A 113,719-nucleotide genomic window follows, 5' to 3' on the forward strand; every position below is an offset into this window, starting at 1 on the left:
TCTTAGTGATCCGGTGGTTCTGTATGGAAGGGCCATCGCTCATCGGATAAAAGGTACTCCGGGGATAACAGGCTGATTCCTCCCAAGAGTCCATATCGACGGAGGAGTTTGGCACCTCGATGTCGGCTCATCACATCCTGGGGCTGTAGCCGGTCCCAAGGGTATGGCTGTTCGCCATTTAAAGTGGTACGCGAGCTGGGTTTAGAACGTCGTGAGACAGTTCGGTCCCTATCTGCCGTGGGCGTTTGAGATTTGTGGGAAGCTGCTCCTAGTACGAGAGGACCGGAGTGGACGCACCTCTGGTGTTCCGGTTGTCACGCCAGTGGCACTGCCGGGTAGCTATGTGCGGAAGGGATAACCGCTGAAAGCATCTAAGCGGGAAGCCCCTCCCGAGATGAGATCTCACTGGGACCTTGAGTCCCCTGAAGGGCCGTTCGAGACGAGGACGTTGATAGGCTGGGTGTGGAAGTGCAGCAATGTATGAAGCTAACCAGTACTAATTGCCCGTGAGGCTTGACCATATAACACTCAAGCGGTTTGAGTGTGTGGGTTGGTCTCAACTCGAACGCAACTTACCCAAAGCATTTCAGTTTTCCGAATTGCGGTTGTGAGCATAAGCTTGCAGCTGAACCAGTTTGCCTGGCGGCCATAGCGAAGGGGAACCACCCGATCCCATCCCGAACTCGGAAGTGAAACCCTTCAGCGCCGATGATAGTGTGGGGTCTCCCCATGTGAAAGTAGGTCACCGCCAGGCTTTAATCCCAAACCCCGTGTCTGGAACCCAGGCACGGGGTTTTTCTATTCAGACACATGGGGAGACCGCTAAGCGGTTCATCAGCTCCGCCACTGCGTGGCTCCGCGTTCACCGGGCTGCGTCCGTCCAAACGTTCCCGGTTCACCCCCATGTGAAAGTATGCATGCAGAACCGCTTCGCGTTTCATTGCATGTACCTCACCCATCTCCGATGGGTCGAGGCAACCGCCAGGCTTTAATCCCAAACCCCGTGTCTGGAACCCAGGCACGGGGTTTTTCTATTCCGGCTTGCCGGGTTCCCGGCCGGCCATTACGCGCGTACTGTCCGTTTCCTGCCCCTCCTGCTCCATATGCTGATTGAGTAATTCAATCAGGGGGTTGCAATGAATTGCATGCTGTGTCAGTGAAATTGACAGTCACTTCGCCACCCTGTCGGAAAGGTAACTTATTGATATTGATGTGTTCAGCGCCCCTTCCCCGGGTAGTGGCTGTGAATGCGGCAACCGGGGATATGGATCTGCAGTAAAAGGCGTTAGGAATTTTTACAGCCTGATCTGATCAAGGCTGTATATGGTTCGCAACCATTTGTAATTATACGTTAAATATATTTGGCATGGCTTGTGCTTTTAAGGTAAGCAAAGGCACCTCAGTGCGCTTTGGCTTGAACTTCAATCTCAAAAAACAACCTGGAGTAACAACCATGAAATTCAATCTGCGCAAGACCATTATGGGCGTCGCCGCATCGCTGCCGCTGCTGTTCGGCGCCACGCAGGCCTCTGCCGTCGAGGTCGAACTGGGCCTGACCATCGACGCGTCCGGTTCCATTGGCTCTACCAACTTTACGACTCAGCGCAACGCCTATGTGGCTGCCCTGAACAATGTCATCCCGAGCTTCTTTGGTGACATTGCAATCGGTGTGTGGCGCTTCGACAGCAGCGTCGATCTGATCCAGGACACCATGGTCATCAACGATGCCGCTGATCTGGCAATTCTTACCACTGCGATTCAGAATATGGCCTACACCGGTGGTTTGACCAACATCTCGGGCTCGATCGATGCGGCAGCCAACAATCTGCTCGGCAATGCCATCGATTCGACCCGCCAGGTGATCGATGTCTCCACTGACGGTGGACAAACATCGTCGTTAGGGAATGCAAACACGGCTGCGGCCAACGCAGTGGCCGCAGGCATTGACGCCATCAACTGCCTGGGTATCGGCACCAATGCCAACTGCAACTTCATCGCCGGCACCAACGCCTTCTCCACGATTGCGAGCACCTTCGCCGATGTACAGAATGCCCTGGAGCGCAAGCTGCGCCGCGAGATCACCGGTGTGCCGGAGCCGATGACCCTGGCCCTGATGGGTATCGCCCTGGCCGGTATCGGTGCCACCCGGCGCCGCAAGGCCTGATCACTCAGGTATCTGCTTCGCGCAGAAGCGGCGGCCTTCGGGTCGCCGCTTTTTTTATGGCCGGCCATCATTAAATTCGATCAAACGGCGTCGTCGGCGGATTGTTAACCGGGCACGCATGGGCTATAGACACAGGTAAGGGCAATATTCCTGCAGGAGGGCCCCATGCAGACACCTTATCCACCCCTTGAACCCCGGCGGCTGAGCGGTCCCGTCACCTTCTTCACCCCCAGTCAGGCCCTGCCGGACGAGGTTGGCCTGGAGAGCCCGGCCATCTTCTGCATGACCGATCTGCGGGTGGTGCCGGCACTGACCATCGAGCCCCAGGTCTCGATCGAGTGGGCGCTGGGCAGAATGATCGATGCCGGGGTCAGGCTGCTGCTGGTGATCAATGCCGACAACCAGATTCTGGGGTTGATCACGTCCCACGATATCCAGGGCGAGAAACCGCTGCGCCTGGAGCACGAACTCAGCCTCAAATATGCGGAGATCCGGGTGCGTGATGTGATGACCCCGGTGGAGTTGCTGGACGTCATACCGATCCAGGATGTCCTGCAGGCCAATGTGGGGCATGTGGTGAGCACACTGCGGCAGAGCGGGCGCCACCATGCCCTGGTGACGGATGCCCTGCCCACCGGCCAGGAGGCCATCCGTGGGATCTTTTCCACCACCACCATCAGCCGCCAGCTTGGCTGGGAGATCCAGCCGACCCATCAGGCTGGCAGCTTCGCCGAACTCGAGGCGGCCCTGAATCACTAGCGGGCCGGCCCATTCGGCGCCGTCCGATGTGTTAAAATGGCGGGAACGAACCGGCTGCAGCCTGGATGATGACTGACGCTTTCCGCTTTTACCTCTCCTTCGCCCCTTGTTCCGCCCCGGCTGCAGGCCGGTGCTTCCCTTCCGCATCCCCTGTGAGAGCGCCCGGTGCTTGAGCTGGCGACCCTGCTGGCCGACGGCCGTTTCCATTCGGGCCAGCGGCTGGCCGAAACCCTGGGCGTGAGCCGCACCGCGATCTGGAAGCAGACCCGCCGACTGGCCGAACTCGGCCTGCAGGTCCAGTCGGTGCGCGGGCGCGGTTACCGCCTCAGCCAGCCGCTGGAACTGCTCTCACGCGAGGCCATCGCCGAGGCGCTGGAGCCACAGGTCGCCGAGCGGCTCGGCCCGCTGCACATCCTGGCCCAGACCGATTCCACCAACGACTTTCTTGCCGCCCGCCTGGCGGACCCCGCCGCCCGGGGCGCGGTCTGCCTGGCCGAGTATCAGCACCGCGGCCGGGGCCGGCGTGGGCGGGACTGGCAGTCGCCCTTTGGGCGCAACCTCTATTTGTCGCTACTATGGCGTTTCCCCTGCGGTCCGGCCGCCATGCAGGGACTGAGTCTGGCGATCGGCACTGCCCTGATCGCTGCCTTGGAGCAGATAGGTCTGCAGGGCGCCGGGCTCAAGTGGCCCAACGACATCCTGGTCGACGGCAGCAAGCTCGCCGGCATCCTGATCGACATGTCCGGCGAGGCGGGCGGACCCACCGCTGCGGTGATCGGCGTGGGCATCAACGTGGCCATGCCGGCGGATGCCGGCCGCGGGATCGGGCAGGCCTGGACCGACCTGCGTACCCGGCTGGGTGAAACCGTTTCCCGCAACCGGCTCGCCGCCGGGGTGCTCAATCACCTGGTCACGGCCGTGCGGGAGTACGAACACACTGGCCTGGCCGGCTTCCAGCCGGCCTGGCAGCGCCACGACCTGGCGCACAACCGGGCCGTGACCGTGCACCTGCCTCAGGGGGAAGTGGCCGGCCAGGCCCGGGGCATCGACGAATCCGGGGCCCTGATCGTGGAGATCGAGGGCCGTGAACGCCGGTTCAGTTCCGGCGAAATCAGTTTACGGTTGAATGCAGAATGATATTACTGATCGACGCGGGCAACTCGCGACTCAAGTGGGCCTGCCTGCAGGGCAAACAACTCCAGCCCGGCGGCGCCGTCCCCCGTACAAGCGCCTCCACCCGGGACTTCGCCGCGGCTTGGGATGAACTCGAGACCCCCGAGGCCGTGTTCGTCACCAGTGTTGCTGGCGACAAGTTCGACACGACCCTGACCAACTGGATCAAGCGCAAGTGGAAGTGCGAAGCCACTTTCCTCACCACGCGCGCCAAGGGCTTCGGGGTGACCAACGCCTATGTCCAGCCCGAGCGCCTGGGCGCCGACCGCTGGCTGGCCCTGATCGGCGCCCATGATGCCTGGAACGGCCCGGTGTGCATCGTCGACTGCGGCACCGCCGTCACCCTGGACGCCATGCGCGGCGACGGCACCCACGAGGGCGGCCTGATCGTCCCCGGCCTGGCCCTGATGCAGGACAGCCTGAAGGAGAAGGCCAGCGGCATCGGCGACATCAGCCTCAACCCCGAGGCCCGCACCGGCCTGCTCGCCACCGACACCGGCAACGCCGTCATCGCCGGCAGTCTCTACAGCCTGGTCGCCCTGATCGAGCGGGTGGTGGGCGATCTCAGCCTGGAGTGGAAGGAGCCGGTGCAGTGCCTGGTCACCGGCGGCGACGCCGAACAGCTGCTGCCCCTGCTCACCGTGAAGGCCGAGCACTGCCCCGATCTGGTGTTCACCGGCATGGCCGTGGTGGCGCGCCAGAGCGGCGCGGCCCAGCCGCCCGCGAAAACCAGGGAAAAGAAGCGGGCGTGAAATGGAGCCTCTACATCCTGATCCTCGCGAACCTGCTGCTGTTCGCCTGGTGGTACCCGCCCACCGACAGCGTCGAGCAGACCCCGCCCGCGCCGCCGCTGCCGCCCGGCACCGAGCGCCTGGTGCTGCTGGAGGAGCAGGACGCCCGGCGCCTGGCGGCAGCCGCGGAAGCCGCGCCCGCTGCTGAAGCGTCGGAGGAAGCGGCCGCAGACGAAGCCGCGTCCGTGCCGATTGAATCGCCGGCCCCCGAACCGCTGCCCGACCTGGTTCAGGCCCCGCCCGAACCCGGGCCGGCTCCCGGGGTGGAACCCGAACCTGAAGCGGAACCGCAATTCGAACCGGACGTCGCGCCCGCAGAATCGCCAGCACCCGAACTGCAACCCGAGGTTCCCACCCAACTCGCGTCGGAACCGGAAATCGATGCGGCACCCGAACCCGAACCCGAACCCGAACCCGAACCCGAACCCGAACCGGTCATCGCCTGCCTCCGCGTCGGCCCCTTCGCCGACGAGGCCGCCGCCAATGCCGTGCGCGAACGCCTGACAGCCATCGGCCTGGAGCCGCAGCAGCGCAGCGAAGCCGTCCAGCAGCCCGCCGGCTACTGGGTCTACCTCTCGGCCCGCCCCATCGACGAGGCCCGCGCCGTCGTCGAGGACCTGTCTCGCCAGGGCATCGAGGACTACTTCATCGGCCGCCAGAACTTCATCTCGCTGGGCGTGTTCTCCGACCGCGCCACCGCCGAGCGCCGCCGCGCGGAGATCGAGCAGTACGGTTACCAGCCCCAGGTCGAACAGCGCTTCCGCACCACCAGCCGGTACTGGCTCGACCTCGAGGCCCCCGAACCCGACCTGCCAAGCGAGGCCCAGTGGAACGACTGGCTCGGCCAGTACCCCGACGCCAGCCCCCAACCCAGACCCTGCCAATAAACACAAAATCCCCTCTCCCTTGATGGGAGCACCCAAACAGCGGGCATAAAAGGGCAGGGTGAGGGTGAAACGGCGGAAGCAGCAGTCAAAAGGAAAAGCCAGAGGCAAACGCACCACCGTTTGCCCACCCCGCCCCCATCCCCTAGAATAGCCCCGTCCAATCAACATCCTGCCGGCATAGCACAACTGGTAGTGCAACTGATTTGTAATCAGTAGGTTGGGAGTTCGAGTCTCTCTGCCGGCACCATATTCGCCCAATTGGTTTGCTTCTTACCTTTCAGTAGTAATAAGCAAACTCCATCTGCAGATAATCATCATCCCGGATACTCCCCAGCGTATCGCTCGCCTCAAGATTCGAGGTCGCCCGCGCCTCCAGGCTGAGCTTCCACTGGCTGCCGAAGCGGCGGCTGGCTTCCAGGTTGTAGAAGCGCTGGTCGCCGTTCTCGTCGAACACCACCCCGAACAGCAGTTCCGTTGAGTGCACGTCGTTGGGCGTCCAGCGCAGGCCCAGCATCAGGTCGTCCTGGAACAGGGTGGGGGCGGTATCATCGCGGGAGTCGTACAGGTATTCGGCCAGCAGACCGAGGTCGGCGCGGCTGTCGAGGATGCCGTAGAGGGTGTACTCGAAACCGCCGGCGGCGGCCTCGAAGCGTTCGTCCTGGCCGCCGCGGGTGAGCCATTCCAGTTTCCACAGCCAGCCGCCCAGGGTGGCCTGCAGGTCCAGGCTGGTCTGGTTGATGATGGGGTAGTAGGGGGTCAGCACCGGATTGCCGGCGCCGTCGGTGCCGGCCTGCAGGACGGGGTCGCGGCCGGTGCCCCAGAAGTGCGCCACGCCGATATCGAAGGGGCCGAAGTAGCGCGACCAGCGCACGGCGGCGTCGGTGTGCAGGTGGCGGGCGCCGGATTCGTATTCCACCTGTTCGGTGTCCACGTAGGGCTGGGTGCGCAGGCGGCCGTCAGGGCCGGGGAAGGTGCGCGGGCGGAAGCCCGGCAGCACGAACAGGTCCAGGGTACCCCAGTCGCGGATCAGGGCCAGGTTGATCATGGGCTGGCCGAGCCGGTCCTCGGTGTCGGTGTTCTCCACCAGATCGGTCTGGTTGATGATGTCGACCAGGTGCACTGTCTCGGTCACGCCCCAGAACACCCGGCGCACGCCGACGCGCAGTTCCCAGTCCTCGGCGGCGCGGATCCAGGCCAGTTCACGGATATCGAAATGGGTGCGCTCGTCGTCCTGCTGATCCAGGCGCAGGAAGGGGCGGAAGGTAAAGCTCTGGTCGCCGTTGTCCCATTCGCGGTAGTACTCGGGTTCGAAGGCGAGCGAGAAATTGGGGCCGTCGTGCTGGTCGGGATAGCGACCGTCGCGGGGGAAGACGCGGGTCTCCAGCGCGACGTAGCCACTCCAGTCCTGGTAGACGTCGGACTCGGTCGTCGCCTCCGGTGCGGGCGCGGCGGGCCGGGACGGGGCCGGGGCGATGACGGTCGGCGCGTCGGGTGCAGCGGGTTGATCGGGGGCGGGCGTGGACGGGGCCGGGGCGGCGGTTTCCGGTTCGGTTGGTTCGGGCAGCGGGCGGATGAAGCCGCTCTGGAAGCTGCCGCGCAGGCGGTTGAGCAGGGCAGCGGCCTCGGCCTGGTTGGGCAGGCGGCCGACCACCACGGCGTTGTAGTCGTGGTTGCCGGAAATCAGAGGCAACACCTGCACCGGGGCATAGCCTTGGTTCAGCAGGCGCAGGCGCAGCCGCTGGGCGTTGTCAGCATCGGTGAAGGCGCCGACCTGCACCCCGTAGTCGGCGGCGGCCGCGGGCAGGGCGATGCCGGCCAGGCAGGCGGCCAGGATCAGGCCGGGCAGGGTGCGGGTGCGGGGTCGGTTATGCATGTCCCTTGCTCTTATTGATTGAGTGTTCACAGACCCGAATGGCACTTAGTTAGCGTCATTGCGAGCACCCAGAGGGCATAAACGAAGCGTGGCAATCTCGTACTGCAGAATCAATTGGTTGGAGATTATTCGCTACGCTCACCCCTGCGGGGCCGCCCTACGGGCGTTCTGCGCTCGCAAGCTCGCTTGTGCCACGTCACTTTGCCCATAGAACCCCTGCGGGGTTCATTATGGGTACCTTACCCTGCGGGTCAAGGCATCCTCGCAATGACGAGCATTATTTGGTTTAACTAAGTGCCCTTCTTCACAGATCCTGTTTCAGCGGGCGCGCTTCAGGCTGTTCCGGTCAAAGTCTCTATCGGTCAGTCCGGTGCCGAATTGATAGTCGCTCCAGATCAGGCGGGTGGTCTTGCCGGTCTGGTGGTTCTCCATGTACATCTCGGCCGGGCGCCAGTACTGGTCCGCATACTGCTGGTAGCCGTGCAGGGTCAGGGTTTTCAGCCTGGCGTCCTTGCGGTCGTGGTAGACCGTCTGCAGCGGCTGATGGATCTGCTGATCGATCCAGACCACTTGGCGAGTATAGCCGGAGTGTTCATATTCCGGATAGCGCTCGATCACGAAGGTCGGCCGGCCGTTGTAGTCCTCTTCGCGCAGGAATCGGTAGCTGTACTTCTCCACTTCCTGCGAGGTGAGATCCTCGTAGGCGAATTCGCTGCCCATGAAGGGGCCGGACTTGTTGTTGGATGCAATGCGCTTCACCCGCTTGAGCGCAGGCAGATACAGCCACTGGTCGTCGGGCTTCAATGCATGGGTATGGCTGAGCAGGGCGGTGCCCTGCACGTCGCGCGGCTGATCGAAGATGATCAGACTCTTGTCGCCGTCGTCCTCGACTTCCAGAAACCGGGTGCGCAGCTCGCGGATGCTCTCCTCGCCCTGGCGGTTGCGCAGCACCATGCGCATGGCGGCGGTGTAGTCGCCCCAGCCGCTGTCGCGGCGATCCATCTCCTGCGCGATCGCCAGGCCGCGTGCTTCCGGACTCGGCTGATCCGCGGCCAGAGCCGGCGCCGGCAGTACCAGGATGGCCAGCAGGAGACGAGTAAACCAGCGTGAAATCATAAGCTTGACTCCGTTGATCTTGGGGGCGACCGGCCCCGGAACCGCTGTCTACTATACCGTCGGCACCGGGCCGGTGAAACGGGACCCGGTCACAGCGGGACTTGCACTGGCCGGATACCTGTATATAATCCCAGATAACTGTACAAATACTCAGTAGGTGTCCGATGAGCACACTCACCCCGCGCCAGAGCGAAATCCTCGACTACATCCGCGACTGCGTCGCCGAGTACGGCGCCCCGCCCACCCGGGCCGAGATCGCCGAGGCCTTCGGCTTCCGCTCCGCCAATGCCGCCGAGGAGCACCTCAAGGCGCTGGCACGCAAGGGCGTGATCGAGTTGATGTCCGGCTACTCGCGCGGCATCCGCCTGGTCGAGGACGGCCTGCCGCTGGTCGGCGAGGTGGCCGCCGGTTCGCCGCTTCTGGCCGCGGAGCATGTCGAGGAGCATGTGCGCCTTGACCCCGACTTCTTCCATCCGCGCGCCGACTACCTGCTGCGCGTGGTCGGGGACAGCATGCGCGATGCCGGCATCCTGGACGGCGACTTGCTGGCGGTGCACCGCACCGACCAGGTGCGCAACCAGCAGATCGTGGTGGCGCGGCTGGAGGGCGAGGTGACGGTCAAGCGCTTCCACAAGCGCGGCAACCGGGTCACCCTGCAGCCGGAGAACCCTGAGTTCAAACCCATTGAAGTCAACCTGCGTGAACAGGAACTCGCCATCGAGGGCCTGGGCGTGGGTGTCATCCGCCGGGATTGAGGAGCGCACCATGGAATCCACACTGCATCAATTGAACCCTGCACCCGCAGGCGATGCCGGGCGCGTCGTCACCACCGGCATCCCGGCCCTGGATGCCTGTCTGCCCGCGGGTGGCTGGCCGCGGGTCGGGCTGATCGAACTGCGGGTGGAGGATGCCGGTGCGGCCATGCTGCCGCTGCTGCTGCCGCACATGGCGCAGCTCAGCCAGGCTTCGCGCTGGCAGGCCTGGCTGTCGCCGCCCTTCGCGCCCTACCTGCCGGCGCTGGAACGCGCCGGGGTGGCGGCCGACCACCTGCTGCTGATCCGTCCGCGCAGTCACCAGAACGGCCTGGAGGTACTGGAGCGTGCCCTGGCGCTGGGCAATTTCGTCTCGGTGTTCGCCTGGCCGCTGGCCCAGGAGACCGACCTGATGCAGCGCCTGCGCGCCGCCGCCCAGCGCGGCCAGTGCCAGGCCTTCCTGTTCAGCACCCTGGCGGACGAGAAGGTGGCCGCCGATGTGGACCTGTGCCTGCGCGTGCGCAGCCATCCCGAAGGGCTGAGCATCGAACGTCTGTCGCCCCACGCCGGCCGCGCTCAGCCGGCCTCGGTGCTGCTGCGCCAGTAAGCCAATCCGTGTTCCCCTTACCCTCAGGGACGAGGGCCATTATTTTGTAAATCCGTCATCCCGGCGAAGGCCGGGATCCAGTACTGTAGGTCGGGTTAGCCCGTCAGGGCGTAACCCGACACGACACGATCCGCCGGCCTGTCGGGTTACGCTTCGCTAACCCGACCTACAGTACTTCGCGGGAATGACGGAAAAGGTGTTAATCAGAGATCCCTGTAGTCGTAATCATTTTCAAAATGCCGCGGGTCTTATCCCAGCTGCCGCCCCAGCGACTGGCCGTAGATCAGGATCGCCGGCAGCTGCACCGCGCCGGTAAGATGCCAGTGCAGTATCCTGCCCGGGGTGAGAGCCTCCCCCTGCATCGGCGCCAGCCGCCGCACCAGCCGCTGCCCGACCCAGGCCCAGATCAGGATCAATCCCAGCGCCAGCCAGCCCGGCGCCAGACTCACTTCCAGCTGCAGCCGCTGGCCCAGCCAGTGAAACAGCAGCGCCGTGGCCGCCAGGGCCTGGACCAGCAGTACCACGCCCGGCAGCTGCCCAAGTCCCGGCAGCAGCGGCAACAGCAGGCTGAGCAGGAACAGCAGGTTGATCAGATCGGTGATGCGGCCGTCCGCACTGAGCAGTTCCAGCATTCCCGGTGCCGTGGTCAGCCCGTAGGGCACGGGGTAGGCAAGGAGCAGGAATGCCAGCAGCGCCAGTACCTCGGCCAGCGGGATGAAGATATGGTCGGCGATCCAGGCGCTGGCCGGGTGCTGGTGGTAATGCGGCTCCAGCCGCAGTTCGGCCAGCGCGAACAGGCTGCTGACCAGGACGAAGGCCAGCAGGGCCAGCAGCAGGCGGGGCTGGAACAGCAGATCGACAAATGACATCGGGCGCGGGTCTCCACCCTGCGGTTGTTATTGGTTTGTGCAGGGCGGATTCTACCGCTGCAGCATCCGGGCGTCCTGCACCGTGGCGTGGCGCGCGGCTGCTTCGGCGGTGCGCATGGGTCCGGTTGCCCGAAACCTGCGTGTCTCGAGCGGGCCGCGCGCCCTGCCAGTTCGCCCCATTCGGGAGCGGTTCGGGGCGGCGCTGCACCATGGATGTGCAATTACAGCGGTCCTCTTCTGCTGCGATTTTTCATCATACTGTTTTATATCCCTTTAATTCCCGGGCACGATTACTGCTTCCCTGTGGCGCAATTCGAACAACGACAGTGCACGAGGGGACACAATGGAAGCATTCCAGTCGGGAACCGACGTACTCTTCATCCTGCTCGGCGCCATCATGGTGCTGGCCATGCATGCGGGCTTCGCCTTTCTCGAGGTGGGCACGGTGCGGGCAAAGAACCAGGTCAACGCCCTGGTCAAGATCATCAGCGACTTCGCGGTGTCGACCATTGCCTACTTCTTCATCGGCTACGGGATCGCCTACGGGCTGGGTTTTCTCGATCCGGCCGAGGCGCTGATCTTCAACAACGGCTATGAACTGGTGAAATTCTTCTTCCTGCTCACCTTCGCCGCGGCCATTCCCGCCATCATTTCCGGCGGCATCGCCGAGCGCGCCCGCTTCTATCCCCAGCTCGCGGCCACCTTTGCGCTGGTCGCCCTGATCTATCCCTTGTTCGAGGGCCTGGTCTGGAACGGCAACTTCGGTTTTCAGGGCTGGCTGGAACAGACCTTCGGCGTCGGCTTCCATGACTTCGCCGGCTCGGTGGTGGTGCATGCCATGGGCGGCTGGCTGGCGCTGACGGCGGTGCTGCTGCTGGGGCCGCGCCACGGCCGCTACGGCAAGAATGGCGAGATGTATGCCCATCCCCCGTCCAGCATCCCCTTCCTGGCGCTGGGGGCCTGGATCCTCACCGTGGGCTGGTTCGGCTTCAATGTGATGTCGGCCCAGACCGTGGAGGCGATCAGCGGCCTGGTGGCGGTGAACTCGCTCATGGCCATGGTCGGGGGTGTACTGGCGGCCCTGTTCGTGGGTCGCAACGACCCGGGCTTCGTGCACAACGGACCGCTGGCCGGGCTGGTGGCCATCTGCGCCGGCTCCGATCTGATGCATCCGCTCGGGGCGCTGGCCACCGGTGCGGTGGCGGGCGCCCTGTTCGTCTGGACCTTCACCCTGACCCAGAACCGCTGGAGGATCGACGACGTGCTTGGTGTCTGGCCGTTGCACGGCCTGTGCGGCGCCTGGGGTGGCATCGCCGCCGGCATTTTCGGCAGCACCGCGCTGGGCGGTCTGGGCGGGGTCAGCCTGCCCGTGCAGCTGATCGGCACCCTGGCCGGTATCGGCATCGCCCTGATCGGCGGCTTCCTGGTCTATGGCCTGATCCGTATGATTGTCGGCCTGCGCCTGACCCAGGAAGAGGAATACCTGGGCGCGGATCTGAGCATCCATCGCATCAGCGCCACTCCACCCTATGAATGAAGCAGGCGCTGATTGATTTCCTTTCGTCATCCCGGTACCGGCTTCGCCGGCATGACGGATTGATCAGAGCATCCTGAACATTGACCCCGACACCGGAATGCTGGCACACTCCCCAACATGAATTTGAATCGCTACTTCCTGCTGAACGTCCATCGCAACGCGGTCTGGCTGCGCTGCATGGCCCGTCATGGCTGGAGGAACCGGTACTAGTTATTACCGAATAAAGTCAGCAGTTCCGTTCCGAAGGCCACAGTTCACTCTGTGGCCTTTTTCGTTTTTCGGGAGAAGAAAAATGTCCGTGCCGGCGGCTTATCTCGGGGTGATATTGATCTGGTCGACCACGCCGCTCGCCATCCAGTGGAGCGGTGAGGGGGGCGGCTTCCTGTTCGGCGTGACCGCGCGCATGCTGCTGGGCGCGCTGCTGTGCCTGGCCCTGATGGGTGCGCTCAGCATCCCCCTGCCGCGCCACCGCCGCGCCTGGCTGGCCTACCTGGCCGCCGGCCTGAGCATCTATACCGCCATGCTGTCGGTGTACTGGTCGGCCCAGTTCATCCCTTCGGGACTGATCTCGGTGGTGTTCGGGCTGGCGCCCATCGCCACCGGCCTGATGGCGGCACTGTGGTTGGAGGAGAGCGCCTTCACTCCCGGGCGACTGCTGGGCATGCTGCTGGGGCTGGGCGGCCTCGGCGTCATCTTCGAGGTCGGCGGCAATCTGGGCGATCAGGCGGTCTACGGCATCGCCGGCGTGACCCTGGCGGTGATACTGCACTCGGCCAGTGCCGTCTGGATCAAGCGTATCGATGCCGGCCTGCATCCGCTGTCACAGACCGGCGGCGGGCTGCTGGTGGCCGCGCCCCTGTATGCCCTGACCTGGGGGCTGGTCGACGGTGGCCTGCCGGCGGGCGTGAGCGAGCGCGCCCTGCTGTCGATCCTGTATCTGGCGCTGATGGGCTCGGTGCTCGGCTTCATGCTCTACTACTATGCGCTCAAGCATCTGGCCGCGACCCGGCTGGCGCTGATCCCGTTGATCACGCCGGTGCTGGCCCTGTTGCTGGGAGCGGTGTTCAACGGCGAGACGCTCACGCCGCGCATGCTGCTGGGCGTGGCCGTGGTGCTGGCCGGTCTGGTGGCCTACCAGTGGGGCGACCGGCTGTGGCCGGCCCGCCGGCAGGCCCTGGCCGAGGAGGAAGCCGGCTAGTCGTCGCGCACCGGTTCGCGACTGAAGCCGACCGCGGCGGCGATGCCGGCCAGCAGCAGGCCGAGCAGCACCAGCAGCGGGCCGATGCCGGTGTCCAGCACCTGTATGGCCCAGCCCTGGCGGAAAATCACGCCCAGATAGAGCATGCCGGAGTGCAGCAGTGCGCCCAGGATGAAGCTCCAGCTGATGGCTTGCTTCCACCACAGCGGCACGGTGAGAAAGCCCAGGGTCAGGCCGGCCAGGATGTTGAGCACGGACTCGAGATTGCCGTGGGTGTGCGGACCGCCCTTGATCTCGTCGAGCTGGGCCTCGCTCTGCAGCATGCGGTTCAGATCCAGCAGCGCCCGGGTGTTGCTGCGGGCGATGGCGTCGGCGTCCATGGGTTCCAGGTCCTGCTCGAAATCGTTGCTGGCCATCAGCTGCAGTTCCGACATGCTCTGCTGCTTGGTCGCGCCGGCCTCACCGACCTCGGGAATGACCTTGGTGACCATGTAGGGACCGAGGGCGGCGGTCAGGACCAGGTAGAGAAAACCGAAGACGATATTCTTTCTGCCGATCATGAGTCCTCCTCGTGCTTGCTGCGGTTTTAGACGTTAAGCTTAGTGCATCAGGTTCTGATTGCTATTCATGATGCAGGGGAGGTAGTGATGCGCGCTTATGTCATCAACCGCTTCGGCGGCCCGGAGGTGTTCGAGCCCGCCGAACTGCCGCGCCCCGAGCCCGGTCCGGGCCAGGTGCTGATCCGGGTGGCGGCGAGCAGTGTGAATCCGGTCGACTGCAAGATCCGCCGTGGCGACGTGCCGGTGGGGCCGGAGTTTCCGGCCGTACTGCACGCCGATGTCGCCGGGGTGGTGGAGGCGGTCGGCGCGGGCGTGACCGCCTTCCGCCCCGGCGCCGAAGTCTACGGCTGCGCCGGCGGCCTGAAGGGCCGGCCGGGGGCGCTGGCCGAATACATGCTGGCCGATGCCGAACTGCTGGCGCCGAAACCGAAGAGTCTGTCGCTGGAGGAGGCCGCGGTGCTGCCGCTGGTGGCGATCACCGCCTGGGAGGCGATGATCGAGAAGGGCCGGGTGCAGGCGGATGATTTCGTGCTGGTTCACGGCGGTACCGGCGGTGTCGGCCACATGGCCGTGCAGCTGGCACGCTGGGGCGGCGCGCGGGTGGCGGCCACCGCCAGCGAGGCGGCCAAGCGCGAGCAGGCGCAGCAACTGGGCGCGGACTGCGTGATCGACTATCGCCAGGAGACAGTGAGCCAGTATGTCGAGCGCTGCACCGGCGGGCGCGGCTTCGACCTGGTGTTCGACACCGTGGGCCAGCCGGCGCTGGACCAGTCCATCGAGGCCGCCGCACTCAAGGGCCGGGTGGTGACCATCGCCGGGCGCTCCACCCTGGACATCAAGCCGGCCTTCCAGAAGAGCCTGAGCCTGCACACGGTGTTCATGCTGATCAACATGCTGCACGACTACGACAAGGCCGCGCACGGCAATATCCTGCGTGAGATCGCCGGCCTGGTCGACAGCGGCCGGGTGCGGCCGCTGATTCACGAGCAGCGCTTCGGCTTCTCCGAGGTTGCGCAGGCCCATGCCCTGCTGGAATCCGGCCGGGCCATGGGCAAGATCAGCCTGGTGGCGGACTGGGGCTGAGTCTCTGCTGCATAACGCTTCCCGTCATCCCGGCGCAGGCCGGGATCCAGTAGCCGCGGCGGTCGCTGGATTACTCGGTTCGCTCGCCCTTCGCACCCATGGGGCATAAAGGCTGCCCTTGCGGGCGTTCAACGCGCAGGCGCTTTTGTCCGGCCTGCGCCGGAATGACGGAAAATATGCGGATGCGGAGAGTGTCGGCCGGTTGGGCTGAGTCCGGAGAGGCCTGAGCTGCGTAAACCGCAAAAGGTTCAGGCGCGCCTGAGCACCCGCAGCCAGCGCCACAGGTTGAGCAGGCTGGCGAAGGAGGCCGCGACATAGGTCATGGCCGCCGCGCGCAGGATGCTGTGCGCCGCCCGCTGGTCGGGCGCGGGCACATAGCGCCCGGCCTTGAGCAGCGGCAGGGCGCGGTTGAAACTGGCATCGAACTCCACCGGCAGCGTGATCAGGTGCACCAGGGCCGCGGCGCCGAAGCTGAGCAGGGCGCCGACGAGCAGCAGCAGGCCGCTGGAGGGTGCCCGGGTCAGCACCGCGATGACCGGGATGGCGAAGAACAGCACATTGCCCAGCTGCTGGGCGGTGTTGGCCAGCGGCACCAACCGGTGGCGCAGGTTCAGCCAGCGATAGTTGCCGGCGTGCTGGATGGCGTGGCCGACCTCGTGCGCGGCCACCACCACCGCCGTGAGCGAGCGGCCGTGGAAGTTGTCCGGACTCAGCCGCACGGTGCGGCTGGTGGGATCGTAGTGATCGCCGCGTTCGGTTTCCTCCACGCCGACCTGGTCCAGCTGCAGCCGCTGCAGCAGATGTCGGGCAAACTCGCCGCCGGTGCCGGGGAAGTCCTCGCGCTCGGCGCTGTGACGGCGCATCACCCACTGTACCCACAGCTGCGGGCCGAACAGCAGGGCAAGCACGATGATGAGCAGAATGACGAGATGCATGATGTAGTGACCATCCGGCCGCGGAGGCCGCAATGAAGTTCTGCAGCGAATGCGCCGCCCCGGTCAGTTTGCAGATACCGGCGGGCGACGACCGGCCGCGCTATGTCTGCGACAGCTGCCGCACCATACATTACCAGAACCCGAACATCGTCGCCGGCTGCATCGCCGAATGGGAGGGCCGGGTGCTGCTGTGCCGGCGCGCCATCGAGCCGCGTTACGGCCTGTGGACTCTGCCGGCCGGGTTCATGGAGTTGGGTGAGACCACCCAGCAGGCGGCGGCGCGCGAGACCCTGGAGGAGACCAACGCCCGGGTCGCGCTGGATGCCCTCTACGCCGTGTTCAACCTCCCGCACATCGACCAGGTCTACATGCTGTTTCGCGGCCGTCTGCAGGCCCCGGATTTCAGCGCCGGGCAGGAAAGTCTCGAGGCGGCCCTGTTCGACCGCGACGACGTGCCCTGGGATGCGCTCGCCTTCCAGGTGGTGGCGGAGACGCTGAAGCTGTATTTCGAGGAACAGCCGGGCGGCCGGTACGGCCTGCACCTGGGGGACATCGAACGGCTGTCACACGAGCCGCCGCGCTACCGGATCCGTTATCTGTAGGCCGTGAACCGCTGCGGAGGGTCTATACTCAGGGACAGGTAATACAAGTGTGGCATGGAGGACATCCCATGAGCATGGCACAACATGTCAGTCGTTATCTGATCGAGCACGAGATCCCCTACGAACTGCTGACCCACCCGCACACCATGAGCAGCCTGGAAACGGCGGCGCAGGCCCACGTTCCCGGCGACTGCATGGCCAAGCCGGTGATTCTGCACGACGATCAGGGCTACCTGATGGCGCTCATCCCCGCCACCCACCGGCTGGATCTGCAGGCGCTGGATGCGCACCTGCACCGGCACGTGGAACTGGCCGATGAGCCCGAACTGGCGTCATTGTTCGAGGACTGCGAACTGGGTGCGATGCCGGCGCTGGGGCCGGCCTATGGACTGCGCACCCTGGTCGACCGGCAGCTGGCCGAGCAGCCGGACATCTATTTCGATGCCGGCGATCACGAGCGCCTGGTGCATGTGGACGGTGAGGCCCTGTTCGAGCAGATGGACGGCATCGAACTCGGGGAGTTCAGCCGCCATATGTGACGGCTGTTCGGCCTGAGCCGGGGTCAGCCCGGCTGGCGCGGTCCCCGGCCGATGGAGTAGTAGGTGTAGCCCATGGTGGCCATCTGGGCCGGGTCGTAGATATTGCGGCCGTCGACCAGCACCGGCTCGTTCAGGCTGTCGCGGATCTGGAAGAAATCCGGGCTGCGGAATTCCTTCCATTCGGTGATCACCACCAGGGCATCGGCCCCATCCACCGCCGCCATGGCCGAGTCGCACAACACCAGATCCCCGCGTTCGCCATAGAGGCGCCCGCATTCCTCCATCGCCACCGGGTCATAGGCCCGGACCCGCGCCCCGGCCGCCCACAGGGCCTCCATCAGCACCCGGCTGGAGGCCTCGCGCATGTCGTCGGTGTTGGGCTTGAAGGCCAGGCCCCACAGGGCGATGGTGCGGCCGCCGAGATCGCCGAAGTGCTGCTGGAGCTTGGTGAAGGGCACCTGCTTCTGGCGCTCGTTGACGTTTTCCACCGCGCCGAGCAGTTCGGCATGGTAGCCGCAGTCGCGCGCCGTTCGCTCCAATGCCTTGACATCCTTGGGAAAACAGGAGCCTCCGTAACCGGCGCCCGGGTAGATGAACTGGTAGCCGATGCGCGGATCGGAGCCGATGCCGACGCGCACCTGTTCGATGTCCGCGCCCAGCCGCTCGGCCAGGTTGGACAGTTCGTTCATGAAGCTGATCTTGGTGGCCAGGATGGCGTTGGCGGCGTACTTGGTCAGTTCAGCCGAGCGGATGTCCATGGCCAACAGGCGGTCGTGGTTGCGGTTGAAAGGGGCATAGAGCGCGCGCAGCAGTTCCGCGGTGCGCGGGTTGTCGGTGCCGACCACGATGCGGTCCGGGCGCATGAAATCGTTGATGGCCGCGCCTTCCTTGAGGAATTCCGGGTTGGAGACCACGTCGAACTCGACCTGGACCCCGCGTCCGGCCAGGGCCTGGCCGATACGTTCCCGCACCCGGTCGGCGGTACCGACCGGCACGGTCGATTTGTTGACCACGATGCGGTATTCCTGCAGCTGCTCGCCGATCGCGCCGGCCACCGCGAGCACATGCTGCAGATCGGCCGATCCGTCCTCGTCGGGGGGCGTGCCCACGGCGATGAACTGGAACAGGCCATGGGCGACGCCCTCGGCCGGATCCAGGGTGAAGCGCAGCCGGCCGGCCCGGCTGTTTTCCTCCACCATCCGCTCCAGGCCGGGCTCGTAGATGGGAATCTCCCCCCGCTGCAGCCGCTCGATCTTGTCCGGATCGATATCGACGCACAGAACCTCGTTGCCCACCTCTGCCAGGCAGGCGCCGGTGACCAGGCCCACATAGCCGGAACCGTAGATCGTGACCTTCATGCTGTCCCCAGATTGGTATCTATTTAATTTTTATTGAAAACCGAGGTCGGACTGCCGAGCCCGGCCCGAGATCGGCCGCGGCCGCCGGCGCAGCCGGCGAGGTCCCGGCAGACCCCTCGCGGCATGCTAGCAAAGGCGCCCGGGCCGGTCACGGATTTTTCCGGATAAATTATTCGCTTGATCGGCATCGGGAGTTGACACCGGCGGGTGACTTAACCAAAATACGCTGCTTCGTTTTGGAGGGGTTCCCGAGCGGCCAAAGGGGGCAGACTGTAAATCTGCTGGCTCAGCCTTCGGAGGTTCGAATCCTCCCCCCTCCACCAGGTGATTGTTAAACGTCACGCGCAGCGTGACGGCCCGGAGGGCGGAGGGCCAGGGAACTCCCCGGGATGCGGGGCCCGGGTCCCGGAATTGCGCGGGTGTAGTTCAATGGTAGAACCTCAGCCTTCCAAGCTGATGATGTGGGTTCGATTCCCATCACCCGCTCCAAGGGTAGTGTCAGGATGTGCCTGCAGGAACGGGTTGTGATCACCCCGCTCCGCGGTCTGCATCCGGCAGCTGAATTCAAGCCCATATAGCTCAGTCGGTAGAGCACTTCCTTGGTAAGGAAGAGGTCACCAGTTCAAATCTGGTTATGGGCTCCATATTAAATTAGTAACCTGAAAGACGCTGGCCGTCTTGTCGAGCAAAAACGAGTGGGAGATCTTCCATGTCCAAGGAAAAATTTGAGCGAACGAAGCCGCACGTGAACGTGGGAACGATAGGTCACGTGGACCATGGTAAGACGACGCTGACGGCGGCGCTGACGAAGGTGGGTGCCGAGAAGATGGGCGGCGAGTTCCGGGCCTACGATCAGATCGACAATGCCCCGGAAGAGCGTGCGCGCGGGATCACGATTGCCACCGCTCACGTGGAGTACGAGACGGACGCGCGCCACTACGCGCACGTGGACTGCCCCGGTCACGCCGACTATGTGAAGAACATGATCACCGGTGCCGCGCAGATGGACGGCGCGATCCTGGTGGTGAGTGCGGCCGACGGCCCGATGCCGCAGACCCGCGAGCACATCCTGCTGGCGCGTCAGGTGGGTGTGCCCTCGATCGTGGTGTACATGAACAAGGCCGACCAGGTGGATGATCCGGAGCTGCTGGAGCTGGTGGAGATGGAGATCCGCGATCTGCTGTCTTCCTATGATTTCCCCGGCGACGACACCCCGATCATTACCGGTTCGGCGCTCAAGGCGCTGGAAGGCGACACCTCGGAGATCGGCGTGCCGTCGATCGAGAAGCTGCTGGAGGCGCTGGACAGCTACATTCCGGTGCCGGAGCGTCCGGTGGACCAGCCGTTCCTGATGCCGATCGAGGACGTGTTCTCGATTTCGGGTCGCGGCACGGTGGTGACCGGTCGTATCGAGCGCGGCATCGTCAAGGTGGGCGACGAGGTGGAGATCGTGGGCATGCGCGACACCACCAAGACCACGGTGACGGGTGTGGAGATGTTCCGCAAGCTGCTGGACTCGGGCGAGGCGGGCGACAACGTGGGCGTGCTGCTGCGCGGGACCAAGCGTGACGATGTGGAGCGCGGTCAGGTGCTGTGCGTGCCGGGTTCGATCACGCCGCACACCAAGTTCGAGTGCGAGGTGTACGTGCTCTCCAAGGATGAGGGCGGTCGTCACACCCCGTTCTTCAACGGTTATCGTCCGCAGTTCTATTTCCGCACGACGGACGTGACGGGTGCGTGCGATCTGCCGGAAGGCGTGGAGATGGTGATGCCGGGCGACAACGTGAAGATGACGGTGTCGCTGATTGCGCCGATCGCGATGGAAGAGGGTCTGCGCTTCGCCATTCGCGAAGGCGGCCGTACCGTGGGCGCCGGCGTGGTCTCCAAGATCATCGAGTGAGGTGTAAGGAGTGAGACGTGAGGAGGGGATGTTCTCCTCACGCCTCGCTGAAATTTATAGGGCAGTAGCTCAATTGGCAGAGCGGCGGTCTCCAAAACCGCAGGTTGGGGGTTCGATTCCCTCCTGCCCTGCCACTTAACTGGGGCAGGTGCCGGCCGTTAGGGCCGGACAACAATGCCGGGCTCCCAAACAGGTACACCTGGCCGCTGGCTATGAATGCTAAGGTAGAAACCGAAGGCTCGAAACTGGATACCGCGAAAATGGTGCTGGCCGTTGCGCTTCTCCTCGGAGGCGTGGCCGGCTTTTATCATTTTGCCGACTACAACCTGCTGTTCCGCGTGCTGGGGCTGCTGGCTGTCGTGGGCGTGGTGCTGTTCATCTTTGCGCAGACTGCCAAGGGTGCCCAGGCGATCGGTTTCATCGGCAGTGCCCGTATGGAAGTGCGCAAGGTGGTCTGGCCGAGTCGGCAGGAGACCATTCAGACGGCGTTGATCGTGTTCGCGATGGTCATCATTGTGGGTTTGATTCTGTGGCTGCTGGACAAGCTCCTGTTCTGGCTGGTCGGCTGGATAACCGGATAAGGGGCGGTTGAGGATGGCTAAGCGTTGGTATGTCGTACACGCCTACTCGGGGTTCGAGAACCAGGTCAAGCGTTCGCTTGAGGAGCGTGTTGCCCGCAGCGGCATGCAGGAGAGGTTCGGCGAGATCCTGGTCCCGACCGAGGAAGTCGTGGAAATGCGCGAGGGGCAGAAGCGCAAGAGCGAGCGCAAATTCTTTCCCGGCTATGTCCTGGTGCAGATGGAGATGGACGACGAGACCTGGCACCTGGTCAAGGATGTGCCCAAGGTCATGGGCTTCATCGGCGGTACCAGTGATCGTCCGGCGCCGATCTCCGATCGCGAGGCCGACCAGATCCTGAACCGGATCCAGGAGGGCGTGGAGAAGCCGCGGCCCAAGGTCCTGTTCGAGGTGGGCGAGGTGGTACGCGTCACCGACGGCCCCTTCAACGATTTCAACGGCGTGGTGGAAGAGGTCAACTACGAGAAGAGCCGGCTGCGCGTGGCCGTGCTCATCTTCGGCCGTTCCACGCCGGTCGAGTTGGAGTTCAGTCAGGTAGAAAAAGCCTGACGGCCAGATACAAGAGGCAGGATACAGGTTACAAGTTGAAAACCGGATGAACGCGCTTGGCTCTGCGTCAATGCCGACCGCTGGCAGCTGGTCCAAACGGTTTCTACTTGCAACTTGTGTCTCTATTTAACCGGGGAGCCTCCGGAGATCGGGACAAACCCGAATCATAACGAGGCGTTCGCACCCACAGGAGAAGCGAAATGGCAAAGAAAGTCGAAGCCTACATCAAGCTGCAGGTTGCAGCCCAGGAGGCGAACCCCTCGCCGCCGGTCGGCCCTGCGCTGGGCCAGCACGGCGTGAACATCATGGAGTTCTGCAAGGCCTTCAACGCCCAGACCCAGGATGTTGAGAAGGGGCTGCCGATCCCGGTGGTGATCACCGTCTACAACGATCGCAGCTTCACCTTCGTCATGAAGACGCCTCCGGCCGCGATCCTGCTGAAGAAGGCCGCTGGCATCAGCAAGGGCAGTCCCGTGCCGAACACCCAGAAGGTGGGTAAGGTGACCCGGGCGCAGCTCGAGGAGATCGCTCAGACCAAGATGCAGGACCTGAATGCCGCTGACCTGGACGCGGCCGTGCGCATCATAGCCGGCAGCGCCCGCAGCATGGGCCTGGACGTCGAGGAGGCTTGATCATGGCAAAACTTTCCAAACGTATGAAGGCCATCCGCGAGAAGGTCGAGCCGGGCAAGCTGTATCCCATCGATGACGCGTTCAGTCTGCTGAAGGAGTTGAGCGGGGCCAAGTTCAAGGAATCCGTCGATGTCGCGGTCAACCTCGGCGTCGACCCGCGCAAGTCGGACCAGGTGGTGCGCGGTTCCACCGTGCTGCCCAACGGCACCGGCCAGAGCGTGCGCGTGGCGGTGTTCGCCCAGGGTGCCAACGCCGATGCGGCGAAGGACGCCGGCGCCGACGTGGTCGGCTTCGAGGACCTGGCCGAGAGCATCAAGGGCGGCAACCTGGACTTCGACGTGGTCATCGCCACCCCCGACGCCATGCGCGTGGTCGGTCAGCTGGGTCAGATCCTGGGGCCGCGCGGCCTGATGCCCAATCCCAAGGTCGGCACCGTGGCCACCGATGTGGCCGCCGCAGTGAACAACGCCAAGGCCGGTCAGGTGCGCTACCGTACCGACAAGGCCGGCATCATCCACTGCACTATCGGCAAGGTGGATTTCGATGTCGACGCCCTGAAGGGCAACCTGGAAGCCCTGCTGGCCGACCTGCGCAAGGTCAAGCCCGCCGCGGCCAAGGGGATTTATATGAAGAAGGTGACCGTGTCCACCACCATGGGCCCGGGCATCGCTGTCGACCAGGCCACGCTCGCTTCCTGAGCGGGCGGGTCCCGCGGGGGCGGCTGCGGCCGCGCCCGCACGCAACAGACTTTGTGGCACGCCGCTGTCTTCCGGCAGCGGTTTGTCGTCAAAGACCGCAGGCGCGAGGGGTCAGCCCCGAGCTTAATCTCTGACAGCCTGCGCAGACGGTGTCGCCAAGACGGTTTTTTCTGAAACTTGTCCTCGGCCACCGTAACGGGGAACGGATCCCGCAAGGGATTGTTCCATAAGTGAAACCGGATACAGATTCGCTCTGTATCGCAGGAGGTAACTGATGGCACTGAGTCTTGAGCAGAAGAAGACCGTGGTTGCCGAGGTGTCCCAAGTGGCCGCAAGCGCCTATTCCGCCGTGGCGGCGGAATATCGCGGTCTGACCGTGGACCAGATGACCGCGCTGCGCCGCAAGGCGCGGGAAAACGGCGTCTATGTCCGGGTCGTGAAGAACACCCTGGCCCGTCGTGCCGTTCAGGGCACCGAGTTCGAGTGCATTTCAGACAGCCTGGTGGGCCCGCTGATGCTGGCCTTCTCCCAGGAGGATCCGGGCGCTGCCGCCCGTGTGGTCAAGGACTTCACCAAGGAGACTGACAAGCTCCAGGTCAAGTTTCTTGCCCTCAGCGGCAAACTGCTCCCGGCCAACGATCTGGAACGCCTGGCCAAGCTGCCGACTCGCGATGAAGCCCTGGCAATCCTGATGATGCTGATGAAGGCCCCGACCGAGAAGCTGGCCCGCACCCTCAACGAGGTGCCGGGCAAGCTGGTTCGCACCGTGGCGGCCATCCGCGATCAGAAGGAACAGGCGGCCTGACCCGGTTCAAAAATTTGACGCCCCTTGCGGGCTTGTGGACAAGTATTAGGAGTGATTACCATGGCAGTTTCCAAAGAAGACATCCTGGACACCATCGCCAACATGAGCGTGATGGAAGTCGTTGAACTCGTTGAGGCGATGGAAGAGAAGTTCGGTGTTTCCGCCGCCGCTGCCGTGGCTGCCGCCCCGGCTGCCGCCGGGGGTGGCGAAGCCGCTGCCGCCGAGGAGAAGACCGAGTTCGACGTGGTTATGACCAGCTTCGGTTCCAACAAGGTCGGCGTGATCAAGGTCGTCCGCGGCATCACCGGCCTGGGTCTGAAGGAAGCCAAGGACATGGTCGAGGGCGCGCCCTCCACCATCAAGGAAGGCGCTTCCAAGGACGAGGCCGAAGACATCAAGAAGCAGCTTGAAGAGGCTGGTGCAAGCGTCGAGGTCAAGTAATATCAGATTGGCATTCGAGACATGGGTGGCGCCCCGTTCGCGGGGCGCTTCACTCAGCACCGGGGAAAGCTCCGGCTGGTGGCGAAACTGAGCTGCCGGCCTTTTTCTGTTTGTTGACGCTACAAGCGCCAGGTCCAGGTTCGCGGTCTCTTCAGCGTCCCTGCTGCCCGGCACCCCAGTACCTGCATTTATTCGAGAGGAACACCGATGGGCTACAGCTTCACCGATAAGAAACGTATTCGCAAGGATTTCGGCAAGCGACCCAGTATTCTCCAGGTCCCGTACCTGCTGGCGACACAGATCGAGTCCTATGAGCGTTTTCTGCAGACCGGTCAGGGTGGTGCGGAGCAGCGCGAGGACTGCGGTCTGCATGCGGCCTTCTCCTCGGTGTTCCCGATCCAGAGTTATTCCGGCAACGCTGCCCTGGAATATGTCAGTTACCGTCTCGGCACCCCGACCTTCGACGTCAAGGAGTGCCAGCTGCGCGGCATGACCTACGCCGCGCCCCTGCGCGCGCTGGTGCGCCTGATCATCTATGACAAGGAGTCCTCGGCCGAGAACAAGCCGATCAAGGACATCAAGGAGCAGGAGGTCTACTTCGGCGAGATGCCGCTGATGACCGAGAACGGCACCTTCGTCATCAACGGCACCGAGCGCGTCATCGTCTCCCAGCTGCACCGTTCGCCGGGCGTGTTCTTCGACCACGACAAGGGCAAGACCCACTCCTCCGGCAAGCTGCTGTATTCCGCGCGGGTCATTCCCTACCGCGGCTCCTGGCTGGACTTCGAGTTCGACCCCAAGGACTGCCTGTTCGTGCGTATCGACCGTCGCCGCAAGCTGCCGGCGACCATTCTGCTGCGCGCGCTGGGTTACGAGGTCGAGCAGATCCTGGATATCTTCTTCGATACCAACACCTTCCACATCGGCAAGAACGAGATCAAGCTGGACCTGGTGCCTGAGCGCCTGCGCGGTGAAACCGCCATCTTCGACATCAGGATCGGCAATGACGTGCTGGTCGAGGAAGGCCGCCGCATCACCGCCCGTCACATCCGCGAACTGGATCAGGCCGGGGTGAAGAGCCTGGTCGTGCCCGAGTCCTACCTGGTCGGCAAGGTGCTGTCGCACAACGTGGTGGACAAGGCCAGCGGCGAGATCATCGCCAATGCCAACGACGAGCTCACCGAAGAGTTGGTCGCGAAGCTGCGCGAGGCCGGCATCAAGCAGGTCAAGACCCTCTATACCAATGACCTGGACCGCGGTCCCTACATCTCCGAGACCCTGCGCATCGACCCGACCGCCAGCGAACTGGAGGCCCAGGTCGAGATCTACCGCATGATGCGTCCGGGTGAGCCGCCGACCAAGGAAGCGGCCCAGAACCTGTTCAACAACCTGTTCTTCACCGAGGACCGCTACGACCTGTCCGCGGTCGGCCGGATGAAGTTCAACCGCCGGGTCGGCCGCGACGAGGTCGAGGGCCCGGGCGTGCTCTACGACGGCGTCTACTTCAAGACCCGCACCGACGAGGCGTCGAAGACGCTGGTCGAGCAGCACGGCGATAACTCCGACATCATTGCCGTGATGAAGGCCCTGGTCGACATCCGCAACGGCAACGGTTTCGTCGACGACATCGATCACCTGGGCAACCGCCGCATCCGCTGTGTCGGCGAGATGGCCGAGAATGTCTTCCGCATCGGTCTGGTGCGCGTCGAGCGCGCGGTCAAGGAGCGTCTGTCCATGGCCGAGAGCGAGGGCCTGATGCCGCAGGAGCTGATCAACGCCAAGCCGGTGGCCGCCGCGATCAAGGAATTCTTCGGCTCCTCGCAGCTGTCCCAGTTCATGGACCAGAACAACCCGCTGTCCGAGGTCACCCACAAGCGCCGCGTCTCTGCGCTCGGCCCGGGTGGCCTGACCCGCGAGCGCGCCGGCTTCGAGGTGCGCGACGTGCACCCGACCCACTACGGTCGCGTCTGCCCGATCGAGACCCCGGAAGGTCCGAACATCGGCCTGATCAACTCGCTGGCCGTGTTCGCCCGCACCAACAAGTACGGCTTCCTGGAGACCCCCTACCGCAAGGTGGTGGACGGCCGGGTGACCGACGACGTCGAATACCTGTCGGCGATCGAGGAAGGGCAGTACGTCATCGCCCAGGCCAACGCCGCCATGGACGACAAGGGCATGCTCACCGATGACCTGATCTCCTGCCGGCACCAGAACGAGTTCACCCTGTCCACCCCGGACAAGGTCGACTACATCGACGTCTCGCCGCGCCAGATCGTGTCGGTGGCCGCCGCGCTGCTGCCGTTCCTGGAGCACGACGATGCCAACCGCGCCCTGATGGGCTCGAACATGCAGCGCCAGGCCGTACCGACCCTGCGCAGCGAGAAGCCGCTGGTCGGCACCGGCATCGAGCGTACCGTGGCCATCGACTCCGGCGTGGCCGTGACCGCGCGTCGCGGCGGCGTGGTGGACTCGGTCGACGCCGCCCGCGTGGTGGTGCGCGTCAACGACGACGAGACCGTTGCCGGCGAGCCCGGTGTGGACATCTACAACCTGACCAAGTACACCCGTTCCAACCAGAACACCTGTATCAACCAGCGCCCGCTGGTCAATCCGGGTGACGTGATCGCGAAGGGCGACGTGCTGGCCGATGGCCCGAGTACCGACATGGGCGAACTGGCGCTGGGCCAGAACATGCTGGTCGCCTTCATGCCCTGGAACGGCTACAACTTCGAGGACTCGATCCTGATCTCCGAGCGGGTGGTGCAGGAAGACCGTTTCACCACCATCCATATCGAGGAGCTCAACTGCGTTGCGCGCGACACCAAGCTGGGTCCGGAGGAGATCTCCGGCGACATCCCCAACGTAGGCGAGAGCGCACTGGCCAAGCTGGACGAGTCCGGCATCGTCTACATCGGCGCCGAGGTCAAGCCGGGCGACATCCTGGTCGGCAAGGTCACACCCAAGGGCGAAACCCAGCTCACTCCGGAGGAGAAGCTGCTGCGCGCCATCTTCGGCGAGAAGGCCTCCGACGTGAAGGACACCTCGCTGCGCGTGCCCTCAGGCATGGACGGCACCGTGGTCGACGTGCAGGTCTTCACCCGCGACGGCGTGGAGAAGGACAAGCGCGCCCTGCAGATCGAGGAAGAACAGCTCGATCAGGTCAAGAAGGATCTGGCCGACCAGATGCGCATCATGGACGAGGACGTCTATCGCCGCGTCGAGGCGCTGTTGATCGGCAAGACCGCCGAGGGCGGGCCGAACAAGCTCAAGCCCGGCAGCAAGATCACCAAGTCCTATCTGGAAGAGCTGGATAAATCCAAGTGGTTCGAGGTCCGGCTCAAGAACGACGAGGCCAACGAGCAGCTGGAGAAGGCCGCCGAGCGTCTGAAGCAGATCCGCGAGGAGTTCGACAAGAAGCTCGAAGAGAAGCGGATGAAGATCAAGGCCGGCGACGACCTCGCCCCCGGTGTGCTGAAGATGGTCAAGGTCTACCTGGCCGTGAAGCGCCGCATCCAGCCCGGAGACAAGATGGCCGGCCGCCACGGCAACAAGGGCGTGATTTCGACCATCGTGCCGATGGAGGACATGCCCTATGGCGACGACGGCACCCCGGTCGACATCGTGCTCAACCCGCTCGGCGTACCCTCGCGCATGAACGTCGGCCAGGTGCTGGAAACACACCTGGGCTGGGCCGCCAAGGGACTGGGTCTGAAGATCGGCGGCATGCTCGATGCCCAGGCTCAGCCCAAGGAACTGCGCGGCTTCCTGGACAAGATCTACAACACCAGCGGCAAGCAGGAGAATCTGGCCGAGTTCAGCGACGACGAGATCGTCCGGCTCGGCGAGAACCTGCGCAGCGGCGTGCCGATGGCGACGCCGGTGTTCGACGGTGCCAACGAGGACGAGATCAAGGGCATGCTGAGACTGGCGGACCTGCCGGAATCGGGCCAGACCGTGCTCTACGACGGCCGTACCGGCGATGCCTTCGACCGCCCGGTGACCGTGGGCTACATGTACATGCTCAAGCTCAACCACCTGGTGGATGACAAGATGCATGCCCGTTCCACCGGCCCGTACAGCCTGGTCACCCAGCAGCCGCTGGGCGGCAAGGCGCAGTTCGGCGGTCAGCGCTTCGGCGAGATGGAGGTCTGGGCCCTGGAGGCCTACGGCGCCGCCTACACGCTGCAGGAAATGCTCACCGTCAAGTCCGACGACGTCAACGGTCGTACCAAGATGTACAAGAGTATCGTGGACGGCGATCACCACATGGAGGCGGGCATGCCCGAATCCTTCAACGTGCTGGTCAAGGAGATCCGCTCGCTCGGCATCAACCTCGAGCTGGAACAGGACTGAGCACGGACGCGGTCGCGTAACGGACGATAGTTATTTGGGAATCGGCAGACGCCGATCCCGGACACGAGGCAAAGCAGACCATGAAAGACTTACTGAATCTGGTGAAACCGCAGGGTCATCTGGACGACTTCGACGCCATCCGCATCGGACTGGCGTCGCCCGACATGATCCGGTCCTGGTCCTACGGTGAGGTCAAAAAGCCCGAGACCATCAACTACCGCACCTTCAAGCCGGAGCGCGACGGCCTGTTCTGCGCCAAGATCTTCGGTCCGGTGAAGGACTACGAGTGCCTGTGCGGCAAGTACAAGCGCCTCAAGCACCGCGGCGTGGTCTGTGAGAAGTGCGGCGTCGAGGTCACCCTGGCCAAGGTGCGCCGCGAACGCATGGGCCATATCGAGCTGGCCAGCCCCGTGGCCCACATCTGGTTCCTCAAGTCGCTGCCTTCGCGTATCGGCCTGCTGCTGGACATGACCCTGCGCGACATCGAGCGGGTGCTGTACTTCGAGGCCTTTGTGGTCATCGATCCCGGCATGACCACGCTGGAGCGGGGGCAGCTGCTCTCTGACGAGGCCTACCTCGACACCATCGAGGAATTCGGCGACGAGTTCGACGCCCGCATGGGCGCCGAGGCGGTGTTCGAGCTGCTGAAATCCATTGACATGCAGGCCGAGGCCAACCGGCTGCGCGAGGAGATCGCCGCCACCAATTCCGAGACCAAGCTCAAGCGCCTGGCCAAACGGCTCAAGCTGATCGAGTCCTTCCTCGAATCCGGCAACAAGCAGGAATGGATGGTCATGGAGGTGCTGCCGGTACTGCCGCCGGAGCTGCGCCCGCTGGTGCCGCTGGATGGCGGTCGCTTCGCCACCTCGGACCTGAACGACCTGTACCGCCGGGTGATCAACCGCAACAACCGCCTGCGCCGGCTGCTGGAGCTCAATGCGCCGGACATCATCGTGCGCAACGAAAAGCGCATGCTGCAGGAATCGGTCGACGCCCTGCTGGACAACGGCCGCCGCGGCCGCGCCATTACCGGCACCAACAAGCGCCCGCTGAAGTCGCTGGCCGACATGATCAAGGGCAAGCAGGGCCGCTTCCGTCAGAACCTGCTGGGCAAGCGCGTGGACTATTCCGGCCGTTCGGTCATCGTGGTCGGCCCGACCCTGCGCCTGCACCAGTGCGGCCTGCCCAAGCGCATGGCGCTGGAACTGTTCAAGCCCTTCATCTTCTCCAAGCTGATCCGCCAGGGCGTGGCCACCACCATCAAGGCGGCCAAGAAGCTGGTCGAGCGCGAGAGCACCGAGGTCTGGGACATCCTGGAAGAGGTCATCCGCGAGCACCCGGTGATGCTCAACCGCGCCCCGACCCTGCACCGTCTGGGCATCCAGGCCTTCGAGCCGGTGCTGATCGAGGGCAAGGCGATCCAGCTGCATCCGCTGGTCTGCGCCGCCTTCAACGCCGACTTCGACGGCGACCAGATGGCGGTGCACGTGCCGCTGTCGCTGGAGGCGCAGCTGGAAGCGCGCACCCTGATGATGTCGACCAACAACATCCTCTCGCCCGCCAACGGTGAGCCCATCATCGTGCCGTCGCAGGACGTGGTGCTGGGTCTGTACTACATGTCGCGCGAGCGCATGGACGCGAAGGGCCGCGGCATGGCCTTCTCGGATCTCAACGAGCTGCGCCGCGCCTATGACAACGGCGTGGTGGATCTGCACGCCCGGGTCCAGGTCCGTATCGAGGACAGCTGGATCAACGAGGCCGGCGAGATCGTCACCGAGATGAAGCGCGTCGACACCATCGTCGGCCGCGCCCTGATCTTCGAGATCGTGCCGCGCAGCCTGCCGTTCGAACTGGTCGACCAGAACATGACCAAGAAGGTGATCTCCCGGCTGATCAATTCCTGCTATCGCCGGGTGGGGCTGAAGGAGACGGTCATCTTCGCCGACCAGCTGATGTATCTGGGCTTCCGCTACGCCACCCGTTCCGGGGTGTCCTTCGGCGCCGACGACATGGTCATCCCGGAAGAGAAATACGACATCCTGGGCCGCGCCGAGGAAGAGGTGAAGGAGATCGAGGCCCAGTACACCTCGGGCCTGGTCACCAACGGCGAGCGCTACAACAAGGTGGTCGATATCTGGTCGCGTACCAACGACCAGGTCGCCAAGGCCATGATGGCCAAGCTCGGTACCGAGACGGTGACCGACCCCGAAGGCAATGCCGTCAGTCAGGATTCGTTCAATTCCGTGTACATGATGGCCGACTCCGGCGCCCGTGGCTCGGCCGCTCAGATCCGCCAGCTGGCCGGGATGCGCGGCCTGATGGCCAAGCCGGACGGCTCCATCATCGAGACCCCGATCACGGCGAATTTCCGTGAAGGGCTCAACGTCATCCAGTACTTCATTTCCACCCACGGCGCGCGCAAGGGTCTGGCCGATACCGCGTTGAAGACCGCGAACTCCGGTTACCTGACCCGGCGTCTGGTTGACGTCTCGCAGGACCTGGTGGTGGTCGAGGAAGACTGCGGCACCGAGAACGGTCTGCTCATGACCCCGATCGTCGAGGGCGGCGATGTGGTCGAATCGCTGGGCGAGCGCGTGCTGGGCCGGGTGGTGGCAGAGGATACCTACCTGCCGGGCAAGGACGAACTGGCCATCGCCGCCGGCACCCTGATCGACGAGGGTTGGGTCGAGAAGCTGGAACTGATGGGTGTGGACCAGGTCAAGGTGCGTTCCGCCATTACCTGCGAGTCCCGCTACGGCGTCTGCTCCCAGTGCTACGGCCGCGACCTGGCCCGCGGCCACCGGGTCAACAGCGGCGAGGCGGTCGGCGTCATCGCCGCCCAGTCCATCGGCGAGCCGGGCACCCAGCTGACCATGCGCACCTTCCACATCGGCGGCGCGGCCAGCCGCTCGGCGACCGTGAACAACGTCGACGTGAAGTCCGGCGGCACCATCCGGCTGCACAACATCAAGACGGTGGCCAACAAGGAGGGCAACCTGGTGGCGGTGTCCCGTTCCGGCGAGATCGGCGTGGTCGACGCCAACGGCCGCGAGCGCGAGCGCTACAAGCTGCCCTACGGCGCGGTGCTGTCGGTCAATGACGGCGATGCCGTCGAGGCCGGCCAGATCGTGGCCAACTGGGATCCGCATACCCACCCGATCGTCACCGAGGTGGCCGGCCGGGTGCGCTTCTCGGACTTCATCGAGGGCGTGACCGTAAACCGCGAGACGGACGAGATCACAGGGCTTTCCAGCCTGGTCGTCTCCGATCCCAAGCAGCGCGGTTCGGCCGGCAAGGACCTGCGGCCGATGGTCAAGCTGGTCGACGAGAACGGCGACGAGCTCAAGATCGCCGGTACCGATATGCCGGCCCACTACTTCCTGCCCGCCGGCGCCATCGTCGGGCTGGAGGACGCCTCCCCGGTGGAGGTCGGCGACGTGGTGGCCCGCATCCCGCAGGAGTCCTCCAAGACCCGCGACATCACCGGCGGTCTGCCGCGCGTGGCCGACCTGTTCGAGGCCCGCAAGCCCAAGGAACCGGCCATCCTGGCCGAAATCTCCGGCACGGCGACCTTCGGCAAGGAGACCAAGGGCAAGCAGCGCCTGGTCATCACCCCGGCCGACGGCGATCCGCACGAGGAGCTGATTCCCAAGTGGCGCCATGTCACCGTGTTCGAGGGCGAGCACGTGGAGAAGGGCGAGACCATCGTCGACGGCGAACCCAACCCGCATGACATCCTGCGCCTGCTGGGCGTGACCGAGATGGCCAATTACGTGGTCAAGGAGATCCAGGACGTCTACCGGCTGCAGGGCGTGAAGATCAACGACAAGCACATCGAGGTGATCATTCGCCAGATGATGCGCAAGGTGGAGATCCTCGAGCCCGGCGATACCCGCTTCCTCAAGGGCGAGCAGGTCGAGAAGGCCGTGCTGCTGGAGGAGAACGAGAAGGCCGAGGCCGAGGGCAAGGTCCCGGCCACCTACAACATTCTCCTGCTGGGCATCACCAAGGCCTCGCTGGCGACCGAGTCCTTCATCTCGGCGGCCTCCTTCCAGGAGACCACCCGGGTGCTGACCGAGGCCGCCACCCGCGGCGGGCGCGACGAACTGCGCGGTCTGAAGGAGAACGTCATCGTGGGTCGCCTGATCCCGGCCGGGACCGGGCTGGCGCATCACGAGGAGCGTCGCCGCCTGCGTCACGCCGACCTCGCCGGAGAGGCCGCCGCGGCGGCTTTCGCCGAGCCGGTCGAGACGGAATCCCCCGCCGAATCCCCCAGCGAGTCGGATTCCTGACCCTCCCGCCCCCGTCCCTGAAACAGGCGCCACAAGTGCTTGACAGGGTGGGGGTAGCTCTCTAAAATTGCGCGTCTTTCCCGACAGGCCGGGCAACCATGCCGGCCTGTCGTTTATTTTCCGGTCGCCCGAATGCTGGCAGCAAGACGGATTAGAGTGAGTTTTTCATGTCTACAATCAATCAGTTAGTACGCAAACCGCGTAAGCGCCGGGTCGAGAAAAGCAACGTACCCGCGCTTGAGGCCTCACCGCGGAAGCGCGGCGTGTGCACCCGTGTCTACACCACCACGCCGAAGAAACCGAACTCGGCGCTGCGCAAGGTCGCGCGCGTGCGTCTGACCAACGGTTATGAGGTCAGCAGCTACATCGGCGGCGAGGGCCACAACCTGCAGGAACACTCGGTGGTACTGATTCGCGGCGGTCGTGTGAAGGACCTGCCCGGCGTGCGCTACCACACCGTGCGCGGCAGCCTGGATACCTCCGGGGTGCAGGCACGCCGTCAGGGGCGTTCCAAGTACGGTGCCAAGCGGCCCAAGTCCTAACGTAGTCCGGTTGAACAGGTAAACGACAATGTCGAGAAGAAAGTCAGCAGAGCGTCGCCAGATCCTTCCGGACCCCAAGTTCGGCAGTGAGAAGCTGGCCAAGTTCATGAATATGGTCATGAAGAGCGGCAAGAAGTCGGTTGCCGAGCGTATCGTCTATGGGGCCCTTGATCACATCGGCCAGAAGAGCGGCGACCCGATGGAGGTCATGGATCAGGCCCTGGATAATGTCAGCCCGATGGTCGAGGTCAAGTCCCGGCGCGTCGGCGGCGCAACCTACCAGGTGCCCATCGAGGTGCGTCCGGTACGCCGTCAGACCCTGGCCATGCGCTGGGTGATCGACGCCGCCAGCAAGCGCAGCGAAAAGACCATGGCCCAGCGCCTGGCCGGTGAAATCCTGGATGCTTCCGAGAATCGCGGCGCTGCCGTGAAGAAGCGCGAGGACACGCATCGCATGGCCGAGGCCAACAAGGCCTTCGCGCACTACCGCTGGTAAGCGCCCAGGCAGATACAGGCAATATTCAGGCAACATTAGATAGGGATTCAGTCCGTGGCACGCAAAACTCCAATCGAACGTTATCGCAACGTCGGCATCATGGCTCACATCGATGCCGGCAAGACGACGACCACAGAGCGCGTTCTGTTCTATACCGGCGTGTCGCACAAGATCGGTGAGGTGCACGACGGTGCGGCCACCATGGACTGGATGGAACAGGAGCAGGAGCGCGGGATCACCATCACCTCCGCGGCCACCACCTGCTTCTGGAGCGGCATGGACCAGCAGTTCCCGGAACACCGCATCAATATCATCGACACCCCCGGCCACGTGGACTTCACCATCGAGGTGGAGCGTTCCCTGCGCGTGCTCGACGGCGCCTGCGCCGTGTTCTGCGCCGTGGGTGGCGTCGAGCCCCAGTCCGAGACCGTCTGGCGTCAGGCCAACAAGTATCACGTCCCGCGCATGGGCTTCGTCAACAAGATGGACCGTGCCGGCGCGAATTTCCTGCGCGTGGTCGAGCAGGTCAAGACCCGGCTGGGCGCCTTCCCGGTCCCGGTGCAGCTGCCCATCGGCGCCGAGGACAATTTCCAGGGCGTGGTGGACCTGATCCGGATGCAGGCCATCTACTGGAACGAGGCCGACATGGGGATGACCTACGAGGCCAGGGATATCCCCGCGGATATGCTCGAGCAGTGCCAGGAGTGGCGCGAGCACATGCTGGAAGCCGCTGCCGAGGCCACCGAAGAACTGATGGATAAGTATCTCAACGAGGGTGATCTGTCCCGCGAGGAGATCATCAAGGGCCTGCGCATGCGCACCCTGACGGTCGAGATCATTCCGATGATGTGCGGCTCCGCCTTCAAGAACAAGGGCGTGCAGGCCATGCTGGACGCCATGATCAATTTCATGCCCTCGCCGGTCGACGTGCTGGCCATCAAGGGTGTGCTGGACGACGAGAGCGAGACCGAGGTGCTGCGTAAGTCCTCCGATGACGAGCCCTTCGCCGCGCTGGCCTTCAAGATCGCCACCGATCCCTATGTCGGTTCGCTGACCTTCTTCCGGGTCTACTCCGGCGTGCTGAGTTCCGGCGACACCGTCTACAACTCGGTCAAGGGCAAGAAGGAGCGCGTCGGCCGTATCCTGCAGATGCACTCCAACTCGCGCGAGGAGATCAAGGAGGTGCGCGCAGGTGACATCGCCGCCGCCGTGGGCCTGAAGGACGTCACCACCGGCGACACCCTGTGCGACATGGCCAAGCCCGTCATCCTGGAGCGGATGGAATTCCCCGAGCCGGTGATCTCCGTCGCGGTCGAGCCCAAGACCAAGGCCGACCAGGAGAAGATGGGCATCGCCCTGCAGAAGCTGGCCCAGGAGGATCCCTCCTTCCGTGTGCATACCGACGAGGAGTCCGGCCAGACCATCATCTCCGGCATGGGCGAGCTGCACCTGGACATCATCGTCGACCGCATGAAGCGTGAATTCAAGGTCGAGGCCAATGTGGGCGCGCCCCAGGTGGCCTATCGCGAGACCATCCGCCAGACGGTCGAGAAGGTCGAAGGCAAGTTCGTGCGCCAGTCCGGCGGCCGCGGCCAGTACGGTCATGTCGTGCTCAAGCTGGAGCCGCAGGAGGCAGGTACCGGGTACGAGTTCGTCAACGCCATCGTCGGCGGCGTCGTGCCCAAGGATTACATCCCGGCCGTGGACAAGGGCATCAAGGAGCAGATGGAGAACGGTGTGCTGGGCGGCTTCCCGATGGTGGACGTCAAGGTCACCCTGTTCGATGGTTCCTACCACGATGTGGACTCCTCGGAAATGGCATTCAAGATCGCCGGCTCCATGGGCTTCAAGGAAGGCGCGATGAAGGCCAGTCCGGTACTGCTCGAGCCCATCATGAGCGTCGAGGTCGTCACGCCGGAAGAGTATATGGGTGACGTGGTGGGCGACCTGAACCGCCGCCGCGGCATCATCAAGGAGATGGACGACAGCCCCTCCGGCAAGCAGGTGCGCGCCGAAGTGCCGCTGTCGGAGATGTTCGGTTACGCCACCGATCTGCGCAGCGCCACCCAGGGCCGCGCCGCTTACAGCATGCAATTCGAGAAGTATGCCGAGGCGCCGTCCAACGTCGCCGACGCGATCATCAAGAAAGCATCGTAATTCTCTAGAGACCAACAGAACTGTAACGAGGTAGCAGTCGTGTCCAAGGAAAAATTTGAGCGAACGAAGCCGCACGTGAACGTGGGAACGATAGGTCACGTGGACCATGGTAAGACGACGCTGACGGCGGCGCTGACGAAGGTGGGTGCCGAGAAGATGGGCGGCGAGTTCCGGGCCTACGATCAGATCGACAATGCCCCGGAAGAGCGTGCGCGCGGGATCACGATTGCCACCGCTCACGTGGAGTACGAGACGGACGCGCGCCACTACGCGCACGTGGACTGCCCCGGTCACGCCGACTATGTGAAGAACATGATCACCGGTGCCGCGCAGATGGACGGCGCGATCCTGGTGGTGAGTGCGGCCGACGGCCCGATGCCGCAGACCCGCGAGCACATCCTGCTGGCGCGTCAGGTGGGTGTGCCCTCGATCGTGGTGTACATGAACAAGGCCGACCAGGTGGATGATCCGGAGCTGCTGGAGCTGGTGGAGATGGAGATCCGCGATCTGCTGTCTTCCTATGATTTCCCCGGCGACGACACCCCGATCATTACCGGTTCGGCGCTCAAGGCGCTGGAAGGCGACACCTCGGAGATCGGCGTGCCGTCGATCGAGAAGCTGCTGGAGGCGCTGGACAGCTACATTCCGGTGCCGGAGCGTCCGGTGGACCAGCCGTTCCTGATGCCGATCGAGGACGTGTTCTCGATTTCGGGTCGCGGCACGGTGGTGACCGGTCGTATCGAGCGCGGCATCGTCAAGGTGGGCGACGAGGTGGAGATCGTGGGCATGCGCGACACCACCAAGACCACGGTGACGGGTGTGGAGATGTTCCGCAAGCTGCTGGACTCGGGCGAGGCGGGCGACAACGTGGGCGTGCTGCTGCGCGGGACCAAGCGTGACGATGTGGAGCGCGGTCAGGTGCTGTGCGTGCCGGGTTCGATCACGCCGCACACCAAGTTCGAGTGCGAGGTGTACGTGCTCTCCAAGGATGAGGGCGGTCGTCACACCCCGTTCTTCAACGGTTATCGTCCGCAGTTCTATTTCCGCACGACGGACGTGACGGGTGCGTGCGATCTGCCGGAAGGCGTGGAGATGGTGATGCCGGGCGACAACGTGAAGATGACGGTGTCGCTGATTGCGCCGATCGCGATGGAAGAGGGTCTGCGCTTCGCCATTCGCGAAGGCGGCCGTACCGTCGGCGCCGGCGTGGTCTCCAAGATCATCGAGTGAGGTGTAAGGAGTGAGACGTGAGGAGGGGATGTTCTCCTCACGCCTCGCTGAAATTTATAGGGCAGTAGCTCAATTGGCAGAGCGGCGGTCTCCAAAACCGCAGGTTGGGGGTTCGATTCCCTCCTGCCCTGCCACTTAACTGGGGCAGGTGCCGGCCGTTAGGGCCGGACAACAATGCCGGGCTCCCAAACAGGTACACCTGGCCGCTGGCTATGAATGCTAAGGTAGAAACCGAAGGCTCGAAACTGGATACCGCGAAAATGGTGCTGGCCGTTGCGCTTCTCCTCGGAGGCGTGGCCGGCTTTTATCATTTTGCCGACTACAACCTGCTGTTCCGCGTGCTGGGGCTGCTGGCTGTCGTGGGCGTGGTGCTGTTCATCTTTGCGCAGACTGCCAAGGGTGCCCAGGCGATCGGTTTCATCGGCAGTGCCCGTATGGAAGTGCGCAAGGTGGTCTGGCCGAGTCGGCAGGAGACCATTCAGACGGCGTTGATCGTGTTCGCGATGGTCATCATTGTGGGTTTGATTCTGTGGCTGCTGGACAAGCTCCTGTTCTGGCTGGTCGGCTGGATAACCGGATAAGGGGCGGTTGAGGATGGCTAAGCGTTGGTATGTCGTACACGCCTACTCGGGGTTCGAGAACCAGGTCAAGCGTTCGCTTGAGGAGCGTGTTGCCCGCAGCGGCATGCAGGAGAGGTTCGGCGAGATCCTGGTCCCGACCGAGGAAGTCGTGGAAATGCGCGAGGGGCAGAAGCGCAAGAGCGAGCGCAAATTCTTTCCCGGCTATGTCCTGGTGCAGATGGAGATGGACGACGAGACCTGGCACCTGGTCAAGGATGTGCCCAAGGTCATGGGCTTCATCGGCGGTACCAGTGATCGTCCGGCGCCGATCTCCGATCGCGAGGCCGACCAGATCCTGAACCGGATCCAGGAGGGCGTGGAGAAGCCGCGGCCCAAGGTCCTGTTCGAGGTGGGCGAGGTGGTACGCGTCACCGACGGCCCCTTCAACGATTTCAACGGCGTGGTGGAAGAGGTCAACTACGAGAAGAGCCGGCTGCGCGTGGCCGTGCTCATCTTCGGCCGTTCCACGCCGGTCGAGTTGGAGTTCAGTCAGGTAGAAAAAGCCTGACGGCCAGATACAAGAGGCAGGATACAGGTTACAAGTTGAAAACCGGATGAACGCGCTTGGCTCTGCGTCAATGCCGACCGCTGGCAGCTGGTCCAAACGGTTTCTACTTGCAACTTGTGTCTCTATTTAACCGGGGAGCCTCCGGAGATCGGGACAAACCCGAATCATAACGAGGCGTTCGCACCCACAGGAGAAGCGAAATGGCAAAGAAAGTCGAAGCCTACATCAAGCTGCAGGTTGCAGCCCAGGAGGCGAACCCCTCGCCGCCGGTCGGCCCTGCGCTGGGCCAGCACGGCGTGAACATCATGGAGTTCTGCAAGGCCTTCAACGCCCAGACCCAGGATGTTGAGAAGGGGCTGCCGATCCCGGTGGTGATCACCGTCTACAACGATCGCAGCTTCACCTTCGTCATGAAGACGCCTCCGGCCGCGATCCTGCTGAAGAAGGCCGCTGGCATCAGCAAGGGCAGTCCCGTGCCGAACACCCAGAAGGTGGGTAAGGTGACCCGGGCGCAGCTCGAGGAGATCGCTCAGACCAAGATGCAGGACCTGAATGCCGCTGACCTGGACGCGGCCGTGCGCATCATAGCCGGCAGCGCCCGCAGCATGGGCCTGGACGTCGAGGAGGCTTGATCATGGCAAAACTTTCCAAACGTATGAAGGCCATCCGCGAGAAGGTCGAGCCGGGCAAGCTGTATCCCATCGATGACGCGTTCAGTCTGCTGAAGGAGTTGAGCGGGGCCAAGTTCAAGGAATCCGTCGATGTCGCGGTCAACCTCGGCGTCGACCCGCGCAAGTCGGACCAGGTGGTGCGCGGTTCCACCGTGCTGCCCAACGGCACCGGCCAGAGCGTGCGCGTGGCGGTGTTCGCCCAGGGTGCCAACGCCGATGCGGCGAAGGACGCCGGCGCCGACGTGGTCGGCTTCGAGGACCTGGCCGAGAGCATCAAGGGCGGCAACCTGGACTTCGACGTGGTCATCGCCACCCCCGACGCCATGCGCGTGGTCGGTCAGCTGGGTCAGATCCTGGGGCCGCGCGGCCTGATGCCCAATCCCAAGGTCGGCACCGTGGCCACCGATGTGGCCGCCGCAGTGAACAACGCCAAGGCCGGTCAGGTGCGCTACCGTACCGACAAGGCCGGCATCATCCACTGCACTATCGGCAAGGTGGATTTCGATGTCGACGCCCTGAAGGGCAACCTGGAAGCCCTGCTGGCCGACCTGCGCAAGGTCAAGCCCGCCGCGGCCAAGGGGATTTATATGAAGAAGGTGACCGTGTCCACCACCATGGGCCCGGGCATCGCTGTCGACCAGGCCACGCTCGCTTCCTGAGCGGGCGGGTCCCGCGGGGGCGGCTGCGGCCGCGCCCGCACGCAACAGACTTTGTGGCACGCCGCTGTCTTCCGGCAGCGGTTTGTCGTCAAAGACCGCAGGCGCGAGGGGTCAGCCCCGAGCTTAATCTCTGACAGCCTGCGCAGACGGTGTCGCCAAGACGGTTTTTTCTGAAACTTGTCCTCGGCCACCGTAACGGGGAACGGATCCCGCAAGGGATTGTTCCATAAGTGAAACCGGATACAGATTCGCTCTGTATCGCAGGAGGTAACTGATGGCACTGAGTCTTGAGCAGAAGAAGACCGTGGTTGCCGAGGTGTCCCAAGTGGCCGCAAGCGCCTATTCCGCCGTGGCGGCGGAATATCGCGGTCTGACCGTGGACCAGATGACCGCGCTGCGCCGCAAGGCGCGGGAAAACGGCGTCTATGTCCGGGTCGTGAAGAACACCCTGGCCCGTCGTGCCGTTCAGGGCACCGAGTTCGAGTGCATTTCAGACAGCCTGGTGGGCCCGCTGATGCTGGCCTTCTCCCAGGAGGATCCGGGCGCTGCCGCCCGTGTGGTCAAGGACTTCACCAAGGAGACTGACAAGCTCCAGGTCAAGTTTCTTGCCCTCAGCGGCAAACTGCTCCCGGCCAACGATCTGGAACGCCTGGCCAAGCTGCCGACTCGCGATGAAGCCCTGGCAATCCTGATGATGCTGATGAAGGCCCCGACCGAGAAGCTGGCCCGCACCCTCAACGAGGTGCCGGGCAAGCTGGTTCGCACCGTGGCGGCCATCCGCGATCAGAAGGAACAGGCGGCCTGACCCGGTTCAAAAATTTGACGCCCCTTGCGGGCTTGTGGACAAGTATTAGGAGTGATTACCATGGCAGTTTCCAAAGAAGACATCCTGGACACCATCGCCAACATGAGCGTGATGGAAGTCGTTGAACTCGTTGAGGCGATGGAAGAGAAGTTCGGTGTTTCCGCCGCCGCTGCCGTGGCTGCCGCCCCGGCTGCCGCCGGGGGTGGCGAAGCCGCTGCCGCCGAGGAGAAGACCGAGTTCGACGTGGTTATGACCAGCTTCGGTTCCAACAAGGTCGGCGTGATCAAGGTCGTCCGCGGCATCACCGGCCTGGGTCTGAAGGAAGCCAAGGACATGGTCGAGGGCGCGCCCTCCACCATCAAGGAAGGCGCTTCCAAGGACGAGGCCGAAGACATCAAGAAGCAGCTTGAAGAGGCTGGTGCAAGCGTCGAGGTCAAGTAATATCAGATTGGCATTCGAGACATGGGTGGCGCCCCGTTCGCGGGGCGCTTCACTCAGCACCGGGGAAAGCTCCGGCTGGTGGCGAAACTGAGCTGCCGGCCTTTTTCTGTTTGTTGACGCTACAAGCGCCAGGTCCAGGTTCGCGGTCTCTTCAGCGTCCCTGCTGCCCGGCACCCCAGTACCTGCATTTATTCGAGAGGAACACCGATGGGCTACAGCTTCACCGATAAGAAACGTATTCGCAAGGATTTCGGCAAGCGACCCAGTATTCTCCAGGTCCCGTACCTGCTGGCGACACAGATCGAGTCCTATGAGCGTTTTCTGCAGACCGGTCAGGGTGGTGCGGAGCAGCGCGAGGACTGCGGTCTGCATGCGGCCTTCTCCTCGGTGTTCCCGATCCAGAGTTATTCCGGCAACGCTGCCCTGGAATATGTCAGTTACCGTCTCGGCACCCCGACCTTCGACGTCAAGGAGTGCCAGCTGCGCGGCATGACCTACGCCGCGCCCCTGCGCGCGCTGGTGCGCCTGATCATCTATGACAAGGAGTCCTCGGCCGAGAACAAGCCGATCAAGGACATCAAGGAGCAGGAGGTCTACTTCGGCGAGATGCCGCTGATGACCGAGAACGGCACCTTCGTCATCAACGGCACCGAGCGCGTCATCGTCTCCCAGCTGCACCGTTCGCCGGGCGTGTTCTTCGACCACGACAAGGGCAAGACCCACTCCTCCGGCAAGCTGCTGTATTCCGCGCGGGTCATTCCCTACCGCGGCTCCTGGCTGGACTTCGAGTTCGACCCCAAGGACTGCCTGTTCGTGCGTATCGACCGTCGCCGCAAGCTGCCGGCGACCATTCTGCTGCGCGCGCTGGGTTACGAGGTCGAGCAGATCCTGGATATCTTCTTCGATACCAACACCTTCCACATCGGCAAGAACGAGATCAAGCTGGACCTGGTGCCTGAGCGCCTGCGCGGTGAAACCGCCATCTTCGACATCAGGATCGGCAATGACGTGCTGGTCGAGGAAGGCCGCCGCATCACCGCCCGTCACATCCGCGAACTGGATCAGGCCGGGGTGAAGAGCCTGGTCGTGCCCGAGTCCTACCTGGTCGGCAAGGTGCTGTCGCACAACGTGGTGGACAAGGCCAGCGGCGAGATCATCGCCAATGCCAACGACGAGCTCACCGAAGAGTTGGTCGCGAAGCTGCGCGAGGCCGGCATCAAGCAGGTCAAGACCCTCTATACCAATGACCTGGACCGCGGTCCCTACATCTCCGAGACCCTGCGCATCGACCCGACCGCCAGCGAACTGGAGGCCCAGGTCGAGATCTACCGCATGATGCGTCCGGGTGAGCCGCCGACCAAGGAAGCGGCCCAGAACCTGTTCAACAACCTGTTCTTCACCGAGGACCGCTACGACCTGTCCGCGGTCGGCCGGATGAAGTTCAACCGCCGGGTCGGCCGCGACGAGGTCGAGGGCCCGGGCGTGCTCTACGACGGCGTCTACTTCAAGACCCGCACCGACGAGGCGTCGAAGACGCTGGTCGAGCAGCACGGCGATAACTCCGACATCATTGCCGTGATGAAGGCCCTGGTCGACATCCGCAACGGCAACGGTTTCGTCGACGACATCGATCACCTGGGCAACCGCCGCATCCGCTGTGTCGGCGAGATGGCCGAGAATGTCTTCCGCATCGGTCTGGTGCGCGTCGAGCGCGCGGTCAAGGAGCGTCTGTCCATGGCCGAGAGCGAGGGCCTGATGCCGCAGGAGCTGATCAACGCCAAGCCGGTGGCCGCCGCGATCAAGGAATTCTTCGGCTCCTCGCAGCTGTCCCAGTTCATGGACCAGAACAACCCGCTGTCCGAGGTCACCCACAAGCGCCGCGTCTCTGCGCTCGGCCCGGGTGGCCTGACCCGCGAGCGCGCCGGCTTCGAGGTGCGCGACGTGCACCCGACCCACTACGGTCGCGTCTGCCCGATCGAGACCCCGGAAGGTCCGAACATCGGCCTGATCAACTCGCTGGCCGTGTTCGCCCGCACCAACAAGTACGGCTTCCTGGAGACCCCCTACCGCAAGGTGGTGGACGGCCGGGTGACCGACGACGTCGAATACCTGTCGGCGATCGAGGAAGGGCAGTACGTCATCGCCCAGGCCAACGCCGCCATGGACGACAAGGGCATGCTCACCGATGACCTGATCTCCTGCCGGCACCAGAACGAGTTCACCCTGTCCACCCCGGACAAGGTCGACTACATCGACGTCTCGCCGCGCCAGATCGTGTCGGTGGCCGCCGCGCTGCTGCCGTTCCTGGAGCACGACGATGCCAACCGCGCCCTGATGGGCTCGAACATGCAGCGCCAGGCCGTACCGACCCTGCGCAGCGAGAAGCCGCTGGTCGGCACCGGCATCGAGCGTACCGTGGCCATCGACTCCGGCGTGGCCGTGACCGCGCGTCGCGGCGGCGTGGTGGACTCGGTCGACGCCGCCCGCGTGGTGGTGCGCGTCAACGACGACGAGACCGTTGCCGGCGAGCCCGGTGTGGACATCTACAACCTGACCAAGTACACCCGTTCCAACCAGAACACCTGTATCAACCAGCGCCCGCTGGTCAATCCGGGTGACGTGATCGCGAAGGGCGACGTGCTGGCCGATGGCCCGAGTACCGACATGGGCGAACTGGCGCTGGGCCAGAACATGCTGGTCGCCTTCATGCCCTGGAACGGCTACAACTTCGAGGACTCGATCCTGATCTCCGAGCGGGTGGTGCAGGAAGACCGTTTCACCACCATCCATATCGAGGAGCTCAACTGCGTTGCGCGCGACACCAAGCTGGGTCCGGAGGAGATCTCCGGCGACATCCCCAACGTAGGCGAGAGCGCACTGGCCAAGCTGGACGAGTCCGGCATCGTCTACATCGGCGCCGAGGTCAAGCCGGGCGACATCCTGGTCGGCAAGGTCACACCCAAGGGCGAAACCCAGCTCACTCCGGAGGAGAAGCTGCTGCGCGCCATCTTCGGCGAGAAGGCCTCCGACGTGAAGGACACCTCGCTGCGCGTGCCCTCAGGCATGGACGGCACCGTGGTCGACGTGCAGGTCTTCACCCGCGACGGCGTGGAGAAGGACAAGCGCGCCCTGCAGATCGAGGAAGAACAGCTCGATCAGGTCAAGAAGGATCTGGCCGACCAGATGCGCATCATGGACGAGGACGTCTATCGCCGCGTCGAGGCGCTGTTGATCGGCAAGACCGCCGAGGGCGGGCCGAACAAGCTCAAGCCCGGCAGCAAGATCACCAAGTCCTATCTGGAAGAGCTGGATAAATCCAAGTGGTTCGAGGTCCGGCTCAAGAACGACGAGGCCAACGAGCAGCTGGAGAAGGCCGCCGAGCGTCTGAAGCAGATCCGCGAGGAGTTCGACAAGAAGCTCGAAGAGAAGCGGATGAAGATCAAGGCCGGCGACGACCTCGCCCCCGGTGTGCTGAAGATGGTCAAGGTCTACCTGGCCGTGAAGCGCCGCATCCAGCCCGGAGACAAGATGGCCGGCCGCCACGGCAACAAGGGCGTGATTTCGACCATCGTGCCGATGGAGGACATGCCCTATGGCGACGACGGCACCCCGGTCGACATCGTGCTCAACCCGCTCGGCGTACCCTCGCGCATGAACGTCGGCCAGGTGCTGGAAACACACCTGGGCTGGGCCGCCAAGGGACTGGGTCTGAAGATCGGCGGCATGCTCGATGCCCAGGCTCAGCCCAAGGAACTGCGCGGCTTCCTGGACAAGATCTACAACACCAGCGGCAAGCAGGAGAATCTGGCCGAGTTCAGCGACGACGAGATCGTCCGGCTCGGCGAGAACCTGCGCAGCGGCGTGCCGATGGCGACGCCGGTGTTCGACGGTGCCAACGAGGACGAGATCAAGGGCATGCTGAGACTGGCGGACCTGCCGGAATCGGGCCAGACCGTGCTCTACGACGGCCGTACCGGCGATGCCTTCGACCGCCCGGTGACCGTGGGCTACATGTACATGCTCAAGCTCAACCACCTGGTGGATGACAAGATGCATGCCCGTTCCACCGGCCCGTACAGCCTGGTCACCCAGCAGCCGCTGGGCGGCAAGGCGCAGTTCGGCGGTCAGCGCTTCGGCGAGATGGAGGTCTGGGCCCTGGAGGCCTACGGCGCCGCCTACACGCTGCAGGAAATGCTCACCGTCAAGTCCGACGACGTCAACGGTCGTACCAAGATGTACAAGAGTATCGTGGACGGCGATCACCACATGGAGGCGGGCATGCCCGAATCCTTCAACGTGCTGGTCAAGGAGATCCGCTCGCTCGGCATCAACCTCGAGCTGGAACAGGACTGAGCACGGACGCGGTCGCGTAACGGACGATAGTTATTTGGGAATCGGCAGACGCCGATCCCGGACACGAGGCAAAGCAGACCATGAAAGACTTACTGAATCTGGTGAAACCGCAGGGTCATCTGGACGACTTCGACGCCATCCGCATCGGACTGGCGTCGCCCGACATGATCCGGTCCTGGTCCTACGGTGAGGTCAAAAAGCCCGAGACCATCAACTACCGCACCTTCAAGCCGGAGCGCGACGGCCTGTTCTGCGCCAAGATCTTCGGTCCGGTGAAGGACTACGAGTGCCTGTGCGGCAAGTACAAGCGCCTCAAGCACCGCGGCGTGGTCTGTGAGAAGTGCGGCGTCGAGGTCACCCTGGCCAAGGTGCGCCGCGAACGCATGGGCCATATCGAGCTGGCCAGCCCCGTGGCCCACATCTGGTTCCTCAAGTCGCTGCCTTCGCGTATCGGCCTGCTGCTGGACATGACCCTGCGCGACATCGAGCGGGTGCTGTACTTCGAGGCCTTTGTGGTCATCGATCCCGGCATGACCACGCTGGAGCGGGGGCAGCTGCTCTCTGACGAGGCCTACCTCGACACCATCGAGGAATTCGGCGACGAGTTCGACGCCCGCATGGGCGCCGAGGCGGTGTTCGAGCTGCTGAAATCCATTGACATGCAGGCCGAGGCCAACCGGCTGCGCGAGGAGATCGCCGCCACCAATTCCGAGACCAAGCTCAAGCGCCTGGCCAAACGGCTCAAGCTGATCGAGTCCTTCCTCGAATCCGGCAACAAGCAGGAATGGATGGTCATGGAGGTGCTGCCGGTACTGCCGCCGGAGCTGCGCCCGCTGGTGCCGCTGGATGGCGGTCGCTTCGCCACCTCGGACCTGAACGACCTGTACCGCCGGGTGATCAACCGCAACAACCGCCTGCGCCGGCTGCTGGAGCTCAATGCGCCGGACATCATCGTGCGCAACGAAAAGCGCATGCTGCAGGAATCGGTCGACGCCCTGCTGGACAACGGCCGCCGCGGCCGCGCCATTACCGGCACCAACAAGCGCCCGCTGAAGTCGCTGGCCGACATGATCAAGGGCAAGCAGGGCCGCTTCCGTCAGAACCTGCTGGGCAAGCGCGTGGACTATTCCGGCCGTTCGGTCATCGTGGTCGGCCCGACCCTGCGCCTGCACCAGTGCGGCCTGCCCAAGCGCATGGCGCTGGAACTGTTCAAGCCCTTCATCTTCTCCAAGCTGATCCGCCAGGGCGTGGCCACCACCATCAAGGCGGCCAAGAAGCTGGTCGAGCGCGAGAGCACCGAGGTCTGGGACATCCTGGAAGAGGTCATCCGCGAGCACCCGGTGATGCTCAACCGCGCCCCGACCCTGCACCGTCTGGGCATCCAGGCCTTCGAGCCGGTGCTGATCGAGGGCAAGGCGATCCAGCTGCATCCGCTGGTCTGCGCCGCCTTCAACGCCGACTTCGACGGCGACCAGATGGCGGTGCACGTGCCGCTGTCGCTGGAGGCGCAGCTGGAAGCGCGCACCCTGATGATGTCGACCAACAACATCCTCTCGCCCGCCAACGGTGAGCCCATCATCGTGCCGTCGCAGGACGTGGTGCTGGGTCTGTACTACATGTCGCGCGAGCGCATGGACGCGAAGGGCCGCGGCATGGCCTTCTCGGATCTCAACGAGCTGCGCCGCGCCTATGACAACGGCGTGGTGGATCTGCACGCCCGGGTCCAGGTCCGTATCGAGGACAGCTGGATCAACGAGGCCGGCGAGATCGTCACCGAGATGAAGCGCGTCGACACCATCGTCGGCCGCGCCCTGATCTTCGAGATCGTGCCGCGCAGCCTGCCGTTCGAACTGGTCGACCAGAACATGACCAAGAAGGTGATCTCCCGGCTGATCAATTCCTGCTATCGCCGGGTGGGGCTGAAGGAGACGGTCATCTTCGCCGACCAGCTGATGTATCTGGGCTTCCGCTACGCCACCCGTTCCGGGGTGTCCTTCGGCGCCGACGACATGGTCATCCCGGAAGAGAAATACGACATCCTGGGCCGCGCCGAGGAAGAGGTGAAGGAGATCGAGGCCCAGTACACCTCGGGCCTGGTCACCAACGGCGAGCGCTACAACAAGGTGGTCGATATCTGGTCGCGTACCAACGACCAGGTCGCCAAGGCCATGATGGCCAAGCTCGGTACCGAGACGGTGACCGACCCCGAAGGCAATGCCGTCAGTCAGGATTCGTTCAATTCCGTGTACATGATGGCCGACTCCGGCGCCCGTGGCTCGGCCGCTCAGATCCGCCAGCTGGCCGGGATGCGCGGCCTGATGGCCAAGCCGGACGGCTCCATCATCGAGACCCCGATCACGGCGAATTTCCGTGAAGGGCTCAACGTCATCCAGTACTTCATTTCCACCCACGGCGCGCGCAAGGGTCTGGCCGATACCGCGTTGAAGACCGCGAACTCCGGTTACCTGACCCGGCGTCTGGTTGACGTCTCGCAGGACCTGGTGGTGGTCGAGGAAGACTGCGGCACCGAGAACGGTCTGCTCATGACCCCGATCGTCGAGGGCGGCGATGTGGTCGAATCGCTGGGCGAGCGCGTGCTGGGCCGGGTGGTGGCAGAGGATACCTACCTGCCGGGCAAGGACGAACTGGCCATCGCCGCCGGCACCCTGATCGACGAGGGTTGGGTCGAGAAGCTGGAACTGATGGGTGTGGACCAGGTCAAGGTGCGTTCCGCCATTACCTGCGAGTCCCGCTACGGCGTCTGCTCCCAGTGCTACGGCCGCGACCTGGCCCGCGGCCACCGGGTCAACAGCGGCGAGGCGGTCGGCGTCATCGCCGCCCAGTCCATCGGCGAGCCGGGCACCCAGCTGACCATGCGCACCTTCCACATCGGCGGCGCGGCCAGCCGCTCGGCGACCGTGAACAACGTCGACGTGAAGTCCGGCGGCACCATCCGGCTGCACAACATCAAGACGGTGGCCAACAAGGAGGGCAACCTGGTGGCGGTGTCCCGTTCCGGCGAGATCGGCGTGGTCGACGCCAACGGCCGCGAGCGCGAGCGCTACAAGCTGCCCTACGGCGCGGTGCTGTCGGTCAATGACGGCGATGCCGTCGAGGCCGGCCAGATCGTGGCCAACTGGGATCCGCATACCCACCCGATCGTCACCGAGGTGGCCGGCCGGGTGCGCTTCTCGGACTTCATCGAGGGCGTGACCGTAAACCGCGAGACGGACGAGATCACAGGGCTTTCCAGCCTGGTCGTCTCCGATCCCAAGCAGCGCGGTTCGGCCGGCAAGGACCTGCGGCCGATGGTCAAGCTGGTCGACGAGAACGGCGACGAGCTCAAGATCGCCGGTACCGATATGCCGGCCCACTACTTCCTGCCCGCCGGCGCCATCGTCGGGCTGGAGGACGCCTCCCCGGTGGAGGTCGGCGACGTGGTGGCCCGCATCCCGCAGGAGTCCTCCAAGACCCGCGACATCACCGGCGGTCTGCCGCGCGTGGCCGACCTGTTCGAGGCCCGCAAGCCCAAGGAACCGGCCATCCTGGCCGAAATCTCCGGCACGGCGACCTTCGGCAAGGAGACCAAGGGCAAGCAGCGCCTGGTCATCACCCCGGCCGACGGCGATCCGCACGAGGAGCTGATTCCCAAGTGGCGCCATGTCACCGTGTTCGAGGGCGAGCACGTGGAGAAGGGCGAGACCATCGTCGACGGCGAACCCAACCCGCATGACATCCTGCGCCTGCTGGGCGTGACCGAGATGGCCAATTACGTGGTCAAGGAGATCCAGGACGTCTACCGGCTGCAGGGCGTGAAGATCAACGACAAGCACATCGAGGTGATCATTCGCCAGATGATGCGCAAGGTGGAGATCCTCGAGCCCGGCGATACCCGCTTCCTCAAGGGCGAGCAGGTCGAGAAGGCCGTGCTGCTGGAGGAGAACGAGAAGGCCGAGGCCGAGGGCAAGGTCCCGGCCACCTACAACATTCTCCTGCTGGGCATCACCAAGGCCTCGCTGGCGACCGAGTCCTTCATCTCGGCGGCCTCCTTCCAGGAGACCACCCGGGTGCTGACCGAGGCCGCCACCCGCGGCGGGCGCGACGAACTGCGCGGTCTGAAGGAGAACGTCATCGTGGGTCGCCTGATCCCGGCCGGGACCGGGCTGGCGCATCACGAGGAGCGTCGCCGCCTGCGTCACGCCGACCTCGCCGGAGAGGCCGCCGCGGCGGCTTTCGCCGAGCCGGTCGAGACGGAATCCCCCGCCGAATCCCCCAGCGAGTCGGATTCCTGACCCTCCCGCCCCCGTCCCTGAAACAGGCGCCACAAGTGCTTGACAGGGTGGGGGTAGCTCTCTAAAATTGCGCGTCTTTCCCGACAGGCCGGGCAACCATGCCGGCCTGTCGTTTATTTTCCGGTCGCCCGAATGCTGGCAGCAAGACGGATTAGAGTGAGTTTTTCATGTCTACAATCAATCAGTTAGTACGCAAACCGCGTAAGCGCCGGGTCGAGAAAAGCAACGTACCCGCGCTTGAGGCCTCACCGCGGAAGCGCGGCGTGTGCACCCGTGTCTACACCACCACGCCGAAGAAACCGAACTCGGCGCTGCGCAAGGTCGCGCGCGTGCGTCTGACCAACGGTTATGAGGTCAGCAGCTACATCGGCGGCGAGGGCCACAACCTGCAGGAACACTCGGTGGTACTGATTCGCGGCGGTCGTGTGAAGGACCTGCCCGGCGTGCGCTACCACACCGTGCGCGGCAGCCTGGATACCTCCGGGGTGCAGGCACGCCGTCAGGGGCGTTCCAAGTACGGTGCCAAGCGGCCCAAGTCCTAACGTAGTCCGGTTGAACAGGTAAACGACAATGTCGAGAAGAAAGTCAGCAGAGCGTCGCCAGATCCTTCCGGACCCCAAGTTCGGCAGTGAGAAGCTGGCCAAGTTCATGAATATGGTCATGAAGAGCGGCAAGAAGTCGGTTGCCGAGCGTATCGTCTATGGGGCCCTTGATCACATCGGCCAGAAGAGCGGCGACCCGATGGAGGTCATGGATCAGGCCCTGGATAATGTCAGCCCGATGGTCGAGGTCAAGTCCCGGCGCGTCGGCGGCGCAACCTACCAGGTGCCCATCGAGGTGCGTCCGGTACGCCGTCAGACCCTGGCCATGCGCTGGGTGATCGACGCCGCCAGCAAGCGCAGCGAAAAGACCATGGCCCAGCGCCTGGCCGGTGAAATCCTGGATGCTTCCGAGAATCGCGGCGCTGCCGTGAAGAAGCGCGAGGACACGCATCGCATGGCCGAGGCCAACAAGGCCTTCGCGCACTACCGCTGGTAAGCGCCCAGGCAGATACAGGCAATATTCAGGCAACATTAGATAGGGATTCAGTCCGTGGCACGCAAAACTCCAATCGAACGTTATCGCAACGTCGGCATCATGGCTCACATCGATGCCGGCAAGACGACGACCACAGAGCGCGTTCTGTTCTATACCGGCGTGTCGCACAAGATCGGTGAGGTGCACGACGGTGCGGCCACCATGGACTGGATGGAACAGGAGCAGGAGCGCGGGATCACCATCACCTCCGCGGCCACCACCTGCTTCTGGAGCGGCATGGACCAGCAGTTCCCGGAACACCGCATCAATATCATCGACACCCCCGGCCACGTGGACTTCACCATCGAGGTGGAGCGTTCCCTGCGCGTGCTCGACGGCGCCTGCGCCGTGTTCTGCGCCGTGGGTGGCGTCGAGCCCCAGTCCGAGACCGTCTGGCGTCAGGCCAACAAGTATCACGTCCCGCGCATGGGCTTCGTCAACAAGATGGACCGTGCCGGCGCGAATTTCCTGCGCGTGGTCGAGCAGGTCAAGACCCGGCTGGGCGCCTTCCCGGTCCCGGTGCAGCTGCCCATCGGCGCCGAGGACAATTTCCAGGGCGTGGTGGACCTGATCCGGATGCAGGCCATCTACTGGAACGAGGCCGACATGGGGATGACCTACGAGGCCAGGGATATCCCCGCGGATATGCTCGAGCAGTGCCAGGAGTGGCGCGAGCACATGCTGGAAGCCGCTGCCGAGGCCACCGAAGAACTGATGGATAAGTATCTCAACGAGGGTGATCTGTCCCGCGAGGAGATCATCAAGGGCCTGCGCATGCGCACCCTGACGGTCGAGATCATTCCGATGATGTGCGGCTCCGCCTTCAAGAACAAGGGCGTGCAGGCCATGCTGGACGCCATGATCAATTTCATGCCCTCGCCGGTCGACGTGCTGGCCATCAAGGGTGTGCTGGACGACGAGAGCGAGACCGAGGTGCTGCGTAAGTCCTCCGATGACGAGCCCTTCGCCGCGCTGGCCTTCAAGATCGCCACCGATCCCTATGTCGGTTCGCTGACCTTCTTCCGGGTCTACTCCGGCGTGCTGAGTTCCGGCGACACCGTCTACAACTCGGTCAAGGGCAAGAAGGAGCGCGTCGGCCGTATCCTGCAGATGCACTCCAACTCGCGCGAGGAGATCAAGGAGGTGCGCGCAGGTGACATCGCCGCCGCCGTGGGCCTGAAGGACGTCACCACCGGCGACACCCTGTGCGACATGGCCAAGCCCGTCATCCTGGAGCGGATGGAATTCCCCGAGCCGGTGATCTCCGTCGCGGTCGAGCCCAAGACCAAGGCCGACCAGGAGAAGATGGGCATCGCCCTGCAGAAGCTGGCCCAGGAGGATCCCTCCTTCCGTGTGCATACCGACGAGGAGTCCGGCCAGACCATCATCTCCGGCATGGGCGAGCTGCACCTGGACATCATCGTCGACCGCATGAAGCGTGAATTCAAGGTCGAGGCCAATGTGGGCGCGCCCCAGGTGGCCTATCGCGAGACCATCCGCCAGACGGTCGAGAAGGTCGAAGGCAAGTTCGTGCGCCAGTCCGGCGGCCGCGGCCAGTACGGTCATGTCGTGCTCAAGCTGGAGCCGCAGGAGGCAGGTACCGGGTACGAGTTCGTCAACGCCATCGTCGGCGGCGTCGTGCCCAAGGATTACATCCCGGCCGTGGACAAGGGCATCAAGGAGCAGATGGAGAACGGTGTGCTGGGCGGCTTCCCGATGGTGGACGTCAAGGTCACCCTGTTCGATGGTTCCTACCACGATGTGGACTCCTCGGAAATGGCATTCAAGATCGCCGGCTCCATGGGCTTCAAGGAAGGCGCGATGAAGGCCAGTCCGGTACTGCTCGAGCCCATCATGAGCGTCGAGGTCGTCACGCCGGAAGAGTATATGGGTGACGTGGTGGGCGACCTGAACCGCCGCCGCGGCATCATCAAGGAGATGGACGACAGCCCCTCCGGCAAGCAGGTGCGCGCCGAAGTGCCGCTGTCGGAGATGTTCGGTTACGCCACCGATCTGCGCAGCGCCACCCAGGGCCGCGCCGCTTACAGCATGCAATTCGAGAAGTATGCCGAGGCGCCGTCCAACGTCGCCGACGCGATCATCAAGAAAGCATCGTAATTCTCTAGAGACCAACAGAACTGTAACGAGGTAGCAGTCGTGTCCAAGGAAAAATTTGAGCGAACGAAGCCGCACGTGAACGTGGGAACGATAGGTCACGTGGACCATGGTAAGACGACGCTGACGGCGGCGCTGACGAAGGTGGGTGCCGAGAAGATGGGCGGCGAGTTCCGGGCCTACGATCAGATCGACAATGCCCCGGAAGAGCGTGCGCGCGGGATCACGATTGCCACCGCTCACGTGGAGTACGAGACGGACGCGCGCCACTACGCGCACGTGGACTGCCCCGGTCACGCCGACTATGTGAAGAACATGATCACCGGTGCCGCGCAGATGGACGGCGCGATCCTGGTGGTGAGTGCGGCCGACGGCCCGATGCCGCAGACCCGCGAGCACATCCTGCTGGCGCGTCAGGTGGGTGTGCCCTCGATCGTGGTGTACATGAACAAGGCCGACCAGGTGGATGATCCGGAGCTGCTGGAGCTGGTGGAGATGGAGATCCGCGATCTGCTGTCTTCCTATGATTTCCCCGGCGACGACACCCCGATCATTACCGGTTCGGCGCTCAAGGCGCTGGAAGGCGACACCTCGGAGATCGGCGTGCCGTCGATCGAGAAGCTGCTGGAGGCGCTGGACAGCTACATTCCGGTGCCGGAGCGTCCGGTGGACCAGCCGTTCCTGATGCCGATCGAGGACGTGTTCTCGATTTCGGGTCGCGGCACGGTGGTGACCGGTCGTATCGAGCGCGGCATCGTCAAGGTGGGCGACGAGGTGGAGATCGTGGGCATGCGCGACACCACCAAGACCACGGTGACGGGTGTGGAGATGTTCCGCAAGCTGCTGGACTCGGGCGAGGCGGGCGACAACGTGGGCGTGCTGCTGCGCGGGACCAAGCGTGACGATGTGGAGCGCGGTCAGGTGCTGTGCGTGCCGGGTTCGATCACGCCGCACACCAAGTTCGAGTGCGAGGTGTACGTGCTCTCCAAGGATGAGGGCGGTCGTCACACCCCGTTCTTCAACGGTTATCGTCCGCAGTTCTATTTCCGCACGACGGACGTGACGGGTGCGTGCGATCTGCCGGAAGGCGTGGAGATGGTGATGCCGGGCGACAACGTGAAGATGACGGTGTCGCTGATTGCGCCGATCGCGATGGAAGAGGGTCTGCGCTTCGCCATTCGCGAAGGCGGCCGTACCGTCGGCGCCGGCGTGGTCTCCAAGATCATCGAGTAAGTTGTAATCCATTGCAGGAGCGGGCTCGCCCGCGAACACTTCGCGGCCAGGGCCGCTCCTGCAGAATTTATAGGGCAGTAGCTCAATATGAACAACCAACGTATTCGTATCCGCCTCAAGGCCTTTGATCATCGTCTGATCGATCAGTCGGCGCGGGAGATCGTGGAGACAGCCAAGCGTACCGGCGCCCAGGTGCGCGGCCCGATTCCGCTGCCCACGAAAAAGGAAAGTTTTACGATTCTGGTCTCGCCGCATGTCAACAAGGATGCGCGGGACCAGTACGAGATCCGTACCCACAAGCGGCTTATGGACATCGTGGATCCGACCGACAAGACGGTCGATGCGCTGATGAAGCTGGATCTGGCCGCCGGCGTGGATGTGCAGATCAAACTGAATTGATGATGCTGCCGGCGTTGGGTCGGCACACTGGATCTTTAGGGTTAGAGCAATGACGATCGGAGTAGTAGGCCGCAAGATCGGAATGACCCGCGTCTTCACCGAAGACGGGGCGGCGGTTCCGGTGACCGTAATCGAGGTCGAGCCGAACCGGGTGACCCAGCTGAAGTCGCAGGAGACCGACGGCTATCGTGCGCTGCAGGTGACCACCGGCAGCCGGCGCGCCTCGCGCGTGACCAAGCCGCTGGCCGGGCACTACGCCAGGGCCGGGGTCGAGGCTGGCCGCGGGCTGTGGGAGTTCCGCCTGGACGGTAGCGAGGGCGAGGGCATCGAGGTCGGCGCCGAGATCAGGGTCGATATCTTCGAGAACGGCCAGAAGGTCGACGTCAGCGGCACCAGCATCGGCAAGGGCTTCCAGGGCGGTGTGAAGCGTCACAACTTCCGCACCCAGGACGCAACCCACGGCAACTCGCTGTCGCATCGCGCGCCGGGTTCCATTGGCCAGAACCAGACTCCGGGCCGCGTGTTCAAGGGCAAGAAGATGGCCGGTCACATGGGCAGCGCGCGCCGTACCACCCAGAGCCTCGAAGTGGTGCGGGTGGACGCCGAACGCAACCTGTTGCTGATCAAGGGTTCGGTGCCCGGCGCCAAGGGTGGCGATGTGATCGTGCGCCCGGCAGTCAAGGCTTGAGGAGGCAATGATGGATATTCAGGTTCAGGGTGGTGCATCTGTCAGCGTCTCGGACAAGGCCTTCGGCCGGGATTTCAATGAGGCGCTGATCCACCAGGTTGTGACCGCGTTCATGGCGGGCGGCCGCGCCGGCACCAAGGCGCAGAAGAGCCGTTCCGACGTCCGTGGCGGTGGTACCAAGCCCTGGCGACAGAAGGGGACAGGCCGGGCGCGTTCTGGTACAATTCGCAGCCCGCTGTGGGCTGGTGGCGGCAAGACCTTCGCCGCCCGACCGCGCGATTATTCCCAGAAGGTGAACAAGAAGATGTACCGCGGGGCCATGGCCTCGATCCTGTCCGAACTGCTGCGTCAGGATCGACTGGTGATCGTGGACGACTTCTCGCTTGCCGCACCCAGGACCAGGGATCTTGTGGGTAAGCTCAAGGACATGGACCTGCGGGATGTGCTGATCGTCAATGACGATGCCGACGAGAATCTCTATCTCGCCGCGCGCAACCTCTACAACGTGGGGGTATGCGATTCGGAGACCGCCGATCCGGTCAGCCTGATCGGGTTCGAAAAGGTGTTGATGACGGTCGACACCCTGAAGAAGTTTGAGGAGAGACTGGCATGAGTCAGGAACGCCTGATGAAGGTTCTGCTGGCGCCGCTGGTGTCGGAGAAGACCGCGCGGCTGGCTGATACGAGCCGTCAGTACGCATTCAAGGTGCTGCCCGATGCCAGCAAGCCGGAAATCCGGCAGGCCGTGGAGAAGCTGTTCGAGGTCAAGGTGACCAACGTGCAGGTGGCCAGGGTCAAGGGCAAGGCCAAGCGCTTCGGTCAGACGCTGGGAAGGCGGTCCGACTGGAAGAAGGCCTATGTCACACTGGCGGAAGGCCAGGATATCGATTTCATGGGAGCGGAGTAATCCGCGCCTGAGGATAGAAGTTAAGAGCGCAAGGTTCAGTCATGGCTATTGTCAAAACCAAGCCCACGTCCCCGGGCCGCCGCTTTGTGGTCAAGCTCTCGACGAGCGACCTGTACAAGGGCGAGCCCTACGGGCCGCTGGTCGAGAAGAAGACCCGGAACGGCGGGCGCAACAACCTGGGTCGGATCACCACCCGGCATCGCGGCGGCGGCCACAAGCAGCGCTACCGTGTGATCGATTTCAAGCGCAACAAGGACGGCATTGTCGGTCGCGTCGAGCGCATTGAATACGATCCGAATCGCAGCGCCAATATCGCGCTGGTGCTGTATGCCGACGGCGAGCGCCGCTACATCCTGGCGCCCAAGGGCCTGGAAGTCGGAATGCCGGTGCAGTCCGGCAGCCATGCCCCGATCAAGCCGGGCAGTGCCATGCCGCTGCGCAATGTCCCGGTGGGCACCCTGGTGCACAACATCGAGATGAAGCCCGGCAAGGGCGGCCAGCTGGCGCGCAGCGCCGGCGCCGGTGTGCAGCTGGTGGCCCGCGAGGGTCAATATGCCACCCTGCGTCTGCGCTCTGGCGAGATGCGCAAGGTTCACGCCGACTGCCGCGCCACCATCGGCGAAGTCGGCAATGCCGAGCACAGCCTGCGTTCGCTGGGCAAGGCCGGCGCCAAGCGCTGGCGCGGCGTGCGTCCGACCGTGCGCGGCGTGGCCATGAACCCGGTGGATCATCCGCATGGCGGCGGTGAGGGGCGTACCTCCGGCGGCCGCCATCCGGTCACTCCCTGGGGTGTTCCGACCAAGGGTTACAAGACGCGCAAGAACAAGCGTACCGATCACATGATCGTGCGCCGTCGCAAGAGCAGATAAGTTTAAGGGGATCTAAACGTGCCACGTTCAGTTCGTAAAGGGCCGTTTGTCGACGAGCACCTGAGCAAGAAGGTCGACGCCGCCGTTGCGGCCAACAGCCGCAAGCCGATCAAGACCTGGTCGCGCCGCTCCATGATCCTGCCGGACATGGTGGGGCTCACCATCGCCGTGCACAACGGCCGTCAGCACGTGCCCGTGCTGATCAATGAGAACATGATCGGCCACAAGCTCGGTGAGTTTGCCGCCACGCGTACCTTCAAGGGGCACGCGGCCGACAAGAAGTCCAGGTAAGGGAGTGAGTCAGATGCAGGTCAGTGCCAAATTGCGTTTTGCGCGAATCTCGCCCCAGAAATGCCGCCTGGTGGCCGATCAGGTGCGCGGCATGCCGGTTGAGCGGGCGCTGCAGACCCTGATGTTCAGTCAGAAGAAGGCGGCTGGCATCGTGCGCAAGGTCCTGGAGTCGGCCATCGCCAACGCCGAGCACAACGAAGGCGCCGATATCGACGAGCTGAAGATCTCGACCATAATGGTCAACGAGGGCCCGACGCTGAAGCGCTTCCGCGCACGCGCCAAGGGCCGCGCCAACCGTATTTTAAAGCAGACCAGCCACATCACCGTGACGGTCGCCGATTAACGCTGCGGATACAGCATAAAGAGAGTTCGGAATGGGTCAAAAAGTCAATCCAAACGGTATTCGCCTGGGGATAGTCAAGGACTGGACCTCCAAGTGGTATGCGGATTCCCGGCAGTTCGCCGAGTATCTGAACAACGACATCAAGGTGCGCGACTACCTCAAGCAGCGCCTGTCGCATGCCTCGGTGAGCCGGATCAAGATCGAACGCCCGGCCAAGAATGCCATGATCACGATCTACACCGCGCGTCCGGGTATCGTGATCGGCAAGAAGGGCGAAGACATCGAGGCCCTGCGCAAGGACGTCTCCCGCCTGATGGGCATCCCGGTGCACATCAATATCGAGGAGATCCGCAAGCCCGAACTCGACGCCCAGCTGGTGGCTGAGAGCGTGGCCCAGCAGCTCGAGCGCCGCATCATGTTCCGTCGCGCCATGAAGCGCGCCGTGGGCAACTCGATGCGTCTGGGCGCCCAGGGTATCCGCATCAACGTGGCCGGCCGCCTGAACGGCGCCGAGATCGCGCGTACCGAATGGTACCGCGAGGGCCGGGTGCCGCTGCACACGCTGCGTGCCGATATCGACTATGGCTTCGCCGAGGCCCGTACCACTTACGGAATCATCGGCGTGAAGGTCTGGATATTCAAGGGCGAGGTGTTCGGCAAGGGCGAACAAAGCGCTGAAACCGATGCCGGCAAGAAGGCCGCGGCAGGCTAACGGAGTTCTGGATCATGCTGCAACCGAAACGCACCAAATTTCGCAAACAACAGAAGGGCCGTAACCGCGGGCTGTCCACTTCGGGCAACCGTGTCAGCTTCGGTGAGTATGCGATCAAGGCAACCACCCGTGGCCAGGTGACTGCGCGCCAGATCGAGGCCGCGCGCCGCGCCATCACCCGTCATGTCAAGCGTGGCGGCAAGCTGTGGATCCGCGTGTTCCCGGACGTGCCTGTGACCAAGAAGCCCATCGAGGTCCGCATGGGCAAGGGCAAGGGCAACGTCGAGTACTGGGTCGCCAAGATCCAGCCCGGCCGTGTGCTGTACGAAATCGAGGGTGTCTCCGAGGAGATGGCGCGGGAAGCCTTCCGTCTCGCCGCGGCCAAGCTTCCGGTCGGTATCACCTTTGTCAACCGGACGGTGATGTGATGAAAGCGAACGACATGCGAAACAAATCCACTGCCGAGCTGCGCGAGGAACTGACGGGCCTGCTGCGCGAGCAGTTCAATCTGCGTATGCAGAATGCCACGGGCCAGTTGTCGCGCCCGCACCAGTTCAAGCGTGTGCGCAAGGATATTGCACGTATCAAGACCGTGCTGAATGAAATGGCGAAGTCGGGTGATGCAGCATGAGTGAAGAACAGAAAGTCGAGCGCACCCTGACCGGGCGCGTGATCAGCAACAGGATGGACAAGACCGCGACCGTGATGATCGAGCGTCGTGTGCGTCACCCCCTGTACGGCAAGTATATCCGCCGGTCCACCAAATACCATGTGCACGACGAGAACAACGAGTGCCAGGAAGGGGATCTGGTTACGATCCAGGAGTGCCGCCCGCTGTCGAAGACCAAGACCTTTCGTCTGGTGTCCGTGGTCGAGCGTGCCGAGGCGGTCTGAAGACAGTCGCCGAGTTCATACAGTTTTTAGGAAGCCGTCATGATTCAGATGCAAACCATGCTGAATGTCGCCGACAACAGTGGCGCCCGCGAAGTCCAGTGCATCAAGGTGCTGGGCGGTTCGCATCGCCGCTATGCCGGGATCGGCGACGTGATCAAGGTCAGCGTGAAGGAGGCCATCCCGCGCGGCAAGGTCAAGAAAGGCGAGGTCTACAACGCCGTCGTCGTGCGCAGCCGCAAGGGTGTGCGCCGCCCCGACGGTTCCCTGATCCGCTTCGATACCAATGCGGCGGTGCTCCTGAACAACAAGCTGGAGCCTATCGGTACCCGTATCTTCGGCCCTGTCACCCGCGAGTTGCGCGGCGACAAGTTCATGAAGATCGTGTCACTGGCTCCGGAAGTGCTCTAACACAGGCAGGGTTTCGACATGCGTAAGATCAAGAAGGGTGACGAGGTTGTCGTCACCGCTGGCAAGGACAAGGGCAAACGCGGCAGCGTGCTGCGGGTGCTGGATGATGATCGGTTGATTGTCGAAAACGTCAACGTCGTCAAGAAGCATCAGAAGCCGAACCCGGGCGCCGGCGTGGCCGGGGGTATCATGCAGAAGGAGGCGCCGATCCAGGTCTCCAACGTGATGCTGTTCAACCCTCAGACCAGCAAGGGCGAGCGGGTTGGTTTCAAGACGCTGGAGGACGGACGCAAGGTGCGTGTGTTCAAATCCACCGGTGAAGTGGTAGACGCTTAACTCATTACAGGTTGGTTGCAGCGATGGCAAGGTTACATGATCACTATCGGGACACCGTGATCAAGCAGCTCCAGGAGCAGTTTGGTTACGCCAATGTCATGGAAGTCCCCAAGATTACGAAGATCACGCTCAATATGGGTGTGGGCGAGGCCGTGGCCGATCGCAAGGTCATGGAAAACGCCGTCGGCGATATGGAAAAGATTGCCGGTCAGAAGGCCGTCGTGACCAAGGCGCGCAAATCCGTTGCCGGCTTCAAGGTGCGCGAGGGCTGGCCCATCGGCTGCAAGGTGACCCTGCGCCGCGAGCGCATGTACGAATTCCTGGACCGGTTGATCAACATCGCCATTCCGCGCGTGCGTGACTTCCGCGGCGTGAGCGGCAAGTCCTTCGACGGCCGCGGCAACTACAGCATGGGCGTGAAGGAACAGATCATCTTCCCGGAAATCGACTACGACAAGGTTGATGCACTGCGTGGGATGGATATCACCATCACCACCACCGCCAAGACGGACGAGGAAGCCAAGGCCCTGCTGTCGGCATTCAGCTTCCCGTTCCGCAATTAAGGACTGAGTTTTATGGCCAAGAAATCCATGATTGCCCGCGAAGCCAAGCGACTGAAGACGGTAAAGAAGTATGCCGCCAAGCGGGCCGAGCTGAAGGCGATTATCAAGAACCCGGAGACCAGCGTCGAAGAGCGTATGGATGCCGTGAACAAGCTGAACAAGCTGCCGCGCGATGCCAGCCCGGCCCGGGTGCAGCGCCGTTGCCAGTTGACCGGCCGTCCGCATGCCGTGTACCGCAAGTTCGGTCTGTGCCGCAACAAGCTGCGCGAACACGCCATGAAAGGCGAGGTTCCGGGCCTGGTCAAGGCCAGTTGGTAAGAATTGAGTCGCGAGGATAATTGCACATGAGTATGTCGGATCCCCTGGCGGACATGCTGACCCGCATCCGCAACGCCCAGACCGCCGAGATGGCGGAGGTGGTCATGCCTGCGTCCAAGCAGAAGGCGGCCATCGCCAAGGTGTTGAAGGACGAGGGCTATATCGGCGACTACAGCGTCGAGGACGAAGGCAAGAAGCCGCAGCTGCGTATCGGCCTGAAGTATTATCAGGGCCGGCCCGTGATCATGCACATCAAGCGTGTCAGCCGTCCGGGTCTGAGAATCTATAAGGGCAAGGATGAACTGCCCCAGGTCAATGGCGGTCTCGGTGTTGCCATCATATCCACCTCGCGTGGCGTGATGAGCGACCGCGAGGCACGCGCCAGCGGCCAGGGCGGTGAAGTCCTCTGTACCGTCAGCTAAGGTAAGGCGCGCAGCTATGTCACGTATCGCAAAATATCCGATCCAGCTTCCCTCGGGCATCGAGTTCGAGATGACCGGACAGGCCGTGAAGGTAAAGGGTCCCAAGGGCGAGCTGAATTACAACATCCACGAGGATGTCGAGGTTACGCACGAGGACAACGTGCTGAGCTTCAAGCCGCGCAAGGAATCCAAGAAGGCCTGGGCTCAGGCCGGCACCACGCGTGCCAACATCAATAACATGCTGGTTGGCGTGAAGGATGGATTTGAGCGCAAGCTGGAGCTGGTCGGCGTCGGTTATCGCGCTCAGGCGCAGGGCAAGGTACTGAACCTCACCCTGGGCTTCTCGCACCCGATCAACTACGAGGTGCCCGAGGGGATCACCATCGAGACCCCGAGTCAGACCGAGGTCCTGGTCAAGGGCGTGGACAAGCAGGCCGTGGGTCAGGTTGCGGCAGAGATTCGCGGCTTCCGTCCGCCGGAGCCCTATAAGGGCAAGGGCGTGAAATATTCGGACGAGACGATCGTCCGCAAGGAAGCCAAGAAGAAATAAGTTGTAACGACAGAGGCAAGGCGGCGGTCGGAATCGTCGCTGGTGCAGAGAGGTTATCGAAATGGCAACACTGGACAAGAAGGCAGCGCGGCTGCGTCGTGCACGGCGTGCGCGCGCCAAGATACGCGAACTGGGCGATTACCGCCTGAGCGTTTACCGTACTCCACGCCACATCTACGCACAGGTCTTTGCTCCTGACGGCGACAAGGTCGTCGCCGCCGCATCGACCCTGGACAAGGCCCTACGTGCCGAGTTGGCCAAGACCGGCAATGCCACCGCGGCTACCGCCGTCGGCAAGGCGATCGCGGAGAAGGCCAGGGCAGCGGGCGTGACCAGGGTTGCTTTCGACCGTTCCGGTTACAAATATCACGGCCGAGTCAAGGCGCTGGCGGATGCCGCGCGGGAAGCCGGTCTCGAGTTTTAAGGGTGAATCATGGCGAGTGTAGACGCACAAGTACAGGGCGACGGACTGCAGGAAAAGCTGATTGCGGTCAACCGCGTGGCCAAGGTGGTCAAGGGCGGCCGGATTTTCGGTTTTTCCGCGCTGACCGTGGTCGGTGACGGCAACGGCAAGGTCGGCTTCGGCACCGGCAAGGCGCGCGAGGTTCCGGTGGCCATCCAGAAGGCCATGGAGAACGCCCGCAAGAACATGAAGTCCTATGCGCTCAATGAGGGCACTCTGTTCTATGCCGCCAAGGGCCGGCATGGTGCGGCCAAGGTGTACATGCAGCCGGCCTCCGACGGTACCGGTATCATCGCCGGTGGCGCCATGCGCGCCGTGCTGGAGGTGGTGGGCGTGCGCAACGTCCTGTCCAAGTGTGTCGGCAGCCGCAACCCGATCAATGTCGTGCGTGCGACCCTCAACGCCCTGGACAACATCAGTTCGCCGGAGGAGATCGCGGCCAAGCGCGGCAAGAAACTCGAAGAGATCCGGGGGTAAGTCATGGCGGAGAAGAAGCTCAAGGTCACCCTGGTCCGCAGCGTCGCGGGTCGACTCAGGAAACACAAGGCCTGTGTGGCAGGTCTTGGTCTGCGCCGCATCCGGCATAGTGTCGAAGTGCTGGACACGCCGGAGAACCGCGGGATGATCAACAAGGTCTCGTACCTGCTGCAAGTCGAGGAAGCCTGACATGCGACTGAATACCATCAAGCCCGGCGCGGGCAGCAAGCCCTCTCCAAAGCGTGTCGGTCGCGGCATCGGTTCGGGTCTGGGCAAGACCTGCGGCCGTGGCCACAAGGGTCAGAAGTCCCGCTCCGGCGGCTACAACAAGGTCGGTTTCGAAGGCGGCCAGATGCCGCTGCAGCGCCGCCTGCCCAAGGTCGGTTTCAAGTCCCGCGTCGGCCGGACCCGTGCCGAGGTGCGCCTGGACGAACTGGCCAAAATCGATGCCGACGTCATCGACCTGGCCGTGCTCAAGGCAGCCAGCGTGGTTGGCCAGCAGATCGACAAGGCCAAGGTCATCCTGTCGGGTGAACTGAACAAGGCCGTGACGCTGAAGGGCGTGGCCGTGACCAAGGGGGCCCGTGCCGCCATCGAGGCTGCCGGCGGGAAGGTCGAAGACTAGTGCTGCCGGTCACGAATATTCGTAGCCGGAGGCACTGATGGCCGCACCGGGCGCTACATTAGCGGGATCGCTGGGAGATATCGGCAAACTCCGGGAGCTGCGCCAGCGCATCTTCTTCGTGCTCGGCGCGCTGATCGTCTATCGGCTGGGCGCCCATATCCCGGTGCCCGGCATCGATCCGGTCATCCTGAAGCAGCTGGCCGATCAGCAGAGCGGCACCATCCTGGACATGTTCAACATGTTCTCAGGCGGTGCCCTGATGCGCTTCACCATCTTCGCGCTCGGGATCATGCCCTACATCTCGGCATCGATCATCATCCAGCTGCTGAGCTACACGGTGCCGGCGCTGGAGAAGATCAAGAAGGAAGGTGAGGCCGGACGGCGCAGGATCACCCAGTACACGCGCTATGCGACCCTGGGGCTGGCGACGGTACAGGCCATCGGCATATCGGTCGGTCTGATGAACAGCCAGGAAGGGCTGGTCATCAATCCCGGGCCGGCCTTCGTGATGACCGCGGTGATTACCCTGGTCACGGGGACCATGTTCCTGATGTGGCTGGGTGAGCAGATCACCGAGCGCGGCATCGGCAACGGAATATCGATCATCATCTTCGCCGGTATCGTGGCCGGCCTGCCGGCGGCCATCGGCGGTACGCTGGAACTGGCCCGCACCGGTGAGATGAACGTGCTGACGATCCTGTTCCTGTTCGTCATGGCGCTGGCGGTCACCGCCTTTGTCGTGTTCGTGGAACGGGGCCAGCGTCGGATCACGGTGAACTATGCGCGTCGTCAGCAGGGCCGCAAGGTCTATGCGGCGCAGAGCACGCATCTGCCGCTGAAGCTGAACATGGCCGGTGTCATACCGCCCATCTTCGCCTCCAGCATCATCCTGTTCCCGGCCACGCTGGGCAGCTGGTTCGGACAGAGCGAAGGCATGCGCTGGCTGTCGGATATCGCCGCGACCCTGTCACCGGGGCAGCCGCTGTACGTCATGCTGTATGCGCTGGCGATCATTTTCTTCTGCTTCTTCTATACCGCGCTGGTGTTCAATGCGCGGGAGACGGCAGACAACCTGAAGAAGTCGGGCGCCTTCATTCCGGGCATCCGGCCGGGCGAGCAGACCGCGCGTTACATCGATAATGTCATGACTCGGTTGACGCTGGTGGGCGCGGGCTATATCACGCTGGTGTGTCTGTTGCCCGAGTTCCTGATCCTGTACTGGAACGTGCCTTTCTATTTCGGCGGCACGTCCCTGCTGATCATCGTGATCGTGGTGATGGACTTCATGGCGCAGGTCCAGGCGCACCTGATGTCGCACCAGTACGAGGGGCTGATGAAGAAGGCCAACCTCAAGGGGCACGGTCGCAGCGGACTGCTGCGCTAGTTTGGATATTCGGCGAACCGTATCGCCATCATTTGATTGGGTGATGTCATGAAAGTCAGAGCATCTGTGAAAAAGATCTGTCGTAACTGCAAGATCATCCGCCGCAACGGTGTGGTGCGCGTGATCTGCTCCGACGCCCGGCACAAGCAGCGCCAGGGCTGAGCCGGTACAGCGACCGGTACTGGAGCCGGGCGCAGACGCGTCCGGCGATTGATTTTTTGTTCATTGCAAGATAGTCTTACGCGTTTCCCGTGACCGGGGCGTAAGTACGTGTAGCAGGAGAGGCTGATGGCCCGTATTGCAGGCATAAACATTCCCGTGCAGAAACATGCGGTTATAGCGCTGACCTCGATCTATGGCGTGGGCCGGACGCGGGCCAGGCAGATCTGCGACGCCGCGGGCGTCGCCCACGACCGCAAGATCCGGGATCTGGACGACGGCGAGATCGAGGCCCTGCGCGCCGAGGTCGGAAAGTTCGCTGTCGAGGGTGATCTCCGCCGTGAAATTTCTATGAATATCAAACGTTTGATGGATCTTGGCTGCTATCGCGGCCTGCGCCATCGGCGCGGGTTGCCGCTGCGGGGTCAGCGCACCCGGACCAATGCCCGTACCCGCAAGGGTCCGCGCCGTCCGATTCGTCGTTAATATCAGTTAGTTACTGAATTCCAGGGTTAAATACAGCTATGGCTAAACCGGCAGCACGCCCCCGTAAGAAGGTGAAGAAGAATGTGGTCGACGGCGTCGCCCACATCCAGGCTTCGTTCAACAACACCATCGTGACCATCTCAGACCGCCAGGGCAACGCCCTGTGCTGGGCCACGGCCGGGGGTTCCGGCTTCCGCGGCTCGCGCAAGAGCACACCCTTCGCCGCCCAGGTGGCGGCCGAGCGTGCCGGCAAGGTGGCCCTGGAATACGGGATGAAGAATCTGGATGTCATGGTCAAGGGCCCGGGCCCGGGACGTGATTCCGCTGTGCGTGCCCTGCACGGGGTGGGATTCAAGATCACCAACATTCAGGACGTGACGCCGATTCCGCACAACGGCTGCCGTCCGCCCAAGAAACGTCGCGTCTGAGCGGGGAGTCGACATGGCCAAGTACGTAGGATCCAAATGCCGCCAGTGCCGCCGCGAGGGCACCAAGCTGTTCCTCAAGGGCGAGAAGTGCTACACCAGCAAGTGCCCGGTGGAGAACCGTCCGTTCCCGCCCGGCCAGCATGGCCAGCGCCGCACCCGCCTGTCGGATTATGCACTGCAGCTGCGCGAGAAGCAGAAGCTGCGTCGTATCTACGGTGTTCTGGAAAAGCAGTTCCGCAGCTATTACAAGGAAGCCGCCCGCCGCAAGGGCTCGACCGGTGACAACCTGTTGCAGCTGCTGGAATCGCGGCTCGACAACATCGTCTACCGTATGGGCTTTGCCGCCTCACGCAGCGAAGCGCGTCAGCTGGTGCGCCACAACGGCATCACCGTCAATGGCAGGAAGATGAACATCCCTTCCGCCCAGATCAGCCCCAATGACATCATCGGGCTGTCGGAGAAGGCGCGCGGACAGTCCCGGGTGCAGGCCGCAATCGAGCTGGCGCAGCAGCGTGGATTTGCCGACTGGATCGATGTCGATCCCAAGAAGATGGAAGGCGTGTTCAAGGCCGCACCGGAACGTGGCGAACTGCCGTCGGATATCCAGGAACAGCTGGTCGTCGAGCTGTACTCCAAGTAATCCATAGGAGAGAGGAAATTCCATGCAGGGCAGTGTTACTGAATTCCTGAAACCCCGCATCGTTGACATCCAGCAGGTCAACGATCTTCGCGCCAAGGTCACGATCGAGCCGCTCGAGCGTGGTTTTGGACATACACTGGGTAACGCCCTGCGTCGTATCCTGTTGTCCTCCATGCCGGGTGCTGCTGTCACCCAGGTCGAGATCGACGGCGTGCTGCATGAGTACTCCACCATGGAGGGCGTGCAGGAAGACGTGATCGATATCATGTTGAACCTGAAGAACCTGGCCATCCGTCTGCACAATCGCGACGAGGCCAGCCTGAGCCTGAAGAAGAAGGGTCCGGGCCCGGTGACGGCCGGCGACATCACGCTTGATCACGATGTCGAGATCGTCAACCCGGATTATGTCATCGCCCACCTGACCCAGTCCGGTGAGCTGAACATGATGCTCAAGGTCAGCAAGGGCCGCGGCTACGTGCCCGCCAATGCCCGCATCGGTGTGGACGAGGATCGTCCGATCGGCAATCTGCAGCTGGATGCCAGCTTCAGTCCGGTCAACAAGGTCAGCTATACCGTCGACAGCGCCCGCGTGGAGCAGCGCACCGACCTGGACAAGCTGATCATCGACATCGAGACCAACGGCACCATCGATCCGGAAGAGGCCATCCGCCGCGCCGCGACCATCCTCCAGGATCAGCTGTCGGTGTTCGTGGACCTGCAGGGCAAGGAAGAGGAGCAGAAGGAGTCGGTTGCCCCCGATATCGATCCGATCCTGCTGCGTCCGGTTGACGATCTGGAACTGACCGTGCGTTCGGCCAACTGCCTGAAGGCCGAGAGCATCTACTACATCGGCGATCTGATCCAGAAGACCGAGGTGGAACTGCTCAAGGCACCGAACCTGGGCAAGAAGTCACTCACCGAGATCAAGGATGTGCTGGCTTCCCACGGCCTGTCCCTGGGCATGCGCCTGGACAACTGGCCGCCGCCGGGGCTGCGGGACAAGGATCGCGCGACCGCCTGACGCGGTGCCGATTGTATTATTGACCGGGCGCGGACTGCCGCGCCCGTATTTTCGGGATCTGAGGTAACGACCAATGCGACATCGCAAGAGTGGACGCCAGTTAAACCGCAACAGTTCGCATCGCAAGGCCATGTTCCGCAACATGGCGGCGTCGCTGCTGCGCCATGAAGTCATCACCACCACCCTGCCCAAGGCCAAGGAACTGCGCCGGGTGGCCGAGCCGCTGATCACCATGGCCAAGAACGATTCGGTGCACCAGCGCCGGCTGGCCTTCTCCCGCCTGCGTGACCGCGAGGTGGTGACCAAGCTGTTCGACGAACTGGGCCCGCGTTACCAGGCCCGTCCCGGCGGTTACCTGCGCATCCTCAAGATGGGCTACCGGGCCGGCGACTCCGCGCCCATGGCGCTGGTCGAGTTGGTCGATCGTCCCGAGACCGCTGCCGAGGAAGGCACCGAGGCTGCCGAATAGCCTTGCCGTCTGCGTGCACAGAAAAGCCGGGCCTGCCCCGGCTTTTTTTGCGTCTGAAGGAAATGCATGAGCAACGAGACGGGATGCAGGCAAAGCATCGTCTCCCCGCATGCACTCCATGCAGACTTGTCTCCTGTATCCTGCCTCTTGTATCTTGACCCTGGTGATCATCCTCTTCACCGACTTCGGCCTGGAAGACCCCTACATCGGTCAGATGCAGGCCGTGCTCCATCGCGACGCACCCGGCGTCCCGCAGGTCAACCTGTTCGCCAAGGCGCCGAACTTCGACCCCCATGCCGGTGCCTATCTGCTGGCGGCCTACGCTGATGAATTCCCCGTCGACACAGTGTTTCTGGCCGTGGTGGATCCCGGCGTGGGCGGCGACCGCCGGCCCTGTGTGGTCCGGGCTGACGGACGCTGGTTCATCGGGCCGGACAATGGTCTGTTCAACGTGGTCGCCATGCGGGCGCAGGCCCTGGAATGGTGGGATATCGACTGGCACCCGGCGCGGCTGTCGGCCAGCTTTCACGGTCGTGACCTGTTCGCGCCGGTGGCGGCCCGGATCGCCACCGGGGCAGCGGTGCCCGGGGTGGCGGTTGCTCCCGAAGAGCGTATCCAGCCGGGATGGCCGCCGGAACTGGCGCAGGTGATCTATATCGATCATTACGGCAACGCCATGACCGGTATCCGTGCGGCCAGTCTGGAAGGGGATGTGGAACTGGAGGTGGGGGTCCACCGCCTGCGCCGGGCCGAGACCTTCAGTGCCGTCGCGGCGGGTGAGGCCTTCTGGTACGAGAACGCCAACGGCCTGGTCGAGATCGCGGTCAACCAGGGCCATGCCGCCACCCGGCTCGGCCTGAGCCTGGGCGACCGGGTGCACTTCAGCGGGCGGCTGTAGCAAACGTAAGTGGCAGTAACGCAGAGGACGCAAAGCCGCAGAGGCGCAAAGTCGAATATCTTGTCGGGATTATGTAAATCTCAGGCAGGCCTTCCCGTCATCCCGGCGCAGGCCGGAATCCATAACCACGACGGTATCTGGATTCCGCCCTACCTGGGAATGGTCCCACCAAACGAAACAATCACAACGAACTAATCATTAATACACTCTGCGTCTCTGCGTCTCTGCGTCTCTGCGTCTCTGCGTCTCTGCGCCTTTGCGTCCTCTGCGTTTCCGTCACGCACGTTCAGAAGACCCCGCCTCCAGCAGCGGCCGCAGGAACCGCCCCGTATGTGAATCCGCATGGGCCGCCACCGTCTCCGGTGTACCCTCCACGATCAGTTCGCCGCCCTTGTCGCCGCCCTCCGGCCCCAGGTCGATGACCCAGTCGGCGGTCTTGATCACGTCCAGATTGTGCTCGATCACGATCACGGTATTGCCGTGGTCGCGCAGCCGGTGCAGCACGGCCAGCAGCTGCTCGATGTCATAGAAGTGCAGGCCGGTGGTGGGCTCGTCCAGGATGTAGAGGGTCTTGCCGGTATCCCGCTTGGACAGCTCCCGCGCCAGCTTCACCCGCTGCGCCTCGCCGCCGGACAGGGTGGTGGCGTTCTGGCCCAGCCTGATGTACGACAGTCCGACATCCATCAGGGTCTGCAGCTTGCGCTTGAGCGCCGGTACCGCGCTGAAGAAGGACAGGGCATCCTCCACCGTCAACTCCAGTACCTCGTGGATGGTCCTGCCCTTGTAGCGGATCTCCAGGGTCTCGCGGTTGTAGCGCTTGCCGTGACAGACGTCGCAGGGCACATAAATGTCGGGCAGGAAGTGCATTTCCACCTTGATCACGCCGTCGCCCTGGCAGGCCTCGCAGCGCCCGCCCTTGACGTTGAAGCTGAAGCGGCCGCTCTTGTAGCCGCGCGAGCGTGCCTCCTGGGTGCCGGCGAACAGTTCGCGGATGGGCGTGAACAGGCCGGTGTAGGTGGCCGGGTTGGAGCGGGGCGTGCGGCCGATCGGACTCTGGTCGATGTCGACCACCTTGTCGAAGTGCTCCAGGCCCTCGATGGCGCGGTGCGGTGCCGGACTGGTGGCGGCCTTGTTCAGCTCGCGCGCGGCGAAGGGATAGAGGGTATCGTTGATGAGCGTCGACTTGCCGGAGCCGGACACGCCGGTGATGCAGGTCATCAGCCCCACCGGGATGTCGATGTCCACGCCCTTGAGGTTGTTGCCGGTCGCACCCAGCACCCGCAGCATGCGCAGTTCGTTCACCGGGGTGCGCTGCTTGGGGACTGCGATCCGACGCGTGCCCGAGAGATACTGACCGGTGAGCGAGTCGGGGTTGGCCATGATATCGGCCGGTGTGCCCTGGGCGACGATATGGCCGCCGTGGATGCCGGCGCCCGGGCCCATGTCGAGCACATGATCGGCGCTCATGATGGCCTCCTCGTCGTGCTCGACCACGATGACGGTATTGCCCAGATCACGCAGGTAGTCGAGCGTGTTGAGCAGCCGCTGGTTGTCGCGCTGGTGCAGGCCGATGGAGGGTTCATCCAGGATGTACATCACCCCCACCAGGCCGGCGCCGATCTGACTGGCCAGGCGGATGCGCTGGGCTTCGCCGCCGGAGAGGGTGTCGGCGCTGCGTTCCAGCGACAGGTAGTCCAGGCCGACATTGACCAGGAAACTCAGGCGTTGGTTGATCTCCTTGAGGATCTTGACCGCGATCCTGCCGCGACGACCTTCAAGCGTGAGCGTGCCGAAGAATTCCAGCGCCCGTCCGACCGGAAGCGCGGTCAGTTCGGGCAGGGTGCGGCCTTCGATGAACACGTGCCGGGCCGCGCGGTTCAGGCGAGTGCCGCCGCACTCGGGGCAGGCGCGGGTGCTCAGATACCGGGCCAGTTCCTCGCGCACGATGTTGGATTCGGTCTCGCGGTAGCGCCGGTCCATGTTGGGGATGATGCCCTCGAAGGTGTGCCGGCGGACGGTGAAGCCCTTGCGCTCGGACAGGTACTCGAAGTCGATCTCTTCATCCCCCGAGCCGTGAAGGATCACCGCGCGCGTCGCCTCCGGCAGTTCCTCGAACGGGGTGTCGATGTCGAAGCCGTAGTGATCGGCCAGCGAACTGATGAGCTGGAAGTAATAGGCATTGCGCCGGTCCCAGCCGCGCACCGCGCCGCCGGCCAGACTCAGATGCGGATGGGCCACGATGCGTTCGGGATCGAAGAACTGCTTCACACCCAGGCCGTCGCAGGCCGGGCAGGCGCCGGCCGGGTTGTTGAAGGAGAACAGCCGCGGTTCCAGCTCGGTGATGGAGTAGCCGCACAGCGGACAGGCGAAGCGGGCCGAGAACAGCAGCGGTTCGCGCTGCGGGTCGTCCATGAAGGCGACCCGCACCTGGCCGTCGGACAGCCGCAGCGCGGTTTCGAAGGATTCGGCCAGGCGTATCTGGATGTCCGCGCGCACCTTGAGCCGGTCGACCACGGCTTCGATGGTGTGCTGGCGCTTGAGGTCGAGCGTCGGGAGCTGGTCCAGTTCGACGATTTCACCGTCGATGCGGGCGCGGATGAAACCCTGGGCACGCAGCCCTTCCAGTACGTGGACATGCTCGCCCTTGCGCGCCTGCACCACCGGCGCGAGCAGCATCAGCCGGGTGCCCTCGGGCAGGGCCATGACCTGGTCCACCATCTGGCTCACGGTCTGGGCATCCAGTGCGATGCGGTGCTCGGGGCACTCGGGCACGCCCACGCGTGCGTACAGCAGCCGCAGGTAGTCGTAGATCTCGGTGATGGTGCCCACGGTGGAGCGCGGATTGTGCGAGGTGGTCTTCTGCTCGATGGAGATGGCCGGCGACAGTCCCTCGATGTGGTCGATGTCGGGCTTTTCCATCATCGACAGGAACTGGCGGGCGTAGGCCGACAGCGATTCCACATAGCGGCGCTGGCCCTCGGCGTAGATGGTGTCGAAGGCCAGTGAGGACTTGCCCGAGCCGGACAGGCCGGTGATGACGATCAGGCGGTCGCGGGGCAACTCCAGGTCGATGTTGGCCAGGTTGTGGGTGCGGGCGCCGCGTATCCGAATGGTGTCCATGCCGTTTTCCGCCGTAAATCGAACCTGTTACTATACGTCGCTTCCCCGGTCCTCGGCAAAAGGTGATTCGGCGCGTGGCAGACGGCCCCGAGCAGCATGCGAACATGACCCGCGGCGAGCGTCGCGCGGCGGTCTCGCTGGCGGGCATCTTCGCCATGCGCATGCTGGGGCTGTTCATGATCCTGCCGGTGTTCGCCCTCTATGCCGACGACTACACCGGCGCCACCCCGGGGCTGATCGGCCTGGCCATCGGCGCCTACGGCTTCACCCAGGCCCTGCTGCAGATCCCCTTCGGGCTGCTGTCCGACCGGTTCGGGCGCAAGCGTATCATCGCCATCGGACTGCTGCTGTTCGCCCTGGGCAGCCTGGTGGCCGCGCTGGCCGACAGCATCTGGGGCGTGATCCTGGGCCGCGCCCTGCAGGGCGCGGGGGCGATCGCCGCGGCGGTCATGGCCCTGGCGGCGGATCTGACCCGGGAGGAGCACCGCACCAAGGCCATGGCCGTGATCGGCATGAGCATCGGCCTGTCCTTCGCCCTGGCCCTGGTGCTGGGCCCCTGGCTGGGCCACTGGATCGGCCTGTCCGGCATCTTCTGGCTGACCGCGGTCCTGGCGCTGTCCGGCCTGGTCATCCTGCGCTGGTCCGTGCCCAGCCCCGCACTGAGCCGGCCGCACCGCGACGCCCAGCCGGTTCCGGCTCAGTTCCTGGCCGTACTGCGCGACGCCCGCCTGCTGCGGCTGGATTTCGGCATTCTGGCCCTGCATCTGATCCTGACCGCCAGCTTCGTCAGCCTCCCGCTGGTGCTGCGCGACAGCCTGGGGCTGGCCCCGGACCGCCACGCCTGGCTCTACCTGCCGGTGCTGGTGCTGTCGGTGGCGGTGATGATTCCCTTCATCATCCAGGCCGAGAAGCAGCAGCGCATGAAACCGGTGTTCCTCGCCGCCATCGTGATGGTGCTGGCGGGCGAACTGGCGCTGGTCCAGTGGCAGGGACAGCTGGCCGGGGTGGTGCTGGCGCTGTTCGTGTTCTACGTGGGCTTCAATATCCTGGAGGCGACCCTGCCGTCGCTGATCTCCAAGACCGCCCCGGCCGACAGCAAGGGGACGGCCATGGGCTTCTATTCCAGTTCCCAGTTTCTCGGCGCCTTCCTGGGCGGGGCGCTGGGCGGGGTCCTGCACGGCCGCTTCGGCGCAACCGGGGTCTTCCTGGGCTGCGCCCTGATCGCACTGGTGTGGCTGGCCGTGGCGGCGGGGATGGAGCGTCCGCGCTATCTGGCCAGCCGGCTGGTCGGCGTCGGCCGACTCACACCGCCCCAGGCCGGGATGCTGGCCCGGGAACTCGGACGGGTCCCGGGCGTGGTCGAGGCGGTGGTTGTCGCCGAGGACGAGACGGCCTATCTGAAGGTGGATCCGCGCGCCCTGGACGAGGCCGCGCTGGAGACGCTGGTCGGTCGCCCGGCTCCAGCCGGGCAGTGAGACGGACGCCGCCGGGGGGGATTTGCCGGCGCCGGCGAATCCCCCTATGATGGGCAGCTTGCAGTACCCCTCAGGGCAACTCAGCACAGTCAGGAGAAATCGGCATGGCGCGCGGCATCAACAAGGTGATTCTGGTCGGCAACCTGGGCAAGGATCCCGAGGTCCGGTACATGCCCAGCGGCGGGGCCGTGGCCAATGTCACCCTTGCCACCTCGGATCAGTGGAAGGACAAGCAGACCGGCGAGCAGCGCGAGCGCACCGAATGGCACAATGTGGTCTTCTACCAGCGCCTGGCCGAGATCGTCGGCGAGTATCTGAAGAAGGGTTCCCAGGTCTATGTCGAGGGCAGCCTGCGCACCCGCAAGTGGCAGGACAAGAACGGCAATGATCGCTACACCACCGAGATCATCGCCTCCGAGATGCAGATGCTGGGCGGTCGCGGCGGCGGTGGTGGCGGCAGCGCCAACTACAACAGCAATCGGGCGCCTGCGGCGGCCGAGAGCCAGGGCGGCGGCGGCAGCGGCGGCTTCGACGAGGGCTTCGACGACGATATCCCGTTCTGAGCAGACGGGATGGGTGGCGCCAAACGCAGCCCATCACTGCCTGCTATGACGATGATCTTTGGCCTGGGTTGGTTGCGGCGTCAGCACCTCCACCCATGCCGCCTCGGTCTCAGAATCCCGACTCCCGTATCGCCGCCAGTTCGCGGCGCTTTTGCAGCAGCAGGGCATCGTAGGCCTGACTGAGCGCCCGTTCATAGGCGCAGTCTCCGTCCAGTCCCACGGTCCTCAGGCGCCGCTCCAGCTGGGCGATCTCCAGGCGCAGTTCCTGCGGGCAGGGCCGGTGGAGCGGTGCAGCAGTCGCTTTCATATCTCATTTCTCCAGTCGCGTTTTTTGCAGCCTAGCCCGCCCATGTGACCGCAGGATGACAGCCTCGCGCAGCTGCGGGGTGGGATTTTCCTCGCCCGGAACACCGATCCCGATTTATCGAATCCCAAGGTTTTCTCAGGCTGAACCTGGCTCAACCTCAATGGTTTTATAAGGTTATATATATAACCAGCTGATTGTTATGAGGAACGTCCGATCGTATCGTTGTCTTCCCCGATGAACCCATAAATAATTGAAATATATTGAGGAATTTCTCGCGTTTTTTCCTGAATTCGCTTGACGCCTTCAGCTTCCCTACCTATAGTGTCGAAAAGTGGGAAGAAGTGGTAGAAAGTGGAAAAAAAGGGATAACAGGGGGAATTCTTGGCCAAGTCGGGGGGCAACACCGTCAACCTGGATGCCAAGGGCCGTTTGGCTCTGCCAACGCGCTATCGCCAGGAACTGACGGACAGCTGTGAAGGCCGGATGGTGCTGACCATCCACGGCGACGGCTGCCTGCTGCTTTACCCTGCCCCGGAATGGGAAGAGATCGAGCGCAAGCTGATCCGGCTCCCCAACCAGAACCCCGCTATCCGCCGTCTCCAGCGCATGCTGCTCGGTCATGCCACCGAGGTCGAGATGGACAGTCATGGCCGTATCCTCCTGCCGCCGCGCTTGCGCGAGTTCGCCAACCTGGACAAGAAGGTAGTGCTTGCCTCGCTGGTCAACAAGTTTGAGATCTGGAACGAAGAGGCCTGGGAAGAGAATCTGCGGCACTGGATCGACGACGGCGGAGCGGAGTCGGTTCCGGAAGCACTCGACAATCTGAGTCTCTAGTGGCTGCGGGTGCCGCTCATCATCCGGTGCTGCTGCAGGAAGTGCTGGAGGCGCTGGCCGTACGCGCGGATGGCATCTATGTCGATGCCACCTTCGGCCGGGGCGGACACGCCGCGGCCATTCTCGCACGGTTGGGGCCCGAAGGCAGGCTCTATGCCATGGACCGGGACCCGGAGGCGATCGCCGCGGCGCAGCGCTTCGAGCAGGATCGGCGGTTTCATATCACCAGAGGATCATTCGCCATGCTGGGCGCGATGGCACAGGCAGCGGGGATCGAAGGCAGGGTCAGCGGTGTGCTGCTCGACCTCGGGGTCTCCTCGCCGCAACTCGACGATGCCCGGCGCGGCTTCAGTTTCCTCGGTGACGGTCCCCTGGACATGCGCATGGATCCGGAACAGGGCCTGAGTGCAGCCGACTGGCTCAATCAGGCCTCCGAGCAGGAGATCGTGCGGGTGTTGAAGGTGTATGGCGAGGAGCGCTTCGCCCGGCGCATTGCCCGCGCGGTGCTGGCCGCACGCCAGGAGGCGCCCATCACCCGCACCGGCCGCCTGGCCGAAATCATTGCCGCCGCGGTGCCCAAGCGCGAGCCCGGCAGGCATCCGGCCACCCGCAGTTTTCAGGCCATCCGCATCCATGTGAACCGCGAACTGGAAGAGTTGGAGACGGTGCTGCCGCAGGCGGTGGACCTGCTCGCCCCGGGCGGGCGTTTGGCGGTGATCAGTTTTCACTCCCTGGAGGACCGCCTGGTCAAACGCTTCATGCGCAGGGAGTGCAAGGGCGAGGAGCTGCCGCTGGACCTGCCGGTCACCGGCACGAGCCAGGGCCGCCTGCGCCTGGTCGGCAAGGCGCGCCATGCCGGTGAGGCAGAGGTGCAGGCCAATCCCCGGGCGCGCAGTGCCGTACTGCGGGTCGCGGAGCGGTTGCAGTGAAGCTGCTGCTCGCATTGCTGCTGGCTGGCGTGATCGCTTCCGGTATCGGCGTGGTCTATGCGCGCCACCAGAGCCGGGCCCTGTTCGTGCAGCTGCAGTCACTGCTGAGCGAACGGGATGCGTTGAACATCGAATGGGGGCAGCTGCAGCTCGAGCAGAGCACCCTGGCCACCCATGGCCGGATCGAGCGACTGGCAACCGAGCGGCTGGAGATGCATGTGCCGGCCCACGACGAAATCATCCTGGTGAAGCCATGACGACGCCAAGCATTGCAGACAGGCAGCAGTACCGCCATTACCTGGTGCTGGCGGCGTTCGGTTTCGGCCTGCTGGCCCTGCTGTGGCGGGTGGTGGACCTGCAGTGGTTCGATCGCGGCTTCCTGCAGGGGCAGGCCGATGCCCGGCACCTGCGCACGGTCTCGCTGCCGGCGCACCGGGGCATGATCACCGACCGCAACGGCGAGCCGCTGGCGGTCAGCACCCCGGTGGACTCGGTCTGGGCCAATCCCCAGGAGCTGGTGCCGGCGCGGGAATACCTGCAGGCACTGGCCAAGATCCTGGAACTGGACATCGACTATCTGCAGCGACTGCTGGGACGGCGCGCCGACCGTGAATTCGTCTACCTGCGCCGGCACGTGCCGCCGGCCACGGCCGCCCAGGTCAGGGCGCTGGATGCTCCCGGTGTCTATCTGCAGCGCGAGTACCGTCGCTACTACCCGGACGGGGAGGTGGTGGCGCATCTCATCGGCTTTACCGATATCGACGACCGCGGCCAGGAAGGGCTGGAGCTGGCCTATGACGATTGGCTCAGCGGCGCCGACGGCGCCAAGCGGGTGCTCAAGGACGGCCGTCACCACGTGATTGCCGACGTGGAGTTGATTCGCCCGGCCAGTCCCGGTCGGGATCTGCGTCTGAGTATCGATCGGCGCATTCAATATCAGGCCTATCGTGAATTGAAGAGCGCGGTGCAGCGTCACCGTGCCAGTTCGGGCTCGGTGGTGGTGCTGGATGCCGTCACCGGCGAGGTGCTGGCGATGGTCAACCAGCCTTCGTTCAACCCCAACAACCGTCATGCCATCCAGCCCGGCGCGGTGCGCAACCGGGCCGTGACCGACGTGCTCGAGCCGGGCTCGACCATGAAGCCCTTCACCATCGCCGCCGCCCTGCAGAGCGGACAGTATGATATCGGCAGTACGGTGAATACCGCGCCCGGCTATTACCGGGTCGGTAGCAATACGGTGCGTGATGAGCACGACAACGGCCGGCTCGACCTGGCCGGCATCATCCGCAAGTCCAGTAATGTCGGTGCCAGCAAGATTGCCCTGTCGCTCGATCCCGAGCAGCTGTGGCGGGTCTACAGCGGCGCCGGCTTCGGTACCAGCGTCGGCACCGGCTTTCCCGGCGAGGTCTCCGGCGTGCTGGCCAGCCATCACCGTTGGCAGAAGATCGAGCAGGCCACGCTCGCCTTCGGTTACGGTATCTCGGTCACGCCGCTGCAGCTGGCGCGCGCCTACGGCCTGCTGGCCAACGAAGGCAGGCTGCTGCCGGTCAGTTTCCTGCATCAGGACGAGTTGCCGCGCGGGCGTTCGGTGCTGGATCCGGCCGTGGTGCGCTCGGTGCGGCGCATGATGGAGGCGGTCGTCAGCAACCAGGGCACCGCGCCGCTGGCCCGGGTGCCCGGCTACCGGGTCGCCGGCAAGACCGGCACGGTGCACAAGGCCACGGCCGGCGGCTATGCCGAGGACCGTTACAACGCCCTGTTCGTCGGCATGGCCCCGGCCTCGGATCCGCGCCTGGTGGTGGCGGTCGTGATCAACGACCCGCGCGGCGAGGACTATTTCGGCGGCAAGGTGGCCGGACCGGTGTTCTCGCGGGTCATGTCCGGCGCCCTGCGCTTGCTGAATCTGCCGCCGGATGCCGAACCGGCGCCGCGGCAGCAGACGCCGGCGCCGCTGCTGCGCCAGGCCGCGGCGGGAGGTCCGGCATGATGACCGCCGAGGCGCTGCATCCGGGGATGTCGCTGTCCGGGCTGCTGGCCGGTCTGGCGCCGGTCGCGCCGGCCCAGGATGTGACCGTGACCGGGCTGGCGCTGGACAGCCGCCGGGTCCGGCCCGGGGATCTGTTCTTCGCCCTGGCCGGTGTACATCAGCACGGGGTGCGGCATGTGGCCGAGGCCAGCCGCCGCGGGGCCGTGGCCGTGTGCTGGGAGCCCGACGAGGAGATCGACGAGACTGCCCCCGAACTGCAGGGTCTGAACCTGCCGGTGGTGGCCGTGCCCGGTCTGGGGACGCAGGTCTCGGCCATTGCCGGCCGTTTCTACGGCCACCCCTCGCGCGACCTCTACACCGTGGGCGTGACCGGCACCGACGGCAAGACCTCCTGCACCCATTTCATCGCCCAGGCCCTGCATGGCCCGGGGCGCGCCTGCGGCCTGATCGGCACCCTCGGCGCCGGCCTGTTCGATGCCCTGGACCCGGCCACCCATACCACGCCCGATCCGGTCAGCCTGCAGGCGATCCTGGCCGGGATGCGTGATCAGGGCGCACGGGCGGTGGTGATGGAGGTCTCCTCCCACGCCCTGGATCAGGTCCGTGCCGGCGGGGTGCATTTCGACGTGGCCGTGCTGACCCATGTCAGCCGCGATCACCTGGATTATCACGGCAGCGAGGGCGCCTACCGTGACGCCAAGCGCCGGCTGTTCCGCTTCCCCTCGCTGCGTCTGGCCGTACTCAATGCCGACGACGACCTGGGCCGGGAACTGCTGGCCGCCGACGCGCTGGCCTGCCCGGTCTGCGCCTACGCACTGGAAGCGACCGAACTGGCGCGCCGCAGCGAGCGCTTCGTGGTCGCCGAACGGGTCGAGACGGCGCGCACCGGTCTGCAACTGCAGATCCTCACCCACCAGGGGGCGGTCGAACTGCGCTCCGGTCTGCTCGGCCGTTTCAACGCGGCCAACCTGCTGGCCGCTCTGGCCGTGCTGCTGGACCACGGCCTGTCTCCGGCAGAGGCCGCGCAGCGGCTGGCGGGTGTGACCACCGTCCCCGGTCGCATGGAAGCGCTGGGCGGCAGCGGCGGCCGGCCGCTGGTGGTGATCGACTATGCCCATACCCCGCGTGCGCTGGAACAGGTACTGCTGGCGCTGCGCGAACACTGTGCCGGGCACCTCTGGTGCATCTTCGGCGCCGGCGGCGAGCGCGACCCGGGCAAGCGGCCGCTGATGGGTGCGGCGGTCGAGCGTCTGGCCGACTACGTCATGCTGACCACCGACAACCCGCGCCACGAGGACCCGACCCAGATCATCGTGGATATCCTCGGCGGTACCGCCGATCCGGATGCCTGCTACATCCAGCCCGACCGGGCGCGTGCCATTGCGCATGTGCTGGAACTGGCGCGGCCTGACGACGTGGTACTGATCGCCGGCAAGGGACACGAGGACTATCAACTCATTGGCGAGCGGAGACTGCATTTCAGTGACCGCGAAGTCGTGCAGAGGTGGTTCGAGTCCGGGAGGCAGTCATGATTGCCATGGCGCTGTCCGAAGCGGCGCAGGTCGTGCGGGGACGGCTGCAGGGCGCGGATACGCGTTTCGCCGGCCTGAGCACCGACAGCCGCGGCCTGGAGCGCGGCAACCTGTTCGTGGCGCTGGCGGGTGAGCGTTTCGACGGCCACGACTATCTCGATCAGGCCGCGGCCGGCGGTGCTGCGGGCGCGCTGGTCAGCACGGCGGTGACGGAACTGCTGCCCTGCATCCGGGTGACCGATACCCGGCTGGCGCTGGGTGGACTGGCCGCGGCCTGGCGCGCGCGTTTCGATATCCCGCTGGTGGCGGTCACCGGCAGCAACGGCAAGACCACGGTCAAGGAGATGCTGGCCGCCATCCTGGGCATGAAACATCAGGTGCTGGCCACCCGCGGCAACCTCAACAACGATATCGGCGTGCCCCTGACCCTGGGTCGGCTGGACGCCGTGCATACGGCCGCCGTGATCGAAATGGGCGCCAACCATCCGGGCGAGATCGCTTACCTCACCGGCCTGGCCCGGCCGACGGTCGCGCTGATCACCAATGCCGGACCCGCCCATCTGGAGGGGTTCGGCAGCCTGGAAGGCGTGGCGCGGGCCAAGGCCGAGATCTATGACGGGCTGGGTCCCGAAGGTCTGGCCGTGGTCAACCGCGACGATGCCTTCGCCGACTACTGGCTGATGCGACTGCAGGGCCGGCGGATCATGACCTTCGGGCTGGAGATGCAAGCCGATGTCAGCGCCGAAGTGTCGCCGCATGAATCGGGCCAGCGGCTGGTTCTGCGCACCCCGGCCGGCAGCATCGAGGTCGAACTGGCGCTGCCGGGGCGGCACAACGCCATGAACGCCCTGGCCGCCGTCGCTGCCGCCCTGGGGGCGGGCGCCTCGCTGGCGGCGGTGCAGTCCGGGCTGCAGAGTCTGCGTCCGGTCGGCGGCCGGCTGCAGATCCACCGCTGCGCCGATGACATCGGCGTGATCGACGACACCTACAATGCCAACCCCGGCTCGGTGCAAGCCGCTCTGGCGGTGCTCGGGCAGCTGTCCGGGGAGCGCTGGCTGGTACTGGGCGACATGGGTGAACTGGGCGGCGAGAGCCGCCAGCTGCATCGGGATATCGGCGCCCGTGCGGCCGCGGCCGGCTGCGATCGGCTGTTCACCCTGGGGGGTGACGCCGCGTCCGCCGCCGAGGCCTTCACCGGGCCGGCGGCGCATTTCGATGATTTCGAGTCCCTGCAGTCCGCACTCGAGGCGCAGCTGCATCCCGGGGTGCAGGTGCTGGTCAAGGGTTCGCGCAGCATGCGCATGGAGCGGGTGGTCCAGGCCCTGCTGGTGCGGTTGCAGCCACGGCCGGGAGGGCGTCACTGATGCTGCTCTGGCTGGCCGAATTCCTGACCCGGTATCACACCGGGTTCAATGTATTCCAGTATCTGACACTGCGCGCCATCCTGGGCGTGCTGACCGCGCTGCTGTTCTGCTTCGTCACCGGTCCCTGGATGATCCGGCGCCTGGGCCAGTATCAGATCGGTCAGCAGGTGCGCGACGACGGCCCGCAGTCGCACCTGAGCAAGGCCGGTACGCCGACCATGGGCGGTGCCCTGATCCTGTTCGCCATCAGCTTCGCTACTTTGCTGTGGGCCGATCTCGGCAACCGCTATGTCTGGGTGGTGCTGCTGGGTACGCTTGCCTTCGGCGCCATCGGCTGGGTGGATGACTACAAGAAGCTGGTGCTGAAGAATTCCCGCGGTCTGCCGGCGCGCTGGAAGTACTTCTGGCAGTCGCTGTTCGCACTGATCATCGCCGGCGTGCTGTTCTATACCGCCCAGGCCCCGGTCGAGACCCAGTTGATCGTGCCCTTCTTCAAGGGGGTGGCCATCGAGCTGGGGGCGCTGTACTTCGTGCTGGTCTATTTCGTCGTGGTCGGTTCCAGCAACGCCGTGAATCTCACCGACGGACTGGACGGGCTGGCCATCCTGCCGACGGTGATGATCGCCGGGGCGCTCGCGGTGTTCGCCTACGCGACCGGCAATGTGCGCTTCGCCGAATACCTCGGCATCCCCTACGTGCGTGACGTGGGCGAGATCATCATCTTCGCCGGCGCCATCGTCGGCGCCGGGCTGGGCTTTCTCTGGTACAACGCCTATCCCGCCCAGGTCTTCATGGGCGACGTGGGCGCCCTGGCGCTCGGAGCCGCGCTGGGGCTGATGGCGGTGCTGGTGCGTCAGGAACTGGTGTATCTGGTCATGGCGGGCGTGTTCGTGATGGAGACCCTCTCCGTCATCCTGCAGGTGGCCTCGTTCAAGCTCACCGGACGGCGCATCTTCCGCATGGCGCCGCTGCATCATCATTTCGAACTGAAGGGCTGGCCGGAGCCGCGCGTGATCGTGCGCTTCTGGATCGTGACCGTGATCCTGGTCCTGATCGGGCTGGCTACGCTGAAGATCCGTTGAGGGGGAAAGGGATGGATTTGCGCATACAGATGAAGATCGTGGGCCTGACCTTTCTGTTGATGTCCCTGTTATGGCTGGTTCTGTGACGCGAACGGGTGATGACACTGGCGCTGATGACAATGGATGCTGAACGGGCAATGGCAGGTAAGGTGCTGGTAGTCGGCTGCGGCCGCACCGGATTGTCCTGTGCGCGTTACCTGGCGCGCCAGGGCCGCCAGGTGGCGGTGACCGATTCCCGGTCCGAACCGCCCTGCCTGCAGGCCATGCACGATGAGTTGCCGGATGTGGCCCTGTTCCTCGGCGGCTTTGATGCCGACGCCTTCGCCCATGCCGAGCAGATCGTGGTCAGCCCCGGCGTGCCGCTGTCGCATCCACTGATCGCGGAAGCGCGCAGCCGCGGCGTGGAAGTCATCGGTGACATCGAGTTGTTCGCCCGGGCGGCACGGGCGCCGGTGATCGCCATCACCGGTTCCAATGGCAAGAGTACGGTGACCACCCTGGTGCATGAGATGGCGCGCGCCGCCGGTCGCCGGGTGCGGGCCGGCGCCAACCTGGGCACCCCGGCGCTGGACCTGATCGAGGATCCGGAGCCGGAGTTGTACGTGCTCGAATTATCCAGCTTCCAGCTCGAATCGGTCGACAGCCTGGCACCCGCGGCCGCAGCGGTGCTCAACATCAGCCCCGATCACCTGGACCGTTATTCCGGCCTGGATGCCTATGCCGCCGCCAAGGCCCGCATCTATCGCAACGCCGCTATGCAGGTGGTGAACCTGGACGACCCGGTGGCCTGTTCCCTGGCCGACGTCAACCGGCCGCGGTTGGGTTTCACGCTGGATGCCCCGGGGCCGGAGGACTTCGGCCTGCGCGAGCGCGACGGCCGGTTATGGCTGTGTCGGGACGGGGAGGACTGGCTGGCGGCCGACGAGTTGAAGCTGGTCGGCCGCCACAATCTGGCCAACGCCCTGGCCGCGTTGGCGCTGGGCGCGGCCATCGATCTGCCGCGGGCTGCCATGCTGGAAGCGCTGCGCGGCTTCGGCGGTCTGGCGCACCGCACCCAGTGGGTGGGTGGGCGCGACGGCGTGGACTGGTACAACGATTCCAAGGCCACCAATATCGGCGCCACCCTGGCGGCCATTGCCGGCTTCGACCGGCCGCTGGTGCTGATCGCCGGTGGTCAGGGCAAGGGGGCGGACTTCAGCCTGCTGCATCCGGTGTTGTGCCAGCGCGCCCGCGCCGTGGTGCTGCTGGGCGAGGCCGCCGGCGAGATCGAGGCCGCGCTGGACGGTTGCGTGCCGGTGCGCCGGGTCGAATCGATGGAGGCCGCCGTGGCCGCCGCCGCCGGCATTGCCCGTCCCGGCGATGCCGTACTGCTGTCGCCGGCCTGCGCCAGCCAGGATATGTTCGTCGATTACCAGGACCGGGGCGAGCGCTTCAGCGCCGCGGTGCGGGAGCGGCTGCAATGACCGCGCTGCTCGCACGCCTGGGCTGGGTCCGCAACGGCCAGGGACTGCGTTGTCCGCGCCTGGATCCCGGCCTGCTGCTGGTCACCGCTGCGCTGATGGGGCTGGGACTGGTGATGGTGGCTTCGGCCTCCGTCACCCCCGCGGACCGGGAACTGCAGCAGCCCTTCTATTATGTGCTGCGCCAGGCCGCCTACATGGGGGTGGGTCTGCTCGCCGCCGCGGCCGCCTTCGGCATCCGCCTGAGTCTGTGGTCGCGCTTCGGGATGGTTGCCCTGTTCCTGGCCCTGGGGCTGCTGGTGCTGGTGCTCATCCCCGGTGTGGGCAAGACGGTCAACGGCAGCACCCGCTGGATCGGGGTCGGGCCGGTCAATCTGCAGGTGTCCGAACCGGCCAAACTCCTGGTACTGATCTACCTGGCCAGCTATCTGGTGCGTCGGGCCGAGGAGGTGCGCGAGCAGTTCAGCGGCTTCTTCAAGCCCATGTTGATGCTGGGCCTGGTGGCCACGCTGCTGCTGGCCCAGCCGGACTTCGGCGCCATGGTGGTGCTGGTGGTCACGGCCCTGACCATGATGTTCCTGGCCGGGGTGCGGTTGTGGCAGTTCGGTGCCCTGGTGGCCCTGGCCGGCGGGGCGTTCGCCCTGCTGGCGGTGTCCTCGCCCTATCGCATGGCGCGCCTGACCGCCTTCCTCGACCCCTTCGCCGATCCCTTCAACAGCGGCTACCAGCTGACCCAGTCGCTGATCGCCATCGGTCGCGGTGAATGGTTCGGGGTCGGCCTGGGGGCGAGCGTGCAGAAACTGTTCTACCTGCCTGAAGCCCACACCGACTTCCTGTTCGCCATCCTGGCCGAGGAACTGGGCATGTTCGGTGTGCTGCTGGTGTTGGCAGGGTTTGCCTTCCTGGTCTGGCGCGCCTTCGCCATCGCCGCCGTGGCGCAGCAGGCCGACGAACCGTTTGCCGCTTATCTCGCCTATGGCATCGGCACCCTGATCGGACTGCAGGCCCTGATCAACATGGGCGTGAACATGGGGTTGCTGCCGACCAAAGGCCTGACCCTGCCGCTGATGAGCTACGGCGGCAGCAGTCTGCTGGTGATGTGCGTGGCCATCGGTCTGCTGCTGCGTATCGACTACGAGACCCGCTGTTCGGTGCACAACATCAACAATGACCGCCGCCGGCCGCGCCGGCGCGGCACGGGCCGGGAGCGACGCGCATGAACGCGGTGACGGCACAGGCGCCCGTGCTGGTGATGGCCGGCGGTACCGGTGGACACGTCTACCCGGCACTGGCCGTGGCCGACGAACTGAGCCGCCGCGAGGTGCCGGTGGTGTGGTTGGGCACGCGCAAGGGGCTGGAGGCCCGGGTGGTGCCGGCGGCCGGCTATCCGGTCGAGTGGATCGAGGTCAGCGGGCTGCGCGGCAAGGGCGTGACCAGACTGCTGCTTGCGCCGCTGATGCTGGCGCATGCCCTGTACCAGGCCTGGCGGGTGATGCGCCGGGTGCGGCCGCGGGCCGTGCTGGGCATGGGCGGTTTTGTCACCGGGCCGGGCGGGGTGATGGCCTGGCTCAATCGCCGGCCTCTGGTCATCCATGAACAGAATTCCGTGGCCGGGCTGACCAACCGCCTGCTGGCACCGCTGGCGGCACGGGTACTGGTGGCCTTCCCCGACAGCTTCGGTGCGAAGCGGTCGGTGCGGCAGGTGGGCAATCCGGTGCGCGAGACGATCGCGAATCTGCCGCTGCCGGAGACGCGCTTTGCCGCGCGCAGCGACGAACCTGTCCATCTGCTGGTGCTCGGCGGCAGTCTGGGCGCGGCCGCGCTCAACCGCACCGTGCCTGCCGCAATCGCAGAAATGGCCGCGGAGGCGCGGCCGGTGATCCGGCATCAGGCGGGCAGCCGCGATATCGAAGGGGCGCGCCGGGCCTATGTCGAGGCCGGCGTCGAGGCCGAGGTGCAGCCCTTCATCGAGGACATGGCGCGGGCCTATGCCTGGGCCGATCTGGTGATCTGCCGGGCCGGGGCGCTGACCGTGGCCGAACTGGCCGCCGCCGGCGTGGGCGCGATCCTGGTGCCCTATCCGCACGCGGTCGACGATCACCAGACCGGCAATGCGCGCTACCTCAGCGAGGCCGGTGCCGGCGTGCTGGTGCAGCAGACGGAACTGAGCGCTGAGCGCCTGCAGACCCTGCTGAAGGAACTGCTGAACGACCGTCAACGACTGCTGGGCATGGCGCGCGCCGCGCGCGGCCTGGCCCTGCCGGACGCCGCGCGCGCGGTGGCCGACAGCTGCCTGGAACCGGCGGCGGGGAGGGCGGCATGATCGATACGCGCAGCCTGAGCGCAGGGCAACCCCAGGGCATGGGCCGGGTGCGCCGGGTGCATTTCGTCGGCATCGGCGGCGCCGGCATGAGCGGTATCGCCGAGGTGATGCTCAACCTGGGCTACGAGGTGCAGGGCTCGGACCTGCGCAGCAATCCGGTGACCCAGCGGCTGCAGGCGCTGGGAGCGACCGTCTTCGCCGGCCATGACCCGGCGCAGGTGGCCGGGGTGGATGTGCTGGTGGTCTCCAGCGCCGTGACCGAGGCCAACCCCGAGGTCGGTGCCGCGCGCGAGCAGCATATCCCGGTGGTGCCGCGTGCGGAGATGCTGGCCGAACTGATGCGTTTCCGCTACGGCATCGCCGTGGCCGGCACCCACGGCAAGACCACCACCACCAGTCTGGTGGCCAGCCTGCTGGCCGAGGGGGACCTGGATCCCACTTATGTGATAGGCGGCAAGCTCAACAGCGCCGACGGCCACGCCCGCCTCGGTACCGGCCGCTATCTGGTGGCCGAGGCGGACGAGTCCGATGCCTCCTTCCTCTATCTGCAGCCGATGATCGGTATCGTGACCAATATCGACGCCGATCACCTGGAGACCTATGGCGGCGATTTCAGCCGGCTGCGTCAGACCTTCGTCGAATTCCTGCATCACCTGCCCTTCTATGGTCTGGCGGTGCTGTGTCTGGACGATGCCGGGGTGCGCGCCATCCTGCCCGAGGTCACCCGGCCGTTCCGCACCTACTCGATCGATTCCGCCGAGGCGGATCTGTATACCCGCGGCCTGGAACAGCGTGGCCTGCAGATGCATTTCAGTCTGCACCGCAAGGGCCGGGACGATGCCCTGCCGGTGGTGCTGAACCTGCCGGGGCGGCATAACGTACTCAACGCGCTGGCCGCGGTCATGGTAGCCGACGAGCTGGGGCTGCCGGATGCGGCCATTCAGGCCGGTCTGCGCAATTTCACCGGCATCGCCCGGCGCAGCCAGTACCACGGCGAACTGCGCAGCCCCGCCGGGCCGGTGCTGCTGGTCGACGACTACGGCCATCATCCCAGCGAGATCAGCGCCACCCTGACCGCGATCAAGGCCGGTTGGCCCGAGCGGCGGCTGGTGGTGGTGTTCCAGCCGCACCGCTACACCCGCACCCGCGACCTGTTCGAGGACTTCACCCAGGCCCTGTCCCAGGCCGATGTGCTGCTGCTGTGCGAGGTCTATGCCGCTGGCGAGGCACCCATTGCCGGCGCCGACGGCCGGGCCCTGTGTCGTGCAGTGCGCGCCCGCGGCAAGGTCGATCCGGTGTTTGTCGAGCAGGTGGAGCTGGTGCCCGAGGTGCTGGCCGGTGTTCTGGCGGCGGGCGATGTGGTGCTCACCCTGGGGGCGGGGGATATCGGCACGGTGCCGGCGCGGCTGGAAGCGCTGTGGCCGGTCGCAGACGCGGAGACGGGGAGGTAGGCGGCAATGGGTTACAGGACACATCTGCGGTTGCACATGGGGTGCGGCGAGGCGCTCAGAAGTCGCCTGGAGGTACTGTGTGAACGCCGCCGGGAAGACGGGCAGACCGGAGCGGGGCGCGGCACCAGGAGCCTGACCTCGCGTTATGCACAGCGCAGCCGGAGCGGCAACAAACATTCATGATGGCGGCCAGTACACATAAACCGGAACCGCGCGGCGTGCTGCGCCTGGACGAGCCGATGGCGCGCCATATCACCTGGCGTGTCGGCGGTCCGGCGCGGGTCTGGTACCAGCCGGCCGATCTCGAGGATCTGGCGGCCTTCCTGGCCGCGCTGGCGGAGGGCGAGGAGATTGTCTGGGTCGGGCTCGGCAGTAACCTGCTGGTTCGCGACGGCGGCATTCCGGGCGTGGTGATCGCACCCTTCAGCGGCCTGAACCGGATGGAGTTGCAGGGCGACGGGCAGGTGCGGGCCGAGGCCGGTGTGAGCTGCGCCAAGCTGGCCCGCTTCTGCGGCCGCAACGGCCTGGCGGGCGGCGAGTTCCTGGCCGGGATCCCCGGCACTGTGGGCGGGGCGCTGGCAATGAATGCCGGGGCCTTCGGCGGCGAGACCTGGGAGCGGGTGGTGGCGGTGGAGACCATCGACCGTCACGGCCGGATCCGGCGACGCGAAGCCGGCGAATACAGGGTGGGCTATCGCACGGTGCAGGGTCCGGCGGGTGAGTGGTTCGTTGCCGCCCATATGCGTTTCCCGCCGGGCGAGACCGCCGCCGCACAGGAGAATGTCAGGCAGCTGCTGGCCCGGCGCGGCGAGACCCAGCCGACCAGCCAGCCCAGCTGCGGCTCGGTATTCCGCAATCCGCCGAACGATCACGCGGCACGCCTGATCGAGGCCTGCGGCCTGAAGGGATACTGCATCGGCGGTGCCTGCGTGTCGGACAAGCACGCCAATTTCATCATCAATGCCGGCGCTGCCACGGCGGCCGAGATCGAACGGCTGATCGGCTATGTGCAGCGTCGGGTGGCGGAACAGACGGGGGTCGAACTGCAGACCGAGGTGCGCATCATCGGCATCGCAGCGACGGAGGATGGTGCATGAATGCCGCGCAGACCACAGTCGACCCGGTCGCCTTCGGCAAGGTGGCGGTGTTGCTGGGCGGCAGTTCGGCCGAGCGCGAGATATCGCTCAGGAGCGGCCGCGCCGTACATGCCGCCCTGATCGGGGCGGGGGTCGATGCCCACCCACTCGATCCGGCCGAACCGGGTGTGCTGCGGCGACTGGAAACGGAAGGCTTCGATCGCGCCTTCATCGCCCTGCACGGGCGCGGCGGCGAGGACGGCGTGATGCAGGGCGCGCTGCAGACCCTCGGGCTGCCCTATACCGGCAGTGGCGTGTTGGGTTCGGCCCTGGGCATGGACAAGATCCGCACCAAGCGGATCTGGCAGTCGGCCGGCATCCCGACGCCGGAGTTCGCGGTGGTCAATGACGAATCCGGCCTGCAGCAGGCGCAGGAACAGTTGAGGTTTCCGGTCATCGTCAAGCCGGCGCACGAAGGCTCCAGTCTGGGCATGAGCCGGGTCGAGACACCGGCGGATCTGCCCGCGGCCTGGCGTGAGGCCGCGCAGTTCGATTGCGATGTGCTGGTCGAGCGCTGGATCGAGGGCGACGAATACACGGCCGCGCTGCTGGGCAGGGAAGCGCTGCCCCTGATCAGACTGGAGACGCCGCACAGCTTCTATGACTATGCCGCCAAGTACAGCGCCAATGATACCCGCTACCTGTGCCCCTGCGGTCTGCCCGCAGCGCAGGAGGCCGAACTTCAGGCGCAGTCCCGCGCCGCCTTCGCCGCAGTTGCGGCCAGTGGCTGGGGCCGGGTGGACCTGATGCTGGATGAGCAGAGGCGGCCCTGGTTCATCGAGGTCAACACCGTGCCCGGCATGACGGATCACAGCCTGGTACCGATGGCGGCGCGAGAGGCCGGTATCGATTTCACCCGGTTGGTGCTGCGGATACTGCAGACCAGCGAGGACGCGAAGTCATGAGCAGGAAGAGGCCTGGACAGGCGGTCAGGCGCGAAACCGAACAGCCGGCGTCCCGGCGCTGGGTGACGCTGCTCGGCAACGGTCTGGCCGCGCTGGCGCTGGTGCTGGCGCTGACCGGGGTTCATCAGTTGCTCGACTGGCTGCGTGATCCGCATGCCTGGCCGGTGCGTGAGGTGCAGATCGAAGGCGAATTCCGGCATCTGCGTCATGAACAGATTGCCGCGGCCACCCGGGACATGCTGCGGCATGGCTTTTTCGGGGTCGAGGTCGGCGCCGTGCAGCAGCGCCTGGCCGAGTTGCCCTGGGTGGAGGAGGCCGCGGTGCGGCGTATCTGGCCGGACGGGATGCAGCTGCGCATCCGGGAACAGATACCGGTGGCGCGCTGGGGCGAGGATGGACTGCTCAACGCGCGCGGCGAACTGTTCCAGCCGGACAACGTGGCCGAGTTCGCCGCACTGCCGCGACTGGCCGGGCCGATCAGCCTGCGCGAGCGGGTGATCCGGCGTTACATCGAATTCCGACAGGCGCTGCAGCAGATCGAGCGCCACCCGGTCAGCATCGACTTGGATGCGCGCCGCGCCTGGCGGGTGGAACTGGACAATGGAATGAGTATCCGGCTCGGTCGGCAGGACGAGGCCCGGCGCATGGCGCTGTTCATCGACGCCTATCCGCGGGTCTTCGCCGCCGCGCCGCAGCCGGCGCGCACTGTGGACATGCGCTACAGCAATGGTTTTGCCGTGCACTGGATGACAGCCGCGACACCGCAACGGCAAGAGGGTTGATATGACGAAAAGGTCGGAAAAGAACATGATCGTGGGACTGGATATCGGCACCTCCAAGGTGGTCGCCATTGTCGGCGAGGTGCTGCCCGAGGGCGGCATCGAGATCATCGGCATCGGCTCGCATCCCTCGCGCGGGATGAAGAAGGGCGTGGTGGTGAACATCGAGTCAACGGTGCATTCCATCCAGCGCGCTATCGAGGAGGCCGAGTTGATGGCCGGCTGCCAGATCCATTCGGTCTATGCCGGCATCGCCGGCAGCCATATCCGCAGCCTGAATTCGCACGGCATCGTGGCCATCCGCGACAAGGAGGTCACGCCGGGTGATGTGGAGCGGGTGATCGACGCCGCGCGCGCAGTGGCGATTCCCGCCGATCAGAAGATCCTGCATATCCTGCCCCAGGAATTCATCATCGATAACCAGGAGGGCATCAAGGAGCCGGTGGGCATGTCCGGCGTGCGCCTGGAGGCCAAGGTGCATCTGGTCACCGGCGCGGTGAGCGCGGCGCAGAACATCATCAAGTGCGTGCGCCGCTGCGGGCTGGAGGTCGACGACATCATCCTCGAGCAGCTGGCCTCGAGCTACTCGGTGCTGACCGAGGACGAGAAGGAGCTGGGCGTGTGTCTGGTCGACGTCGGCGGCGGCACCACCGACATGGCCGTGTTCACGGAAGGCTCCATCCGGCATACCTCGGTGATCCCCATCGCCGGCGATCAGGTGACGAACGATATCGCCGTGGCCCTGCGCACGCCGACTCAGCATGCCGAGGAGATCAAGATCAAATACGCCTGCGCCCTGACCCAGCTGGCCAGTTCCGACGACACCATCGAGGTGCCCAGCGTCGGTGACCGGCCGGCGCGGCGGCTGGCGCGCCATACCCTGGCCGAGGTGGTCGAGCCGCGCTACGAGGAACTGCTCACCCTGGTGCAGTCGGAGCTGCGCCGCAGCGGGTTCGAGGATCTGGTCGCCGCCGGCATCGTGCTGACCGGCGGCAGTTCCAAGATGGAAGGCCTGGTGGACCTGGCCGAGGAGGTGTTCCACATGCCGGTGCGCCTGGGTATGCCCCAGTACGTCGCCGGCCTGGCGGATGTCGTGCGCAATCCGATCTACGCCACCGGCGTGGGTCTGCTGCTGTTCGGCAATCAGAATCAGTCCCATCGCAACCTGGACATCCAGGGGCGGGGATTTCGCGGGGTCTGGGACCGGATGAAGAGCTGGTTCCAGGGAAATTTCTAGTTACGCAGTCACGGGGTTCCCGGTCGGTCCGGGAGCGAAGTGTCACTTAACCATCAAGTGTAATCGAGGAGACGAGCAATGTTTGAACTGATGGATGCATACAGCCAGAACGCTGTAATCAAGGTAATGGGCGTCGGCGGCGGCGGCGGCAATGCGCTGCAGCACATGGTCGAGGCCTGCATCGAAGGTGTGGATTTCATCTGCGCCAACACCGACGCCCAGGCGCTGCAGAACGTCTCGGCGCCGGTCACCCTGCAGCTGGGTTCCAGCATCACCAAGGGGCTGGGCGCCGGCGCCAATCCGGAAGTCGGCCGCCAGGCCGCGATGGAGGACCGCGATCGCATCGCCGAGGCCATCGAAGGCTCGGATATGCTGTTCATCACCGCCGGCATGGGCGGCGGCACCGGCACCGGGGCCGCCCCCATCGTGGCTCAGGTGGCGCGCGACATGGGCATCCTGACCGTGGCCGTGGTGACCAAGCCGTTCCCGTTCGAGGGCCGCAAGCGCATGGATGTCGCGCACAAGGGCATGGAGGAACTGGGCCAGTACGTGGACTCGCTCATCACCATCCCCAACGAGAAGCTGCTCTCCGTGCTGGGCAAGAACATGAGCCTGCTGGATGCCTTCAAGGCCGCCAATGACGTGCTGTTGGGCGCGGTGCAGGGCATCGCCGAGCTGATTACCCGGCCGGGTCTGATCAACGTCGATTTCGCCGACGTGCGCACCGTGATGTCCGAGATGGGCATGGCCATGATGGGGACCGGCGTCGGCCGCGGCGAGGACCGCGCCCGCGAGGCCGCCGAAGCGGCGGTCAACAGTCCGTTGCTGGAGGACATCAATCTGCTGGGCGCGGCCGGTATCCTGGTCAATGTCACCGCCGGCATGGATCTGTCCATCGGCGAGTTCGAGGAGGTCGGCAATACGGTCAAGGAGTTCGCTTCCGAGAATGCCACCGTGGTGGTGGGGACCGTGATCGACCCCGAGATGAACGATGAACTGCGGGTGACCGTGGTGGCCACCGGCCTGGGCCGGCCGAGCCAGGCCGCGCAGCCGGATGAGGAGCCGGCGACGGTCAAGCTGGTGGAAAAGAAGACCAACGGCGAACTCGACTACCAGCAGCTGGATCGGCCCACCGTGATCCGCAAGCGGGCTGCCGGCAGCGACTACGGTTCAGCCGCGCAGAACTATGACAACGATCTGGAATATCTCGATATTCCGGCGTTTCTGCGGCGTCAGGCCGACTGAGGCGAACGCGGGGGTCGAAAGACCCCGGAGGGTTGGGCCGCGGCGGATGGCGCCGGCCTTGGCTTCGTCTCCTCGAGCCGGGGGTGTCCGTTGCGGCCGTTTATTTAATGATGTCCGGGGGAGCTGGCCTGCCCCGGGTGAAAGGCGCCGAACCGGCCCGATTCCCTGGTGAAGCGGGAATGCCGGCGGCGGTTCGGTCCGGCGCGGCACCGGCCGACTTGACCAAAGTCAGATCCGGCCAGGGACGGGCTGTGTTAGCATCGCCCGATCCATTCGCACCGCAGGTGCCGTGATACAGCATTATTTAAGGTAACAACAGCCCATGATTCGACAGCGTACCCTCAAGAACGTCATCCGGGCCACAGGCGTGGGCCTGCATACGGGCGACAAGGTGTTCCTCACCCTGCGTCCGGCCGCGCCCGACACCGGCATCGTGTTCCGCCGTACCGATCTGGAGCCGCCGGTCGAGATCAGGGCCAGCACCGAGAACGTCGGCGATACCCGCCTGTCGACCTCCCTGGTCAGCGCCGGGGTACGCATCTCCACGGTCGAACATCTGCTGTCGGCCTTCGCCGGGCTGGGGATCGACAATGCCTGGGTGGATCTGAGCGCGCCCGAGGTGCCGATCATGGACGGCAGTGCGGGCCCCTTCGTGTTCCTGGTGCAGTCGGCCGGCATCGAGGAGCAGAACGCGCCCAAGCGCTTTGTGCGCATCAAGCGGCCGGTGCGGATCGAGGAGGGGGACAAGTGGGCCAGCCTCGAGCCCTTCGACGGCTTCAAGGTGGGGTTCACCATCGAGTTCGATCATCCGGTCTTCCACGGCCATGCCCAGTGCGTGGAGATCGATTTCGCCACCACCTCATTCGTGCGCGAGGTCAGTCGCGCCCGCACCTTCGGCTTCATGCGCGAGATCGAGCAGCTGCGCGAGCGCCGGCTGGCGCTGGGCGGCAGTCTGGACAACGCCATTGTGGTGGACGACTACCGGGTGCTGAACGAGGACGGGCTGCGCTACGAGGACGAGTTCGTCAAGCACAAGATCCTGGACGCGGTCGGTGACCTCTACCTGCTCGGCCACGGCCTGATCGGCGCCTTCCACGGCCACAAGTCAGGACACGCCCTGAACAACCGCCTGCTGCGGGCCCTGCTGGCCGATGCCGAGGCCTGGGAGACGGTCAGCTTCGAGGATGAGGCGGCGGCCGCCCCGGCCGCCTATCTGCGGCCGGTGCCTTCGGCCTGACTTCTCTGCGTTCTCCCTCACGCCAGCAGGCCCGCGTATGCGGGCCTGCTGCGTTTCCGGGGCTCAGCTTCGATCGCTCCGGCGACCGCGGCCGGCCAGACGCTGCAGGGCGCGAGACAGTTTTTCGTCGCCTACGGTGCGGGCCAGGGATGTGATCAGGGCCGCATTTTCGGCAGACAGCCGGGCCACCGGGCGCGCCGGCGGGGGGTTGGCGACGGGCTGATTCTGTGGCTGGATTCGCACTTCCAGCTTGGTCACCGTCACGGAATCGTCATCCGCGAACTGCTTGACTAACTGGGCCGACAGGAACCTCAGGCGGGTCGCCCAGGCGGCAGAATCTACGATTACTATCAGTGTGTTATCTCTTATCCGGCCGAGTCGGCAATGGGGTCGCAGAGGGGCGGGGAGGCGTGCCAGCAGCCGTTGTTCCAGGGTGGAATGGGCGGCCAGCGCCTGGCGCAGGGAGGCGCCGCCGGTGGTCTCAATACCACGCAGGTAACGGCCGATAGACTGGATGTTGGCGGCTTTCACAGGCGAACTGGCATCGAATTTGTAAACAGGTCTCAAAAACCGTTAGAGTAGCGCACGCGCATGAACATCATTCTCTTCACCAATCTACACGGACGTCCCGGCAGTCTCAATCTGAGTCGCCCCCGGATCTACGTTCCCCTGCTCAGCCTGGGGCTGTTTCTGGCGGCGAGCCTGTTCTATCTCGGGTTTCAGCTGGGACAGGTCCAGGATGGGCCCGGGCTGGCCGCCGGGCCGCAGTGGCGGCTGGAAGTGGCCGAGCAGCAGCGCGCCGTGGCCCAGGCCCGGCAGGAATCGCAGGCGCATCTGGACGCCCTGGCGATGCGTCTGGGCCAGCTGCAGGGCCAGGTGCTGCGTCTGGAGGGCCTGGGCCAGCGCCTGGTGGAGATGGCCGATATCGACCAGGGCGAGTTCGACTTCGAACAGATTCCCCCCCAGGGCGGTCCCGCCGCCGAGGCCGCCGCCGGTTATGCCGTGCCTGACTTCATCGAGGAACTGGACACGCTGTCCCGGGTGCTGGATGACCGCGAGCAGCAGCTGCTGGCACTGGAATCCGTGGTGCGCACCCGGACCCTGAAGCAGCAGGGCGTGCCCACCGGCCGTCCCGTGACCAGCGGCTGGATGTCGTCCGCCTACGGCAAGCGCACCGATCCCTTCACCGGCAAGCAGGCCTGGCACGACGGCGTGGATTTCGCCGGCAAGGCCGGGACCGAGGTGGTGGCGGTGGCCGCCGGGGTCGTGACCTGGTCCGGCAGCCGCTACGGCTACGGCAACCTGGTCGAAATCAATCACGGCAACGGCTACGTGACCCGCTATGGCCACAACCGTGATCTGGTGGTCGAAGTGGGGCAGCACGTCAAGCCCGGCCAGGCGATCGCCAGGATGGGCTCCAGCGGCCGCTCCACCGGCCCGCATGTCCACTTCGAAGTGCTCAAGCACGGCAAGTCGGTCGATCCGGCCCGGTTCGTCTGGGCCAAGCGCTCGTGATTCCCGGCAAGGCGTGAGGAGGCTGGCCGGATCCTTCCGCGTCATCCCGGCGCAGGCCGGGATCCAGTGGATTACCCGCTGCGCTCGCCCTGCCAGCCTGAAGGGCATAAAGGACCGCCGTACCGGCGTTCAACACGCTCCGCGCTTCTGCCCGGCCTGCGCCGGGATGACGGTCGGTTCCTGCGCTCCCGCCCTTCCCGCTCCCCCCTGACCTTTACCACCACATGCGGTATCATGGCCCATTCTGCCCGGAACCGGACCCATTGAAAGTACCTACATGGCCAGCAATCTGATCAAGAAGATTTTCGGCAGCCGCAACGACCGCATGGTCAAACGCATGTCCAAGGTGGTTGCCCGCATCAATGCCCTCGAGGATGACATTCAGGCCCTGTCCGATGAGCAACTCGGCGCCAAGACCGGCGAGTTCCGGCAGCGGCTGGAGGCGGGAGAGAAGCTCGACGATCTGCTGCCCGAGGCCTTCGCCGTGGTGCGCGAGGCCGGCCGGCGGGTGCTGGAGATGCGTCACTTCGACGTCCAGCTGATCGGCGGCATGGTGCTGCACCAGGGCAAGATCGCCGAGATGCGCACCGGCGAGGGCAAGACCCTGGTCGCCACCCTGGCCGCCTATCTCAATGCCCTGCCGGGCAAGGGCGTGCACGTGGTTACGGTCAATGACTATCTGGCCCGGCGCGATGCCCAGTGGATGGGCCGGCTCTACGCCTTCCTCGGCATGAGCACCGGCGTGGTGGTGCCGGGCCTGTCGCAGGAGGACAAGCGCGCCGCCTATGCCAGCGACATCGTCTACGGCACCAACAACGAGTTCGGCTTCGACTACCTGCGCGACAACATGGCCTTCCGCCAGGAAGATCGCATGCAGCGCGAACTGAATTTCGCCATCGTCGACGAGGTCGACTCCATCCTCATCGACGAGGCGCGCACGCCGCTGATCATCTCCGGGCCGACCAACGACAACACCGACCTGTATGTGACGATCAACAAGCTGATCCCGAAACTGGTCCGGCAGGAGGACGAGGAAGGCGAGGGCGATTACAGCGTCGACGAAAAGAACAAGCAGGTGCACCTCAGCGAGACCGGGCACCAGCAGGTCGAGGAACTGCTCATCGCAGAGGGGCTGCTCAAGGAGGGCGACAGTCTCTACGACGCCGCGAACCTCACCCTGATGCACCACCTCAATGCCGGCCTGCGCGCCCACGCCCTGTACCAGCGCGACGTGGACTACATCGTGCGCGACAACGAGATCATCATCGTCGATGAGTTCACCGGCCGCACCATGCCGGGCCGGCGCTGGTCCGAGGGCCTGCACCAGGCGGTCGAGGCCAAGGAAGGGGTGCCGATCCAGAACGAGAGCCAGACCTACGCCTCCATCACCTTCCAGAACTATTTCCGCCTCTACGACAAGCTCTCCGGCATGACCGGCACCGCCGATACCGAGGCCTTCGAGTTTCAGCAGATCTACGGCCTGGAAGTGGTGGTCATCCCCACCCACCGCCCGATGGTGCGCAAGGATATGGGCGATCTGGTGTTCCTGACCACGAAGGAGAAGTTCGACGCCATCATCGAGGATATCCGCGACTGCCAACAGCGCGGCCAGCCGGTCCTGGTCGGCACCGCCTCGGTCGAGGCCTCGGAGTATCTCAGCAAGCTGCTGAAACAGCAGAAGGTCGAGCACGAGGTGCTCAACGCCAAGCAGCATGAGCGCGAGGCGCACATCATCACCCAGGCCGGTCGCCCGGGCATGGTGACCATCGCCACCAACATGGCCGGCCGCGGCACCGATATCGTGCTCGGCGGCAGCCTGGACGCCGATCTGGAGGCGCTGGGCGAGAACTCCGACGAGACCGCCGTGGCACGGGCGAAGAAGGAATGGGAGTTCCGCCACCAGCAGGTCCTGGATGCCGGCGGCCTGCATATCGTCGGCACCGAGCGCCACGAGTCGCGGCGCATCGACAACCAGCTGCGCGGACGTTCCGGCCGCCAGGGGGATCCCGGCTCCAGCCGTTTCTACCTGTCGCTGGAAGACAACCTGATGCGCATCTTCGCCTCCGAGCGCGTCTCCGGCCTGATGCAGAAGCTGGGCATGAAGGAAGGCGAGGCCATCGAGCACCCCTGGGTGAGCAAGGCCATCGAGAACGCCCAGCGCAAGGTCGAGGCGCACAACTTCAATATCCGTAAGCAGCTGCTGGAATACGACGACGTGGCGAACGACCAGCGCAAGGTCGTCTACGAGCAGCGCAGCGAGTTGATGGGCTCGGAGGATATCAGCGAGACCATCGAGCAGGTCCGCAGCGATGTGGTCAATCAGTTCATCGACAACTATATCCCGCCTGACAGCCTCGATGAGCAGTGGGACATTCCCGGGCTGGAACGGGCACTGGAGGACGAGTTCGGCCAGAAGCTGCCGGTGCAGCAGTGGCTGGACGAGGACCACGACCTGCACGAGGAGAGCCTGCGGCAGAAGATCCTGGACGAGTTGGTCGCGGCCTACCGGCACAAGGAACAACTCGCCGGCGAGCAGGTCATGCGCCACTTCGAGAAGTCCGTCATGCTGCAGGTGCTGGATCAGGCCTGGAAGGAGCACCTGGCGGCGATGGACTACCTGCGCCAGGGTATCGGCCTGCGCGGCTATGCGCAGAAGAACCCGAAGCAGGAGTACAAGCGCGAGGCCTTCGAGATGTTCACCGCCATGCTCGAGCGCATCAAGCACGAGGTGGTGGCAATCCTGAGCAAGGTCCAGGTGCGCGAGGAAAGTGACGTCCAGGCCGTCGAGGAGCAGCGCAAGCAGACCGCGCCCATGCAGTTCCAGCATGCCGAGGCCGACGCCCTGCACGGCCAGGAACCGGAGCCCGCTGCTGCACCGGCCGAGGCCGGCGGCGAGGGCGAGCGGGAACAGGCACCCTTCGTCCGCGACGGCCGCAAGGTCGGCCGCAACGAGCCCTGCCCCTGCGGTTCAGGCAAGAAGTACAAGCAGTGCCACGGCAAGCTGTCCTGATAATTAACCCCGCTTAGCCACGGAATACACGGAAAGCACGGACCAAAGCAAGGTACTGATTCCCGTCATTCCCGCGAAGGCGGGAATCCAGATACCGCTGTGGTTACTGGATCCCCGCCTTCGCGGGGATGACAAAGTTCAATGATCAGATATTTGTCCGTGCTTTCCGTGTATTCCGTGGCGCTCTTGATCTTGAGTAATCGACCATGGCTGTTGGATTGACCCCTCCCGAATCCCTGCTCCCGGTGCCCGGTATCCGCCTGGGCACGACCGCGGCCGGCATCAGGAAGCCGGGCCGCCGCGACCTGGTGGTGATCGAACTGGCCCCGGGCAGCCACACCGCCGGCCTGTTCACCCGCAACGCCTTCTGCGCCGCGCCGGTGGTGGTGGCGCGCAACCACCTGCTGGAAGCCGCGCCGCGCTTCCTGGTCATCAACACCGGCAATGCCAACGCCGGCACCGGCCAGCGCGGTCTGGATGCCGCCGCCGATACCTGTCGCGCGCTGGCCGCGCAGGTCGGCCTCAGGCCCGACGAGGTGCTGCCCTTCTCCACCGGCGTGATCGGCGAGCCGCTGCCGCTGGACCGCCTCCTGGCCGGTCTGCCGGGGGCCTTGGCCGAATTGGACGAGGACGGCTGGCTTGCGGCCGCCGCCGGCATCATGACCACCGACACCGTGCCCAAGGGCATTTCGCGCCGGCTCGAACTGAACGGGCGTGAAGTCACCCTCACCGGCATCGCCAAGGGCGCGGGCATGATCCGGCCCGACATGGCTACCATGCTGGCCTTCATCGGCACCGACGTCGGCATCGAGGCCCCCGACCTGCATGGTCTGCTGGTGCAGGCCGCCGAGCGTTCCTTCAACCGCATCACGGTCGACGGCGACACCTCCACCAACGATGCCCTCATGCTCATGGCCAGTGGTGCCAGCGGGGTGCAGGTCGAACGCGGCACTCCGGAATGGGACGCCTTTGCCGGCGCGTTGACTGAGGTGTGCCAGTTCCTGGCCCAGGCCATCGTGCGCGACGGCGAGGGGGCGACCAAGTTCGTGCGGGTGCAGGTCAGCGGCGGCGCGAGCAGCGCCGAGTGCCTGCAGGTGGGCTATACCGTGGCCCACTCGCCGCTGGTCAAGACGGCCCTGTTCGCCAGCGATCCCAACTGGGGCCGTATCCTGGCCGCCGTGGGACGCGCCGGCCTGGAGGCGCTGGTACTCGAACGGGTGAGCATCCATCTGAACGATGTCTGCATCGTGCGCGACGGCGGCCGGGCCGAGGACTACACCGAGGCTGCCGGGCAGCAGGTGCTGGCCCGGGAGGAGCTTGCGATCCGCATCGACCTGGGGCGCGGCGAGGCGAGCGAGAACGTCTGGACCACGGATTTGTCCTACGACTATGTGCGCATCAACGCCGAATACCGTACCTGAACCGATCGTCCTGGCCGCGATCCGCGATCAGCGGGATCGCATCCTCGTCAGCCGCCGCCACGATCATGCCCACCAGGGGGGGCTGTGGGAACTGCCCGGGGGCAAATGCGAACCGGGCGAAGCCGCCCTCGCCGCCCTGCAGCGGGAACTTCAGGAGGAAGTCGGCATCCGGGCCGGTAGCGTCACCCCCCTGATCCGTATCCCCTACCGTTATCCCGACCGCGAGGTGCGGCTGGATGTGTATGAAGTGCGGGACTGGGCCGGTGAGCCGTATGGCCGCGAGGGTCAGCCGCTGCGCTGGGTGAGTACGACTGAACTGGAGGGCCTGGCGTTTCCGCCGGCCAACGTCCCCATTCTGCGCGCGCTGCAACTGCCCGAGCGTTATCTGATCACGCCCGAGCCGGAGCAGCCCGACACCTTTCTCGCCGCCCTGGACCAGGCGCTGGAGCAGGGTATCAAGCTGGTGCAGCTGCGCATCAAGCGCACGCCGCCAGCGGGGCTGGTCGAGGCCGCAATCGAACGGGTCCACCGCCACGGAGCGCGCATCCTCATGAACACGGGCAGCCTGACACCGCCGCCGGGCGCCGACGGCATCCACCTGACCGCCGATCAGCTGCAGGGGCTGAAACAGCGGCCGCTGCCGGCGCAGATGTGGGTGGGCGCATCCTGCCACGATCAGGATGAACTCGAGCGGGCCGCCGCCCTGGGACTGGACTTTGCCGTGTATGGGCCGGTGCAGCCCACATCCACCCATCCGGATGCGGTCCCGGCGGGATGGGCGGGGTTTGCCGCTGCCTGCGCGGCAGCGCGGCTGCCGGTGTATGCCCTGGGGGGGATGCACCGCGACGAGGCCGAAACCGCGCGCCAGCATGGCGGTCAGGGAATTGCCGCCATCCGGGGGTTGTGGCCGGCGGCGGTGCAGAAGGAGGAGCGATGAAATCCGCGCGTCTGAAGATCATGGCCTGGACCGGCTGGCTGCTGGTACTGCTGGCCGGAGGCTTGCTCGCCTATCATTATCTGGGCCGCCCGGCCCAGCCCGTCCTGCAGCTGCAGCCGGTTGAACTCCAGCTTCAGCAGGCCGACTGCCGGGCGGATCGCGGTTCCTGTACCGCCGGCGCCGAGGGGGCCCGCATCAACTTCGAACTGGGACCGGGGGTGCCGGTCATGCGTCCCTTCGCCATCCGTGCCACGGCCAGCCTGCCCGCGGGTGAGCAGCCGCAGCAGATCGAGGTGGACTTCAGGATGGTCGATATGGACATGGGCCGCAACCGTTACCGCCTGATGCGGGACGCGGATCACGTCTGGCAGGGCGTGGCCACGCTGCCGGTCTGCACCATGGGGCGCAGCGACTGGCAGGCGGTGGTGGAAGTCGAATCCGACAGCGGCCGGCGCTACCGGGCGGTGTTTCCGTTCGAGACTGAGTGATAGATACAAGAGCGCCACGGAATACACGGAAAGCACGGACAACAATAATATAACCGTAGGTCGGGTCAGCCCGAAGGGCGTAACCCGACATCTGTCCGCACAACTGTCGGGTTACGCTGCGCTAACCCGACCTACTTATATTTCCGTGTATTCCGTGACGCTGTTTCAATCCTGCCCGTCATCGCTGCTGGGGATATCCTCCAGCGGCGGGCCCGGGATGCGTTTCTCCTCGGCCACCCATTCCCCCAGGTCGATCAGCTTGCAGCGTTCGCAGCAGAAGGGCCGCCAGGGATTGTCTTCGGCCCAGCGGCTGGGTTTGTCGCAGGTGGGGCAGGGCACGGAGGTCTGTTGCTTTGCTTTCGACATAAAGCCTTAATGTAGGATGGGTGAAGCGCAGCGCAACCCATCGATTTGTTGTCGTTTCAGATTGTGCAGCAGGCGATTTCGAATTCGATGTCCCGGCCGGTCTGCGTTGCCCTGTCGTTGATCGAGGGCTGTTCCATGAAACGTACGGTGAACCGGTGCTTGCCGCCGCTGATCTCGGCATAGAAGGTCGAGCCGGCCGGCACGGCGACGCGCACCATCTGGCAGGGCTGGTGCGGATCCAGGGATTTCTGGTAGAAGCCGGCCTCGGCGGTGGCGGGCTGGAACAGGTGGCTGCTGCGGATCAGCCGCAGGATCAGGCGGATCGCCCGGCCGATCACGTCGAAGGCTTCCAGCCAGCCGGCCAGGTCGTGCAGCCGGTCCTCGGCCGGCAGCTGCAGCCAGAAATGGTAGACCGGCAGGTCGAAGTCGCAGGTGCCGCCGGGGATGGCGCTGCGCTGCTGGATGCTGGCGATCAGTTCGTTGCCCTTGAGATGGGCCCCGACCTGACCCTTGATGGCGTGCAGTTCGTCGATCAGGGTGTCGATCTCGTCGAGCAGGCTGGCCAGCTGGCCGCGGTCCACGTCCGGGCTCTGCTCCAGCCGTGCCAGGTTGGCCGTGTGCCGTTCCAACTCCTTCATGACTTCGGTCTTGAGGTCGCTGCGACCGAATATACTCAGGATCTCGAGCAGGGTGCTGACGGCTGCACGGCTGTCCCAGGGCGAGGTCCCGCCCAGCTGATGGCGCATCTGCTGGAACAGGAACTCGAGCCGCAGGAAAGAGCGAATACGCTCATTAAGCGGTTGTTCGTAAATGACTTTATGGTCCACTGGAGAGGGCTTGCGTCGGGCTGCCGGTGATTATCGTTGCCCTATTGTCACTCACTGATCCGGTTGCCGCAAATGGGAGAATGGGTAGGTCGGGATAAGCGCAGCGCTCGCGGCATTTGCGCATGCGGGAGGTTGTCCCGCGCGGCGTGATGCAGGAAACGGGCCTTAGGGCCGAATGACGCTTACTGAGTCGTCATTGCGAGGAACGAAGTGACGCGGCAATCTCCATCCGGTTGGTTCTGCAGTACGAGATTGCCACGCTTTGCTCGCAATGACGGGCGGCACTCGGCTTGAGTAAGTGCCATTCGCCTCAGGGCCCTTATTCCGGCCTGCGGCTTCCTGCTTGTTCCGCCAGTGTCAGATACCGGGCATGCAGCCCGTCGATGCGGTCCCGCAGTTGTTCCGGCGTGCCGTCATTGCAGAGGATATCGTCGGCTGCGGCCAGCCGGCGCTCGCGTTCGAGTTGACTGGCGAGGATGGCGGAGATCTGTTCGGGGTCGGCGTCATCGCGTTCAGCCAGCCGCGCGCGCTGAAGTACCTCCGGGCAGTCGACGACGAGGATGCGGTCGACCAGCGACTGCTGGCCGGCCTCGAGCAGCAGCGGAATCACCAGCAGACAATAGGGAGTGTCGAGCCGATCGGCGCGGGCCTGCATTTCGGCCGCGATGCGCGGGTGCAGAATGGCCTCCAGCCGCTTGCGCGCCATGGGGTCACGGAAGACATGGTCGCGCAGCCGGACGCGATCCAGTCGGCCGTCAGCGGCGATGAACGCCTGGCCCAGTTCCCGGGCGATCTCGGCCAGCGCCGGCTCACCTGGTTCCACCAGTTCCCGGGCAATCACGTCGGCGTCGATCACCGGCACGCCGAGTTCGGCAAAGCCCGCCGCCACGGTCGACTTGCCGCAGGCAATACCGCCTGTGAGTCCGATCTTGAGCATGGAGACACCACCAAAAAATCAAGAGCGCCACGGAAAACACGGAAAGCACGGACGATTATCTGGTCGGTTGGACTGAGTAAAGCGCGTAGGTCGGGTTAGCGCAGCGTAACCCGACAAGCATCCACGGGTCATGTCGGGTTACGCCCTTCGGGCTAACCCGACCTACATCTACATCTCATGTCCGTGCTTTCCGTGTCTTCCGTGGCTATCGATTGATCGATTATAACCCGGCGAAGCGCAGATAACCCTGGATGAGATCGTCGCCCCACAGCAGCGCGATCCAGCCGGCGGCAGCGATGTAGGGGCCGAACGGGATGGGCAGCTGGCGGTCGCGGCCGAGGATCAGGATCATCGCCACACCGACCACGGCGCCGACGAGCGAGGAGAGCAGGATGATCAGCGGCAGCAGCTTCCAGCCCATCCAGGCGCCGCAGGCGGCGAGCAGTTTGAAGTCGCCGAAGCCCATGCCCTCCTTGCCGGTGAGCAGCCGGAACAGCTGGTACACCGTCCACAGTGCGAGATAGCCGGCAGCAGCGCCGATGATGGCCTGTTCCGGACCGACGAAGACCTCGCCCAGACTCAGCAGCAGACCCAGCCAGAGCAGGGCCAGGGTGAGCGAGTCGGGCAGCAGCTGGTGCTCGATGTCGATCACGCTCAGGGCGATCAGCACCCAGGTGAAGACCAGGGCGGCGGCCAGCGGCCAGCCGAAGCCGAAATGCCAGGCCAGCAGCCCCGCGGTCAGGCCGGTGAAGGCCTCGACCAGCGGGTATTTGACGGAGATGGGTGTCCGGCACTCGCCGCAGCGGCCGCGCAGGAACAGCCAGCTGATGACCGGGATGTTCTCGATGGCACGGATGCGGTGGCCGCAGTAGGGGCAGCGTGATGCGGGAGTGACGAGATTGAAGCTGCCCGTGGTCGTATCGCCCGCGGCCGGGGATTCGAGCAGTTCCCGGCACTGCGACTCCCACTCGCGCTGCATCATCAGCGGCAGGCGGTGGGCGACCACGTTGAGAAAGCTGCCGACCACCAGGCCCAGCAGCGCACAGACGCCGATCAGCCAGCCCGGACTGGTCCGGATGAGTTCCAGCAGTTCCATGGGTACAGGTTTATACGACCTGGCCCATCTTGAAGATCGGCAGATACATGGCGATGACCAGGCCGCCCACCAGCACGCCCAGGATCGCCATGATCAACGGCTCCAGCAGGCTGCTCAGGCCATCGACGGCGTCGTCGACCTCCTGCTCGTAGAAGTCGGCGACCTTGCTCAACATGGCGTCCAGCGAGCCGGCCTCCTCGCCGATGGCGACCATCTGCACCACCATATTGGGGAACAGGCCGGTCTGGTTCATTGCCAGCTGCAGCTGCAGACCGGTGGAGACCTGGTCGCGCATGCGCAGCACGGCATTGGAATAGACGCTGTTGCCGGTCGCACCCGCCACCGAGTCCAGCGCCTCGACCAGAGGCACGCCGGCGGCGAACATGGTGGACAGGGTGCGCGCATAACGGGCGATGGCGGCCTTGGTCAGGATGTCGCCGACAATGGGCAGCTTGAGTACGATCTTGTCCAGTGTGTGGTTGAAGGCGGGCGAGCGTCGCTTGGCCTGCATGAAACCATAGATCAGGCCGCCGATGATGCCGAATACCGCCCACCAGTAGGACTGCATGAACTCGGACAGGTCGATCACCATACGGGTGAAGGCCGGCAGATCGGCGCCGAAGCCGGCGAACAGTTCCTCGAACTGGGGGACCACGAAGATCAGCAGGATGGCGGTGACGATGAAGGCCACCACGATAACCGCCGTGGGGTAGAACAGGGCCTTCTTGATCTTGCTCTTCAGCGCCTCGGTCTTTTCCTTGTAGGTGGCGATCTTGTCCAGCAGCGTATCCAGCACACCTGCGGCCTCGCCGGCCTCGACCAGGTTGCACACCAGCTCGTCGAAATACAGGGGGTGTTTGGCCAGGGCGTCGCGCAGGTTGCTGCCGCCCTCGACGTCGGTCTTGATGGTCATGACCAGCTCCTGCATGGAGGGGTTCTCATGACCGCGGCCGATGATGTCGAAGGCCTGCACCAGGGGCACGCCGGCCGACATCATGGTGGCCAGCTGGCGGGTGAAGATGGCGATGTCCTTGGGCTCGATCTTCTTCTTCCGGCGGCCCGAGGCCAGGGCGGATTTCTTCTTCACCTTGAGCGGGGTGATGCCCTGGCGGCGCAGGTCGGCCTTGATCAGGTTCTGGTTATTGGCGCGGGTCTGGCCCTTGACCTTGTTGCCACGCCGGTCCGTGCCTTCCCAGACGAACATATCCTGTTTGAGCGCTTTCTCTGCCATCGTCCTTCTGTCCCTTGAGCTAATTCGTCGTCACAGGGTTGATTTCGTCGTCCCTGTAGGTCGGGTCAGCGAACAGCGTAACCCGACATTCCCCCTAGTCCTTGGTCACGCGGTTGACCTCTTCCAGGCCGGTGATGCCCTGCCTGACCTTCTCCAGCCCGCATTCGCGCAGGTCCATGATGCCTTCCTTCTTCGCCTGGTCGGCGAGCTGGAGGGCGTTGCCGCCGTCCATGATGATGCGGGACATCTCCTCGGAGATCTCCATGACCTGATATATACCAACGCGGCCCTTGTAGCCGCCCGTGCACTGGTCACAACCTTCGGGATTGGCCTTGTAGAGCTTCAGCCCCGAGACGTCCTCCTGCTTGAAGCCCTCTTCCAGCAGGGCGGCCTCGGGCACATCATCGACCTGCTTGCAGTTGTTGCACAGGCGCCGGGCCAGGCGCTGCGCGATGATCAGGTTCACGGCCGAGGCGATGTTGTAGGGCGGCACCCCCATGTTCATCAGGCGGGCCAGGGTCTGGGGCGCATCGTTGGTGTGCAGGGTGGACATCACCATGTGACCGGTCTGGGCCGCCTTGATGGCGATCTCGGCGGTTTCCAGGTCACGGATCTCACCCACCATGATGATGTCCGGGTCCTGGCGCAGGAAGGCGCGCAGGGCCTCGGCGAAGGTGAACCCGGTCTTGGGGTTCATGTTGCACTGGTTGATGCCCGGCAGGTTGATTTCCACCGGGTCCTCGCAGGTGGAGATGTTGCGATCCGGTGTGTTGAGGATATTCAGGCCGGTGTAGAGCGAGACCGTCTTACCCGAACCGGTCGGGCCGGTGACCAGAATCATGCCGTAGGGCTTGTTCAGGTTCTCCATGTAGAGTTGTTTCTGGTGCTCCTCGTAGCCCAGGGCGTCGATGCCCAGCTTGGCGCTGCTGGGGTCGAGGATACGCAGTACGATCTTCTCGCCGAACAGGGTCGGACAGGTATTCACACGAAAGTCGATGGCGCGGTTCTTGGACAGCTGCATCTTGATGCGCCCGTCCTGGGGGACGCGGCGCTCGGCGATGTCCATGCGGCTCATGACCTTGACGCGGGCGGCGATCTTGTTGGCCAGGTTCACCGGGGGGTTGGCCACCTCGTGCAGCACGCCGTCCTGGCGGATACGCACCCGGAAGGTCTTCTCGTAGGGCTCGATGTGGATGTCCGACGCCCCTTTGTTGATGGCGTCCAGCAGGATCTTGTTGACGAAACGCACCACCGGGGTGTCGTCCACCTCGGAGGAATCGAGGTCCTGGCCGGCGTCATCCTCGTCACCTGCCTGGATATCCAGATTGTCCAGATCGTCGTCCATGAGATCGGACATAGTGCTGTCCATGGCGTCCATGGCCGAGTCCAGGACCTTGGTGAGCTTGTCCTCCTCGACCAGAATGGGTTCGGTGGTGATGCCGGTGTGGAACTTGATCTCGTCCAGGGCGGCCAGGTTGGTGGGGTCGGAGACGGCGACGAACAGCCGGTTGCCGCGCTTGAACAGGGGCAGGGCGTTGTGCTGTCGGATGAGCTTCTCATCCACCAGCTTGAGCGGGGCCGTCTCCATGTCCATGACCGACAGGTCGAACAGCGGCACGCCGAACTCGGTACAGGCGGCATTGGCCACCTGCCGGCTGGTGCAGATCTTGTTGCCGACCAGGTATTTGACCAGCGGCTGCTTGTCGCGGTTGGCCGTCTCCAGGGCCTGGAGCATGTCGGGTTCAGAGATGATTTCGTCCAGCACCAGGCGGCGCGCCAGGCCGCTGAGCTGGATTTTTGGATTCGGTGATACCATGAGTTCCGTCTACACTCCCTGAAACTGTGCAACTCAATGAAACTTTTTGGAAAAGCGGCTCAGCCGATACTGGCCAAAATACCATTAGTGTGTCGGCAGAAGGTAGGGATTTCTTGAAGATAAATAAAATTTATCAATAATTATATTTTCTTATGAAAAAGCTGTATCAAGTACGTAACACCGCATATTATCAGGAATAGTTTCACTGTATAAGACGAGATTGGATCTCCGGAAGGGGTATTGAAGTGCAAGAGCAGTTGCAAAACCAGAAGATCGAGCAGCCTGTCGGTCTGGTGGTGTCAGGTGGGCGTACCGGAACGGCATTCCTGGGCAAGAATCTGGGGCGGGTATTTCCGGATTCGGTCGCGTTTCATGAGCCTGACACCATTCACCAGCGGCATTTGGTCGAAGACACCCGGTGGGTGGTGGCGAATTTCGGGATCTACCAGGGCCTGGTCGGAAAAATGCTGGGCAGGACTGGATTGCGTCACATCAGCGACAAATATGTCGCAGGCAGGATGACGGGAGACGAAGCTGCGCACCAGGTCATCAAGCACCGACAGCGATTCTATGCCGCACAGCATGCCGGACTCATAATCGAATCCAACTATGCGTTCTATGGGCTGCTGCCGGTCCTGCCCAGGGTTTTCAGCAATTACAAGGTGGTGGGCATCGTGCGGAACCCGGAATCATGGATACGCTCATACCTCAAGAAGAATGATCGCTATGGGGGCAGGGATTATGTCTCCATGCTTGGCCTGCGAATCAATCCCGAGATGATCGGAGACAGGCCGGCAGCGGAAAAGTGGAAAAGCATGAATGCGGCCGAGAGACTGGCGTGGTTCTGGACTCTGGTGTACAGCCGTATTGCCGATGCGGCAGACAGGGATCCGAATATCGACATCTACCGCTTCGAAGACCTTTTTTACCATGCCGAGAAACAATCGAATTTCATGGCAATGGCGAAATTTCTCGGACAATACAAGGGCAACAGCTTCGCGCCGCAAATCCAGGAGGGGATGCTGGAGAAGATCGAGAATGCGGCCCCGGAACGCAATATTGACGAAACTGATGAAGATGTACGCAGCGCCGTGGAGGCCTGGTGTGATCCACTCCGGCGGCGCTGGGGTTATGACAGGGACTGAATGAGGGCTAGATACGGTTCTGCTGACTGACCTGCATGCGGCGTATCAGCCGGGAGATGAATAACGGCCCGCATGTAAACGAGATGGCAAGGGCTGAAAGCCGGTCAAGAAGGGCGGCAGCCAGAACCGTGCCTGGCGGCAGCCCCAGGGCCGCGCCAATAGCCACAATCACGCCTTCCCTGATGCCGATGTTTCCAGGAAGCACGGAAAAGGCGATGCTTGCGGCTGCTGCAGTTTGGATAAGCAGTACTTGAAGTGCGGAGAGCCTGATGCCCGAAACATCGAAACTCAGCCACAATCGCGCCGACATCAGAAGAAAAGTTAATACAATCAGTGTCGAATAAACAGCCAGGGGTTTTGGCGCAGACGCGAATGAGGGCGCGTCGGCGAGGGCTGAAAAACGTCGGCCGAGATTGGATCTGCTGAACCAGCTGCTGATATGGCGTGCGAGCATCAGGACGGCGGCCGATGCCAGTCCGAGTACGGAAAACGCAACGATTATGGAGTTCAGGGCGGGGGAGTGAGGTAACGTCTGTATCAGCAGCATTCCGGTGATTGCGCCTATAATGCCGGCGATCAGGAGGTGGATGAGCTGCGCGGAAATGGTCGCGGCTGTGTAATGAGTCAGGGGAAGCCCGTGGGTGGTCCTGAAATAGATGCCGCGGGCGGCAATGCCGGCTTTGGCAGGAAAGTAATTCAGAAAATTGTTGCTTACGACCAGCGAGAAGGATTCGAGCTGTGACAGGTCAGTATTGTAGAACCTGAGCAGGATGCGTTGTTCCTGTCCCAGTAAGACAAATACCGAAACTGAAGCTGCCAGGAGAGCCAGGGCATAAGGCGCCCCAACGTAAGGAAGTGAACTCAGATCGGGCAGGTTGTGGTACAGGTAGACGCTGGCCAGTACCAGGAATGCCGATGAGACTGCCCCATAGAACAGCTTCTGCCCGCGTTTTCTGACGGTCACCTCGCGCTGCTCCGGATATATGCGGGTGAAGGCTCTAGGTGTGCAAGCATATGTGGCGGAGCCTTTCGCCGAAGCATTTCCATGAAAAATCCTCTGCAAACGATCTGCAGGCCATGTCAGGTGCGGTCTTCCCGGGGTTGAGGTAACTGCTCAGGCATTCGGCGAATGCTGCATCATCACCGGGATTGATCAACCTGCCCGATACGCCGTCCTCGACAGCGTCAGGAACGCCGCCAACGGAAAAGGCAACCGTGGGTGTGCCGTGTGCCGCGGCCTCAAGCGCAACCATGCCGAATCCTTCCACGTCGCCGGGGATATCCTGAACCGGGAAGACGAGAACGCTGCATGCAAAGTAGGCGTGGTCGAGTACGGGATCATGATAAGCCGGGGCGCCGAGAAAAAGAACATGTTCCTGAAGGTGATTGTCCGTTATCGAATTGCGGACCTGATCGAGAATGCGCCTGCCCTGGTGCAGGGCGTGCCGCGGCTCGTCACCTATCACTACGAGTCTGGCTGCGGGTACGGCATCGATTACCCGAGGGAGTATGTTCTGCGCAAATGGGGCAAGGCCTTTTCTCTCGTTTATTCGGCCAACATACAGCATCAGAGGGGCGTCGTGAAGGTTGTGCCGATGTAAGAAATCATTCGCTGCGTCCTGCGCCTGATCGAGGTCCGGCAGGTCCACGCCTGGATGAAGTATTTCTATATCCGCTTCATTGATTCCGGCGGCGATTGCGAGTCGTTTTGTGTTGCTGCTGTTGACAATCACGCGGTCGCAGCGCCGGATAAGCGGAATCCATATGAGCCGATAGAAATAATTTCTGATTTCTATATCCAGGCCATGCAGGTAGACAATCGATTTTGCGCGCGTCAGCCGGGAAAGGATGTATGCAATCGGAGCGGTCAGGCCGCTTCCGGCGAAGATGATCTGTGGGCGCCACCTCATCGAAATCAACGCGGCTGAGAACAAAAGCTGCGCAATGAACCGCCACAGCGGCCTGATTGGCACTTCGGTGATCACTGCTCCCTCTGGTGCATGCGCAGCCGAGCCTGTAGGGGCAACCGCACGCACGTCGAATTCGGTGCTCAGTTCATGCGCTATGTGCCATATCAGGCGCTCCATCCCGCCAATGATGGGTGGCATGTTGCGCGTCAGCAATAATAGTTTCGGCAAAGGGTCCATTCCGTGATGCGGTCAGTCCTTGTACATCAATTGCGTGATCTGTTCTGATATCAGCCCGATCAGAAATATCAGCACCGAGGTCGTGAGCAACAGCGCCGACATGTTCGTGAAGCGGCCATAATTGACGAATGTGTAGAGGTAATACCCGATTCCGATCATAAACATGCCTGCACTGGCGGGCACGAAGATCTTGAGAGGGGAGTAGAGGGTGGCTACCTTGAAAATGATGATCAGAAAACGGAGCCCGTCGCGCAACGGCCTGATGTGGCTCTTGCCCGTGCGGCGACTGGCTGCGATAGGTATGTAACCCACCGAGTATCCGGCACGGAAGAAAGCCATGGTGATGGTTGTGGGGTAGGAGAATCCGTTCGGAAGCAGATGGAGGAATTCGCGGAATTTATCACCACGGACGGCACGAAAGCCCGATGTGAGATCTTCGATCCTGTGTCCGGTCATGTAGCTTGCCAGCTTGTTGTAGATCGAATTGGCGATCCCGCGGCCGATGCTGGCCTGCGAGCCGCCGCTTCGAGCCCCGACAACCATGTCCATTCCACTCTCCAGCGTGCTCAGCAGGCGTGGAATATCGGCCGGGTCATGCTGGCCATCCCCATCCATGAAAACAATGATGTCTCCTTGAGCCGCACGCGCGCCGGTTTTAATTGCGGCGCCGTTTCCATGAGAATATGGGTGCTGGATAACTCTTGCGTTAAATTCTGCGCAGATTACGTCTGTGTTATCAGTGGAACCATCGTCGACCACGATGATCTCATCAGCGATTCCTAGTGCCTGTAAGCGTGGCAATAATGATTGCAGTGAAGGGCCTTCGTTCCGGGCTGGGATGACTATGCTGCATTTCATCGGTCGTGGTTGATCCTTTGGTTTAGGTCGTTTCTTCTTGGTGTTCTATAGCTTTTTTTATGCGTTTCCTTAGCGTTTCGATTTCGACCTTTCTCGAGGGTCTTAACAGGCGTCGTTTCGAGTCTGCCTCTAACGCGATATCGGTTTTTTCTAGTGCGTATTCATAAAGCCCTGCTGATGCCAGCATAACCGCCTGTTTCAAAGGGATGTCTGCTGTCGGCTGATGCTGAAAAACCCGATCCAGGGCAGTCATGGCGTTTGAAAGATCGCCTTGCGTTATATAAATATCGGCCTCGATATCATGCAGGTGGCTTGCGGCCTTTCTGGATACCGAGGCGAAAGGGGTTGACTGGAGTCTTCTGGTCAGTTTAAGCAGATGGTTGTGTGAAAAATCCTTGCACTGTCCTGCGGCGACAGTGGCCGCAAGCGTCCGCATTGCGCTCAGGATTTCAATGTTCAGGAAATATTTCTTATTATCTAAACGGCTAATGAGAGCGTTCATCTCGTCATGTGTCGGAAATTCGTTAATGCAGTTTGAGTTTATCAGGTGAATGCGTGCTGTGACTGCCTCAGGGAACTCCGATACGATCTGGTTGTAATAAGTGTTTGCGCGTTCATGGGCACCGTTTTCTGCAAGATATTGGGCAAAGGCCAAATTGGCCCTGAGTGACTGTGGATGCTCCATCGCCCATTTGGAGAATAATTGGCTGTCGTGGCTCCAGGCCTTCGATGTCTGGTGGGTAAGGGGGGGCATGACCAGTAGAAGCATGAGTGGGATGATCGGGAATATCTTCCGCATAGGAGGCAGTTGCAGCATGCCTGCACCTTTCACGCAATAATAAACAAGGGCCAATAGGGGGCCGAGCATGGGCAGATAGTTGCGGTGTTCAAAATACAGTTCCAAGGGCAGTATGGTCGACTCGATCGAGTGACCGATAAAGAACCATAGTATGGCTAAACTGAGTACCGGAGCGCGTTTTTTCATCGTGATGGCGATCATGCCAAGCGAAAAAAGAACGGCGACTGACAATGCTACCTGTATGGTTAAGCTGTCACGGATGGGGTAATCATCGTGAAACAGGCTCAGGCCAATGATCTTGGGGAACAGGATTTTATGCAGATAGTCGAGCAATATGGTCGCTTCGGTCAACAGGCGTTCACTCAGAGTGAATGGCCGGGTTGTGTAACCTGAAGTGATCCTGTCCTGCATGAGCCACAGTGTCAGTGCAGCAATGATGGTTGCTGCAAGTGCGGCGGTTACTGCCCGATAGCGTGGTGGAATCGACACTGGTGTCCGGATACGCAGGGGTGGAAGTCGGTTTGAAAAGCTGAATTCTATTGCCAGGATGAACAGGGGGAGTAGGATGCCGTTTTCCTTGCTCAGGGCCGCCAGTCCGGTAAACAGGGTCAGGTTGATACCGATCGCAGATAACTCACGCCAGTTGTAATGTTCTCGCAGTTGGAATCGCTGGCGCAGGTGAAGATGGATGACCAGACCTGCTAGAACGAAGATTGCCGATAGAATGGTCATCCGCTGTATGATGTACAGCACGGTCGTCGTGTTGAGAGGATGGAGTAAGAATAGGGCGGTTACGCCAAGTGAAACCAGTTCACGCTGCCCCATACCCAGAGGGCTCATGCGCAGGAGTTGACGTAAGAAGGTATAAAGTAGAACCCCGGCCAGTAGGTGCAGCAGCAGATTGTTGTTCCGATAGTCTCCAGGGTTGCCTGGCCAGTACTGATCGTCGAGCAGAAAACTCGCAAGCGATAGAGGTCGTCCTGTTGGGCCGGTGTCGCCTGAGGCAATGAAAATTAGGGCATTGCGGATTGATGTGATCCCGCCATGCGAATTGAGTGAGCGTAGACTTGCGGCGTCATCGAAAACGAAAAAACTGCCAAGCAGGCCAGGCTGGTAAATCAAGTAGGTGCCTGCCAATAAAACGAGAAAAATGGCTGCTA

The 113,719-nt window shown here is 64.0% G+C and carries 110 protein-coding genes, 6 tRNA genes and 2 rRNA genes (2 of these 118 only partly in view); 99 read left to right on the top strand and 19 right to left on the bottom strand.

Annotated features, from left to right (window positions below; all coding sequences use genetic code 11):
• The 8 genes from COW1_RS15430 to COW1_RS15465 form a co-directional block, all read left to right on the top strand.
• Positions 1–521 (top strand): 23S ribosomal RNA (locus COW1_RS15430); it begins 2,368 nt to the left of the window's first position.
• Positions 522–638: 117 nt separating this feature from the next.
• Positions 639–754, top strand: a 5S ribosomal RNA gene (gene rrf / locus COW1_RS15435).
• 699 nt (positions 755–1,453) lie between these two features.
• On the top strand, positions 1,454–2,164 hold the full coding sequence (locus COW1_RS15440; RefSeq protein WP_201344696.1) for a DUF1194 domain-containing protein: 711 nt from the start codon (positions 1,454–1,456) through the stop codon (positions 2,162–2,164).
• A 165-nt stretch (positions 2,165–2,329) separates the two neighbouring features.
• The gene (locus tag COW1_RS15445) at positions 2,330–2,923 is read left to right on the top strand and encodes a CBS domain-containing protein (RefSeq protein ID WP_201344697.1); all 594 of its coding nucleotides are present in this window, start codon (positions 2,330–2,332) and stop codon (positions 2,921–2,923) included.
• 165 nt (positions 2,924–3,088) lie between these two features.
• On the top strand, positions 3,089–4,060 hold the full coding sequence (birA, locus tag COW1_RS15450) for a bifunctional biotin--[acetyl-CoA-carboxylase] ligase/biotin operon repressor BirA (RefSeq protein ID WP_201344698.1): 972 nt from the start codon (positions 3,089–3,091) through the stop codon (positions 4,058–4,060).
• Complete coding sequence (locus tag COW1_RS15455) at positions 4,057–4,848, top strand: type III pantothenate kinase (RefSeq protein WP_201344699.1); 792 nt, start codon at positions 4,057–4,059, stop codon at positions 4,846–4,848. Before birA ends, COW1_RS15455 begins: the two co-directional genes overlap by 4 nt.
• Positions 4,845–5,774 carry a hypothetical protein gene (locus COW1_RS15460; RefSeq protein ID WP_201344700.1) on the top strand — a complete coding sequence of 310 codons (930 nt, stop codon included), beginning with the start codon at positions 4,845–4,847 and terminating at the stop codon, positions 5,772–5,774. The genes COW1_RS15455 and COW1_RS15460 overlap by 4 nt, the downstream gene beginning before the upstream one ends.
• Before the next feature lie 171 nt (positions 5,775–5,945).
• Positions 5,946–6,021, top strand: a tRNA-Thr gene (locus tag COW1_RS15465).
• A 30-nt stretch (positions 6,022–6,051) separates the two neighbouring features.
• On the opposite strand, the gene COW1_RS15470 is transcribed toward COW1_RS15465, so the two are convergent.
• Together COW1_RS15470 and COW1_RS15475 are read right to left on the bottom strand one after the other, a co-directional pair.
• Entirely contained in the window at positions 6,052–7,647 is a 1,596-nt protein-coding gene (locus tag COW1_RS15470) for an SPOR domain-containing protein (RefSeq protein ID WP_096367128.1), read from the bottom strand.
• 318 nt (positions 7,648–7,965) lie between these two features.
• Entirely contained in the window at positions 7,966–8,763 is a 798-nt protein-coding gene (locus tag COW1_RS15475; protein WP_096367127.1) for an outer membrane lipoprotein-sorting protein, read from the bottom strand.
• A gap of 164 nt (positions 8,764–8,927) precedes the next feature.
• On the opposite strand from COW1_RS15475, the gene lexA reads away from it, so the two are divergent.
• Positions 8,928–9,518: a transcriptional repressor LexA gene (lexA, locus tag COW1_RS15480; protein WP_096367126.1), complete on the top strand. Its 591-nt coding sequence runs from the start codon at positions 8,928–8,930 to the stop codon at positions 9,516–9,518.
• Between the two features lie 10 nt (positions 9,519–9,528).
• Complete coding sequence (locus COW1_RS15485) at positions 9,529–10,122, top strand: cell division inhibitor SulA (RefSeq protein WP_157745686.1); 594 nt, start codon at positions 9,529–9,531, stop codon at positions 10,120–10,122.
• 248 nt (positions 10,123–10,370) lie between these two features.
• On the opposite strand, the gene COW1_RS15490 is transcribed toward COW1_RS15485, so the two are convergent.
• Positions 10,371–10,991: a hypothetical protein gene (locus tag COW1_RS15490; RefSeq protein ID WP_201344701.1), complete on the bottom strand. Its 621-nt coding sequence runs from the start codon at positions 10,989–10,991 to the stop codon at positions 10,371–10,373.
• 343 nt (positions 10,992–11,334) lie between these two features.
• On the opposite strand from COW1_RS15490, the gene COW1_RS15495 reads away from it, so the two are divergent.
• Both COW1_RS15495 and COW1_RS15500 read left to right on the top strand, forming a co-directional pair.
• Entirely contained in the window at positions 11,335–12,528 is a 1,194-nt protein-coding gene (locus COW1_RS15495) for an ammonium transporter (RefSeq protein ID WP_096367123.1), read from the top strand.
• Between the two features lie 292 nt (positions 12,529–12,820).
• On the top strand, positions 12,821–13,726 hold the full coding sequence (locus COW1_RS15500; protein ID WP_096367122.1) for a DMT family transporter: 906 nt from the start codon (positions 12,821–12,823) through the stop codon (positions 13,724–13,726).
• On the opposite strand, the gene COW1_RS15505 is transcribed toward COW1_RS15500, so the two are convergent.
• Positions 13,723–14,286, bottom strand: coding sequence for a hypothetical protein (locus COW1_RS15505; protein WP_096367121.1), 564 nt, complete (start codon positions 14,284–14,286; stop codon positions 13,723–13,725). The two genes, COW1_RS15500 and COW1_RS15505, sit on opposite strands and share 4 nt — an antisense overlap.
• Positions 14,287–14,373: 87 nt before the next feature.
• Here COW1_RS15505 and COW1_RS15510 point away from each other — a divergent pair, with 87 nt between their 5' ends.
• Positions 14,374–15,369, top strand: coding sequence for a zinc-dependent alcohol dehydrogenase family protein (locus tag COW1_RS15510; protein ID WP_201344702.1), 996 nt, complete (start codon positions 14,374–14,376; stop codon positions 15,367–15,369).
• A gap of 248 nt (positions 15,370–15,617) precedes the next feature.
• Here the strand turns inward: COW1_RS15510 and COW1_RS15515 are convergent, their stop codons facing one another.
• Positions 15,618–16,304 carry a zinc metallopeptidase gene (locus tag COW1_RS15515; RefSeq protein WP_096367119.1) on the bottom strand — a complete coding sequence of 229 codons (687 nt, stop codon included), beginning with the start codon at positions 16,302–16,304 and terminating at the stop codon, positions 15,618–15,620.
• Between the two features lie 32 nt (positions 16,305–16,336).
• Here COW1_RS15515 and COW1_RS15520 point away from each other — a divergent pair, with 32 nt between their 5' ends.
• Both COW1_RS15520 and COW1_RS15525 read left to right on the top strand, forming a co-directional pair.
• Complete coding sequence (locus COW1_RS15520; protein ID WP_096367118.1) at positions 16,337–16,906, top strand: NUDIX hydrolase; 570 nt, start codon at positions 16,337–16,339, stop codon at positions 16,904–16,906.
• Positions 16,907–16,974: 68 nt separating this feature from the next.
• Positions 16,975–17,445, top strand: coding sequence for an aminoacyl-tRNA deacylase (locus COW1_RS15525; protein ID WP_096367117.1), 471 nt, complete (start codon positions 16,975–16,977; stop codon positions 17,443–17,445).
• A 23-nt stretch (positions 17,446–17,468) separates the two neighbouring features.
• Here the strand turns inward: COW1_RS15525 and COW1_RS15530 are convergent, their stop codons facing one another.
• Positions 17,469–18,803: a UDP-glucose/GDP-mannose dehydrogenase family protein gene (locus COW1_RS15530; protein ID WP_096367116.1), complete on the bottom strand. Its 1,335-nt coding sequence runs from the start codon at positions 18,801–18,803 to the stop codon at positions 17,469–17,471.
• Between the two features lie 238 nt (positions 18,804–19,041).
• Between COW1_RS15530 and COW1_RS15535 the strand changes: the two genes are divergently transcribed.
• The 59 genes from COW1_RS15535 (at position 19,042) to COW1_RS15825 (ending at position 69,000) form a co-directional block, all read left to right on the top strand.
• Positions 19,042–19,126 (top strand) — tRNA-Tyr (locus COW1_RS15535).
• A gap of 92 nt (positions 19,127–19,218) precedes the next feature.
• A tRNA-Gly gene (locus COW1_RS15540) sits at positions 19,219–19,292 on the top strand.
• A gap of 79 nt (positions 19,293–19,371) precedes the next feature.
• Positions 19,372–19,447: transfer RNA gene (locus COW1_RS15545), tRNA-Thr, on the top strand.
• 65 nt (positions 19,448–19,512) lie between these two features.
• A complete protein-coding gene (gene tuf, locus COW1_RS15550) occupies positions 19,513–20,703 on the top strand; it encodes an elongation factor Tu (RefSeq protein ID WP_096367115.1) in 1,191 nt (396 codons plus the stop codon).
• A 58-nt stretch (positions 20,704–20,761) separates the two neighbouring features.
• Positions 20,762–20,837, top strand: a tRNA-Trp gene (locus COW1_RS15555).
• Between the two features lie 78 nt (positions 20,838–20,915).
• Positions 20,916–21,284: a preprotein translocase subunit SecE gene (secE, locus tag COW1_RS15560; protein WP_096367114.1), complete on the top strand. Its 369-nt coding sequence runs from the start codon at positions 20,916–20,918 to the stop codon at positions 21,282–21,284.
• A 13-nt stretch (positions 21,285–21,297) separates the two neighbouring features.
• Entirely contained in the window at positions 21,298–21,831 is a 534-nt protein-coding gene (nusG, locus tag COW1_RS15565) for a transcription termination/antitermination protein NusG (protein WP_096367113.1), read from the top strand.
• A gap of 200 nt (positions 21,832–22,031) precedes the next feature.
• Positions 22,032–22,463, top strand: a complete 432-nt coding sequence (rplK, locus tag COW1_RS15570) for a 50S ribosomal protein L11 (protein WP_096367112.1) — start codon at positions 22,032–22,034, stop codon at positions 22,461–22,463.
• 2 nt (positions 22,464–22,465) lie between these two features.
• Positions 22,466–23,161 carry a 50S ribosomal protein L1 gene (gene rplA / locus COW1_RS15575; protein ID WP_096367111.1) on the top strand — a complete coding sequence of 232 codons (696 nt, stop codon included), beginning with the start codon at positions 22,466–22,468 and terminating at the stop codon, positions 23,159–23,161.
• Between the two features lie 274 nt (positions 23,162–23,435).
• A complete protein-coding gene (gene rplJ / locus COW1_RS15580; protein ID WP_201344703.1) occupies positions 23,436–23,966 on the top strand; it encodes a 50S ribosomal protein L10 in 531 nt (176 codons plus the stop codon).
• A gap of 60 nt (positions 23,967–24,026) precedes the next feature.
• Positions 24,027–24,407, top strand: a complete 381-nt coding sequence (gene rplL, locus COW1_RS15585; RefSeq protein ID WP_096367109.1) for a 50S ribosomal protein L7/L12 — start codon at positions 24,027–24,029, stop codon at positions 24,405–24,407.
• Between the two features lie 207 nt (positions 24,408–24,614).
• The gene (rpoB, locus tag COW1_RS15590) at positions 24,615–28,760 is read left to right on the top strand and encodes a DNA-directed RNA polymerase subunit beta (protein ID WP_096367108.1); all 4,146 of its coding nucleotides are present in this window, start codon (positions 24,615–24,617) and stop codon (positions 28,758–28,760) included.
• 80 nt (positions 28,761–28,840) lie between these two features.
• Positions 28,841–33,052 carry a DNA-directed RNA polymerase subunit beta' gene (gene rpoC, locus COW1_RS15595; RefSeq protein WP_201344704.1) on the top strand — a complete coding sequence of 1,404 codons (4,212 nt, stop codon included), beginning with the start codon at positions 28,841–28,843 and terminating at the stop codon, positions 33,050–33,052.
• A gap of 167 nt (positions 33,053–33,219) precedes the next feature.
• A complete protein-coding gene (rpsL, locus tag COW1_RS15600) occupies positions 33,220–33,594 on the top strand; it encodes a 30S ribosomal protein S12 (RefSeq protein WP_201344705.1) in 375 nt (124 codons plus the stop codon).
• Between the two features lie 28 nt (positions 33,595–33,622).
• Positions 33,623–34,090 carry a 30S ribosomal protein S7 gene (gene rpsG / locus COW1_RS15605; protein ID WP_201344706.1) on the top strand — a complete coding sequence of 156 codons (468 nt, stop codon included), beginning with the start codon at positions 33,623–33,625 and terminating at the stop codon, positions 34,088–34,090.
• Positions 34,091–34,144: 54 nt separating this feature from the next.
• Positions 34,145–36,247, top strand: coding sequence for an elongation factor G (gene fusA, locus COW1_RS15610; RefSeq protein WP_201344707.1), 2,103 nt, complete (start codon positions 34,145–34,147; stop codon positions 36,245–36,247).
• 39 nt (positions 36,248–36,286) lie between these two features.
• Positions 36,287–37,477, top strand: coding sequence for an elongation factor Tu (gene tuf / locus COW1_RS15615; protein WP_096367115.1), 1,191 nt, complete (start codon positions 36,287–36,289; stop codon positions 37,475–37,477).
• A gap of 58 nt (positions 37,478–37,535) precedes the next feature.
• Positions 37,536–37,611: transfer RNA gene (locus COW1_RS15620), tRNA-Trp, on the top strand.
• A 78-nt stretch (positions 37,612–37,689) separates the two neighbouring features.
• Positions 37,690–38,058, top strand: a complete 369-nt coding sequence (gene secE, locus COW1_RS15625) for a preprotein translocase subunit SecE (RefSeq protein ID WP_096367114.1) — start codon at positions 37,690–37,692, stop codon at positions 38,056–38,058.
• A 13-nt stretch (positions 38,059–38,071) separates the two neighbouring features.
• Positions 38,072–38,605 carry a transcription termination/antitermination protein NusG gene (gene nusG / locus COW1_RS15630; protein WP_096367113.1) on the top strand — a complete coding sequence of 178 codons (534 nt, stop codon included), beginning with the start codon at positions 38,072–38,074 and terminating at the stop codon, positions 38,603–38,605.
• Between the two features lie 200 nt (positions 38,606–38,805).
• Entirely contained in the window at positions 38,806–39,237 is a 432-nt protein-coding gene (rplK, locus tag COW1_RS15635) for a 50S ribosomal protein L11 (protein ID WP_096367112.1), read from the top strand.
• Between the two features lie 2 nt (positions 39,238–39,239).
• Complete coding sequence (rplA, locus tag COW1_RS15640) at positions 39,240–39,935, top strand: 50S ribosomal protein L1 (RefSeq protein ID WP_096367111.1); 696 nt, start codon at positions 39,240–39,242, stop codon at positions 39,933–39,935.
• 274 nt (positions 39,936–40,209) lie between these two features.
• Positions 40,210–40,740 carry a 50S ribosomal protein L10 gene (gene rplJ, locus COW1_RS15645; RefSeq protein ID WP_201344703.1) on the top strand — a complete coding sequence of 177 codons (531 nt, stop codon included), beginning with the start codon at positions 40,210–40,212 and terminating at the stop codon, positions 40,738–40,740.
• A gap of 60 nt (positions 40,741–40,800) precedes the next feature.
• The gene (gene rplL / locus COW1_RS15650) at positions 40,801–41,181 is read left to right on the top strand and encodes a 50S ribosomal protein L7/L12 (RefSeq protein WP_096367109.1); all 381 of its coding nucleotides are present in this window, start codon (positions 40,801–40,803) and stop codon (positions 41,179–41,181) included.
• Between the two features lie 207 nt (positions 41,182–41,388).
• Positions 41,389–45,534, top strand: a complete 4,146-nt coding sequence (rpoB, locus tag COW1_RS15655; RefSeq protein WP_096367108.1) for a DNA-directed RNA polymerase subunit beta — start codon at positions 41,389–41,391, stop codon at positions 45,532–45,534.
• 80 nt (positions 45,535–45,614) lie between these two features.
• Positions 45,615–49,826 (top strand): DNA-directed RNA polymerase subunit beta', encoded by a 4,212-nt coding sequence (gene rpoC, locus COW1_RS15660; protein WP_201344704.1) that lies wholly within the window; start codon positions 45,615–45,617, stop codon positions 49,824–49,826.
• Between the two features lie 167 nt (positions 49,827–49,993).
• Positions 49,994–50,368 carry a 30S ribosomal protein S12 gene (rpsL, locus tag COW1_RS15665; RefSeq protein ID WP_201344705.1) on the top strand — a complete coding sequence of 125 codons (375 nt, stop codon included), beginning with the start codon at positions 49,994–49,996 and terminating at the stop codon, positions 50,366–50,368.
• Positions 50,369–50,396: 28 nt separating this feature from the next.
• Positions 50,397–50,864 carry a 30S ribosomal protein S7 gene (gene rpsG, locus COW1_RS15670; RefSeq protein WP_201344706.1) on the top strand — a complete coding sequence of 156 codons (468 nt, stop codon included), beginning with the start codon at positions 50,397–50,399 and terminating at the stop codon, positions 50,862–50,864.
• Positions 50,865–50,918: 54 nt separating this feature from the next.
• Positions 50,919–53,021 (top strand): elongation factor G, encoded by a 2,103-nt coding sequence (gene fusA / locus COW1_RS15675; RefSeq protein WP_201344707.1) that lies wholly within the window; start codon positions 50,919–50,921, stop codon positions 53,019–53,021.
• 39 nt (positions 53,022–53,060) lie between these two features.
• Entirely contained in the window at positions 53,061–54,251 is a 1,191-nt protein-coding gene (gene tuf, locus COW1_RS15680; protein WP_096367115.1) for an elongation factor Tu, read from the top strand.
• An 87-nt stretch (positions 54,252–54,338) separates the two neighbouring features.
• Positions 54,339–54,650: a 30S ribosomal protein S10 gene (rpsJ, locus tag COW1_RS15685; protein WP_201344708.1), complete on the top strand. Its 312-nt coding sequence runs from the start codon at positions 54,339–54,341 to the stop codon at positions 54,648–54,650.
• Positions 54,651–54,699: 49 nt separating this feature from the next.
• Positions 54,700–55,338: a 50S ribosomal protein L3 gene (gene rplC, locus COW1_RS15690; RefSeq protein WP_201344709.1), complete on the top strand. Its 639-nt coding sequence runs from the start codon at positions 54,700–54,702 to the stop codon at positions 55,336–55,338.
• A gap of 10 nt (positions 55,339–55,348) precedes the next feature.
• Positions 55,349–55,951: a 50S ribosomal protein L4 gene (gene rplD, locus COW1_RS15695; protein WP_201344710.1), complete on the top strand. Its 603-nt coding sequence runs from the start codon at positions 55,349–55,351 to the stop codon at positions 55,949–55,951.
• On the top strand, positions 55,948–56,244 hold the full coding sequence (gene rplW / locus COW1_RS15700; protein ID WP_201344711.1) for a 50S ribosomal protein L23: 297 nt from the start codon (positions 55,948–55,950) through the stop codon (positions 56,242–56,244). The genes rplD and rplW overlap by 4 nt, the downstream gene beginning before the upstream one ends.
• A gap of 41 nt (positions 56,245–56,285) precedes the next feature.
• Positions 56,286–57,113 carry a 50S ribosomal protein L2 gene (gene rplB / locus COW1_RS15705; RefSeq protein WP_201344712.1) on the top strand — a complete coding sequence of 276 codons (828 nt, stop codon included), beginning with the start codon at positions 56,286–56,288 and terminating at the stop codon, positions 57,111–57,113.
• 18 nt (positions 57,114–57,131) lie between these two features.
• Positions 57,132–57,404 carry a 30S ribosomal protein S19 gene (gene rpsS, locus COW1_RS15710; protein ID WP_096367098.1) on the top strand — a complete coding sequence of 91 codons (273 nt, stop codon included), beginning with the start codon at positions 57,132–57,134 and terminating at the stop codon, positions 57,402–57,404.
• Positions 57,405–57,417: 13 nt separating this feature from the next.
• Positions 57,418–57,747 carry a 50S ribosomal protein L22 gene (gene rplV, locus COW1_RS15715; protein ID WP_096367097.1) on the top strand — a complete coding sequence of 110 codons (330 nt, stop codon included), beginning with the start codon at positions 57,418–57,420 and terminating at the stop codon, positions 57,745–57,747.
• 31 nt (positions 57,748–57,778) lie between these two features.
• Positions 57,779–58,459 (top strand): 30S ribosomal protein S3, encoded by a 681-nt coding sequence (rpsC, locus tag COW1_RS15720; RefSeq protein ID WP_096367096.1) that lies wholly within the window; start codon positions 57,779–57,781, stop codon positions 58,457–58,459.
• Between the two features lie 14 nt (positions 58,460–58,473).
• Entirely contained in the window at positions 58,474–58,887 is a 414-nt protein-coding gene (gene rplP / locus COW1_RS15725; protein ID WP_096367095.1) for a 50S ribosomal protein L16, read from the top strand.
• Entirely contained in the window at positions 58,887–59,090 is a 204-nt protein-coding gene (gene rpmC, locus COW1_RS15730; RefSeq protein WP_096367094.1) for a 50S ribosomal protein L29, read from the top strand. The genes rplP and rpmC overlap by 1 nt, the downstream gene beginning before the upstream one ends.
• Positions 59,087–59,353: a 30S ribosomal protein S17 gene (gene rpsQ, locus COW1_RS15735; protein ID WP_096367093.1), complete on the top strand. Its 267-nt coding sequence runs from the start codon at positions 59,087–59,089 to the stop codon at positions 59,351–59,353. The genes rpmC and rpsQ overlap by 4 nt, the downstream gene beginning before the upstream one ends.
• Positions 59,354–59,392: 39 nt before the next feature.
• Positions 59,393–59,761, top strand: a complete 369-nt coding sequence (rplN, locus tag COW1_RS15740; protein WP_096367092.1) for a 50S ribosomal protein L14 — start codon at positions 59,393–59,395, stop codon at positions 59,759–59,761.
• Between the two features lie 18 nt (positions 59,762–59,779).
• Complete coding sequence (rplX, locus tag COW1_RS15745) at positions 59,780–60,097, top strand: 50S ribosomal protein L24 (protein ID WP_096367091.1); 318 nt, start codon at positions 59,780–59,782, stop codon at positions 60,095–60,097.
• Positions 60,098–60,120: 23 nt separating this feature from the next.
• Positions 60,121–60,660 carry a 50S ribosomal protein L5 gene (gene rplE, locus COW1_RS15750; RefSeq protein WP_201344713.1) on the top strand — a complete coding sequence of 180 codons (540 nt, stop codon included), beginning with the start codon at positions 60,121–60,123 and terminating at the stop codon, positions 60,658–60,660.
• Positions 60,661–60,672: 12 nt separating this feature from the next.
• Positions 60,673–60,978 (top strand): 30S ribosomal protein S14, encoded by a 306-nt coding sequence (rpsN, locus tag COW1_RS15755; RefSeq protein ID WP_201344714.1) that lies wholly within the window; start codon positions 60,673–60,675, stop codon positions 60,976–60,978.
• Between the two features lie 26 nt (positions 60,979–61,004).
• Entirely contained in the window at positions 61,005–61,400 is a 396-nt protein-coding gene (gene rpsH / locus COW1_RS15760) for a 30S ribosomal protein S8 (RefSeq protein WP_096367088.1), read from the top strand.
• A 16-nt stretch (positions 61,401–61,416) separates the two neighbouring features.
• Positions 61,417–61,950 (top strand): 50S ribosomal protein L6, encoded by a 534-nt coding sequence (rplF, locus tag COW1_RS15765; RefSeq protein ID WP_201344715.1) that lies wholly within the window; start codon positions 61,417–61,419, stop codon positions 61,948–61,950.
• Positions 61,951–62,020: 70 nt separating this feature from the next.
• On the top strand, positions 62,021–62,374 hold the full coding sequence (gene rplR, locus COW1_RS15770) for a 50S ribosomal protein L18 (protein ID WP_172844335.1): 354 nt from the start codon (positions 62,021–62,023) through the stop codon (positions 62,372–62,374).
• A 9-nt stretch (positions 62,375–62,383) separates the two neighbouring features.
• Positions 62,384–62,890 carry a 30S ribosomal protein S5 gene (rpsE, locus tag COW1_RS15775; RefSeq protein ID WP_201344716.1) on the top strand — a complete coding sequence of 169 codons (507 nt, stop codon included), beginning with the start codon at positions 62,384–62,386 and terminating at the stop codon, positions 62,888–62,890.
• A 3-nt stretch (positions 62,891–62,893) separates the two neighbouring features.
• Positions 62,894–63,079: a 50S ribosomal protein L30 gene (gene rpmD, locus COW1_RS15780; RefSeq protein ID WP_201344717.1), complete on the top strand. Its 186-nt coding sequence runs from the start codon at positions 62,894–62,896 to the stop codon at positions 63,077–63,079.
• A 1-nt stretch (position 63,080) separates the two neighbouring features.
• On the top strand, positions 63,081–63,515 hold the full coding sequence (gene rplO, locus COW1_RS15785; RefSeq protein ID WP_096367083.1) for a 50S ribosomal protein L15: 435 nt from the start codon (positions 63,081–63,083) through the stop codon (positions 63,513–63,515).
• A 37-nt stretch (positions 63,516–63,552) separates the two neighbouring features.
• Entirely contained in the window at positions 63,553–64,899 is a 1,347-nt protein-coding gene (secY, locus tag COW1_RS15790; protein ID WP_096367082.1) for a preprotein translocase subunit SecY, read from the top strand.
• A 48-nt stretch (positions 64,900–64,947) separates the two neighbouring features.
• The gene (rpmJ, locus tag COW1_RS15795) at positions 64,948–65,061 is read left to right on the top strand and encodes a 50S ribosomal protein L36 (protein ID WP_096367081.1); all 114 of its coding nucleotides are present in this window, start codon (positions 64,948–64,950) and stop codon (positions 65,059–65,061) included.
• 126 nt (positions 65,062–65,187) lie between these two features.
• On the top strand, positions 65,188–65,544 hold the full coding sequence (gene rpsM / locus COW1_RS15800) for a 30S ribosomal protein S13 (protein ID WP_096367080.1): 357 nt from the start codon (positions 65,188–65,190) through the stop codon (positions 65,542–65,544).
• Between the two features lie 38 nt (positions 65,545–65,582).
• Positions 65,583–65,972, top strand: coding sequence for a 30S ribosomal protein S11 (gene rpsK, locus COW1_RS15805; protein ID WP_096367079.1), 390 nt, complete (start codon positions 65,583–65,585; stop codon positions 65,970–65,972).
• Between the two features lie 13 nt (positions 65,973–65,985).
• The gene (rpsD, locus tag COW1_RS15810) at positions 65,986–66,612 is read left to right on the top strand and encodes a 30S ribosomal protein S4 (protein WP_096367078.1); all 627 of its coding nucleotides are present in this window, start codon (positions 65,986–65,988) and stop codon (positions 66,610–66,612) included.
• A 22-nt stretch (positions 66,613–66,634) separates the two neighbouring features.
• A complete protein-coding gene (rpoA, locus tag COW1_RS15815; RefSeq protein WP_096367077.1) occupies positions 66,635–67,633 on the top strand; it encodes a DNA-directed RNA polymerase subunit alpha in 999 nt (332 codons plus the stop codon).
• A 73-nt stretch (positions 67,634–67,706) separates the two neighbouring features.
• The gene (gene rplQ, locus COW1_RS15820) at positions 67,707–68,102 is read left to right on the top strand and encodes a 50S ribosomal protein L17 (protein ID WP_096367076.1); all 396 of its coding nucleotides are present in this window, start codon (positions 67,707–67,709) and stop codon (positions 68,100–68,102) included.
• 163 nt (positions 68,103–68,265) lie between these two features.
• Complete coding sequence (locus COW1_RS15825) at positions 68,266–69,000, top strand: S-adenosyl-l-methionine hydroxide adenosyltransferase family protein (RefSeq protein ID WP_201346124.1); 735 nt, start codon at positions 68,266–68,268, stop codon at positions 68,998–69,000.
• Positions 69,001–69,276: 276 nt separating this feature from the next.
• Here COW1_RS15825 and uvrA read toward each other — a convergent pair whose 3' ends face one another.
• Positions 69,277–72,120 (bottom strand): excinuclease ABC subunit UvrA, encoded by a 2,844-nt coding sequence (uvrA, locus tag COW1_RS15830; protein ID WP_201344719.1) that lies wholly within the window; start codon positions 72,118–72,120, stop codon positions 69,277–69,279.
• A gap of 74 nt (positions 72,121–72,194) precedes the next feature.
• On the opposite strand from uvrA, the gene COW1_RS15835 reads away from it, so the two are divergent.
• Complete coding sequence (locus COW1_RS15835; protein ID WP_370590872.1) at positions 72,195–73,595, top strand: MFS transporter; 1,401 nt, start codon at positions 72,195–72,197, stop codon at positions 73,593–73,595.
• A gap of 104 nt (positions 73,596–73,699) precedes the next feature.
• Positions 73,700–74,158, top strand: a complete 459-nt coding sequence (gene ssb / locus COW1_RS15840; protein WP_201344721.1) for a single-stranded DNA-binding protein — start codon at positions 73,700–73,702, stop codon at positions 74,156–74,158.
• Positions 74,159–74,267: 109 nt separating this feature from the next.
• Here the strand turns inward: ssb and COW1_RS15845 are convergent, their stop codons facing one another.
• On the bottom strand, positions 74,268–74,465 hold the full coding sequence (locus COW1_RS15845) for a hypothetical protein (RefSeq protein ID WP_096367072.1): 198 nt from the start codon (positions 74,463–74,465) through the stop codon (positions 74,268–74,270).
• A gap of 381 nt (positions 74,466–74,846) precedes the next feature.
• On the opposite strand from COW1_RS15845, the gene mraZ reads away from it, so the two are divergent.
• The 17 genes from mraZ to lpxC all read left to right on the top strand — a co-directional run bounded on the left by mraZ (position 74,847) and on the right by lpxC (position 93,966).
• Complete coding sequence (gene mraZ, locus COW1_RS15850; RefSeq protein ID WP_096367071.1) at positions 74,847–75,299, top strand: division/cell wall cluster transcriptional repressor MraZ; 453 nt, start codon at positions 74,847–74,849, stop codon at positions 75,297–75,299.
• A complete protein-coding gene (gene rsmH, locus COW1_RS15855) occupies positions 75,299–76,228 on the top strand; it encodes a 16S rRNA (cytosine(1402)-N(4))-methyltransferase RsmH (protein WP_096367070.1) in 930 nt (309 codons plus the stop codon). Before mraZ ends, rsmH begins: the two co-directional genes overlap by 1 nt.
• Positions 76,225–76,485, top strand: a complete 261-nt coding sequence (ftsL, locus tag COW1_RS15860) for a cell division protein FtsL (RefSeq protein ID WP_096367069.1) — start codon at positions 76,225–76,227, stop codon at positions 76,483–76,485. The genes rsmH and ftsL overlap by 4 nt, the downstream gene beginning before the upstream one ends.
• Entirely contained in the window at positions 76,482–78,215 is a 1,734-nt protein-coding gene (locus COW1_RS15865; RefSeq protein WP_096367068.1) for a penicillin-binding protein 2, read from the top strand. The genes ftsL and COW1_RS15865 overlap by 4 nt, the downstream gene beginning before the upstream one ends.
• On the top strand, positions 78,212–79,747 hold the full coding sequence (locus COW1_RS15870; RefSeq protein ID WP_201344723.1) for a UDP-N-acetylmuramoyl-L-alanyl-D-glutamate--2,6-diaminopimelate ligase: 1,536 nt from the start codon (positions 78,212–78,214) through the stop codon (positions 79,745–79,747). The genes COW1_RS15865 and COW1_RS15870 overlap by 4 nt, the downstream gene beginning before the upstream one ends.
• Positions 79,744–81,111 carry a UDP-N-acetylmuramoyl-tripeptide--D-alanyl-D-alanine ligase gene (murF, locus tag COW1_RS15875; protein WP_242466451.1) on the top strand — a complete coding sequence of 456 codons (1,368 nt, stop codon included), beginning with the start codon at positions 79,744–79,746 and terminating at the stop codon, positions 81,109–81,111. Before COW1_RS15870 ends, murF begins: the two co-directional genes overlap by 4 nt.
• Positions 81,111–82,193 (top strand): phospho-N-acetylmuramoyl-pentapeptide-transferase, encoded by a 1,083-nt coding sequence (gene mraY, locus COW1_RS15880; protein WP_096367066.1) that lies wholly within the window; start codon positions 81,111–81,113, stop codon positions 82,191–82,193. Before murF ends, mraY begins: the two co-directional genes overlap by 1 nt.
• A gap of 137 nt (positions 82,194–82,330) precedes the next feature.
• Positions 82,331–83,656: a UDP-N-acetylmuramoyl-L-alanine--D-glutamate ligase gene (gene murD, locus COW1_RS15885; protein WP_096367065.1), complete on the top strand. Its 1,326-nt coding sequence runs from the start codon at positions 82,331–82,333 to the stop codon at positions 83,654–83,656.
• On the top strand, positions 83,653–84,873 hold the full coding sequence (gene ftsW, locus COW1_RS15890) for a putative lipid II flippase FtsW (protein WP_096367064.1): 1,221 nt from the start codon (positions 83,653–83,655) through the stop codon (positions 84,871–84,873). Before murD ends, ftsW begins: the two co-directional genes overlap by 4 nt.
• Positions 84,870–85,976: an undecaprenyldiphospho-muramoylpentapeptide beta-N-acetylglucosaminyltransferase gene (gene murG, locus COW1_RS15895; protein ID WP_096367063.1), complete on the top strand. Its 1,107-nt coding sequence runs from the start codon at positions 84,870–84,872 to the stop codon at positions 85,974–85,976. Before ftsW ends, murG begins: the two co-directional genes overlap by 4 nt.
• Entirely contained in the window at positions 85,973–87,427 is a 1,455-nt protein-coding gene (gene murC / locus COW1_RS15900) for a UDP-N-acetylmuramate--L-alanine ligase (RefSeq protein WP_242466452.1), read from the top strand. The genes murG and murC overlap by 4 nt, the downstream gene beginning before the upstream one ends.
• Positions 87,428–87,609: 182 nt before the next feature.
• Entirely contained in the window at positions 87,610–88,524 is a 915-nt protein-coding gene (gene murB / locus COW1_RS15905; RefSeq protein ID WP_201346128.1) for a UDP-N-acetylmuramate dehydrogenase, read from the top strand.
• Positions 88,521–89,468: a D-alanine--D-alanine ligase gene (locus COW1_RS15910; protein WP_201344725.1), complete on the top strand. Its 948-nt coding sequence runs from the start codon at positions 88,521–88,523 to the stop codon at positions 89,466–89,468. The genes murB and COW1_RS15910 overlap by 4 nt, the downstream gene beginning before the upstream one ends.
• Positions 89,465–90,250: a cell division protein FtsQ/DivIB gene (locus COW1_RS15915; RefSeq protein WP_096367061.1), complete on the top strand. Its 786-nt coding sequence runs from the start codon at positions 89,465–89,467 to the stop codon at positions 90,248–90,250. The genes COW1_RS15910 and COW1_RS15915 overlap by 4 nt, the downstream gene beginning before the upstream one ends.
• A gap of 1 nt (position 90,251) precedes the next feature.
• Entirely contained in the window at positions 90,252–91,484 is a 1,233-nt protein-coding gene (gene ftsA, locus COW1_RS15920; protein ID WP_201344727.1) for a cell division protein FtsA, read from the top strand.
• 78 nt (positions 91,485–91,562) lie between these two features.
• Positions 91,563–92,729, top strand: coding sequence for a cell division protein FtsZ (gene ftsZ, locus COW1_RS15925; RefSeq protein WP_096367059.1), 1,167 nt, complete (start codon positions 91,563–91,565; stop codon positions 92,727–92,729).
• 322 nt (positions 92,730–93,051) lie between these two features.
• Entirely contained in the window at positions 93,052–93,966 is a 915-nt protein-coding gene (gene lpxC, locus COW1_RS15930) for a UDP-3-O-acyl-N-acetylglucosamine deacetylase (RefSeq protein ID WP_201344729.1), read from the top strand.
• A 63-nt stretch (positions 93,967–94,029) separates the two neighbouring features.
• Here lpxC and COW1_RS15935 read toward each other — a convergent pair whose 3' ends face one another.
• Positions 94,030–94,497 (bottom strand): DUF721 domain-containing protein, encoded by a 468-nt coding sequence (locus tag COW1_RS15935; RefSeq protein ID WP_157745684.1) that lies wholly within the window; start codon positions 94,495–94,497, stop codon positions 94,030–94,032.
• A 60-nt stretch (positions 94,498–94,557) separates the two neighbouring features.
• Here COW1_RS15935 and COW1_RS15940 point away from each other — a divergent pair, with 60 nt between their 5' ends.
• The 5 genes from COW1_RS15940 (at position 94,558) to COW1_RS15960 (ending at position 101,337) form a co-directional block, all read left to right on the top strand.
• The gene (locus tag COW1_RS15940; protein WP_201344731.1) at positions 94,558–95,481 is read left to right on the top strand and encodes a M23 family metallopeptidase; all 924 of its coding nucleotides are present in this window, start codon (positions 94,558–94,560) and stop codon (positions 95,479–95,481) included.
• A 277-nt stretch (positions 95,482–95,758) separates the two neighbouring features.
• Positions 95,759–98,491 carry a preprotein translocase subunit SecA gene (gene secA / locus COW1_RS15945; RefSeq protein ID WP_201344733.1) on the top strand — a complete coding sequence of 911 codons (2,733 nt, stop codon included), beginning with the start codon at positions 95,759–95,761 and terminating at the stop codon, positions 98,489–98,491.
• A 206-nt stretch (positions 98,492–98,697) separates the two neighbouring features.
• On the top strand, positions 98,698–99,912 hold the full coding sequence (gene argJ / locus COW1_RS15950) for a bifunctional glutamate N-acetyltransferase/amino-acid acetyltransferase ArgJ (RefSeq protein WP_201344735.1): 1,215 nt from the start codon (positions 98,698–98,700) through the stop codon (positions 99,910–99,912).
• The gene (locus COW1_RS15955; protein ID WP_201344737.1) at positions 99,881–100,849 is read left to right on the top strand and encodes a Nudix family hydrolase; all 969 of its coding nucleotides are present in this window, start codon (positions 99,881–99,883) and stop codon (positions 100,847–100,849) included. The genes argJ and COW1_RS15955 overlap by 32 nt, the downstream gene beginning before the upstream one ends.
• A complete protein-coding gene (locus COW1_RS15960) occupies positions 100,846–101,337 on the top strand; it encodes a hypothetical protein (protein ID WP_096367052.1) in 492 nt (163 codons plus the stop codon). The genes COW1_RS15955 and COW1_RS15960 overlap by 4 nt, the downstream gene beginning before the upstream one ends.
• Positions 101,338–101,502: 165 nt before the next feature.
• Here COW1_RS15960 and yacG read toward each other — a convergent pair whose 3' ends face one another.
• The 6 genes from yacG to pilB all read right to left on the bottom strand — a co-directional run bounded on the left by yacG (position 101,503) and on the right by pilB (position 107,610).
• Positions 101,503–101,703, bottom strand: coding sequence for a DNA gyrase inhibitor YacG (yacG, locus tag COW1_RS15965; RefSeq protein ID WP_201344739.1), 201 nt, complete (start codon positions 101,701–101,703; stop codon positions 101,503–101,505).
• Between the two features lie 56 nt (positions 101,704–101,759).
• On the bottom strand, positions 101,760–102,530 hold the full coding sequence (zapD, locus tag COW1_RS15970; RefSeq protein WP_096367050.1) for a cell division protein ZapD: 771 nt from the start codon (positions 102,528–102,530) through the stop codon (positions 101,760–101,762).
• A 319-nt stretch (positions 102,531–102,849) separates the two neighbouring features.
• A complete protein-coding gene (gene coaE / locus COW1_RS15975; RefSeq protein WP_096367049.1) occupies positions 102,850–103,467 on the bottom strand; it encodes a dephospho-CoA kinase in 618 nt (205 codons plus the stop codon).
• A 220-nt stretch (positions 103,468–103,687) separates the two neighbouring features.
• Positions 103,688–104,563, bottom strand: coding sequence for an A24 family peptidase (locus tag COW1_RS15980; protein ID WP_201344741.1), 876 nt, complete (start codon positions 104,561–104,563; stop codon positions 103,688–103,690).
• Positions 104,564–104,573: 10 nt separating this feature from the next.
• The gene (locus COW1_RS15985) at positions 104,574–105,794 is read right to left on the bottom strand and encodes a type II secretion system F family protein (RefSeq protein WP_201344743.1); all 1,221 of its coding nucleotides are present in this window, start codon (positions 105,792–105,794) and stop codon (positions 104,574–104,576) included.
• Positions 105,795–105,888: 94 nt separating this feature from the next.
• Positions 105,889–107,610 (bottom strand): type IV-A pilus assembly ATPase PilB, encoded by a 1,722-nt coding sequence (gene pilB / locus COW1_RS15990; RefSeq protein ID WP_201344745.1) that lies wholly within the window; start codon positions 107,608–107,610, stop codon positions 105,889–105,891.
• Between the two features lie 245 nt (positions 107,611–107,855).
• On the opposite strand from pilB, the gene COW1_RS15995 reads away from it, so the two are divergent.
• Positions 107,856–108,755 carry a hypothetical protein gene (locus COW1_RS15995; RefSeq protein WP_201344747.1) on the top strand — a complete coding sequence of 300 codons (900 nt, stop codon included), beginning with the start codon at positions 107,856–107,858 and terminating at the stop codon, positions 108,753–108,755.
• A 7-nt stretch (positions 108,756–108,762) separates the two neighbouring features.
• Here COW1_RS15995 and COW1_RS16000 read toward each other — a convergent pair whose 3' ends face one another.
• The 4 genes in view from COW1_RS16000 to COW1_RS16015 are tightly spaced (at most 34 nt apart) and all read right to left on the bottom strand, a layout consistent with a single transcriptional unit that may run on beyond the window.
• On the bottom strand, positions 108,763–109,719 hold the full coding sequence (locus COW1_RS16000) for a lysylphosphatidylglycerol synthase transmembrane domain-containing protein (protein ID WP_201344749.1): 957 nt from the start codon (positions 109,717–109,719) through the stop codon (positions 108,763–108,765).
• Positions 109,720–109,753: 34 nt separating this feature from the next.
• Positions 109,754–110,893 (bottom strand): glycosyltransferase family 4 protein, encoded by a 1,140-nt coding sequence (locus tag COW1_RS16005; protein ID WP_201344751.1) that lies wholly within the window; start codon positions 110,891–110,893, stop codon positions 109,754–109,756.
• Between the two features lie 21 nt (positions 110,894–110,914).
• Positions 110,915–111,760: a glycosyltransferase family 2 protein gene (locus COW1_RS16010; protein WP_201344753.1), complete on the bottom strand. Its 846-nt coding sequence runs from the start codon at positions 111,758–111,760 to the stop codon at positions 110,915–110,917.
• 22 nt (positions 111,761–111,782) lie between these two features.
• On the bottom strand, positions 111,783–113,719 hold the 3' portion of the coding sequence (locus tag COW1_RS16015; RefSeq protein ID WP_201344755.1) for a hypothetical protein. Its footprint extends 37 nt past the window's final position; 1,937 of the gene's 1,974 nt are visible here — the last part of the coding sequence; the start codon falls outside the window, past its right edge; the stop codon is at positions 111,783–111,785.

This window comes from Thiohalobacter sp. COW1, from assembly GCF_016629505.1.
Taxonomy (GTDB): domain Bacteria; phylum Pseudomonadota; class Gammaproteobacteria; order Thiohalobacterales; family Thiohalobacteraceae; genus Thiohalobacter; species Thiohalobacter thiocyanaticus_A.

Excerpts from the sequence above, each read along its gene's own strand:
- rpsG (WP_201344706.1), top strand. The coding sequence starts at position 50,397 with ATGTCGAGAAGAAAGTCAGCAGAGCGTCGCCAGATCCTTCCGGACCCC.
- COW1_RS15955 (WP_201344737.1), top strand. The coding sequence starts at position 99,881 with ATGTGCGCATCAACGCCGAATACCGTACCTGAACCGATCGTCCTGGCC.
- COW1_RS15505 (WP_096367121.1), bottom strand. The coding sequence starts at position 14,286 with ATGATCGGCAGAAAGAATATCGTCTTCGGTTTTCTCTACCTGGTCCTG.
- rpmD (WP_201344717.1), top strand. The coding sequence starts at position 62,894 with ATGGCGGAGAAGAAGCTCAAGGTCACCCTGGTCCGCAGCGTCGCGGGT.
- rpsM (WP_096367080.1), top strand. The coding sequence starts at position 65,188 with ATGGCCCGTATTGCAGGCATAAACATTCCCGTGCAGAAACATGCGGTT.
- rplL (WP_096367109.1), top strand. The coding sequence starts at position 24,027 with ATGGCAGTTTCCAAAGAAGACATCCTGGACACCATCGCCAACATGAGC.
- murG (WP_096367063.1), top strand. The coding sequence starts at position 84,870 with ATGAACGCGGTGACGGCACAGGCGCCCGTGCTGGTGATGGCCGGCGGT.
- COW1_RS15865 (WP_096367068.1), top strand. The coding sequence starts at position 76,482 with ATGACGACGCCAAGCATTGCAGACAGGCAGCAGTACCGCCATTACCTG.
- rpsL (WP_201344705.1), top strand. The coding sequence starts at position 49,994 with ATGTCTACAATCAATCAGTTAGTACGCAAACCGCGTAAGCGCCGGGTC.
- COW1_RS16010 (WP_201344753.1), bottom strand. The coding sequence starts at position 111,760 with ATGAAATGCAGCATAGTCATCCCAGCCCGGAACGAAGGCCCTTCACTG.
- COW1_RS15870 (WP_201344723.1), top strand. The coding sequence starts at position 78,212 with ATGATGACCGCCGAGGCGCTGCATCCGGGGATGTCGCTGTCCGGGCTG.
- COW1_RS15440 (WP_201344696.1), top strand. The coding sequence starts at position 1,454 with ATGAAATTCAATCTGCGCAAGACCATTATGGGCGTCGCCGCATCGCTG.
- rplX (WP_096367091.1), top strand. The coding sequence starts at position 59,780 with ATGCGTAAGATCAAGAAGGGTGACGAGGTTGTCGTCACCGCTGGCAAG.
- secY (WP_096367082.1), top strand. The coding sequence starts at position 63,553 with ATGGCCGCACCGGGCGCTACATTAGCGGGATCGCTGGGAGATATCGGC.
- ftsW (WP_096367064.1), top strand. The coding sequence starts at position 83,653 with ATGACCGCGCTGCTCGCACGCCTGGGCTGGGTCCGCAACGGCCAGGGA.
- COW1_RS15940 (WP_201344731.1), top strand. The coding sequence starts at position 94,558 with ATGAACATCATTCTCTTCACCAATCTACACGGACGTCCCGGCAGTCTC.
- COW1_RS15530 (WP_096367116.1), bottom strand. The coding sequence starts at position 18,803 with ATGAAGGTCACGATCTACGGTTCCGGCTATGTGGGCCTGGTCACCGGC.
- argJ (WP_201344735.1), top strand. The coding sequence starts at position 98,698 with ATGGCTGTTGGATTGACCCCTCCCGAATCCCTGCTCCCGGTGCCCGGT.
- rplL (WP_096367109.1), top strand. The coding sequence starts at position 40,801 with ATGGCAGTTTCCAAAGAAGACATCCTGGACACCATCGCCAACATGAGC.
- murD (WP_096367065.1), top strand. The coding sequence starts at position 82,331 with ATGGCAGGTAAGGTGCTGGTAGTCGGCTGCGGCCGCACCGGATTGTCC.
- COW1_RS15445 (WP_201344697.1), top strand. The coding sequence starts at position 2,330 with ATGCAGACACCTTATCCACCCCTTGAACCCCGGCGGCTGAGCGGTCCC.
- coaE (WP_096367049.1), bottom strand. The coding sequence starts at position 103,467 with ATGCTCAAGATCGGACTCACAGGCGGTATTGCCTGCGGCAAGTCGACC.
- rpsJ (WP_201344708.1), top strand. The coding sequence starts at position 54,339 with ATGAACAACCAACGTATTCGTATCCGCCTCAAGGCCTTTGATCATCGT.
- lpxC (WP_201344729.1), top strand. The coding sequence starts at position 93,052 with ATGATTCGACAGCGTACCCTCAAGAACGTCATCCGGGCCACAGGCGTG.
- rpsL (WP_201344705.1), top strand. The coding sequence starts at position 33,220 with ATGTCTACAATCAATCAGTTAGTACGCAAACCGCGTAAGCGCCGGGTC.
- rpmJ (WP_096367081.1), top strand. The coding sequence starts at position 64,948 with ATGAAAGTCAGAGCATCTGTGAAAAAGATCTGTCGTAACTGCAAGATC.
- ftsA (WP_201344727.1), top strand. The coding sequence starts at position 90,252 with ATGACGAAAAGGTCGGAAAAGAACATGATCGTGGGACTGGATATCGGC.
- COW1_RS15915 (WP_096367061.1), top strand. The coding sequence starts at position 89,465 with ATGAGCAGGAAGAGGCCTGGACAGGCGGTCAGGCGCGAAACCGAACAG.
- rplK (WP_096367112.1), top strand. The coding sequence starts at position 22,032 with ATGGCAAAGAAAGTCGAAGCCTACATCAAGCTGCAGGTTGCAGCCCAG.
- yacG (WP_201344739.1), bottom strand. The coding sequence starts at position 101,703 with ATGTCGAAAGCAAAGCAACAGACCTCCGTGCCCTGCCCCACCTGCGAC.
- rpoC (WP_201344704.1), top strand. The coding sequence starts at position 45,615 with ATGAAAGACTTACTGAATCTGGTGAAACCGCAGGGTCATCTGGACGAC.
- nusG (WP_096367113.1), top strand. The coding sequence starts at position 21,298 with ATGGCTAAGCGTTGGTATGTCGTACACGCCTACTCGGGGTTCGAGAAC.
- rpsH (WP_096367088.1), top strand. The coding sequence starts at position 61,005 with ATGAGTATGTCGGATCCCCTGGCGGACATGCTGACCCGCATCCGCAAC.
- uvrA (WP_201344719.1), bottom strand. The coding sequence starts at position 72,120 with ATGGACACCATTCGGATACGCGGCGCCCGCACCCACAACCTGGCCAAC.
- COW1_RS15515 (WP_096367119.1), bottom strand. The coding sequence starts at position 16,304 with ATGCATCTCGTCATTCTGCTCATCATCGTGCTTGCCCTGCTGTTCGGC.
- COW1_RS15845 (WP_096367072.1), bottom strand. The coding sequence starts at position 74,465 with ATGAAAGCGACTGCTGCACCGCTCCACCGGCCCTGCCCGCAGGAACTG.
- rplO (WP_096367083.1), top strand. The coding sequence starts at position 63,081 with ATGCGACTGAATACCATCAAGCCCGGCGCGGGCAGCAAGCCCTCTCCA.
- rplA (WP_096367111.1), top strand. The coding sequence starts at position 39,240 with ATGGCAAAACTTTCCAAACGTATGAAGGCCATCCGCGAGAAGGTCGAG.
- COW1_RS15470 (WP_096367128.1), bottom strand. The coding sequence starts at position 7,647 with ATGCATAACCGACCCCGCACCCGCACCCTGCCCGGCCTGATCCTGGCC.
- COW1_RS15985 (WP_201344743.1), bottom strand. The coding sequence starts at position 105,794 with ATGGCAGAGAAAGCGCTCAAACAGGATATGTTCGTCTGGGAAGGCACG.
- rpoB (WP_096367108.1), top strand. The coding sequence starts at position 41,389 with ATGGGCTACAGCTTCACCGATAAGAAACGTATTCGCAAGGATTTCGGC.
- rplJ (WP_201344703.1), top strand. The coding sequence starts at position 40,210 with ATGGCACTGAGTCTTGAGCAGAAGAAGACCGTGGTTGCCGAGGTGTCC.
- COW1_RS15455 (WP_201344699.1), top strand. The coding sequence starts at position 4,057 with ATGATATTACTGATCGACGCGGGCAACTCGCGACTCAAGTGGGCCTGC.
- COW1_RS15520 (WP_096367118.1), top strand. The coding sequence starts at position 16,337 with ATGAAGTTCTGCAGCGAATGCGCCGCCCCGGTCAGTTTGCAGATACCG.
- COW1_RS15485 (WP_157745686.1), top strand. The coding sequence starts at position 9,529 with ATGGAATCCACACTGCATCAATTGAACCCTGCACCCGCAGGCGATGCC.
- COW1_RS15475 (WP_096367127.1), bottom strand. The coding sequence starts at position 8,763 with ATGATTTCACGCTGGTTTACTCGTCTCCTGCTGGCCATCCTGGTACTG.
- rpsN (WP_201344714.1), top strand. The coding sequence starts at position 60,673 with ATGGCCAAGAAATCCATGATTGCCCGCGAAGCCAAGCGACTGAAGACG.
- secE (WP_096367114.1), top strand. The coding sequence starts at position 20,916 with ATGAATGCTAAGGTAGAAACCGAAGGCTCGAAACTGGATACCGCGAAA.
- murF (WP_242466451.1), top strand. The coding sequence starts at position 79,744 with ATGATTGCCATGGCGCTGTCCGAAGCGGCGCAGGTCGTGCGGGGACGG.
- rpoC (WP_201344704.1), top strand. The coding sequence starts at position 28,841 with ATGAAAGACTTACTGAATCTGGTGAAACCGCAGGGTCATCTGGACGAC.
- rplJ (WP_201344703.1), top strand. The coding sequence starts at position 23,436 with ATGGCACTGAGTCTTGAGCAGAAGAAGACCGTGGTTGCCGAGGTGTCC.
- rplV (WP_096367097.1), top strand. The coding sequence starts at position 57,418 with ATGCAGGTCAGTGCCAAATTGCGTTTTGCGCGAATCTCGCCCCAGAAA.
- lexA (WP_096367126.1), top strand. The coding sequence starts at position 8,928 with ATGAGCACACTCACCCCGCGCCAGAGCGAAATCCTCGACTACATCCGC.
- secA (WP_201344733.1), top strand. The coding sequence starts at position 95,759 with ATGGCCAGCAATCTGATCAAGAAGATTTTCGGCAGCCGCAACGACCGC.
- COW1_RS15910 (WP_201344725.1), top strand. The coding sequence starts at position 88,521 with ATGAATGCCGCGCAGACCACAGTCGACCCGGTCGCCTTCGGCAAGGTG.
- murB (WP_201346128.1), top strand. The coding sequence starts at position 87,610 with ATGGCGGCCAGTACACATAAACCGGAACCGCGCGGCGTGCTGCGCCTG.
- murC (WP_242466452.1), top strand. The coding sequence starts at position 85,973 with ATGATCGATACGCGCAGCCTGAGCGCAGGGCAACCCCAGGGCATGGGC.
- rpoA (WP_096367077.1), top strand. The coding sequence starts at position 66,635 with ATGCAGGGCAGTGTTACTGAATTCCTGAAACCCCGCATCGTTGACATC.
- rpsG (WP_201344706.1), top strand. The coding sequence starts at position 33,623 with ATGTCGAGAAGAAAGTCAGCAGAGCGTCGCCAGATCCTTCCGGACCCC.
- ftsZ (WP_096367059.1), top strand. The coding sequence starts at position 91,563 with ATGTTTGAACTGATGGATGCATACAGCCAGAACGCTGTAATCAAGGTA.
- COW1_RS15960 (WP_096367052.1), top strand. The coding sequence starts at position 100,846 with ATGAAATCCGCGCGTCTGAAGATCATGGCCTGGACCGGCTGGCTGCTG.
- rpoB (WP_096367108.1), top strand. The coding sequence starts at position 24,615 with ATGGGCTACAGCTTCACCGATAAGAAACGTATTCGCAAGGATTTCGGC.
- rplD (WP_201344710.1), top strand. The coding sequence starts at position 55,349 with ATGGATATTCAGGTTCAGGGTGGTGCATCTGTCAGCGTCTCGGACAAG.
- ssb (WP_201344721.1), top strand. The coding sequence starts at position 73,700 with ATGGCGCGCGGCATCAACAAGGTGATTCTGGTCGGCAACCTGGGCAAG.
- rplQ (WP_096367076.1), top strand. The coding sequence starts at position 67,707 with ATGCGACATCGCAAGAGTGGACGCCAGTTAAACCGCAACAGTTCGCAT.
- rpsC (WP_096367096.1), top strand. The coding sequence starts at position 57,779 with ATGGGTCAAAAAGTCAATCCAAACGGTATTCGCCTGGGGATAGTCAAG.
- rplB (WP_201344712.1), top strand. The coding sequence starts at position 56,286 with ATGGCTATTGTCAAAACCAAGCCCACGTCCCCGGGCCGCCGCTTTGTG.
- rpsE (WP_201344716.1), top strand. The coding sequence starts at position 62,384 with ATGGCGAGTGTAGACGCACAAGTACAGGGCGACGGACTGCAGGAAAAG.
- rplK (WP_096367112.1), top strand. The coding sequence starts at position 38,806 with ATGGCAAAGAAAGTCGAAGCCTACATCAAGCTGCAGGTTGCAGCCCAG.
- rplE (WP_201344713.1), top strand. The coding sequence starts at position 60,121 with ATGGCAAGGTTACATGATCACTATCGGGACACCGTGATCAAGCAGCTC.
- rplF (WP_201344715.1), top strand. The coding sequence starts at position 61,417 with ATGTCACGTATCGCAAAATATCCGATCCAGCTTCCCTCGGGCATCGAG.
- rplC (WP_201344709.1), top strand. The coding sequence starts at position 54,700 with ATGACGATCGGAGTAGTAGGCCGCAAGATCGGAATGACCCGCGTCTTC.
- COW1_RS15980 (WP_201344741.1), bottom strand. The coding sequence starts at position 104,563 with ATGGAACTGCTGGAACTCATCCGGACCAGTCCGGGCTGGCTGATCGGC.
- tuf (WP_096367115.1), top strand. The coding sequence starts at position 19,513 with ATGTCCAAGGAAAAATTTGAGCGAACGAAGCCGCACGTGAACGTGGGA.
- rpmC (WP_096367094.1), top strand. The coding sequence starts at position 58,887 with ATGAAAGCGAACGACATGCGAAACAAATCCACTGCCGAGCTGCGCGAG.
- rplW (WP_201344711.1), top strand. The coding sequence starts at position 55,948 with ATGAGTCAGGAACGCCTGATGAAGGTTCTGCTGGCGCCGCTGGTGTCG.
- COW1_RS15500 (WP_096367122.1), top strand. The coding sequence starts at position 12,821 with ATGTCCGTGCCGGCGGCTTATCTCGGGGTGATATTGATCTGGTCGACC.
- rplP (WP_096367095.1), top strand. The coding sequence starts at position 58,474 with ATGCTGCAACCGAAACGCACCAAATTTCGCAAACAACAGAAGGGCCGT.
- COW1_RS15510 (WP_201344702.1), top strand. The coding sequence starts at position 14,374 with ATGCGCGCTTATGTCATCAACCGCTTCGGCGGCCCGGAGGTGTTCGAG.
- mraY (WP_096367066.1), top strand. The coding sequence starts at position 81,111 with ATGCTGCTCTGGCTGGCCGAATTCCTGACCCGGTATCACACCGGGTTC.
- secE (WP_096367114.1), top strand. The coding sequence starts at position 37,690 with ATGAATGCTAAGGTAGAAACCGAAGGCTCGAAACTGGATACCGCGAAA.
- rplA (WP_096367111.1), top strand. The coding sequence starts at position 22,466 with ATGGCAAAACTTTCCAAACGTATGAAGGCCATCCGCGAGAAGGTCGAG.
- rplN (WP_096367092.1), top strand. The coding sequence starts at position 59,393 with ATGATTCAGATGCAAACCATGCTGAATGTCGCCGACAACAGTGGCGCC.
- rpsD (WP_096367078.1), top strand. The coding sequence starts at position 65,986 with ATGGCCAAGTACGTAGGATCCAAATGCCGCCAGTGCCGCCGCGAGGGC.
- nusG (WP_096367113.1), top strand. The coding sequence starts at position 38,072 with ATGGCTAAGCGTTGGTATGTCGTACACGCCTACTCGGGGTTCGAGAAC.
- COW1_RS15495 (WP_096367123.1), top strand. The coding sequence starts at position 11,335 with ATGGAAGCATTCCAGTCGGGAACCGACGTACTCTTCATCCTGCTCGGC.
- rpsQ (WP_096367093.1), top strand. The coding sequence starts at position 59,087 with ATGAGTGAAGAACAGAAAGTCGAGCGCACCCTGACCGGGCGCGTGATC.
- COW1_RS15525 (WP_096367117.1), top strand. The coding sequence starts at position 16,975 with ATGAGCATGGCACAACATGTCAGTCGTTATCTGATCGAGCACGAGATC.
- COW1_RS15490 (WP_201344701.1), bottom strand. The coding sequence starts at position 10,991 with ATGTCATTTGTCGATCTGCTGTTCCAGCCCCGCCTGCTGCTGGCCCTG.
- rpsK (WP_096367079.1), top strand. The coding sequence starts at position 65,583 with ATGGCTAAACCGGCAGCACGCCCCCGTAAGAAGGTGAAGAAGAATGTG.
- pilB (WP_201344745.1), bottom strand. The coding sequence starts at position 107,610 with ATGGTATCACCGAATCCAAAAATCCAGCTCAGCGGCCTGGCGCGCCGC.